The following is a 115,343-nucleotide window of genomic DNA, read 5'->3' as shown; positions in this document are numbered from 1 at the left end:
TGATCTTGTCGGCCAGTACCGGGCGCTTCTTGAACCACTCGCCGTCAGCCCAGGATTGCAGCACGGCTTTGGCGTGAACGTTGCCGTTCTTGGCTTTTTCAGCCACGTCGTGGAAGGCATCGAACATCAGCAGGGTGTGCTTGAGTTCTTCGGCAGCCACTGGCGCCAGTTCGGCGTTGTCCAGCAGTTCAACCAGGGTCACGATGTTGTAGCCACCCTGCATGGTGCCGAGCAGTTCTACAGCGCGCTTCTTGTCCAGCAGAGGGGAGGTGACTTCGCCTTTGGCCAGGGCCGACAGGAAACCGGCTTTGACGTAAGCGGCTTCGTCCACGCCTGGTGGTACGCGATTGGTGATCAGGTCAACGAGGAAAGCTTCTTCGCCAGCCGGAGGATTCTTCAGCAGCTCGACCAGGCCTGCAGTTTGTTCGGCGTTAAGCGGCTGGGGAACGATACCCAGGGCTGCACGCTCTTCGATATGTTTGCGGTAGGCTTCAAGCACAGTTATTACCCTCATCAGTGGTCCCAAATGGGTGTCCGGGACGCTCGTCGCGAAATGCTCGTACTCATGCGCTGCGCGGCGTTGTGGGCCGCTTAGCCAGAATTACCGACCATTCCTTACAGAAGCTGCTTTCAAAGTTTTACGCCTGCAGAACGGGGAGCTGATGAGGGTTGGCGTTGGGCTTTTCCCCGCTGGAAAAACCCTTCGCCAACACCGCTCTGAAGGAACGACTGTGCTCGTGACGCTTTGAAAACAGCTTCTAACGGACATTGGCGCCTTAAAAGGCTGGCTGATTCTACGGCAAAAAAAATTTAAAGGTAAGTCGCGCTCTATTGGACTTTGGTGGCGTTGTGCGCGGGCGAGGCAAACCGCGAGCCAGCGCTTGCCCCTGACGTTTGAGGGGTGATCAATGCCCGACAAAGGGCTAACATGCCGGCCTGTTCCGCGTTTCAGTGTTTTGCCAATTTATGCCCAATCAGACCATCAAGACCCCCTGCGTCGGCCTCTGCTCCACTGTTTACGGAGATCTGGTGTGCCGTGGCTGCAAGCGTTTCCACCACGAAGTGATCCACTGGAATGGTTACGGCGAGGAGGAAAAGCGTGCGGTGTGGTTGCGGCTGGAGCAATTGCTGTCACAAGTGATGGCCAGCAAGGTCGAGATCTTCGATCCGGCGCGCCTGCGCCTGCAACTGGAACAGCGCAAGATCCGCTTCGTGCCGCATCAGTCGGAGTATTGCTGGGCCTATCAGCTGATTGCTCGCGGGGCGCGGGTGATCATTAATCTGGAAGCCTACGGGATGGTGTTGCTGCCGGAGTTCCGCGACTGGAACCTGCCGGAATTGCGTGACGCCATTGATCGGGAATTCTTCCTGCTGTCGGAAGCGCATTATCAGCGCTACATCGCTCCCGGTTTCCTCAAGGACGCCTTCGGCGCCTGAAGATCAAAGCTTCGCGAGCAAGCCCGCTCCCACAGGGATTTTGTGTTCGACATCAATCCACTGTGGGAGCGGGCTTGCTCGCGAAGAGGCCGTTTCAGGCACCGCAACGCTTAATGCTTCACCGCCAACTCCACCAGATGATCCTCAACCTCCAGCGGCTTGAGTACCAGCACATCGCTTTCCAGCGCATCCAGCACCACTTCGGCGGTATTGCCGATCAATGCGCCCGACAACCCGGTTCGCGCCACGGTGCCGATCACCGTCACCGCCGCCTGCAGCTTGTGCGCCATGAACGGAATCAGCACGTCCGCCGGGCCTTCCTCGATGTGCAGATGCTCGTCATCCACATCGAATTCAGCCTGAAACGCCTTGCATTGCTCGCGGTACTTCGCCTCGATCGTCGACTTGAGCTGGAACACCGGATCCGCCGAGGACAGCATCGGCGACGGATGGGCCGTGATGACATGCAGATGCCCCTTGGCGAGGCTCGCGATGTCGTAGCCGTGATCGATGATCGTGGTGTGCAAATGCCGGTGTTCGCCATCGGCATTGCCGACATCGACGGCCGCCAGAATCACCCGGTCTTTCCACGGTGTGCTGGTTTTCACCAGCAGTACCGGGGTCGGGCAGTGCCGCAGCAGTTTCCAGTCGGCCGGGGTCAGCAGGGCTTTTTTCAGGGCGCTGTCGGGGAAGTGCTGTTTGACCACCAGCCCGCAGCCTTCGGCCTGCTGCACATCGATGATGGTTTCGTGCAGGCTCTCGTTCCACGCCTGTTCGGTGGTCACGCTGTAGCCATCGGCGATCAGCGCGGCTTTGAGTACACCGAGCATGGCAGCGTGGTCGTGCTTGCGGTCGCACACCAGCAGGTGCAGATGGGCCTGCGTCACACCGGCGATCAACTTGGCGCGCTTGAGCGCCAGGCTTTCCGAATGTTCGGGGTCGATGACCACCAGAATGCTGCGAATGGCTTGCATGAGCGGAGTCTCCAGCAAAGAAAAGGCACGGCGTAGCACAACTATAGTTGCTGCTCATGTGCCTGCGACTTGATGCATATCAACGCCTGCGACTGGTGGTCTGCGGGCAGGCCGGTATAATCGGCGGCCTTTGCTCGTACACCTTTTACCGTGAGCCCCATGATCCTTCCCGAAATCCACGAATTCCTTGGCTGCCGCACGCCCGACGCCTGGGTCCAGGCGGCACTGGCCGATCAGGAAACCCTGCTGATCGACCACAAGAACTGCGAGTTCAAGGCCGCCAGTACCGCGTTGAGCCTGATTGCCAAGTACCATTCCCACGTCGACCTGATCAACATGATGTCGCGTCTGGCCCGGGAAGAACTGGTGCACCACGAACAAGTCATGCGCATCATGAAGCGCCGCAAGATCGAGCTGCGCCAGCTGCACGCCGGACGGTACGCGTCGAGTCTGCGCAAAGTGGTGCGCAGCCACGAACCGGTGAAACTGGTGGATACGCTGGTGGTCGGCGCATTTATCGAAGCGCGCAGTTGCGAGCGTTTCGAAGCGCTGGTGCCGCATCTGGACGAAGAACTCGGCAAGTTCTATTTCGGCCTGTTGAAAAGCGAGGCGCGGCATTTTCAGGGTTATCTGAAACTGGCTTACCAGTACGGCGACGCGAAGGACATCGCTCAGGTGATCGACAAGGTCCGTGCTGCCGAGCAGGAGCTGATCGAGTCGCCTGATGAAGAGTTCCGCTTTCACAGTGGTGTGCCGGCTGCGGCCTGAGACACAAACTGTAAAAAACTCTTAAGAGTATGAAATATCACCGAAAACCGGCCCCTGCGGCCGGTTTTTGCTGCCCGAAACAACGCCTCGGCGGCGATTGCCGCCATACTGTCGCCCACTTCACACATGGGTTGGCAGACGGTCGTTATGGATAACCTGGGTTTTGGCAAAGTCCTGCTGGTCGAAGACGACGAGCGTCTGGCCACGCTGATTGCGCACTTTCTCGAACAGCATGGCTACGAAGTGCGCGCGGTGCACCGCGGCGATCTGGCGGTGGCCGCGTTTCTCGAGTTCCAGCCCAAGGTGGTGGTGCTCGACCTGATGCTGCCGGGGCAGAGCGGCTTGCACGTGTGCCGGGAAATTCGCAGTGTGGCGGACACGCCGATTGTCATCCTCACCGCCAAGGAAGACGATCTCGACCACATTCTCGGTCTGGAATCCGGCGCCGATGACTACGTGATCAAACCGATCAAACCGCCGGTATTGCTTGCTCGGCTGCGCGCCTTGCAGCGGCGCCAGGTGCCGGACAGCGGCGTGGTCAGCTCGCTGGAATTCGGACGGTTGAGCATCGATCGCAGCTGCCGCGAAGTGCGTCTGGCCGGCGAGATCATCGAAATGACCACCATGGAATTCGAGCTGCTGTGGCTGCTGGCCAGCGCCGCCGGCAAGACCCTGTCCCGCGATGACATCCTCAATCGCATGCGCGGTATCGCTTTTGACGGGCTCAACCGCAGCGTCGACGTGTACATCAGCAAATTGCGCAACAAACTCAAAGACAATCCCCGCGAACCGGTGTGCATCAAGACCGTGTGGGGCAAGGGTTACCTGTTCAATCCGTTCGCGTGGGAGCTGTAAATGCTGCGGTTATTCCTCGGGCTGTTTCTGGTGATGACAGTAGGGCTGGTTCTGGCCCTGCAAACCGTCGAGCACACCTTTAACGCGTTGCTCGACAATCAGATGCAGGCCTACAACCGTGAGGCGGTGCGCGGTCAGGCGTGGTCACTGGTCGAACACATGCGCGATCAGCAGGGTGCGGCGCGTGAGCAACAACTGGAAGCATTGCGGCCGCACTACGGTCTGTCGCTGAAACTGGTCGAGGCCGATCAACTGGATCTCAGCCCCGAGGAAAAGGAAGAACTGGCGCAGAACCTGTTGGTGATTCGCGACAACTACACCCAGTTCATCAGCAACATCGACGGTGGCTCGCAACTGCTTAGCATCAAGCTGCCGCCCGAGCCGAGCCTGATGCCGTTCTACATCGCGGTGGCTTACGCGATGCTCGCAGTGCTGATCGGCATCGTCCTGTTCTTCTGGGTGCGCCCGCACTGGCGTGATCTGGAAAAACTGCGTCTGGCCGCCGAACGCTTTGGCGACAACGACCTGTCGGTGCGCATTCAACTGTCGAAACGCTCGAACATTCGCGATCTGGCCGAGCACTTCAACCTGATGGCGGCACGGATCGAGAGCCTGATCGCCAATCAGCGCGAGCTGACCAACGCGGTGTCCCACGAACTGCGTACGCCGATTGCGCGATTGTCGTTCGAACTCGACCAACTCAAGCAACAGCCGGACGCCAGTCAGAACCGCGAACTGATCGCCGACATGTACGCCGACCTTGGCGAGCTGGAAGAAATGGTCTCCGAGCTGCTGACCTACGCCAGCCTCGAACGTGGCGCGACGGTGATCAAGCGTGAAAACATCCAGGCCGCCAACTGGCTCGACAGCGTGGTCGGCAGCGTCGCGCTGGAGGCGGAAGCGGCGGGGGTGCAGTTGCTGATCGGTGACTGCCGACTCGACACCGTGCGCATCGAGCCGCGGTTCATGGCGCGGGCGGTGATCAATCTGCTGCGCAACGCCATTCGTTATGCCGAGCAGCGAGTCGAAGTGACGCTGGTGCGCAGCGGCGATTACTACGAAGTGCGGGTCAACGACGACGGTCCGGGGGTGCCGGTGGAAGGTCGGGAGAAAATCTTCGAACCGTTCTCGCGGCTGGATGCCAGTCGCGATCGGCGAACCGGTGGTTTTGGCCTGGGGCTGGCGCTGGTGCGGCGGGTGTCGCAGTCCCATGGCGGGCAGATCGAGGTCGGGGAATCGGCTTGGGGTGGGGCGTCGTTCCGGATGACCTGGGCGCATCTGGACTGATTTGGGTTGGCAGGTTGGGCCCCATCGCGAGCAGGCTCACTCCTACATTTGGAATCCATTCCTTTGTAGGAGTGAGCCTGCTCGCGATAGGGCCATCAATCACAGCGCGAAACTATGCTCATTTGACCAACCCCAACCGCTCATGCCACTGCGCAATCGACTCCTCGGGATACACCGCAAACTGCTTGTCCTTGGGTTTCGCATCCACCTCGACCCAGGACGCCTTCGACCCGAGCATCAAATGCGTGTGCTCCGGCGGCACCGGCAGCGGCGTATCGATGGCCGAAGCGAATGGGTGAATCAGTTCCGGCCATTCCAGGCTGAACAGCCACAAGCCACTGCCGCACTGCGAACAGAAATGCCGCTCGGCTGTGCTGCGATGGGCACGTTTTTCACCTTCTTCCTTCATCTTCGCGTGGTAGATCGAGATGTGCTTGCGACCCTGGACTTTCAGACTGGCCGCATCGCCGCCGAGGTTGATCGCGTAACCGCCTCCGCCCTGGGTCTTGCGGCAGATCGAGCAGTAGCAGCGTTGATAGGGGTAGGGATGGGCGCTGGTCAGGCTGAAAGTGACGGCGCCGCAATGGCAGGAGCCTTCGAGGTGCATGTTGGGCCTCCGGTTGGCTGAAGTGGGTGCGGTTGAGCCTAGAAGATTTGTGGTGATCATGTTGACGCCTTCGCGAGCAAGCCCGCTCCCACAGGGGAACGCATTTCAATGTGGGAGCGGGCTTGCTCGCGAAGAACGATAACGCGGTGCTACTGGACGCCTGCTCAAGGCCCGGTCAGCATGTCCCCAAAAAAGGCACCACAATCCATGCGAAGACTCCCCTCACTGGCGGCCCTGCGAACCTTCGAATGCGCCGCCCGCCACGCGCATTTCGGCCGGGCTGCCGCCGAGTTGTGCGTCACCGACAGCGCGGTCAGTCACCAGATCCGGCAACTCGAAGAACAACTCGGCGTCTCGCTGTTCATCCGCGAAGGCCGGCAGATCCGCCCGACCATCGCCGCCGGGCGCTTGATGCAGAGCCTGCAGCAGGCCTTCGAACTGATCGGCGAGGCTTGCGATGAACTACGCGATCCGTCCTCGTTGGCGGTGTTGCGCCTGGCGGTCACCGCCGAACTGGCGCAGAAGTGGCTGATGAACCGCCTCACCGATTTTTACGCACGCTATCCGCACATCACCCTGCATCTCTACGAGCAGCCGATTGACGCCAGTGCCCCCGGCGAAGACATCGATCTGGCAATCACCTACGGCACCGGCCCGGTGGACAGCAGCGCCTATTTCGTGCGGCCGTTGCCGGCGCTGCAATTCTTCCCGGTGTGCAGCCCCGGACTGTTCAACCAGGGCTCTCTGAAAGCCCCGAAGGACCTGGCCCGTCATTGCTTGCTGCACGACGATCAGGACGGCAAGACCTGGACCGCCTGGCTCACCAGTCATGCCGGAGATCTGCGCCCGCAGCGCCAGTTGTATTTCGCCCACGCCGGTCTGGCGCTGGAAGCGGCGGCGCAGGGGCAGGGCGTGGCGATGGGCGACAACCTCACCGCGCAGGAGGATTTGCTGAGCGGGCGCCTGGTGCGGCCGTTCGCGTCAAGCATGACCGCGCTGGGCCAATACGCGCTGGTCTGCGAGCGGCTGCGCCTGGAACGTCCGGCGGTGGCGCAGATGCTCGAATGGTTCAACGATCAACTGGCCGATTGATGAGTTGAATTCAACTGTTCCGCAATAATCATCGTTGGCGGGCCAGCCGTCCGCGACCGTAGCCTGTGGTCATTCCCAACCCCAAGACGAGGTTTGACCATGGCACGTTTGCTCGACTCCACCCCCAAACACGACGGCTTTCGTCTGCCCGGCGAATTCGAAGCCAAATCCGGTTGCTGGCTCGGCTGGCCGGAGCGCACCGACGTGTGGCGCAACGGTGCGAAACCGGCGCAGAAAGTCTGGGTACAGATTGTCAGCGCCATCGCGCAGAGCGAACCGGTCACCGTGTGCGCCTCCGCTGCGCAATTCGCCACTGCGCGCCGCCAGTTGCCACCGCAGGTGCGCGTGGTCGAGATGACCTGCAACGACACCTGGTTCCGCGACAGCGGTCCGTGTTTTGTGGTCAACGACCAGAGCGGCGAAGTGCGTGGCGTCGACTTCGAATTCAACGCTTACGGCGGCCTCGACGGCGGGCTGTACTACCCGTGGGACAAGGACGACCAGATCGCCAGCAAGATCCTCGAAATCGAACGTTTCGACCGTTACCGCGCACCGCTGATTGCCGAACTCGGCGGCATCCAGAGTGACGGCCAGGGCAGCATTCTCACCACCGAACAGTGCCTGCTCAACCGCAATCGCAACCAGCATCTGGGCAAAGACGAGGTCACTCGACGCCTGACCGATTACCTCGGCGCCGAGCAGGTGATCTGGCTGCCACGGGGCTGCAAGTTCGACGAGACCGATGGCCATGTCGATGATCTGGCGTGCTTCGTACGCCCGGGCGAAGTGGTGCTGCAATGGACCGACAACCGCGATGATCCGCAGTGGGAAATCTATCAGGAGGCCTACGACATCCTGCGCAGCACCCGCGACAGCCGGGGTCGCGAGTTGATCGTGCATAAACTGCCGCAACCGGACGTGCTGGAGTGGACTGCCGAAGAAGCCGAAGGCCTCGATCAGCAGGACAGCACGCACACCCGTCAGGCCGGCACCCAAATCTGCGCATCGTACATCAATTACTACGCCGGCAACAGCTCGATCGTGGTGCCGCTGTTCGGTGATCGCAACGACCAAGTGGCCCTGGCGACCCTCGCCGAACTGTTCCCGCAGCACAAGATCGTCGGCATCGAAAACTCCCGGGAAATCCTCCTCGGTGGCGGTAACGTTGCGTGCATCACCATGCCGCAATACGCCGGCGCGCCTCACAAGAAGGGGGTGTGATGATGGGCCTGCACAAACTGACTCAAGCGTTACTGCTGGTGCTTGCACCCCTGTGTGTGCAGGCCGCCGACACCGCCAGACCGGTGGTCAACCTGTACATCTGGGGCGAGTATCTGGCCCCGGATACGCTGAAGAATTTCGAGGCGCAGACCGGCATTCATGTGGTCGCCGATCACTTTGATTCGCTGGAAACCGTGGAGACCAAACTGCTCACCGGGCGCAGCGGTTATGACCTGGTGCTGACCGCCGGCCAGCACCTGTCGCGGGCCATCGAGAGCGGTGCGATCCAGCCGCTGGACAAGGCGCGGGTGCCGCATTTTTCCGGCGTCGGTGAAGAGTTCCGTCAGCACATGGCGGTGTTCGATCCGGGCAACCGCTTTGCTGGAATCTACGCTTGGGGCACGACCGGCGTCGGTTATCAGGAGCAGGCGATCAAGCAGCGTCTGCCGGAGGCGCCGACGGACAGTTGGGCGATGCTGTTCGATCCGGCAGTGGTCTCTAAATTTGCCGATTGCGGGGTGAGTCTGCTCAACGATCCAAACGAAGTGTTCGCCGCGGTCATGAAGTACCTGGGCCTGGACATCAACCGGCAGAACCTTGATGACCTGAAGCTCGCCGAGCAGCAACTGGCGAAGATCCGTCCGTACATTCGCTACTTCGACAACGACCTGAACATCAGCGACCTGGCCAACGGCAACACCTGCGTGGCGATGTCGTGGAACGGCAACGTGGCGATTGCAGCAGGGCAGGCGCAAGCGGCGAGCAAGCCGTTCCAGCTCAGTTACCGCATCCCGAAGGAGGGCACGCTGATCTGGTTCGACGCCATGGTCCTTCCCAAGGACGCGCCGCATCCGCAGGCCGGGCTGGCGTTGATGGATTACCTGATGACTCCCGAAGTGATCGCGCCGATCACGGACACCATCCATTACGCCAATGCGATCACGGCGGCGGATGCTTTGGTCGATGCCTCGATCCGAAATGATCCGGGGACGTATCCGTCGGAGTCGGTGCGGGCTTCGCTATACAGCAAGAATGACAATGGCAAGGCGTTCAACCGGGCTTTGATTCGGGCGTTCAGCCGGTTGAAGTCTGGTCTCTGATTTGAGGTTGAATCGACTGGCGCCTTCGCGAGCAAGCCCGCTCCCACAGGGGGAACGCATTTCAAAATGTGGGAGCGGGCTTGCTCGCGAAGAACGATAACGCGGTCTATCCCTTGGCCACACGCCACAAATACCACGCCGCCACCGTCCGATACGGACTCCACGCCAAGCCGATCTCGATCATCTGCTTGCGCGTCGGCTGCACCTCCAGCCCCTTCAAGCGCCGATAGCCCTCGCGCACGCCAAAGTCATCCGCCGGCAAAATATCCATGCGTTCGAGGCTGTAGATCAACAACATCTCCACCGTCCAGCGGCCAACCCCGCGCAGGCTGACCAAGCGTTCGATCAGCGCCTCGTCGTCCATCGCCAGCGCGGTGGGATAATCCGGCACCACGCCGTCCAGCGTCGCCTGGGCGATGCCCTGAATAGTCGCAATCTTGCCCGCCGAAAAGCCGCAGCCGCGCAACTGATCGAAGTCGGTCGCGAGAATCTGCTCAGGCCGGGGAAACGTCTGCCCAGGAAACAACGCCACCAGGCGCCCGACAATCGCATCCCCAGCCTTGGCGTGCAGCTGCTGATAGGCAATCGCCCGCACCAGCGATTCGTAAGGATCACGCGTCGGGTGCGGTTGATGCAGGCAAGGGCCGATGGCTGCAATGTGTCGCTGCCAGTCCTCGTCGAGCGCGGCCAGAAACTCGCTGGCCACCTGATAACGATCCAACATGCTATTTCAGCAGGCCGTTGACTTCGCCGTAGGTCAGCGCCTTGAGGTCGTGGGTGTCGAGCTTGCCACTGGCGAGGAAGCTCTTCACCAGCGAACCCATCGCGCCATAAAGGAATTCGGCGATACCGGAACCGGCACTCAAGCGGCGCACGCCCAGGGCTTGCAGCTCAGTCGGCGAGGGCAGGCAGGCGAAGCCGAGCACGTTCACCGGCAGTGACGTGCCCTTGCAGATTGCTTCGATTTCATACGCGGCAGTCACGCCGGCAGCAAACAAGCCATCGGCCCCGGCCGCCTGGTACAACGCCGAACGGCGCAGGGTTTCGGCGACGCGATCCTCGGCCGGTACCAGACTCTTGAGGTAGACGTCGGTGCGCGCGTTGATGAACAGCTTCACCTCGCGCTTGCGGGCGACTTCGCGTGCCACTTCGATCTTGCGCACCAACAGTTCCGGGGCGCCGCTGCCGTCCTCGATATTGATCCCGACCGCACCGGCAGCGAGCACCGCGTCGATGACTTCGGCCACGCGCCCGAGGTCATCGGAATAACCGGCCTCGATGTCCACGCTCAACGGCACCTTGATCACACGGGCGATGGATTCCACGGTTGAAATCAGCCGTTCGAGGGGCAGGGTGTTGCCATCCGCATAGCCGTGCGCCCACGCGACCGCCGCGCTACTGGTAGCGACAGCCTTGCCGCCCGCTTGCTCGACCAGCCGCGCACCGGTGGCGTCGGCGACGTTGGTCAGGATCAGCAGGCCATCCTGGTGTAACTGGTGAAACCGAGTGTCGAGCGCGTTCATCGAAATCCCTTCTAGTGAGTGGTGCAAATCTTCAGAAAGCCAGTGGTTGCGTGAGCTGCACCGCAGCGTTTTCCAGCCGCAGCAGAAACGCCTTGCGCGGCTGCCCACCACCATAGCCGGTCAGCGAACCGTCCGCACCGATCACCCGATGGCACGGCACCACGATCGCCAACCGATTGTGCCCGTTGGCCAGCCCCACCGCACGACTGGCGCCGGGTTTGCCCAGGCGTGCGGCGAGGTTGCCGTAGGTGCTGGTGTGTCCATAAGGAATGTGCAGCAGTTGCTCCCAGACTTGCCGGTCGAACGCGCTGCCGGGCAGGTGCAGCGGCACGCTGAACAGAGTGCGCGTCCCGGCAAAATATTCGTTGAGCTGCTCTTCGATCTGCTGCAAATGCGCGTTGTGCCCAGGCGCGACCACGTAGCCATGGCGGGTCTGTAACGCTTCGACTTCGCGGGTCAGCGCCGGGCGATCGAGAAACTCCAGCAACACCAGTCCGCGCCGTTCGGCCATGGCGATCATCGGCCCCAGCGGCGTGGTCAGGCGGGTGAACAGTAGCGGCTCACTGTTGGCCGCGCGCCCCGGGGTGATGTGGAACGACTTTTGGAACGCATCGCGAAAACCACTGAGCGATTCGTAGCCTGAGTCGAACGCCGCATGGTCAATCGAGGTGCCTTGGCGAATCCCGCCCAGCGCCATGCCGAGCCGGCGGGTACGCAGCCACGCATGAAAAGTCATGCCGAAATGCTGCTTGAACCAGCGCCGCAGTTTCAGCGGTTCAATACCTTCGGCCAGCAACTGTGCATCACTCCAGCGCACCTCCGGGTCGGCATCGACGGCTTTCAGCAGGCGCTGCACCCAGTCGGGGGCGATGGCAGCAGCGTCCAGCGGTTTGCAGCGCAGGCAGGCGCGATAACCGGCCGACAGGCACTCATCGGCATGGGCGAAGAACTCGACGTTCTCCGGTTTCGGCTTGCGCGCCGTGCAACTGGGGCGGCAGAAGATCCCGGTGGTTTTCACGGCCGTGAAGAACACTCCTTCGTAGGCAGTGTCACGTTCGAGCATGGCGCGAACCATCTCGGCGAGGGGCGGCAGCAGTGCGGTTTGTATGTTCATGGCCTGAGAGTAAAACCAGATTCTCGATGGCTCCACCGAAAAATCGACAGTGAATTTTTTCGATTCTGCACCACAATCAGCGGATCGCCGATTCGATGGAGCCAACCCATGCAGCCGTTCATCATTCAACACCTCGATCACATCGTCCTGCGGGTCGCCGATCTGCGACGCAGTATCGATTTCTACGGTCAGGTATTCGGTGCCGAGGTGGTCAAGCACAACGAGCCATTGGGGCTGGTGCATCTGCGCGCCGGGACTTCGATGATCGACCTTGTCGACTTGCAGGGCGAGCTGGGCAAGAAGGGCGGCGGGGCGGCCGGCACTGAGCGACGCAACGTCGATCACTTCTGCCTGCGTATCGAACCCTTCGACGAACCGGCGCTGACCCAACACTTGCAGGCACACGGCCTGAGCGTGGAAAAAGCCGCCAGACGCTTCGGCGCCGAGGGCTACGGTCTGTCGCTGTATTGTTTCGACCCGGACGGCAATCAGGTCGAACTCAAAGGGCCGTCAGAGGCCTAGGCCTCACGCCCGTTTGGCCATCAACAGCACCGAAGCCGCCGCCGACAACAGCCCCGCGCAGCAACGGTTGAAGATCCGCTTGCCGCGCGGCTCGGCGAACCAGCGGCGCATGTGCAGGCCCATCCAGGCGTAGGCGCCGATGGCGATCCATTCCAGCAGCAGGAACAGCGCGCCGAGCACGGCGAATTGCGCTGGCACTGGGCGGTTCGGGTCAACGAATTGCGGCAGGAATGCCGTGAACAGCAGGATTGCTTTCGGATTGCCCGCCGCCACCAGGAACTCCTGACGCGCCAACCGCCAGAACCCCACCGACGCTCCCGCCACCTGCTGCTCAGCCTCGGGGTTGGCGCGCCACAGTTGCCAGGCGAGGTACAGCAGGTACGCCGCGCCAATGATCTTGATCGCATGGAACAGCCATTCCGAGGTCTGCAGCACCACCGACAACCCGGCGCCGGCGAGGGCGATCATCCCGGCGAACGCGATAATCCGCCCGACGCCGGCCGCGCAGGCCCGGCGATAGCCATAGCGGGTGGCATTGCTGACCGACAGCAGGTTGTTCGGGCCGGGGGCCATGTTCAGGGCGAAACAGGCCGGGAGAAACAGCGACAGCGTGGCGAGGTCCATGGGCTTGGGCTCCAGAAGCGATGACGCTTTTTTATCACAGGCTGCGGGCGCGCTGACCCGTACAGTCACGCGGTGCTGTCGCGGTACAGCTTCGATAACCTCTTTAATCGAGTCGAACTTTTCCGATTTTGCGGAACTCTGAAAGGTCAGAAGGCGATGGTTTCGTCCGAAAAAAAACTGTGCGCCAGGTCAGAAAAGGCATTTGCCGTGTAGTATCCGTCCAACGTTGCAAGCACCCCGCATGGCCCCGAAGCGGCCCCACCAAGAGCGATTTACATGCAAGCAAAGGCCCGTGAAGTTTATGTGCCACTGGTGCTGCAAGATCTGCGAGCCGGTACTGCCGAGTTGCATATCGCACTGGAAAAACGTCTTCCTTTTTTCTCCGATACCCTCGATTCCAACGCTTTTTTGCGGCTGATGCAGGCCTACTACGGCTTTTATCGACCGCTGGAAAGCGCATTGCTCGACAGCGGCTCGATCCCTGCCGATTTCGATCTCACGCCACGTCTCAAGTCGCAGACCCTGTTAAATGATCTGCAGGCTCTGGGCCTGACGGCCGAGACCATCGCCCGTCTGCCGCTGTGTCAGTCGTTGCCCGTGATCGACTCCAGCGCGACCTGCCTGGGGGTGTTGTATGTGCTGGAAGGGGCAACCCTTGGCGGGCAGATTCTGCGCCGCGAAATCGCCTCGAGGTTGCGCCTGAACGCCGACAATGGCGCGGCATTCCTCGACATTTATGGCGCCGCCACCGGTCGCCGCTGGCGCGATTTCATTGAATACCTGGGCAGTCGGTCGCTGGATGCGGGCGAACGTGAGGCCGTGGTTGCGGCGGCCCAAACCACATTCAGCTGTTTCGAGCGTTGGCTCGAAAGCCGGGAGGTACTGGCATGACTCCGCAAGACAAAGAAGCCTTTGAAGAACTGCTGGCCAACTGTGCCGACGAACCGATCCGCTTTCCCGGGGCGATCCAGCCCCACGGTTTGCTGCTGACTCTGAGCGAGCCGGCGCTGGAGATCATTCAGATCAGCGCCAACGTCGAGACCCTGCTGGCACGTCCGGCGCAGGAACTGATCGGCCAGCCGCTGCACAAGTTGCTGGGTGAGGCACATGCGGCGGCCGTTAGCGACGCGTTGCTGCATCCGGTGTTTGCCGATGCCGGACCGCTGCATTTTCGGCTCAACGGCACTGCGTTCGAAGGGCTGCTGCACCGTCATCAGGGCGTATTGATTCTGGAACTGGAAATCCACGTCGAGAATTTCCAGCCGCGTAACGTCGCCAGCAATCCAACCAATCTGGGACGTATGCTCCAGCGTCTGCAAGCGGCCACCACGTTGCAGGCGCTGTATGAAATCAGCGTCAAGGAAATCCAGGCGATGACCGGGTACGACCGGGTGCTGATCTATCGCTTCGAGGAGGAGGGTCACGGTCAGGTCATCGCCGAGGCGTCCGATCCGTCGATGGAAGTGTTCAATGGCCTGTTCTTCCCGGCCTCGGACATCCCCGAGCAGGCGCGCGAGCTGTACCGCACCAACTGGCTGCGGATCATCCCGAATGCCGATTACCAGCCAGTGCCGCTGGTGCCCAAGCTGCGTCCGGACACCCAGACCCCGCTGGACCTGAGTTTCGCCACCCTGCGCAGCGTGTCGCCGATTCACTGCCAGTACATGAAGAACATGGGCGTGCTGTCGTCGATGAGTATTTCCCTGCTCAAGGGCGACAAGCTCTGGGGCCTGATCAGTTGCGGCAACCGTCAGCCGCTGCATGTGCCGCACGAACTGCGCAGCGCGTGTCAGACCATCGGCCAGGTGCTGTCGCTGCAGATCAGTGCGATGGAGTCGCTGGAAATCAGCCGCCAGCGCGAAGAAAAAGTCGAGGCGCTGGCGCTGCTCAATCAAGCAATGATCGACTCGCCGGAAAATGTCTTCGATGGTCTGGCGCAGCAGCCGCAAGTGCTGATGGCGCTGGCCGGGGCCGGGGGCATTGCGATTATCGAAGACAAACAGCTGCACCGTTACGGCAACTGCCCGGAGCCGGAAGAGATTCGCGCGCTGCACAAATGGTTGCAGGAAACCGGCGAGCCGGTGTTCGCCAGCCATCACTTGGCGAGCGTCTATCCGCCGGCCACGCAGTTTCAGCCAGTGGCCAGCGGCGTGCTCGCCATGAGCCTGCCCAAACCGGTGGACAACGGCGTGTTGTGGTTCCGCCCCGAGGTCAAGGAGAACATCAACTGGAGCGGTGACCCGCGCAAACCGCTGGACCTGGAAAACTCCGACGCCGGCCTGCGTCTGCGTCCGCGCACCTCGTTCGAAATCTGGAAAGTCGAGATGGCCGGGATCTCCACCAAATGGAGCCATGGCGATCTGTTTGCCGCCAATGATCTGCGTCGTTCGGCACTGGAAAATGACCTCGCCCGCCAAGTGTGCCGCGAGCAGGAAGCGGTACGCGCCCGTGATGAACTGGTGGCGGTGGTCTCGCATGATCTGCGCAATCCGATGACGGTGATTTCGATGCTCTGCGGCATGTTGCACAAGGCCTTCAGCTCCGATGGGCCGCACACTTCGCGGCGCATCTCCACGGCCATCGACACCATGCAGCAGGCAGCCGGGCGGATGAACACGCTGCTGGAAGACTTGCTCGATACCTCGAAAATCGATGCCGGGCGCTACACCATTGCGCCGCAGACCCTGGATGTCGGGCAGATGTTCGAAGAAACCCAGTCACTGCTCGGACCACTGGCGCTGGACAAGGACATCAGCATCTCGTTCGAAGCCGATCCCGACCTGAAAATCCATGCCGACCCGGAACGCCTGTTTCAGGTGTTGTCGAACCTGATCGGCAACGCGATCAAGTTCACCCCGCGCAAAGGCTCGGTGGGCGTGCTGGCCAAATCTGACGGTAAAGAGATCGTGTTTACTGTGCGTGACACTGGCGAAGGCATTCCCAAGGAAAACCTGGCGCGGGTGTTTGATCGTTACTGGACGGTGAAGGAGGGGAATCCGACCGGAACCGGACTGGGTTTGTACATCACCCAAGGCATCGTCGAGGCCCACGGCGGGCGGATCGAGGCCAGCAGTGAGCCGGGGCAGGGCACGGAGTTTCGGTTTACGGTGCCGGTGATGCTTGCGGGCGAATGATGAAATAGCCCGGTCGGTTGATACCGGCCGGGCCATAGGTCTAGTCGGGATTACAAATCGCCGTCGAGGCCATGGAGCGCGCTGATCGATTCTTTTGACAGCGGACTGAAACGGTTGTGTCGCAGCTCGTGGATCGCATACAGGGCGCGACCCGTGCGGCCGTTGCCGTCACCGAACACATGAAAGCCCGCGACCGTAGCGAACATTTGCTTGCCGAAGTGTTCATGGGCGGGGTCGAGAAGCTTCAGATGACCCTTCATCAAAGAAAAGCCACTGATGTTGCTGCCATATTTTGTAGGGTGCGTGCCTACACGAATGATGTCAGCGGTCGCCGGCGCGATACTGACGTGTAACTGGCGGATCAGATCCGGGTCAGTGAGGGGCTTGTTGCTGTTGGCGTACTCTCGCAGTATGGCTACGATACTGTCGAGGTCGTTGCCCGGTGAGTTCGAAGCATGAACGATCCACGCTCCGGCTCGCTGGGCGTTATCGGTAAAGCCTTTAGGGTTGTAACGTGACTCGGGCACCACGCCGTTGTAAGGCGCTGCGCCCAGATCCTGTTTCAGCACATTCTGCTGATGGTTTTTCATGTAGATAACCTTACGCGCCTCCAACTCGCTGAACGACTCCAGCAAATCAGAATATTCGCTGCCGGCTGAGCGCGCGGCGCTGTATTCGTGGCGGTTCTTTGTCATGAACGTTGTCAACAGATCATCGAGTGCCGTCTGGCCGATCAGGGCCTCCAGCTCCTGAGTCTTTTGCAGTTTGCGTGTGGTACTCACCAGTGCATTTTTGTACAGCTGGTCCAGCTCCGCGTAGCTGGCACCTTTGGGTAGCGTAGTGTTCTGGTCCAGCAGGCGCTTGAGGATCTGGCTGGCGGTTTCAATGCTGTCATCCTGAAACAGTGCTCGCCCGTGCGCCACCGTCGGTAATGTCATGCGAATCTCCGCCGCCGCCCCGGACTTGCCCAGCGCTTTGACCAGGTCATAAGAGCCGCTGCTGGTGCTGGTCAGCCGCCGGAGTTGACGAGCACTGATACGGCTGACGGTGTTGCCGTAATGAGTGAGCTTCAGCGCACTTTTACCCAGCAGTTTGCCGGTGCCGACCAGCAGTTGTGGAACGCCGTCCAGCGGGTTGAACAGCGATACCAGAACATTGCCGGCCACGCGGCTGAGGCTTAACAGCCGCGTGCTGCTGGCCGCGGCTTTGGCCAGGGCCCCGGCCGCCCCGATAAAGACAAAGGCCACGGCGAGGGCGTCGATGACACAGCTGAAGGCCGCCCCGCTGCGTTGATCCGGATCATCCGACGTCAGTTGCTGAATACAGCCCCGGAACGGAATGAAGATATTCAGAATGATGTTGGCAACGCGTTCGTACTCCTCCTGCTGCTCTTCGTATTCAGTCTGGTCATAGCCCATCCGGTAATACTCGTCATAGGTGATGGCCGGGTTCTTTTGTGCAATGAAGTCGGCCATGTCCTTGAGCCTGGCGGAGCGAAAACTGTCCATCGGCGAGACATGCCAGGCGGAAGGTTCGTTGTGCTCGGCAAATTCCCCCAGCCGATCAAGCAGCATGCCGAACTCGCGAATCTGCGCATACTCTTCAAGTTGCCAATGGTGGCGCGGCAGTAACCGGTTGATGTCCGCCTGTTCGGTTGGCCGAGGCGTTGCGCCTTCGAAGTAAGCCTTGTGCTCGCTCACGATGTTTTCGAGGTAGGTGAGGCGCGGGAAAACTCCTGTTTCCTCATTGGTCGCTTCGTCGAAGCTGCCGGTGTCTTCGTTGAACGCTGACGCCTTGAAGTAAGCCTCGGCCAGACGTTCGCTGGTACGGCACAGCCCCTGTAGCGGGAACAACTCGAAGCAATGGTGCTTCGATTTGTGACGACACAGGATGACCACGCCGTGCGGGGAGAAGTGGTCGGCGCTGTGACCGGGAATGTTGCGGTTGCCGCGCACCAGGTACACGGTTGACGCGCCCTGGGTCAGCGCTTGCCGTTCACTCAGGCTCAGGTTGGAAAACGCCAGCCGGATCATCGTGCTGATACCCGCCTTGAAGCGTTCGTGCTGCGGTTTGAGCTGCTCAGCGTACAACCCGTTGACGGGCGCAAGATCCGCCAGGCCGGGATGCACATCGTGCAGATTGCGCTTGCTCGATTTGCTGGTGAGGTTTTTCCGATGCAGCTGGTTGGCGAGGTAAAGATTGATCACCGTGTCGCGGATCAAACCACCCTTGTTGTGCGGTGAAGCGAACATTTCTCCCTGATTAGCAATGCCGGCGTCCAGCAGCGTTTGTCTTGCCAGTTTGCGGCGGCTGACCGGGGCCGCCGTAATGGCGTGCAGTGCGTCTTCCAATTCCTTGGCATAAGCGCTGTAGTGATTCATCGCTGCTGTTGCAACGCCTTCTGGCGTCAGTGCCGCGTTTTCATCGGGGAGCATTTCGTTGATGGCTGCCCAGTCCATCACGCATTGCAGATTGAGGACTTGATGCACGGTCCTTTGAGCGTCGCTGAGCGGTGCAAGCGCGGCGAATTTGATCAGTTGGGCGTAGGACAGTGTCAGGGACAGCCCGGGCGCGATGCGTTCCGTCAGCAGCACCGCTTTGCGCAACAATACCCAACCGGGCGAACCGATCAACAGCGTCTGCGGGGTCAGCACCAGGAACTCCGGGGACTGGCCCGCCAGCACCAGCTCCACCGCCAGGTGCGCGGCGAACGGATCGGCACGGTTGATCTGCTCGAACTGCTGTTTCAGGCGAGCACGGGCCTGGGCCGAGGTTTCGTGCACGTGCAACGGCGCGTAACGCAAGCCACGATGCGTCGCGACCCGTTCTTCCGAACCCATGTCCAGATCCAGCACGACAGCGGCGAGCAGCAACCGACTGCGCGTGATTTCGGTCATTGCCGGTGCCGGGTCCGGGCCATGCAGGGCTTCGAGACAGGTTTGCGCAAACTCCCGGGCTTCACGCGTTTCCAGCAGGTGTTCCCACGCCAGGCGCGGATCCTCCATCACCAGCGCGCCACTTTTCTTCACCAGCAGCGCATCTGTCAGATAGTTGATCAACGGTTCGGCATGCCGGCCAGCATCGGCCATGCGCTTGCGCACCTGCTGCAGGATCAGCGGGTATTGCTCGGGTTCGACAATCAGCGCAGCGTCGGCGGCTTCTTCGCTGATGCCCCAGTAGTTGCCGAACTTCGGCGCGGGCGGCAGGGTGAATTTCAGGCAGTCGATCAGGTTGGCGATGGCGGCTTCGTCTTCAGGTCGGTCGATATCCTGAAAGATCAACCAGTTGCGCAAGGGGACTTTGTTGCCGGAAGAAATGATGCCGCCAGTACGCCGGGCGCCATTGGCCAGAAGTTCAACATCGGCGCGCAGCGCTTCGACTTCATAAAGTTGATCGGTAATGATGCTGTAATGAATGTAAGTGCCGGTAGAACCTGTTTCTTCATGGGCGGCATAAACTTCGCCATTGCTCAACACCATGAACCAATGGTTCTTGTCGATGCTCAGTTTTTCAGTGAGGCTGGCGAATTCCGGATGGTGGATTACCGTGCGTAGCAATAGTTTGCCGGCGTGATGTGCATGGTCGAAATCGCTACCTGCAATCACCTCGGTGACGAGTTGCAGGGCATCATCGCTGGTGCTGGAGTTTTGCAGAAGGAAGTGTCTGTTTTCCAGGGCTTTGGCAATGTTCAGGCGCTCTTGCTCATCGGCGGAAGCGGGGGCGGCGCTGAACAGGTTGCGGGTAATATCCATATCGAACTCTTCTGTTTCCAGGTTGATGTAATACAGCGATCAGTCACCGGTGGGGTGGCTGTTTGTGAAGTTACCGGGGAATATAAAACATTGCCCGTCGTGATTTATCTGTTTTGAGTTTCAGACTGTTTTCAAAAGTATCTGGATATTTGTTAGTTGGATTAACGTTAAAAGTTAATTCGTGATGGGCAGGTGATATGCCCTTCAAGGATGCTGTAGATTAATCGGGGTAATTTTGTTCAATACACCCAAGGGTGGCGCTGGTTAGTGTTGCGATCTTGTTCCTTGAATTGAAACAGGTGTGCGATGAGTCTGATTGTGTCGATGGCGGCGTTTGCATTGGTGGCGTCCATTACCCCGGGACCGGTGAATATCGTGGCGTTGAGTTCCGGCGCGCAATTCGGCTTCCGGGCCAGTCAGCGGCATGTGGCGGGGGCGACGTTGGGGTTTGTGTTGCTGCTGGTGCTGATGGGCTTGGGGCTGCATGAAGTGCTGACGTTGTGGCCGTCCCTGACCCGGGTGGTGCAACTGGCCGGGGTGGCGTTTCTGTTGTTCATGGCCTGGAAACTGGCGGCTGATGACGGCCAGTTGAATGCCGGCGAGGCGGCGCGTGCGCCGTCGATGTTGTACGGCGCGGTGATGCAATGGCTCAACCCGAAAGCCTGGCTGGCTTGCGTGGCGGGGATGGGCGCGTTTGTCGCCGATGGCGAGGCGCGGCTGGTCTGGCAGTTTGCGGCGGTGTATCTGGTGATCTGTTATTTGTCAGTGGGTTGCTGGGTATATGCCGGGACGTTTTTACGTGGGTATCTGGGCAATCCGGCGGGGATGCGCCTGTTCAATCGGTTCATGGCTTTGTTGCTGGCGGCGAGTGCGATTTATCTGTTGTTGCCATAAGTCTCGTGTCATTCACCCAGCCGATCGTGCTTGCAGCATGGCGACCCATTCTTTGGCGAAGCGATGGCAATCACCGGGCCAGCGCGCCGTCAGCAGATTGCCGTCGCGCACCACAAACCCTTTTTGCGGCGCTTTTGCGCTATCACGCCTGGCGATGAGGGGACCGCGTACAAAGTCGGATTGGCGCGACAGTGCGGCAGTCACCTCTGCCTCGACGGTCTGCGGGTAAGTGCGGAAGTAACGCCCCAGCCAGGCGCAGGTCATCAGCCAGGCCGGTAACTCCATGGTGGCCGCCAGCAACGCTGTGACCTTGCGCCCGAACAACACCGAACGTCCGGTGTCAGGGTCAAGGGTGCGGGCCAGTAACAGCACGCCATGACACACCGCCGCCACGGGTTTTTGTGCCTTGAAAAACTGCAGGGCGATTTGCCGTGCCTGTCCGGACTCCAGCAGGCTGCGCATGCCTTTGGCATGACCGCCGGGAATCAGCAGACCGTCGAACTGAGACGGGTCGACATCGGCATACGCCAGCGGTTGAAGAAATGCCGCGCTGTCGATCATCCGGGCGTAACTGTCCAGGTCGGCCTTGCGCGTCATCAGCATCGGGTTCAGCGGCCCGAACCCAACGCTCACCAACCGTGAATCGGCGTAGGCAGGCAGGCCTTGCGGCGTGGCAAAACGGGCTTCGATGCCCGCGTTGTGCAGCGCTTGCCACGGCACGCTGCTTTCAGTCGGGTCGTAATCGGCGGACGGCAACAGAATCAGAATCATCCAGAGCAAACTCCCGGGCCGGGATTGGCCGCTGATCTGGAGCGTAGTCGATTTTAACTGTCAGCCGCGATATTGGCCGGGTGTCGCGGCCAGATGCTGTTTGAACGCGCGCTGGAAGTGCGCTTGATCGGCAAACCCTGCTTCAAGGGCGACATCGGCAATCAACTGGCCGCTGCGCAGGCGTTCGCGGGCGAACTGGATGCGCTGGTTGACCACGAACGCGTGCGGGGTCATGCCGTAATGCTGCTTGAAGGCGCGGATCAGGTACGAGGGCGACAGCTGCGCCGCCGTGCAGATGTCCTCCAGGCTGAGCAGATCGGTACAGCGTTCACGAATGAAATCGGCGGCGCGTTCGAGCTTGAAATTCGGCTCGCGCAACGGTTGTTCCGCCGGGTTCAGGCGCAGCTGCAGGTCGCTGAAAAACTCCACCGCTGCGCTCTGTTTACGCAGTACATCCTGCTGCTCATCGACCAGTGTGGCGTACAACCCTTGCAGCGCCCGGAACAGCCGAGCGTCATTCAAATGCGTGGTGGAAAATCGGCGGAACTCAAGCTCGGTACTGAACCCCAACTGATGCTGCAAGTCCGTCAGCCACGGCGTTTCCACATACAACATCAGATACGACCACGGCTGATCATCGATCGGATTGCAGGCGTGCACATCGCCCGGGTTCATCAGTACCACGGTGCCGGCGGCGACGTCGAACGTCGATTGCTCATGCACATAAATGCTGCGCCCGGCGGTGATCGCACCGATGGAAAAATGCGCATGGGAATGGCGCGAGTAGCAGACCTCACGGCCATCGGCGATAGCCCGCGCTTCGATGAAGGGCAGGGCGTCGTCACGCCAGAAGTGTGGCGCTTTTTCAGGGCTTTTGGCGGCGGCGTGTTTCATCGTTATTGTTCCCGGCAGGCCAGAACCGGAGTGTATTAGCTCTGGCCGGCAAAGGCCCGCTCAAGTTCGGCGATGTCGAGTTTTTTCATCTTGAACATGGCCTGCATCGCCCTTTGCGACTTAGTGGTGTCGGGGTCTTGCATCATGTGCATGAAGGCCACCGGTACAATTTGCCACGACACCCCGAACTTGTCCTTGAGCCAACCGCATTGCTGGGCCTCAACCGGGCCGCCGGCCGACAGGTTGCCCCAGAAGTGGTCGACTTCTTCCTGATTCTGGCAATTGACCTGAAACGATATGGCTTCACTGAACTTGAACATCGGCCCGCCGTTGAGCCCGGTGAAGGTCTGGCCGTCGAGTTCGAAACTGACGGTCATCACCGCACCTTCCGGCTTGCCGTGAAATTCCTGGCCGACCTTGCTGTAGTGGGTCAGGCCGGTGATTTTCGAATGATCGAAGACCGAGCAGTAGAACTTCGCAGCGGCTTCGGCCTGATCATCGAACCACAGGCACGGTGTGAGTTTTTGAAAGCGTTGCATGGCAGTCATCCTCGGCAGGTTAGACACGCAGGATAATCAGCGTAGTCAGTCCTTGGTCGAGTGGCGGTGCCGTAGATCGACAAGTGCTTCGCGGTCGAACACAAACCCCTGTAGGAGTGAGCCTGCTCGCGATGGCGTCGGTACAGGCGTTGGGGTTGCCTGAGCCTACGCCATCGCGAGCAGGCTCACTCCTACAAGGGGCGCTGCTCGGCAATCATCAACAGGGACTGCGGCACCGCACTTTGCGGATGCTGCGGTTCGTGCAGGCCGACCAGTCTGAACCCCGCCATGTCCAAGGCATTCAGCCAACTCGACAGCGTGCGGAAATACCACGGCATCGGCTGCCACTGGCCCTTGAACCCGGCGAAGGATTCTTCACGCCAGCCATCCTGATAATCGCCGGCCGCCACGGCCCAAGGATGCAGGGTCTGGATGATCAAGGAGCCGCCGGGAACCAGCAACGCATTCATCGCGGCGAGCAGCGCAATGATGTCCTGATGCAGCAGCGAGAAATTAGCGCAGACCAAATCGTAATCACTGCCGACATCGACCCGGGCGTCGACCAGCGCCTCGTAACTGGCAACATGCAGCTTGCCCGAACCGGCCTCACGTGCTGCCTCGATCAGCTTCGCATCGCCATCGACACCCGCCGCATCGATGCCCCGGTCTGCCAGCGCCCGCAACAACCAGCCTTCACCGCATCCCAGATCCAGCACTCGCTCGGGTTGACGGCTCATGATCGCCAGCAGGATCGCCTGATCGGTGACCTGCTGACGGCTTTCGATGGAACCGCTGCGGATCACTTCGATCCAGGCATCGGCGTTGTCGTGCCAACTCTGCAGAAGGGTGGATTCGGGTGAAGGCATGGCGCTGTCTCCGGTAAAAGGCAGATTGTGAGCGTTCGCTGGTGCGCCTGCTATGTTCAAAGGCTGAACAGAGTCTGGCAGAGGATAGACACCATGAGCCCATTAACTGGCGGTTGCCTGTGCGGCGATGTGCGTTTCGAAGCATCGGGCCAGCCTTACCGCGTCGGCATCTGCCACTGCCTCGATTGCCGCAAACATCACGGTGCGTTGTTCCATGCCTCGGCGATATTCCCCGAAAATGCGGTGACCATCAGCGGCAAGACTGGCACGTATCAAGGGCGAGTGTTCTGTCCGCGCTGTGGTTCACCGGTACTTGCGCATTCGGGGGATGAAATTGAAGTGAATGTCGGCTCGCTAGACGAGCCTGACCAGTTCAAGCCGACTTATGAGTTGTGGACTATCCGTCGTGAGGCCTGGTTGCCGGCGCTGCCATTGGCTCACCACTACGAACGTGATCGAGAGCGTACGAGTCGTTCCGAGGAGTAGTGCACTTCAGGCCAATCAAGTCCCCTTGTAGGAGTGAGCCTGCTCGCGATAGCGTCAGCAAAGCTTGAACATTTGTTGCCTGATACATCGCCATCGCGAGCAGGCTCGCTCCTACAGGAGATAGGCGGCACTCTCCTCAGCCGCGAATAAACGCCAGCAGATCGGCATTGATCGTCGCTGCCTCTGTCGTCGGCATCCCGTGCGGAAACCCCGGGTACGACTTCAACGTGCCATTTGGAAGCAATTTCGCCGACAAAGGCCCCGAGTTCGCATACGGCACAATCTGATCATCCTCTCCATGCATCACCAGCACCGGCACGGTGACCTTCTTCAGGTCTTCGGTGAAATCGGTCTGCGAGAACGCGACGATCCCGTCGTAATGCGCCTTGGCGCCGCCGATCATGCCCTGACGCCACCAGTTGCCGATGATCCCCTCGGAGGGCTTGGCCCCCGGGCGGTTGTAGCCGTAGAACGGCCCGCTGGGAACATCGCGATAGAACTGCGCGCGATTGGCCGCCAGCTGCGCTTGCAAGTCATCGAACACCGATTTCGGCAAGCCACCGGGATTGCTTTCGGTCTTGACCATCAGCGGCGGTACCGCGCTGATCAGCACGCCTTTGGCGACGTTGTCCTGACCATGCCGGGCAATGTAGTGGATGACCTCGCCGCCGCCGGTGGAGTGGCCGACATGCACCACGTTCTTCACCCCCAGATGCTGAACCACCGCCAGCGCATCGTCGGCGTAATGGTCCATGTCGTGGCCGTCCCAGACCTGGCTCGAGCGTCCGTGCCCGCGACGGTCATGGGCAATCACCCGAAAGCCCTGGGCCAGAAAGAACAGCATCTGCGCGTCCCAGTCATCCGAACTGAGCGGCCAGCCGTGGTGGAAGTGGATCACCGGGGCGCCTTTCGGCCCCCAGTCCTTGTAGAAAATATCGACGCCGTCTTGGGTGGTGACAAATCCCATGTTCGCGACTCCTGACCATTGTGATGGGTTACCGCGCTCGTCGCAGACCGGTCGTGAGGGTTCGGATGAGCGCCGTTATCAGCCGTAGGATTAAAGTCGACATTTTCGGGGGCAGGCATGACCGGTGGTCGCAACGTCTGGCTTCACGCGCAAATTAGGCTTTGCTGAAAGGGATAAGCCGAGGCGCGCACAGGCTTCGATGGCCGTAGCGACGCCCCTTCAGAACACCGTGAGTCTGAGGAAAATCCCCGATGCTGACCTTGAATATCAATGGCAAGGATCAGGAACTCGATGTGCCGGCCGACATGCCGTTGCTCTGGGTCCTGCGTGACGTTGCGCACCTGACCGGTACCAAATTCGGCTGTGGCATGGCCCAGTGCGGCGCCTGCACCGTACACGTCGATGGCGCTCCGTTGCGTGCCTGTATCACGCCCGCCACCGCCGTGGCCCACGGCCAGAAAATTCTCACCATCGAAGGCCTTTCGACCGATGGCTCGCACCCGGTGCAGCAGGCCTGGGCCGAACTCGATGTGGTGCAGTGCGGTTACTGCCAGTCGGGGCAGATCATGTCTGCCGCCGCGCTGCTGGCGAAAATCCCCAAACCCACCGACAGCGATATCGATCAGGCGCTCTCCGGCAACATTTGCCGCTGCGGCACCTATCCACGGATCCGCGCGGCAGTTAAGCGCGCGTCCGAAATCGGCTGATGCATGTTGGGAGAAGGGTAATGAACAGTCCTGTATCGCGTCGCGGATTTCTCAAGGGCAGTGCCGTGCTGGGTGGCGGTCTGGTGGTGGCGTTCGTGGTCCCCGGTGCCCATCGGTTTGCCATGGCGGCGGAGAATGAAGGCAAGGTCTTCGCGCCGAATGCGTTTTTGCGCATCGCCGCCGACAACAGCGTGACGGTGTTGCTCGGGCATTCGGAAATGGGCCAGGGCATCTGGACCGGCCTGACCATGCTGATCGCCGAAGAGCTGGACGCCGACTGGTCGACGATCCGCGTCGAACACTCGCCGGCCTCGGCGGCCAATTACGGCATGCCGGCGTTTGGCGGGATGCAGATTACCGGCGGCTCGACCTCGACCTGGATGGAGTTCGACCGTTACCGACTCGCCGGGGCCACGGCGCGACAGATGCTGGTGGAGGCGGCGGCCAAGCGTTTCGACGTGGCGCCTTCAGCCATTCGTACTGAATCGGGCGTGGTGATCGCCGGCGATAAACGCGCGACGTATGGCGAACTGGCGGACGCCGCCGGGCAACTGCCGGTGCCGGATCCCAAGTCGATCACCTTCAAGGAGGCCAAAGACTGGAAGGTCATCGGCAAGCCGACCAAACGCCTCGATACCCCGGAGAAAATCACCGGCCGCGCCAAATTCGGCATGGACGTGCAGTTCGACGGTTTGATGACCGCGATGGTCGCCCGTGCGCCGGTGTTCGGTGCCACGGTCAAATCCTTCGAAGGCGCCGAGGCGCTGGCGGTGCCGGGTGTGCACAAAGTGGTGCAAGTACCGACGGGCGTGGCGGTGATTGCCGATCATTACTGGGCGGCGAAACTCGGTCGTGATGCATTGAAAGTCGATTGGGATCTGGGGCCGCATACGGATCTGAGCAGCCAGGGCTTGCTCGACAGCTTCCGCAAACTGGCGGCGACACCGGGCACTTCCGCCAGCCAGGCTGGGGATCCGAAAGGCAACTTCGACAAGGCGGCGAAGAAAATCGACGTCGAGTACAGCGTGCCGTATCTGGCGCATGCACCGATGGAACCTCTGAACTGCACAGTGAAAATCAGCGCCGAAAAGTGCGAGATCTGGACCGGCACGCAATTCCAGACCCTCGACCAGATGGTCGCCGGCAAGATCACCGGACTCAAATCCGAGCAGGTGGAGATTCACACCGAGTTTCTTGGCGGCGGTTTCGGGCGCCGGGCCAATCCGACCTCGGACTTCATCGCCGAAGCGGTGCAAGTGGCGAAGGCTGCCGGGATGCCGGTGAAAACCGTGTGGTCCCGCGAAGATGACATTCGTGGCGGGTATTACCGCTCGATGTTCCTGCATCAGGCGCGCATCGGCCTCGATGGGCAGGGCCTGCCGCTGAGCTGGCAGCATGTGCTGGTCGGCCAGTCGATCATGACCGGCACTCTGCTGGAAGCGACCATGGTCAAGAACGGCATCGACCCGACGTCGGTCGAAGGCGTGGCCGACAGCCCGTATATCAAAGGCCTGGCCCATCAACAGGTCGAGCTGCATTCGCCGCAGACCGGGATCAATGTGCTGTGGCTGCGTTCGGTGGGGCACAGCCACACCGCGTTCGTCATGGAGTCGCTGATCGATGAAATGGCCGCCGCGGCGAACAAGGATCCGGTGGAATACCGACGCACCTTGCTCAAGGATCATGCGCGGCATCTCGGGGTGCTGAATCTGGCGGTGGAGAAGGCCAACTGGCAAGCGCCATTGCCGGACGGGCATGCGTTGGGCGTGGCGGTGCATGAGTCGTTCGGCAGTTATGTGGCGCAGGTGGCCGAGGTCTCGCAGGACAATCTGGCGATTCGCGTGCACCGCGTGGTCTGTGCGGTGGACTGCGGGATCGCGGTCAACCCGCAGAGCATCGCCGCGCAGATGGAATCGTGCATCACCTTTGGCCTGGGCATGGCGCTGCACAGCAAACTGACGGTCAAGGATGGCGCGGTGGTGCAATCCAATTATCACGACTATCAGGTGCTGCGGCTCAACGAGATGCCGCTGGTCGAGGTGCATATCGTGCCCAGCAGCGACAAACCCGGCGGCATCGGCGAGGCCGGTGTCCCGCCCACCGCACCGGCGGTGGCCAACGCGGTGTATGCGCTGACCGGGCAACGGTTGCGTGAACTGCCGCTGCAACTGGCGGGGGTGTGAGATGAAACGACATCTGCTGTTGGGCACCATGATCTTGCTGGGGCTGGGCGGCTACGCCTCGGACCTGTTTGCCGATGATCAGGAGGCGCTCAAGGCGTTCGGTACGGTGCAGAAGGTGTTCCAGAGCCCGCGCTGCCAGAACTGTCACATCCCCGGCGACTCGCCGCTGCAGTTCGATGCGGGCAAACCGCACGCGATGAACGTGGTGCGCGGCATGGACGGCAAGGGCGCCGCCGGTTTGCCCTGCGCCACCTGCCACGCCGAGAGCAACCCGCCCGACAGTTATGGCCCGCATGCGCCACCGGGTGCGCCGCACTGGAGCCTGCCACCGGCGACGCACAAAATGGCGTGGATCGGCCTGCCACCGGACAAGTTGTGCGCAATGATCAAGGATCGTTCGAGCAACGGCGACCGGGATTTCGCCGCGCTGATAAAACATGTCAGCGATGACAAGTTGGTGCTGTGGGGCTGGAACCCCGGAGCAGGGCGCGCGCCGGTGCCGGTGCCGCATGACATTTTTGTGGCTCAGTTCAAGCTTTGGGCCGACGCGGGCGGCCCGTGTCCGGTGGCGGGCGGTTGATGTGTGTGAGTCGCTGGCGAATCAGGCTACTCTAACGGTCATTGACCCTGATGGAGTGCGTGATGCTGGCCCCGATCAAACCCGCCAATGAAGCAACCCGAATTCAAGCGCTGCACGGCTTGAATGTCCTCGACTCCGCGCCGGAGGAGCGTTTCGACCGGCTTACGCGGCTGGCCAAGCGCCTGTTCAACGTGCCGATTGCCTTGGTGACGTTGGTGGATAGCGATCGTCAGTGGTTCAAGTCTTGCGTGGGGCTGGGCGTCAGTGAAACGCCGAGGGATGTGTCATTCTGCGGTCATGCGATCCTTCAGAACGAACTGCTGTTGGTGGCTGATGCCAAGGAGGACGCGCGCTTTCACGACAATCCGCTGGTCACCGGCGAGCCGAAGATTCGTTTCTATGCCGGCTACCCGCTGACGGTGCCCAATGGCAACAAAATGGGCACGCTGTGCCTGATCGACACCAGACCGCGGGAACTCGACGACGAGGAGCGCGCCCTGTTGCGCGACCTCGCCGGCATGGCCGAGCAGGAATTGATGGCGGTGCAGATGGCGAGCATGGATGAGCTGACGCTGCTGTCCAACCGCCGTGGCTTCAAGACCCTGGCCCAGCATGCGCTGGACGCCTGCAAACACCGGGACAAACCGGCGACGCTACTGTTTTTCGATCTCAATGATTTCAAGCAGATCAACGATCGCTACGGCCATGCCGAGGGCGACAGTGCGCTGAAGACCTTCGCCGACGTGCTGCGCATCGCTTTTCGCGAAAGCGATGTGATCGGGCGATTGGGCGGCGATGAGTTCGTGGCGCTGCTGACCGGTTCCAGTCACGTCGAAACCACGGCAATCATGGCGCGGCTCAAGGAAATCCTCGACGAGCGCAATGCAATGTTGCAGCGCGGCTACGACATTCGCTTCAGCGTCGGCCAGATCGAATACGATTCCCGACGGCATGACACGGTGGATCGGCTGCTGGCCGATGCCGACGAGGCCATGTATGCGCACAAGCAGGCGTTGAAGCGGCGCTGATTCGGCCTCATCGCTGGCTTGCCAGCTCCCACAAGTTTCTCGGGTGTTCACGAAATCCCGGTGCTGCGTAGGCCCCCTGTGGGAGCGGGCTTGCTCGCGAAAGCGTCCGATCAGGTGGTATCCATGTTGAATGTACCGGCCTCTTCGTGAGCAAGCCCACTCCCACAAGTTTCTCGGGTGTTCACGAAATCCCGGTACTGCGCAGGACCCTGTGGGAGCGGGCTTGCTCGCGAAAGCGTCTGGTCAGGCGATATCGATGTTGAATGTGCTGGCCTCTTCGTGAGCAAGCCCACTCCCACAAGTTTCTCGGGTGTTCACGAAATCCCGGTGCTGCGCAGGACCCTGTGGGAGCGGGCTTGCTCGCGAAAGCGTCCGGTCAGGTGGGATCCATGTTGAATGTGCCGGCCTCTTCGTGAGCAAGCCCACTCCCACAAGTTTCTCGGGTGTTCACGAAATCCCGGTGCTGCGCGCAACCCTGTGGGAGCGGGCTTGCTCGCGAAGGCGTCCGGTCAGGTGGTATCCATGTTGAATGTACCGGCCTCTTCGTGAGCAAGCCCACTCCTACAAGTTTCTCGGGTGTTCACGAAATCCCGGTGCTGCGCGCAACCCTGTGGGAGCGGGCTTGCTCGCGAAGGCGTCCGGTCAGGTGGTATCCATGTTGAATGTACCGGCCTCTTAGTGAGCAAGCCCACTCCCACAAGTGTCTCGGGTGTTCACGAAATCCCGGTGCTGCGCAGGCCCCCTGTGGGAGCGGGCTTGCTCGCGAAAGCGCCTGGTCAGGCGATATCGATGTTGAATGTGCCGGCCTCTTCGTGAGCAAGCCCACTCCTACAAGTTTCTCGGGTGTTCACGAAATCCCGGTGCTGCGCGCAACCCTGTGGGAGTGAGCTTGCTCGCGAAAGCGGTGTGTCAGGCCATGAGTAATTGCCTGAAGGAATGCCTTCGCGAGCAAGCCCGCTCCCACAGGGAGGGCAGTGTTACCGGCACAAAAAACCCGCCTTACGAGGCGGGTTTTTTATTGGCAGACCGAAGATTACTCTTCGATATTGCCCATCGCGGTGGTGTTGAAGCCGCCGTCGACGTACATGATTTCACCGCTGATGCCCGACGCCAGGTCGGAGCACAGGAAGGCGCCGGCGTTGCCGACTTCTTCGATGGTGACGTTGCGGCGCAGTGGGGTTTGCGCTTCGTTGGCGGCCAGCATCTTGCGGAAGTTCTTGATGCCCGAGGCTGCCAGGGTACGGATCGGGCCGGCCGATACGCAGTTGACGCGGGTGCCGTCCGGGCCCAGGGAGCCGGCCAGGTAACGCACGCCAGCTTCCAGCGAAGCCTTGGCCATGCCCATCACGTTGTAGTTCGGCATGGTGCGCTCGGCGCCCAGGTACGACAGGGTCAGCAGGCTGCCGTTGCGGCCTTTCATCATTTCGCGGCCAGCCTTGGCCAGGGCCACGAAGCTGTAGGCGCTGATGTCGTGAGCGATGCGGAAACCTTCACGGGTGGTGGCTTCGGTGAAGTCGCCGTCCAGTTGGTCGCCCGGGGCGAAGCCGACGGAGTGCACGATGCAGTCCAGGCCGTCCCACTTCTTGCTCAACTCTTCGAAGACCTTGGCGATTTCTTCATCGCTGGCCACGTCGCACGGGAAGCACAGCTCAGGGCTCGAACCCCAGCCTTGAGCGAATTCCTCAACACGACCTTTCAGTTTGTCGTTCTGATAAGTGAAGGCAAGCTCAGCGCCCTCGCGATGCATGGCGGCAGCGATGCCGGATGCGATGGACAGCTTGCTGGCGACACCGACGATCAGTACGCGCTTACCGGCGAGAAAACCCATGTGTTGCTCCTCTTTCAGGTTATTGCGCAGTGGCTGGTGCCAAAAAAGCGGCTTCCAGCAACTGCTGTGTATACGGATGTTTGGGGGCGGCAAAAATATCTTGCGCAGCTCCCTGTTCGACCACTTGGCCATGCTTGACCACCATCAACTGGTGGCTCAGCGCTTTGACGACAGCCAGGTCATGGCTGATGAACAAATACGTCAGGTTGTACTTGGCTTGCAGTGAACGCAACAGCTCCACCACTTGCCGCTGCACCGTGCGGTCGAGCGCGGAAGTCGGCTCGTCCAGCAGGATCAGCGCCGGTTTCAGCACCAAAGCCCGGGCAATGGCGATACGTTGCCGTTGCCCACCGGAAAATTCGTGAGGGTAGCGGTGCCGGGTTTCCGGATCCAGACCTACCTCCTTCAATGCCGCAATAATCGCCGCTTCCTGCTCGGCGGCGGTGCCCATCTTGTGAATCCGCAGGCCTTCGCCAACGATGTCGCTGACGCACATCCGCGGGCTCAGGCTGCCGAACGGATCCTGAAACACCACCTGCATCTCCCGACGCAACGGACGAACCTCGTTCTGCGTCAGGCAGTCTAGCTGTTTGCCCTCAAAGCGAATGGCGCCTTTGCTGCCGATCAGCCGCAAAATCGCCAGACCCAGCGTGGATTTGCCGGAACCGCTTTCCCCCACGATCCCCAGAGTCTGTCCCTGAGGCAGGCTGAAATTGATGCCGTCCACTGCCTTGACGTAATCCACCGTGCGCTTGAGCAGGCCTTTCTTGATCGGGAACCAGACTTTCAGGTTCTCGACTTCGAGCAGCGGCGCCCCGATTTTATTGGTCGCCGGGCCTCCGCTGGGCTCCGCGCCGAGCAATTCCCGAGTGTACGGATGCTGCGGCGAACGGAACAGCTCTGCGCACGATGCCTGTTCGACGATGCAACCGCGCTGCATGACACATACGCGATGCGCAATTCTTCGCACCAGGTTCAAATCGTGACTGATCAGTAGCAGCGACATGCCCAATCGAGCCTGAAGTTCCTTGAGCAAATCGAGGATTTTCAGCTGAACGGTCACGTCCAGTGCGGTGGTCGGTTCGTCGGCGATCAGCAACTCCGGCTCGTTGGCCAGGGCCATGGCGATCATCACTCGCTGGCGCTGACCGCCGGACAATTCGTGGGGCAGGGCCTTGAGGCGCTTGTGCGGCTCGGGGATGCCGACCATCTCCAAAAGCTCCAGCGTGCGCTTGGTTGCGACTTTACCGGTCAGGCCCTTGTGGATGCCCAGCACCTCGTTGATCTGCTTCTCGATCGAATGCAGCGGGTTGAGAGAGGTCATCGGCTCCTGAAAGATCATCGCGATCCGGTTACCGCGGATGTGGCGGATGGTTTTTTCGCTCAGGCCGAGCAGATTCTGCCCCGCATAGTTGATGCTGCCGGCCGGATGTCGGGCCAGCGGGTAGGGCAGCAGGCGCAGGATCGAGTGCGCCGTCACCGATTTGCCCGAGCCGGACTCGCCGACCAGCGCCAGGGTTTCACCGCGCTTGATGTCGAAACTCACGCCCTCGACTACTCGGTGCCGCCGCTCGTTCAAGCCGAACTCGACGGCGAGGTCGCGCACTTCGATCAGATTATCCTGATTCATTTCACTTCCTCGGGTCGAAGGCATCGCGAGCGGACTCGCCGATAAACACCAGCAGACTCAACATCAGCGCCAGCACGGCGAACGCGCTAATGCCCAGCCACGGTGCCTGGAGGTTGGATTTGCCCTGGGCCACCAGTTCACCCAGCGACGGGCTGCCGGCCGGCAAGCCGAAGCCGAGGAAATCCAGCGCAGTCAGGGTGCCGATGGCGCCGGTGAGGATGAACGGCATGAAGGTCATGGTAGAAACCATGGCGTTGGGCAGAATATGGCGGAACATGATCGCACCGTTCTGCATGCCCAGCGCCCGCGCGGCGCGCACGTATTCTAGGTTGCGCCCGCGCAGGAACTCGGCGCGCACCACGTCGACCAGACTCATCCACGAGAACAACAGCATGATCCCCAGCAGCCACCAGAAATTCGGCTGGACGAAACTGGCGAGGATGATCAGCAGGTACAGCACTGGCAATCCCGACCAGATCTCCAGAAAGCGTTGCCCGGCCAGATCGACCCAGCCGCCATAGAAACCCTGCAGCGCGCCGGCAATCACGCCGATGATCGAGCTGAGCACGGTCAGCGTCAGGGCAAACAGTACGGAAATGCGGAAGCCGTAGATCACCCGTGCCAGCACATCGCGGCCCTGATCGTCAGTGCCCAGCAGGTTGTCCGCCGACGGCGGGGCCGGGGCCGGGACTTTCAGGTCGTAGTTGATGCTTTGGTAGCTGTAGGGGATCGGCGCCCACAACACCCACGCATCCTTGGCCTTGAGCAGTTCGCGGATGTACGGGCTCTTGTAGTTGGCTTCCAGCGGGAATTCTCCGCCGAAGGTGGTTTCCGGGTAGCGCTTGATCGCCGGGAAGTACCAGTGGTTGTCGTAATGCACCACCAGCGGCTTGTCGTTGGCGATCAGCTCGGCACCGAGGCTCAGGCCGAACAGGATCAGGAACAGCCACAGCGACCACCAGCCACGCTTGTTGGCCTTGAACAGTTCGAACCGGCGGCGATTGAGAGGGGACAGGTTCATCTCAATGCTCCCGGCTGGCGAAGTCGATGCGCGGATCGACCAGGGTGTAGGTGAGGTCGCCGATCAGTTTCACCACCAGGCCGAGCAGGGTGAAGATGAACAGGGTGCCGAACACCACCGGGTAATCGCGGTTGATCGCCGCTTCGAAGCTCATCAGGCCGAGGCCGTCGAGGGAGAAGATCACCTCCACCAGCAACGAGCCGGTGAAGAAGATGCCGATGAACGCTGACGGGAACCCGGCAATCACCAGCAGCATCGCGTTGCGGAACACGTGGCCGTAGAGCACGCGATTACGCGTCAGGCCCTTGGCCTTGGCGGTGACCACGTACTGCTTGTTGATCTCGTCGAGGAAGCTGTTTTTGGTCAGCAGGGTCATGGTCGCGAAGTTGCCGATCACCAGTGCCGTCACCGGCAGCGCGAGGTGCCAGAAGTAGTCGAGGATCTTGCCGCCCAGGCTCAGTTCATCGAAGTTGTTCGAGGTCAGCCCGCGTAGCGGGAACCAGTCCAGATAACTGCCGCCGGCAAACACCACGATCAGCAGAATCGCAAACAGGAACGCCGGAATCGCATAGCCGATGATGATCGCCGAACTGGTCCACACGTCGAAGTGGCTGCCGTGCCGCGTGGCCTTGGCGATCCCCAGCGGGATCGACACCAGGTACATGATCAGCGTGCTCCACAGCCCGAGCGAGATCGATACCGGCATCTTTTCCTTGATCAGGTCGATAACCTTGGCGTCGCGGAAAAAACTGTCGCCGAAGTCCAGCTTCGCGTAGTTCTTGACCATGATCCACAGGCGTTCCGGGGCCGACTTGTCGAACCCGTACATGTGCTCGATTTCCTTGATCAGTGCCGGGTCCAGACCTTGCGCGCCGCGATAGGCGGAGCCGGCCACCGACACTTCGGCACCGCCACCGGCGATGCGGCTGGTGGCGCCTTCGAAGCCTTCGAGCTTGGCGATCATCTGCTCCACCGGGCCGCCGGGCGCGGCCTGGATGATCACGAAGTTGATCAGCAGAATCCCGAACAGGGTAGGGATGATCAGCAGCAGTCGCCGAAAAATATACGCCAGCATCTGATTACTCCGTGCCCACAGGGTCGGCTTGCAGTTTGGTTTCGACTTCTATGGCGGGTTTCGCGTCAGGCTTGACCCACCAGGTGTTAATCCCGATGTCGTATTTGGGCGAGACTTTCGGGTGGCCGATGTGATTCCAGTAGGCCACGCGCCAGGTCTTGATGTGCCAGTTGGGGATCACGTAATAGCCCCATTGCAGCACCCGATCCAGCGCCCGGGCGTGAGCCACGAGGCTGCTGCGCGAGTCGGCGTTGATCAGATTTTCCACCAGGTGATCGACGATCGGGTCCTTGAGGCCCATGGTATTGCGGCTGCTCGGTTTGTCGGCGGCGGCGCTCATCCAGAATTCGCGTTGCTCGTTACCCGGCGAGTTGGACTGCGGGAAGCTGCCGACGATCATGTCGAAGTCCCGCGAGCGCACACGGTTGATGTACTGCGAAACATCGACACGGCGGATCACCAGATCGATGCCGAGGTCGGCCAGGTTGCGCTTGAACGGCAGCAGCACGCGTTCGAATTCGGTCTGCGCGAGGAGGAATTCGATGACCACCGGTTTGCCGCTGGCGTCGACCATTTTGTCGTCGACGATCTTCCAGCCAGCCTCTTGCAACAGCTGATAGGCCTCGCGCTGCTGGGCGCGGATCATGCCGCTGGCGTCGGTCTTGGGGTTTTCGAAGGCTTCGCTGAACACCTGGGCCGGGAGCTTGCTGCGAAACGGTTCGAGGATCGCCCGTTGCTCGGCGTCGGGCAGGCCGGTGGCGGCCATTTCCGAGTTCTCGAAATAACTGCGGGTGCGGAAGTAGGCACCGTTGAACAGCTGTTTATTGGTCCATTCGAAATCAAACAGCAAGCCGAGCGCCTGACGCACCCGCACATCCTGAAACACCGGACGGCGCAGGTTGTAAACGAAGCCCTGCATGCCGGTCGGGTTGCTGTTGGCGATCTGTTCCTTGATCAAGCGACCTTCGGTGACCGCCGGGATGTTGTAAGCGTTGGCCCAGTTCTTCGCGGTCATTTCCAGCCAGTAATCGAACTGGCCGGCCTTCAGCGCTTCGACGGCGACGGTGTTGTCGCGGTAGTAATCGGTGGTCATCACGTCGAAGTTGTAGAACCCGCGATTGACCGGCAGGTCCTTGCCCCAGTAGTCCTTGACCCGTTCATAGCGCACCGAGCGCCCGGCCTTCACTTCGGCGACCTTGTACGGGCCGCTGCCCAGCGGAATCTCCAGATTGCCTTTGGTGAAATCGCGATTGGCCCACCAGTGTTTCGGCAGCACCGGGAGCTGGCCGAGGATCAGCGGTAACTCACGGTTATTGTTGTGCTTGAACTTGAACAACACTTTGAGCGGGTCTTCGGCGATGGCTTCGTCGACATCGCTGTAGTAGCCACGAAACAGCGGCGAGCCGTCCTTGGTCAGGGTCTGGAAGCTGAACACCACGTCTTCGGCGCGCACCGGGTGGCCGTCGTTGAAGCGGGCTTCCGGGCGCAGGTAGAAACGCACCCAACTGTTGTCCGGGGCTTTTTCGATTTTGGCGGCAATCAGGCCGTATTCGGTGAACGGTTCGTCGAGGCTGTGCTTGGTCAGGGTGTCGTAGATCTGCCCGACGTCATCGGCCGGCACGCCTTTGCTGATGAACGGGTTGAGGCTGTCGAAGCCGCCAAACCCGGCCTGGCGGAAGATCCCGCCCTTGGGCGCGTCGGGGTTCACGTAGTCGAAGTTCTTGAAGTCGGCCGGGTACTTCGGCGGCTCGTTGTACAGGGTCACGGCGTGTTGCGGGGCGGCGCAGGCCAACCCGGCGAACAGCAGACCGCTGGCCTGCACAAGCAGGGCGCGGATGGCGTTCATTGAGCTTTCTCCGAAGATTTCAGCCACCACGTGTTCAGACCCAGGGTGTAGGGCGGCGTGGTGACGAAGGCCAACCGGTTGCGGTAGGCCAGTCGGTGATAATTGAGGTACCAGTTGGGAATGCTGTAGTGCTGCCAGAGCAGCACGCGGTCCAGCGCCTTGCCGGCGGCAACTTGTTCGTCGCGGGTTTGCGCGGCGAGCAACTGTTCGAGCAGGTGATCGACCACCGGGTTGGCGATGCCCGCGTAATTCTTGCTGCCCTTGACCCCGACCTGACTGGAATGGAAGTACTGCCATTGCTCCAGGCCCGGGCTGAGGGTCTGGTTGAGCGTCATCAGGATCATGTCGAAATCGAACTGGTCCAGACGCTGTTTGTACTGCGCGCGATCCACTGTGCGCAGGCGCGCGTCGATACCGATGCTGTTGAGGTTCTCGATGTACGGCTGGAGTATCCGCTCAAGGTTCGGGTTGACCAGCAGCAGTTCGAAGCTCAGCGGCTGGCCCTTCGCGTTTTGCAGGCGCTGGCCATTGAGTTTCCAGCCGGCCTCGGCGAGCAGCGCCAGGGCCTTGCGCATGGTTTCCCGGGGGATGCCGCGGCCATCGGTCTGCGGCAGGCTGAACGGTTCAGTGAGCAGCTTCGCCGGCAATTGATCCTTGTACGGCTTGAGCATCAGCCATTCATGGCCGATCGGCAGGCCGCTGGCGCTGAACTCGCTGTTGGGATAGTAGCTGGTGGAGCGTTGGTAGGCGTCGCTGAAAAGTGCCCGGTTGGTCCACTCGAAGTCGAACATCAGGCCCATGGCTTCGCGGACTTTGACGTCGGCAAAGGTCGGACGCCGGGTGTTCATGAACAGCCCCTGGCTCTGCGTCGGGATCTGGTGCGGGATCTGCGCCTTGATCACCTCGCCACGGCGCACCGCCGGGAAGTTGTAGCCGTTGGCCCAGTTCTTCGCCTGATGCTCGATGTAGATGTCGAATTCGCCGGCCTTGAACGCTTCGAACGCCACGTCGCTGTCGCGGTAGAACTCGACTTCCATGCGATCGAAGTTGTACTTGCCGCGATTGACCGGCAGATCCTTGCCCCAGTAATCCTTGACCCGCTCGAAAATCAGCTGCCGCCCCGGCGTCACCGAGGTGATGCGGTACGGGCCGCTGCCCAGCGGTGGCTCGAAGGTAGTGGCCTTGAAGTCGCGATCCTTCCAGTAATGCTGCGGCAGCACTGGCAACTCACCCAGTCGCAGGATCAGCAGCGGATTGCCGGCGCGCTTCATCACGAAGCGGATGCGCTGCGGGTTGAGGATGTCCACGCGTGCGACTTCCTGCAAAGCGGTGCGGTACAGCGGATGACCTTCCTTGAGCAGCAAGCGATAGGAGAACGCCACGTCGTACGCGGTGATCGGCGTGCCATCGTGAAAGCGTGCTTCCGGGCGCAGATTGAACACCACCCAGCTGCGATCTTCGCTGTACTCCACCGATTGCGCGATCAAGCCATAGCTCGACGCCGGTTCGTCACCGGAGGGCGAATACTGGCCGGTGCCGATCATCAGCGGTTCGTTCAGCTCGTTGATGCCGTACTGCAGGAAATTCGGGGTGGTCACCGGGCTGGTGCCCTTGAAGGTGTACGGATTGACCGTATCGAAGGTGCCGAACGCCATCACCCGCAACGTACCGCCCTTGGGCGCTTGCGGGTTGACCCAGTCGAAGTGGGTAAATCTGGCCGGGTACTTGAGCGTGCCGAACTGCGCATAACCGTGACTCTCGGTAATCGTCGCGCTTGCGGGTGAGCTCAAGGCCAGGCTGATCAGGAGCAGGAGGAGGGGACGCTTCAAGTCAGATCCGATCCAGGCGGCTTGGGCTTTGTGGGCCGTACAGTAACAGCTTGTCTGGACAGGAAAAAGATGCGGGTTAATGCGGGCTTAATCGCCTTCGATTGCGTTTGCTTTTGGTGGGAGCGGGCTTGCTCGCGAATGCGGCCTGTCAGCCGCATATGAAGGTCACTGATACGCCGCATTCGCGAGCAAGCTCGCTCCCACAAAAGCAAAAAAGCCCCTGAATTCAGGGGCTTTGCTGTCAGTGCGGCTGGTAAACCGTGAGCATCTGCCCAGGCTTGAGGGCCTTGCCGGCACCCGGGTTCCAGCGCTTGAGATGCTGCATCTCGACGTTGAAACGCTTGGCCACCACATACAAGGTGTCGCCACGCTTGACCTTGTACTGGGTCTGCTGCTGGCTGTCAGCCTTGCCTTTGGTCTTGCTGTTGGCCGCGATGACGGTATTGACCCGGCCACTGTTGCGAGCCGGGGCGCGCTGGGTGGTGTCTTGCATCACCAGGGTCTGGCCGACCTTGAGGTTTTTGCCGGACAACTTGTTCCAGCGTTGCAGATCCTTGACTTCGACCTTGTTGGCCTTGGCAATGGAACCGAGGTTGTCACCGCGCTTGACCCGATAGGCGCGCTTGAGCTTCGCCACTTCACTTGGGTCGGCCCCGTCGAACACCGGCTTCAGCGAGCGCGGGCTGATCAGTTCTTCAGGTCGCATGGTCTGCAGGCTGGCGGTCAGCAGTTGCGCCTTGGAGGTCGGCACCAGCAGGTGCTGGGGGCCGTCGATGGTGGTGCGCTGCTTGAATGCCGGATTGAGCTGGAACAGTTCGTCTTCGTCGATGTTGGCCACCGCCGCGACCTTGGAAAGGTCCATGCGCTGGTTGATTTCGACGACCTGGAAATACGGTTCGTTGGCGATCGGGTTGAGATTCACCCCGTATGCTTCCGGGGCCAGTACCACTTGCGACAAGGCCAGCAGTTTGGGCACGTAGGCCTGGGTTTCTGCCGGCAGCGACGACAGGTTCCAGTAGTCGGTTGGCAGACCGAGCTTTTCGTTACGCTCGATGGCACGGCTGACGGTGCCTTCACCCGCGTTATAGGCAGCCAGGGCCAGCAGCCAGTCACCGTTGAACATGTCATGCAGGCGGGTCAGGTAGTCCATCGCGGCGGTGGTCGAGGCGGTAATATCGCGACGGCCATCATAGAAGCGGGTCTGGCGCAGGTTGTAGTAGCGGCCGGTGGACGGAATGAATTGCCACAGGCCCGAAGCATCGGCCCGGGAGTAGGCCATCGGGTTGTAGGCGCTCTCGATCACTGGCAGCAGGGCCAGTTCCAGCGGCATGTTGCGCTCTTCGAGACGCTCGACGATGTAATGAATGTAGAGACTGCCGCGTTCGCCGGCGTTTTCGAGAAAGGACGGGTTACTGGCAAACCACAGGCGCTGCTGCTCGATGCGCGGGTTGACGCCCAGGCCGTCCTGCAGCTGGAAACCACCGCGCATGCGCTCCCAGATGTCCTGAGGCACCTGCGGACTTGGCTTTTCGCTCAGCCAGATCGGCTTCTGCTTGGCTCGCGCAGCAATGTTCGGCGTATGGCTCGCCTCGGACTGCGGAGCATGGCTGGAGCAGCCCGCCAACGTGGCGGACACAGCGACCGCGATGGCTTGAGCCAGGCGGGTCAACGTGTCTGAATTGACGGACTTACGTATGGATGACGACATTGGCTGGAAGTAAGTTCCGGGCAAAAATGTCGGGCGATTCTAGAAAGCGCACCCCCTGCGGTCAACCATTCAGAATTTTTGTACCAAGTGGTGAGTCACTTAGAACGTATCTTTCCACGCCCGCAGAGCCGCAAAAACCTCACTCGGCGCCCGGTTTTGAGCGCCTGCCCGTTCGTCCACTTTTTGTGTAACTAATGTTTCAGTGGTACGCAAAAACGGATTGGTGAGCTTTTCCAGGGCCAGGGTCGAGGGCAGGGTCATCACGCCTTTTTCCCGTTGTTGGGTGACTTTTTCCAGACGGGCGGCAATGTCCGGGTTACTCGGTTCGACGGCCGCGGCAAATTTCAGATTGCTCAGGGTGTATTCATGGGTGCAATACACCAGCGTATCCTCGGGCAAGCTGGCGAGGCGGCTGAGCGAGTGGTGCATCTGTTCTGGCGTACCTTCGAACAGGCGTCCGCAACCGGCGGCGAACAGGGTGTCGCCGCAAAACAGCAGGCCGTGGTGGTAATAGGCGATGTGGCCGAGGGTGTGACCGGGCACCGCATAGACATCGAAGTCCCAGCCGAGGACGCTGACCTTGTCGTTGTCCTTGAGCGCCACGTCGCGCCCCGGGATGTTTTCGCTGGCCGGGCCGTAGACTTTGGCGCCGCTCGCCGCTTTCAGGCGTTCGACGCCGCCGACGTGATCGTGATGGTGATGGGTGATCAGAATGTCGCTCAACACCCAGCCCGGGTGCGCGGCCAGCCAGGCCTGCACCGGCGCGGCATCGCCCGGGTCGACCACGGCGCAGCGCTGGGTGCGGTGATCCTGTAACAACCAGATGTAGTTGTCGGTGAACGCGGGCAGGGCACTGATCTGTATCATCGTCGGAATTCGCCAAGCGGAAAACATTGGCGCATCTTAGAGCTTCTAGCGGCGTTGGAGAATGACATGACCGATAAAGCGTTCGCTCAGGCCGATCCCGACTGGCTGGCGTTGATCGGCGCGGCCCGAGAATGGCTGGCCGGCCCGCTCGGGCAATTTTTGCTGGATGAAGAACGGCGCATGCTCGAGGACGAGTTGGGGCGGTTCTTCGGCGGCTACCTGGTGCATTACGGGCCGTCGGCCCAGACTCCGCCGTCGGCGCCGCAGGTGCAGCGCAACGTGCGGCTCGGCGCGCCATTGCCGGGGGTCGAGATCGTCTGCGAGGAACAGGCCTGGCCATTGAGTGAGCACGCTGCCGACGTGGTGGTGTTGCAGCACGGTCTGGATTTCTGTCTGTCGCCCCACGGTTTGCTGCGCGAAGCGGCAAGCAGCGTGCGCCCCGGCGGGCATCTGCTGATCATCGGCATCAACCCCTGGAGCACCTGGGGCTTGCGCCATGTATTCGCCCACGACGCGTTGCGTCAGGCACGCTGCATCTCGCCGTCGCGGGTGGCCGACTGGCTCAATCTGCTGGGCTTTGCGCTGGAGAAACGCCGCTTCGGGTGCTATCGTCCGCCGCTCGCGTCGCCCAAGTGGCAGGCCCGACTGGCCGGCTGGGAACGCAAGGCCGGCGACTGGCAACTGTCGGGCGGTGGCTTCTATTTATTGGTCGCGCGCAAGATCGTGGTGGGCCTGCGTCCGGTGCGTCAGGAGCGCCGCGAGCCAATGGGCAAGCTGATTCCGCTGCCGATGGCCAAGGTCAACCGCCGTCGTATCGAACCGTAAACCTTCTTTTTATAGTGGCCGGACTTGTTCCGGCCGCGGCCATCGTCGATCCGCGATTGACGGGGCCAGGCATTTTTCTGGATAGAGTGGCATGAGCGAAAGCGTCGATAGCGTAGAACTGTTCACCGACGGTGCCTGCAAGGGCAATCCCGGCCCGGGCGGCTGGGGCGCCTTGCTGGTGTGCAAGGGCGTCGAAAAGGAACTGTGGGGCGGCGAAGCCAACACCACCAACAATCGCATGGAACTGCTCGGCGCCATCCGTGGCCTCGAAGCCTTGAAGCGGCCGTGCGAAGTGCTGCTGGTGACCGACTCGCAATACGTGATGAAGGGCATCAACGAGTGGATGGCCAACTGGAAAAAACGCGGCTGGAAGACAGCGGCGAAAGAGCCGGTGAAAAACGCTGACCTGTGGAAAGAGCTGGATGAGCAGGTCAACCGGCACAAGGTCACCTGGAAGTGGGTGCGTGGGCACATTGGTCACCACGGTAACGAACGGGCTGACCAGTTGGCCAACCGTGGGGTGGATGAGGTTCGCGGGTACAAGCAGAGCTGATTCCCTCCGTTGCACCGAGTCGTGGCCTTCGCGAGCAAGCCCGCTCCCACACTGGGTCTCCTGCTTACATCAACATTGTGACCACCGCAGATCCTGTGTGGGAGCGGGCTTGCTCGCGAATGGGCGCGACACGGTCTGACTGAAACACCCCCACCGAGCGTGTTAACATCGCCGCTTTTGCACGATTGACCCCGTTGAGAATTGAACACTGATGGCCACCAGATCCGTTGTACTCGATACCGAAACCACCGGCATGCCGGTGACCGATGGTCACCGGATCATTGAAATCGGCTGTGTTGAACTGATCGGTCGGCGCCTGACGGGCCGGCACTTTCACGTCTATCTGCAACCGGATCGCGAGAGTGACGAGGGCGCGATCGGCGTCCACGGCATCACCAACGAATTCCTCGTCGGCAAGCCCCGTTTCGCCGAAGTCGCCGACGAGTTCTTCGAGTTCATCAACGGCGCGCAGCTGATCATCCATAACGCGGCGTTCGACGTTGGCTTCATCAACAACGAATTCGCCTTGATGGGGCAGCACGATCGCGCTGACATCACCCGGCATTGCACCATCCTCGACACCCTGATGATGGCCCGGGAACGTCACCCGGGGCAGCGCAACAGCCTTGACGCGTTGTGCAAACGTTATGGCGTCGACAACTCCGGCCGTGAATTGCACGGCGCCTTGCTCGACTCGGAGATTCTCGCCGACGTCTACCTGACCATGACCGGTGGCCAGACCAGCCTGTCGCTGGCCGGCAACGCTTCCGACGGCAATGGTACGGGTGAGGGCGCGGACAACTCCGCTACGGAAATCCGCCGTCTGCCGGCGGATCGTCAGCCTGCGCGGATCATTCGGGCGACGGAAGAGGAACTGGCGGCGCATATGGCGCGACTCGAAATCATCGCCAAATCTGCGGGTGGCCCGGCGTTGTGGACGCAGATCGCCGAGGCTGACGCTCAGGCCTGAACACATTTTGTGGCGAGGGAGCTTGCTCCCGCTTGGCTGCGAAGCAGTCATAAAACCTGAATGCACATTGCTGCTGAACGAATACCAGGGGCCGCTTCGCGCCCCAGCGGGAGCAAGCTCCCTCGCCACAAAAGCCGAGTCAGGCTGAGTGAAGCCAACTGGCCACCCTCGCCACTTTCGCTGCAACCCTCTACCCTGAGTGCATTGGCAGACTTTGATCTGCCGCCTCGGGACACTGAGCCTCATGTACAAAGATTTGAAGTTTCCGGTGTTGATCGTCCACCGCGACATCAAGGCCGACACGGTCGCCGGTGACCGTATCCGTGGCATCGCCCGGGAGTTGGAGCAGGAAGGTTTCAATATCGTTTCGGCCATCGACTATACCGAAGGTCGGTTGGTGGCCTCGACCCATCACGGCCTGGCGTGCATGCTGATCGCTGCCGAAGACGCCAGCACCCATTCCCATCTCTTACAAAACATGGCCGAACTGATCGGTCTGGCCCGGGTGCGCGCGCCGGATCTGCCGATCTTCGCCCTGGGCGAACAGGTGACCCTGGAAAACGCCCCGGCCGATGCCATGGCCGAGCTCAATCAGCTGCGCGGCATTCTTTATCTGTTCGAAGACACCGTGCCGTTTCTCGCCCGGCAAGTGGCGCGGGCGGCGCGCAAATATCTGGATGGTCTGCTGCCGCCGTTCTTCAAGGCACTGGTGCAGCACACCGCCGATTCCAACTATTCCTGGCACACCCCCGGGCATGGCGGCGGCGTGGCCTATCACAAGAGCCCGGTGGGGCAGGCGTTTCATCAGTTCTTTGGTGAAAACACTCTGCGTTCGGACTTGTCGGTATCGGTGCCGGAGCTGGGTTCGCTGCTCGATCACACTGGCCCGCTCGCTGAAGCGGAAGAGCGTGCGGCGCGCAACTTCGGCGCCGATCACACGTTTTTCGTGATCAATGGCACCTCGACTGCCAACAAGATCGTCTGGCATTCGATGGTCGGTCGCGATGATCTGGTGCTGGTGGATCGCAACTGCCACAAGTCAGTGCTGCACGCGATCATCATGACCGGCGCGATCCCGCTGTACCTGTGCCCGGAGCGCAATGAGCTGGGGATCATCGGCCCGATTCCGCTGAGCGAATTCAGCCGCGAATCGATCCAGGCCAAAATCGACGCCAGCCCGTTGACCAAGGGCCGTGCGCCGAAAGTCAAACTGGCGGTGGTGACCAACTCGACCTACGACGGCTTGTGCTACAACGCCGAGCTGATCAAACAGAGCCTGGGCAACAGCGTGGAAGTCCTGCATTTCGACGAGGCGTGGTACGCCTACGCAGCGTTTCACGAGTTCTTCGCCGGGCGTTATGGCATGGCCACCTCGCGCACAGAAGACAGCCCGCTGGTGTTCACCACCCACTCCACGCACAAACTGCTCGCCGCGTTCAGCCAGGCCTCGATGATTCATGTGCAGGACGGCGGTGCGCGGCAACTGGACCGTGACCGTTTCAACGAAGCGTTCATGATGCACATCTCGACCTCGCCGCAGTACAGCATCATCGCTTCGCTGGATGTCGCTTCGGCGATGATGGAAGGCCCGGCCGGACGTTCGCTGTTGCAGGAAACCTTCGATGAAGCCCTGAGTTTTCGCCGGGCACTGGCCAATCTGCGCCAGCACATTGCGGCGGATGACTGGTGGTTCTCGATCTGGCAGCCGCCGGGTGTCGAAGGTATCGACCGGGTGCTAACCGAGGACTGGCTATTGCAACCGGACGCCGACTGGCATGGCTTTGGTGAAGTCAGCGACGACTATGTGCTGCTCGACCCGATCAAAGTGACCCTGGTGATGCCCGGTTTGAATGCCGGCGGCGCGCTGAGCGAGAAGGGTATTCCGGCGGCGGTGGTCAGCAAGTTCCTATGGGAGCGCGGGTTGGTGGTGGAGAAGACCGGGCTGTATTCGTTCCTGGTGCTGTTCTCCATGGGCATCACCAAGGGCAAATGGAGCACGCTGCTCACCGAGTTGCTGGAGTTCAAGCGCAGTTACGACGCCAACGTCAGTCTGGCCAATTGCCTGCCTTGCGTGGCCCAGCAAGACACCGCGCGCTATCGCGGCATGGGTTTGCGTGACCTGTGCGATCAACTGCACGCCTGTTACCGCAGCAATGCCACCGCCAAGCATCTGAAACGCATGTACACGGTACTGCCGGAAATCGCCATGAAACCGGCCCACGCCTACGATCATCTGGTGCGCGGCGAAGTCGAGGCGGTGCCGATCGATGAGCTGGAAGGGCGGATTGCCGCGGTGATGCTGGTGCCGTATCCACCGGGGATTCCGTTGATCATGCCGGGCGAACGCTTTACCGAGGCGACCCGCTCGATCATCGACTACCTGAAGTTTGCCCGCACGTTCGATAGCAGCTTCCCCGGTTTTGTCGCTGATGTGCATGGACTGCAACATGAAGACGAGGGCAATGGGCGGCAGTACACCGTCGATTGCGTCAAGGAATGAGGACTTTTCCGAGTATGCAGCCGGTCATGAATCCGAAATACCCAGGGCTGTCGGTGCGCGTCGCCGACGATGGTTTCGCGGCGTACATCTGGGGCAGCGACTTCAGTTTCGAAGTGGCCGCGTACGGCGCGGCAGTCATTGGCCAACCGGTCGAGCGCTGGGCGGTGACGCCGATCGTGCCATATCGCAAGTGCTACGGCATCGATCCTGAAGAGTTCAGCAGCTATCGCGATGGCGCCGACAGCGCGATATTCATGGCGTACTTGGATGACGAGCCGGTCGGCCATCTGGTGATCAGCACCAACTGGAACGGCTTTGCTCACATCGATGAGCTGGCGGTGCACGCCCCGGCGCGCCGGCATGGTGTGGCCAAGGCGTTGCTGGATGTCGCGCAGTTCTGGAGTCGCAAGAAGAAACTGCCGGGGATCATGCTCGAGACGCAGAACAACAACCTCGGTGCCTGTCGTTTGTATGAGCGTTGTGGCTACGAAATTGGCGGTATCGACCATTTGCGTTATCGCGGGATAGACCCGAACACTGCGGAAATCGCGCTGTTCTGGTATCGACTGTTCGATAACCCGCTGGAAAACCCGCTCAGCTCGCCAGCATCGCCTCGGCTTGTTCCGTGATGATCGCCAGCAGCGTCTGAATGGCTGCCGGCGTGGCGCTGTGTCGGTAGGTCAGGGCATACAGGCTGATCGGCACCGCCGGTGACAACGGGCAGACATCCAGTCCGCCGGCCCGTGCGCCGAGGGCGGTGAACGGGTCGACGATGGCCAGGCCTTCGCCGGCCTCGACCATGCTGCGCATCATCTGATGGGTTTGCACCCGGGTCTGAATGCTCAGCGCCGGGCGCAGGGCCTGGAGTTTGTTCTCCAGCGCCGGGCTCAACGGGTCGTGGCCTTCGAGGCCGACCATCGCCTGGCCGGCGAGATCCTGCAGGGAAATGTATTTCTGCTTCGGTTGCAGCCAGCCGTGGGGCGCGAGCAGTTGCAGCTTGCCGTGGGCCAGCGGCTGCGCATGGATGTCGGGATGTTCCGGATCGTGCAGGCTCAGGCCCAGATCGCTTTCGCGCAGCAGCAGACTGCGGACGATGTCGCACGTGGGCGAACTGAGCAAGCGGCAGGGGGCATCGGGCAAGCGCCGGCGCAGCAGCGCGATGCTTTGCGGCAACAGGTGGTGCGCCAGCGGCGGGGTGCCGATGATGCGCAGGGGTGGGGCGAGGTATTGCCTGAGGCTGCTGGCCAGCCGTTGCACCGGCTCCAGCGCTTGATAGACGCGGGCGATTTCCACCTGCAACGCCCGCGCTTCAGGCGTCGACTGCAGGCGGCCACGGACGCTGGCGAACAGCATGAACCCCAACTGACTCTCGGCTTCGCGCAATCGCTCTTCGACGTCGGCCACCGGCAGTTGCAGCCATTCGGCGGCGGTGCCCAGGTGACCGGTCTGCAAGAGCGCCTGAATCACTTCGATATGACGTAAACGCATGCGTGAAGTCCATGTTCAGCAGGTGGGGTCAGTGGCTGAATCCTACCCCAAGTCTGCGCATATGACTTCTGCTCATAACGCGCGGTTATTGAGCGGCGGTTGTCTCAGGTTCGCGGATCAGCGTGATGTCCGACTGAACCAGCAAAAACTCGCTGTCACTGAGCTTTTTGACGCGATCGCCAATGGCCAGCTTGTAGGTGGTGACAGGCTCCATGCCGGTGAGACCGTCTGCCGACGGGGTGGATTCCTGGAACTCATGCACGGAATAAACGCGGCCTTCCGCATCTCTTGCATGGAACTGACCGACGAGTACTGCTGCCATCTGCTTAGAACCTCTGGAGATAAAACACTTGATTTGCGGCTTGGTAGACCGTCATCAAGCCCTGTAAGTTTTCCTACAGGAAAAAAATAATCAGCGCGGAGGAATTTCCTTCGCTCACTGGTGGAATCGGCTTCGGATCATCTATAACTACTGGCTCTTCCCTCCGACAGTCGAGAGTCTTCCATGAGCAATGTCTACAACGTCGCTGTAGTCGTCGGCAGCCTGCGCAAAGCATCGATCAACCGCAAAGTCGCACTGGCGCTGGCCGAGCTGGCACCGGCGAGCCTCAAACTGAAGATTGTCGAAATAGGCGATCTGCCACTTTATAACGAAGACATCGACGGCGATTCACCGCCCGCAGCCTACAGCACTTTTCGCCAGGAAGTCGGCTCTTCCGACGCGGTGCTGTTTGTCACCCCGGAATATAACCGCTCGGTGCCGGCACCTTTGAAGAATGCGATTGACGTGGGCTCACGGCCTTATGGCAAAAGTGTCTGGGGCGGCAAGCCGGGGGGCGGTGATCAGCGTGTCGCCGGGGGCGATTGGCGGTTTTGGCGCCAACCAGCATTTGCGCCAGTCTTTCGTGTTTCTCGATGTACCGTGCATGCAGCAGCCAGAGGCGTATCTGGGCGGGGCGGGTTCGGCGTTCGATGAGGCCGGCAAGTTGAGCGAGTCGGTCAAGCCGTTCTTGCAGAATTTCATCAATGCATACGGGAAATTTGTGGAACAACACAAAAAATAATCTGGTCAAAGCTGCGGCAACCCAGAGATCCTGTGGGAGCGGGCTTGCTCGCGAAGGCGGTGTGTCAGACACAAAGTTGTCATCTGACACACCGCCTTCGCGAGCAAGCCCGCTCCCACATTTGTATCTCCAATCATTGAATAATTGAAGGCTGTCGCGAATGCTCGCTGCGTCACTGATCTTCCTGCTGACCATCACCCTTGTCATCTGGCAACCCAAAGGCCTCGGGGTCGGCTGGAGCGCGACGCTCGGCGCGGTGCTGGCCCTGATCTTCGGCGTCGTGCACCTGAGCGACATTCCGCTGGTGTGGCAGATCATCTGGAACGCCACCGGCACCTTCGTCGCGCTGATCATCATCAGCCTGCTGCTCGACGAAGCCGGGTTCTTCGCCTGGGCCGCGCTGCACGTGGCGCGCTGGGGGCGGGGCAGTGGGCGCAAGCTGTTTGCCTACATGGTGCTGCTCGGCGCGCTGGTATCGGCGCTGTTTGCCAATGACGGCGCGGCGCTGATCCTCACGCCTATCGTGATTTCGATGCTGCTGGCGCTGCGCTTTTCCCCGGCGGCGACCCTCGCGTTCGTCATGGGCGCTGGTTTTATCGCCGACACCGCGAGCCTGCCGCTGGTGGTGTCGAACCTGGTCAACATCGTTTCGGCGGACTTCTTTCACATTGGCTTCAACCGTTATGCGGCAGTGATGGTGCCGGTCAACTTCGTCAGCGTGGCCGCAACGCTGGGCGTGCTGATGTGGTTTTTCCGCCGCGACATTCCCAAGACTTACGACCCCGAACAGCTCGAACAGCCACACACGGCGATCCACGACAAAGCCACGTTCTATGCCGGCTGGATAGTGTTGGTGATCCTGCTGATCGGCTGCTTTTTCCTCGAACAACTGGGCATCCCGATCAGCGCGATCTCGGCGGTCTGCGCGGCACTGCTGCTGGGGATCGCCGCGCGAGGCCACAAGATTTCCACGCGCAAGGTACTGAAAGAAGCACCGTGGCAGATCGTGATTTTCTCCCTCGGCATGTATCTGGTGGTGTATGGCCTGCGCAATGCCGGACTCACCGGGTATCTGGCTGGCTGGCTGGATGTGTTCGCCGGGTACGGCGTGTGGGGCGCGGCGCTGGGCACCGGGGTGCTGACGGCGTTGCTGTCGTCGATCATGAACAACTTGCCGACGGTGCTGATCGGCTTGTTGTCGATCGATGCGAGTCAGGCCAGCGGTGTGGTCAAGGAAGCGATGATCTATGCCAACGTGATCGGCAGCGACCTGGGGCCGAAAATCACCCCGATCGGCAGTCTGGCGACCTTGTTGTGGCTGCATGTGCTGGCGCGCAAGGATATCCGGATTGGTTGGGGCTATTACTTCAAGGTCGGGATTGTGCTGACGGTGCCGGTGTTGTTGGTCACCTTGGCGGCTTTGGCGCTGCGGCTTTCGCTTTAAACCGAGTTGCCCCTATCGCGAGCAGGCTCACTCCTACCTTGGAATGCGTTCCCCTGTAGGAGTGAGCCTGCTCGCGATAGGGGCGGTTAAGGCACTACAACTCTCACACCTGCCCCGGCACATTCGGCCAAAGATCCGCCACCAGAAACAACCGCTCCGCCTCTTCCCATTCGCCCTGCGCATTCTCGGTCAGGCGCACCAGCAGTTGCGCCGGGGCCATCGGTTCCAGGTCATCCAGCCACATCTGCAGGTGTTCAGCGCTCCAGGTCTGATCCGCCAGATAGTGCGCCGGTGCCAGCCAGGCATGGCGGGGCAGGGGTTGCCAGCGGCCGGCCGGGCGTTGAGCGACGAACGCCGGCCAGTCCTTCTGATGCAACCAACTGCCACGCAGGTGCTGCGGATGCGCGCCTCTGGGCGGTTCGGCCTGGCCGGGCCACGGGTACAGCAGGTATCCGCCCAGCCACAGCTGCGCACTGAACACTTCGATGTCCAGCTTGGCCAGCGCCTCGCGGCTTTCCGGGCGCGCCGAGATCGGCAGTTGATGCTCGGCCAGATGCGCCAGTTTGCGGTCGAGCCGATCGTGACAGCCCGGCCCCAGCCACTGCGCCGGATCGTGGCCGTTGCCCTCCTGCGGGCCGAGGTAGAGCTTGATCGCCAGTTCCAGGTGATGCACGCCGTCGCGGTCGCGCAGCAGCATATCGAGTTCGCCGAGGGTGTGGCCTTCGCGGCGGATTGGCAGGTTGGCGGCAATCAGCTCGATGCCCGGCGCATGCTCCACGGCAAACTGCCACAACCGCTCGTAATACAGGCCCAGCCGCCGGGTTCGCGCCTGCGCCAGCCAGTGCAGCAAGCCATAACTGTCGCGATCCAGTTGCCGCAGCCAGTGCTCCAGACGCGCGGGATCGCTCACCCAATTGCTGCCGGCCAGCGGATGGCGCTGCGGCCACGGCGTCGCGGCCAACATTGGCGGGGCGAGAATCACCCACGCCAGGTCACGCACTTCCGGATGGCGTAATTGGTGTGGCAACTGGAGCAAGTCGGGAAACAGGATCATCTTGCGAGCATAGCCTTAAACACGAGCGCACCCTTGTGGCTGAAAGGATTTTGTCTATGGCGGGCTTTCGCCCATAATCGTGCTTTTCGCGTTTTCGATTGTCCGCAGAGGTCCCATGGAGCAATTTCGTAATATCGGCATCATCGGTCGCCTGGGCAGTTCCCAGGTGCTGGATACCGTCCGCCGACTGAAACGCTTTCTGCTCGATCGTCACCTGCACGTGATTCTCGAAGACACCATCGCCGAAGTTCTGCCGGGCCACGGCCTGCAGACCTCGTCACGCAAGATGCTCGGCGAAGTCTGCGACATGGTCATCGTCGTCGGCGGTGACGGCAGCCTGCTCGGCGCCGCTCGCGCATTGGCCAAGCACAATATTCCGGTGCTGGGGATCAACCGTGGCAGCCTCGGTTTTCTCACCGACATTCGCCCCGATGAACTGGAAGTCGAAGTGGCCAAGGTGCTCGACGGCCATTATCTGGTGGAAAACCGCTTCCTGCTGCAAGCCGAAGTTCGCCGGCATGCCGAGGCCATTGGCCAGGGCGATGCGCTGAACGACGTGGTACTGCACCCGGGCAAATCGACGCGGATGATCGAGTTCGAGCTGTACATCGACGGCCAGTTCGTCTGCAGCCAGAAGGCCGACGGCCTGATCGTCGCCACGCCGACCGGTTCCACCGCGTATGCGCTGTCCGCCGGTGGCCCGATCATGCATCCCAAGCTCGATGCCATTGTGATCGTGCCGATGTACCCCCATATGTTGTCGAGCCGGCCAATTGTGGTCGATGGCAACAGTGAGCTGAAAATCGTCGTGTCGAAAAACATGCAGATTTACCCGCAAGTCTCCTGCGACGGGCAGAACCACTTCACCTGCGCGCCGGGCGACACCATCACCGTGAGCAAGAAAGCGCAGAAGCTGCGACTGATTCACCCGCTCGACCACAACTACTACGAAGTCTGCCGGACCAAGCTCGGCTGGGGCAGCAAGTTGGGTGGTGGAGGCGACTGATGCTCGATCCCGCGCGCAGTTATGACTTGATTGGTGACGTGCACGGATGCGCCCTGACCCTCGAACACTTGCTTGACCGTCTCGGTTACCACAAGCAGGGCGGGGTCTGGCGGCATCCATCGCGCATGGCCGTGTTCGTCGGCGACATCATCGACCGTGGCCCGCGGATTCGCGAGGCGCTGCACATTGTCCACGACATGGTCGTGGCCGGGCAGGCGCTGTGCATCATGGGCAACCACGAATTCAACGCCCTGGGCTGGAGCACGCCGGCGCCTCCGGGCAGCGGCAAGCAGTTCGTCCGTGAGCACACGCCGCGCCATGCGCGCCTGCTGCAGGAAACCCTGACTCAGTTCGAAGGCCACCCCGGTGACTGGCACGATTTCCAGCGCTGGTTCTACCAACTGCCGCTGTTTGTCGACGCCGGACGTTTCCGCGTGGTGCACGCTTGCTGGGATGCCGGACTGATCGAACCGTTGCGCGCGCTGTTTCCCGATGGCTGCATCGATGAGCATTTTCTGCAGGCCTCGGCGGTTCCGGACAGCTTCGCCTGCACGGTGTTTGATCGACTGCTGCGCGGCACCGACATGCGCCTGCCGGATGGCTTGACCATGACCAGCGGCGACGGTCTGGTGCGTTCGTTCTTCCGTACCAAGTTCTGGGAAGACGACCCGAAAACCTACGGTGACATCGTCTTCCAGCCGGATGCACTGCCGGAGCCGGTGGCGCAGAAGCCGCTGACTTCGAGTGAAAAAAACAACCTGCTGCGCTACGGCATCGATGAGCCATTGCTGTTCGTCGGCCACTACTGGCGCAGCGGCAAACCGGCGCCGATCCGCCCGAACCTCGCGTGTCTCGACTACAGCGCGGTGCTCTACGGCAAACTGGTGGCCTATCGTCTGGATCAGGAAACACGCCTGGATCCGCATAAATTTGTCTGGGTCGATGTCGAGCGGCCGGAGGTGCTGCAATGAGTGCGGTAGCGGTATTGCGTCTGCCGTTGGCGGTGGATCTGAGCGGTTTCGTCAAACTGCTGCAACGGATGCAGGTGCCGCATCGGGTCAGCGAAGAGGCGGGCGAGCAGGTGCTGTGGGCGCCGTCGGAAATCAGTGAGGACGTGCGCTCGCTGTACGAGCGCTTCCCGGCCGGTGACCCCGATCAACAGCTGGACATCCCGGTGGCCCCGACCTTCAAGCGTCCGGGTTTCGCCGAACAACTCAAACACGCCAAGGCCACCGGTTTCATCCTGCTGCTGAGCCTGCTGGTCGGCGGCCTGACCTATCTGGGCGACAACCTGGAAACCCTGCGTTGGCTGACCTTCCTCGATTTCCGCGTGGTCGGCGAGTACATCCACTTCACGCCGCTGGCCGACAGTCTGGCGGCGGGGCAGTGGTGGCGCCTGTTCACCCCGATGCTGCTGCACTTCGGCATTCTGCACCTGGCCATGAACGGCATGTGGTACTGGGAGCTGGGGCGGCGCATCGAGTCGCGTCAGGGCAGCATCAATCTGCTCGGTCTGACGTTGTTGTTCAGCCTGGTGTCGAACTACGCGCAGTTTGCCTGGAGTGGCCCGAGCCTGTTCGGCGGCCTGTCCGGCGTGCTTTACGGATTGCTCGGCCACTGCTGGATTTTCCAGTTGCTGGCGCCGAACCCGGCGTATCGCCTGCCGCGTGGCGTGCTGGTGATGATGCTGGTGTGGCTGGTGATTTGCATGTCCGGGCTGGTCTCGATGATTGGTTTCGGCCAGATCGCCAACGCCGCGCACGTCAGCGGGTTACTCATCGGATGCCTCACCGGTTTGTTGGGCGGTTTGTATAACCGCCGTAAACTGGCCGCCTAAAATTTTCAGTGAATAAAGAGCACGGAGACCCAGATGTCCTCTTTTAACGACATGATCAAGAACATCACCCTGGACATCTACGAGAGCCTGAAACTGGCCGTGGAAATCGGCAAGTGGTCCGACGGTGGCAAACTCACCGCCGAACAACGCGAGCTGTCGTTGCAGGCGATGATCGCCTGGGAAATCCAGAACCTGCCTGAAGACCAGCGCACCGGTTACATGGGCCCGCAAGAATGTGCGTCGAAGTCGATCGAAGTGCCGAACATCCTGTTCAAGTCGGATGCCATCCATTGATCGAGATTGGCCGCGGTGCAATCAGCAAAATGTCGGCGCGCCTGGACGGGCCGAATGTGCAATACGCGTTTCGTCTGGATGACGTCGAGGTGCCGGTCAATCCCATGATCGGCACCACGGTGCGTCTGGAGTACCTGGGGGCGATCCACTGCACCCATTGCGGGCGCAAGACCAAAACCAGTTTCAGCCAGGGTTACTGCTACCCGTGCATGACCAAACTGGCGCAGTGCGACATCTGCATCATGAGCCCGGAGCGCTGCCACTTCGAGGCCGGCACCTGCCGCGACCCGGTGTGGGGCCAGCAGTTCTGCATGACCGATCACGTGGTGTATCTGGCCAACTCGTCGGGGATCAAGGTCGGCATCACTCGCGCCACGCAACTGCCGACCCGCTGGCTCGATCAGGGCGCGAGTCAGGCGCTGCCGATCATGCGTGTGTCGACGCGGCAACAGTCGGGCTTCGTCGAAGACCTGTTCCGCAGTCAGGTGGCAGACAAGACCAACTGGCGCGCCTTGCTCAAGGGCGATGCGGCGGCGGTGGACCTGGCCCAGGTGCGCGACCAGCTGTTCGACAGCTGTGCCGAAGGCCTGGACGGCTTGCAGCAGCGATTCGGCCTACAAGCTATTCAGAAGATTACCGATGTAGAACCTCTCGAAATCCGCTATCCGGTCGAGCAATACCCGGCCAAAATCGTCAGCTTCAACCTGGACAAGAACCCGATTGCCGAAGGCACGCTGCTGGGGATCAAGGGTCAGTACCTGATTTTTGACACCGGCGTGATCAACATTCGCAAATACACGGCCTATCAGCTCGCCGTGCATCAATAAGGATTCCAGCATGCGCACCGAACAACCGAAGATGATTTACCTGAAGGACTATCAGGCACCCGAGTACCTGATAGACGAGACGCACCTGACCTTCGAGCTGTTCGAGGACCACATCCTGGTCCACGCGCAACTGGTGATGCGCCGCAACCCGGAGCGTGGCCCGGGCCTGCCGCCGCTGGTGCTCGACGGCCAGCAACTGGAGCTGCTGTCGGTGACCCTGGCCGACCAGGAACTGAGCGCCGGCGATTATCAGCTGACCGAAAACACCCTGACCCTGCAACCGGCCAGCGCCAGCTTCACGGTCGATACCAGCGTCAGGATCCACCCGGAAACCAACACCGCGCTGGAAGGCCTGTACAAGTCCGGCACGATGTTCTGCACCCAGTGCGAGGCCGAAGGCTTCCGCAAGATCACCTATTACCTCGACCGCCCGGACGTGATGAGCAAGTTCACCACCACGGTGGTCGCCGAACAGCACAGCTATCCGGTGCTGCTGTCCAACGGCAACCCGATTGCCTCGGGCCCTGGCGAAGATGGCCGGCACTGGGCGACCTGGGAAGACCCGTTCATGAAACCGGCGTACCTGTTCGCGCTGGTGGCTGGTGATTTGTGGTGCGTCGAAGACACCTTCACCACCATGACCCAGCGCAATGTCGCGCTGCGCATCTACGTCGAGCCGGAAAACATCGACAAGTGCCAGCACGCGATGAACAGCCTGAAGAAGTCGATGCGCTGGGACGAAGAGGTCTACGGTCGCGAGTACGATCTGGACATCTTCATGATCGTCGCCGTCAACGACTTCAACATGGGCGCGATGGAGAACAAGGGTCTCAACATCTTCAACTCCAGCGCCGTGCTGGCTCGCGCCGAAACCGCCACCGACGCCGCGCACCAGCGGGTCGAGGCGATCGTCGCCCACGAATACTTCCACAACTGGTCGGGCAACCGCGTGACCTGCCGCGACTGGTTCCAGCTGTCGCTCAAGGAAGGCTTTACCGTATTCCGCGACGCCGGTTTCTCCTCGGACATGAACTCGGCCACGGTCAAACGCATTCAGGACGTGGCGTACCTGCGTACCCACCAGTTCGCCGAAGATGCAGGTCCCATGGCTCATGCGGTGCGTCCGGACAGCTTCATCGAGATTTCCAACTTCTACACCCTGACCGTGTACGAAAAAGGCTCGGAAGTGGTCGGCATGATCCACACCCTGCTGGGCGCCGAAGGTTTCCGCAAGGGCAGTGACCTGTACTTCGAACGCCATGACGGCCAGGCCGTGACCTGCGACGATTTCGTCAAGGCCATGGAAGACGCCAACGGTGTCGACCTGACCCAGTTCAAGCGCTGGTACAGCCAGGCTGGTACACCGCGTCTGGCGGTCAGCGAGTCGTATGACGCCGCGGCGAAAACCTACAGCCTGACCTTCCGCCAGAGCTGCCCGGAAACCCCGGACAAGGTGGAAAAACTGCCGTTCGTGATCCCGGTCGAACTCGGTCTGCTCGACAGCAAAGGCAACGAGATTGCCCTGCGTCTGGCCGATGAAGCATCGGCCCAGGGCACCAGCCGCGTGATCTCGGTGACCGAGGCTGAGCAGACCTTCACCTTCGTCGACATCGCTGAACACCCGCTGCCATCGTTGCTGCGTGGTTTCTCGGCACCGGTGAAACTGAGCTTCCCGTACAACCGCGATCAGTTGATGTTCCTGATGCAGCACGACAGTGACGGCTTCAATCGCTGGGATGCCGGTCAGCAGCTGTCGGTGCAGGTGCTGCAGGAGCTGATCGCCCAGCAGCAGAAGGGCGAGAGCCTGGTGCTCGATCCGCGTCTGATCTCGGCGCTGAAAACCGTGCTGTCCGACGAGTCGCTGGATCAGGCCATGGTCGCCGAAATGCTCTCGCTGCCTAGCGAAGCCTATCTGACCGAAATCAGCGAAGTGGCGGATGTCGAGGCGATCCACACCGCCCGCGAGTTTGCCCGCAAGCAACTGGCGGACAACCTGTTCGAAGCGCTGTGGCTGCGTTACCAGGCCAACCGTGATCTGTCGAAGCAAACACCGTATGTGGCCGAGGCCGAGCACTTTGCCCGTCGCGCGCTGCAGAACATTGCGCTGTCGTACCTGATGCTCAGCGGCAAGCCGGAAGTGCTGGCCGCTACGCAAGAACAGTTCGAAAACAGCGACAACATGACCGAGCGCCTGACCGCGCTGGCGGTGCTGGTCAACTCGCCGTTCGAAGAACAAAAGGCCAAAGCACTGGCGACTTTCGCCGAGCACTTCAAGGACAATCCGCTGGTCATGGATCAGTGGTTCAGCGTGCAGGCCGGCAGCACGCTGCCGGGCGGTCTGGAACGCGTGAAAGCCTTGATGCAGCACCCGGCGTTCAACATCAAGAACCCGAACAAGGTGCGTGCGCTGGTCGGTGCGTTTGCCGGGCAGAACCTGATCAACTTCCACGCCGCCGACGGTTCGGGCTACCGCTTCCTCGCGGATCTGGTGATCGAACTGAACGGCTTCAACCCGCAGATCGCCTCGCGCCAACTGGCGCCACTGACCCGCTGGCGTAAATACGACAGCGCCCGTCAGGCGTTGATGAAGGCTGAGCTGGAGCGGATTCTGGCTTCGGGGCAGTTGTCGAGCGATGTGTACGAAGTGGTGAGCAAAAGCCTGGCGTAACACGTAACGACATGTGGGAGCGGGCTTGCTCGCGAAAGCGGTGTGTCAGACACGGAGATGTCGACTGGTACACCGCATTCGCGAGCAAGCCCGCTCCCACAGTTATTTGCGTCGTGCACAAACCCCTGTAGGAGCTGTCGAGTGCAACGAGGCTGCGATCTTTTGATTCTGGTTGTTTGAATCAGGATCAAAAGATCGCAGCGTGCCGCAGCTCCTACAGGGTTATTGCGTTATTTCAGATCAAACCGATCCAGATCCATCACCTTGGCCCACGCCGCCACGAAGTCTTTGACGAACTGTTCCTTCGCATCAGAACTCGCATACACCTCGGCCAGCGCACGCAGGATCGCGTTGGAACCAAACACCAGATCAACCCGCGTCGCCGTCCACTTCACGCTGCCGGTTTTACGGTCGCGCCCTTCGAACTCGTCCGCTGCCGGAGAGGTCGGCTTCCACTCCACGCCCATTTCCAGCAGGTTGGTGAAGAAGTCGTTGCTCAGCGTTTCAGTGCGCGAGGTGAACACACCATGCCGGCTCTGCCCGACGTTGGCCCCGAGTACGCGCAGACCACCGACCAGAACGGTCATTTCCGGCGCGGAGAGAGTGAGCAGTTGCGCCTTGTCGATCAGCAGCGCTTCGGCGGAAACGGTGTATTTACCCTTGCTGTAGTTACGGAAACCATCGGCAATCGGTTCGAGGAAACCAAACGACTCGACGTCGGTTTGCTCCTGAGTCGCATCGGTGCGGCCTGGATTGAACGGCACAGAAACCGAGTGTCCGGCGTTTTTCGCCGCTTGTTCGACCCCGGCGTTACCCGCCAGCACGATCAGGTCTGCCAGTGAAACTTTCTTGCCGGATGAGCCGGCGTTGAACTCGTTCTGAATGCCCTCAAGGGTCTTCAGCACCTTGTCCAGTTGCTCCGGCTGGTTGGCCTGCCAGAATTTCTGCGGGGCCAGACGCAGACGGCCACCGTTGGCGCCGCCACGTTTATCGGAACCACGGAAGGTCGATGCGGCGGCCCACGCCGTCGAAACCAGCTCCGAGACGGAAAGCCCCGACGCTAGCACCTTGCTTTTCAGCGCCGCCGCATCGTTGCTGTCGATCAGCGGGTGAGTGGCTTCAGGAATCGGGTCTTGCCACAGCAGTTCTTCGTTGGGCAGTTCCGGGCCGAGGTAGCGCGACAGCGGACCCATGTCACGGTGGATCAGCTTGTACCAGGCGCGGGCGAAAGCGTCCGCCAGTTGATCCGGGTTGGCCAGGAAACGTCGGGCGATCGGCTCGTAGATCGGGTCGAAGCGCAGCGCCAGATCGGAGGTGAGCATGGTCGGCGAGAGCTTTTTGCTCGGATCGTGCGCATGGGGAACGGTGCCGGCCCCCGCGCCGTTTTTCGGTTTCCATTGGTGCGCACCGGCTGGGCTTTTGAACAGTTCCCACTCGAAACCGAACAGGTTTTCCAGGTAGTTGTTGCTCCACTGGGTCGGGGTGGTGGTCCAGGTCACTTCCAGGCCGCTGGTGATGGTGTCGGCGCCTTTGCCGGTACCGAATGCGTTGCGCCAGCCAAGGCCTTGTTCTTCCAGGCCGGCCGCTTCCGGCTCAGGCCCGACATTGTCGGCAGGGCCGGCACCGTGGGTCTTGCCGAAAGCGTGACCGCCAGCGATCAACGCCACGGTTTCTTCGTCATTCATCGCCATGCGGCCAAAGGTTTCGCGGATATCGCGACCCGAAGCCACCGGATCCGGGTTGCCCTCGGGGCCTTCCGGGTTCACATAAATCAGGCCCATCTGCACCGCGGCGAGCGGGTTCTCCAGATTGCGTTCGCCCTGATCGGTGCGGCTTTGCTCTTTGCCGTGCAGGTCCGGTTCGGCCACCAGCGTGCCGTCACCGGGTTCCTGCATGGCGGATTTGTCCTTGCCGTAGCGGCTGTCGCCACCAAGCCATTCGTGTTCCGAACCCCAATAAACGTCTTCGTCCGGTTCCCAGACATCGGGACGTCCGCCGGAGAAGCCGAAAGTCTTGAAGCCCATGGATTCCAGCGCGACGTTGCCGGTGAGTACGATCAGGTCAGCCCAGGAAATATTGCGACCGTATTTCTGTTTGATCGGCCATAGCAGTCGGCGGGCTTTGTCGAGGCTGACGTTGTCCGGCCAGCTGTTAAGCGGGGCGAAACGCTGTTGACCGGAGCCGGCGCCACCACGGCCATCGGCGGTGCGATAGGTGCCGGCGCTGTGCCAGGCCATGCGGATGAACAGCGGGCCGTAGTGACCGAAGTCGGCGGGCCACCAGTCCTGGGAGTCGGTCATCAGCGCGCGCAGGTCTTGTTTCAGGGCCTGGAAGTCCAGGCTCTGGAAGGCTTTGGCGTAGTCGAAGTCCTTGCCCAGCGGATCGGACTTGGGCGAGTGCTGGCTGAGGATCTTCAGGTTCAGTTGATTCGGCCACCAGTCACGGTTCGTCGTACCACCACCGGCGGCGTGGTTGAACGGGCATTTCGATTCGTTTGCCATGTTCGAGTCCTTATCAGGTCTTGTACGGCCGGCTCGTGCCGACTTCGGAGTAGTAAGGCTAGACCCGACTCGGGCAACCAGCTAATAGGCCGACTATTGGAGGCTGATAGGCACAGTCTTTCAGCGTCTTTGAGCTATTGCACAGGCGGCCTGATTGCCTGAATCAGGCCTGAAATCCGCGTGCTTGAGCGCTTGCTGCAAAACGAATTGGAAGAATCGTGATGACAGAAAGAAATGTTATTGTATAACATAAAAAAGATTTCATTCTGTTTCTGCCGGTAATGTTTGCAACACGCCGGCAGCGATTCTCACTTTTCTGCTCACGGAAGTTTTGAAATGCCTGCCCGTTCCCAACTCCTTCAACGACGCCTGACTCCGCTGGCCGCCGCGCTGCTGATCGCCTCACCGGTGTTTGCCGCCGAGCCGCTCGAGTTGCAACCGCAAGTCATCACCGGCAACCCTTTGGGCAGCCAGACTCTGGCATCGCCCTCGACCGTCCTCAGCGGCGACGACCTTACGTTTCAACAGAAGGGCAGCCTCGGCGAGACCCTGAACAAGCAGCCCGGCGTGTCCTCGTCGTACTTCGGCCCCGGCGCGAGTCGGCCGATCATTCGCGGTCAGGACGGTGATCGCATTCGCATCTTGCGTAACGGTGTCGGCGCGCTGGACGCCTCGTCGTTGTCGTACGACCACGCGGTGCCATTGGACCCGGTCAACGTCGAGCGCATTGAAATCGTCCGTGGCCCGGCAGCGTTGCTGTATGGCGGCAGCGCGATCGGCGGGGTGGTCAACACCTTCGATAACCGCATCCCCACCGAAGCCATCGACGGCATTCACGGTGCCGGCGAGTTGCGCTACGGCGGCGCCGACACCACCCGCAGCAGCGCCGGAAAACTGGAGGCCGGTAATGGTCAGTTCGCCTTGCATCTGGACACCAGCGCCCGTGAGTTCAACGACCTGAAGATTCCCGGCTACGCCAAGACCGGCGCGGCACGCGCCAACGACGACGGCGATTCGCGCAAACATCGGCTGGCCAACAGCGACGGTCGTCAGGACGGCGGCGCCGTCGGCGGTTCCTACACTTGGGATGACGGCTACGCCGGTCTGTCCTACAGCAATTACGATTCGAACTACGGCTCGCCCGCCGAAGACGACGTGCGCATCCGCATGCAGCAGGAGCATTACGCATTCGCCTCGGAAATGCGCAATCTCGACGGGCCGTTCAGCTCGATCAAGCTCGACGCCGGCTACACCGATTACCAGCACCGGGAAATCGAGGGCGGCGAGGTTGGTACCACGTTCAAGAACAAGGGTTACGAAGCACGGGTCGAGGCCCGGCATCAGCCGTTGGGCCCGTTCAACGGGGTGGTCGGCGCCCAGGTCAGCCGCAACGAATTCTCGGCGCTGGGCGAAGAAGCCTTTGTGCCGCACACCGATACCGACGCCGGCGCACTGTTCATTCTGGAAGAGTTGCAAGCCACCGAGCGCCTGCTGTTCACCCTCGGCGGGCGACTGGAACACACCACGGTCGACCCGGACGCCAAAGGCAACGAGCGCTTCGCCAATGCCGACCGCTCCAGCCGTTTCACCGCCGGCAGCCTGTCGTCCGGCGCGGTCTACACGCTGACGCCGATCTGGTCGGTCGCCGCGACACTCGGCTACACCGAGCGTGCACCGACCTTCTATGAGTTGTACGCCAACGGCGCCCACGTCGCGACCGGCACCTATGAAGTCGGCGATGCCGGGCTGTCGAAAGAAAAAGCCGTGTCCAGCGACCTCGCATTACGCTTTGACAACGGTACGCACAAGGGCAGTGTCGGCGTGTTCTACAGCCACTTTTCCAACTACATCGGCTTGCTCGGCACCGGCCGCACGCTGAATGACGAAGGCGAAGAGGATGCCGGCGGGATTCCCGAATACACCTACTCGGGCGTGCGTGCACGTTTCAGCGGCATCGAGGCGCAGGATCGCTGGACGCTTGGCGAAAATGCCTACGGCAAGTTCGCGCTGGAGCTGTCGGGCGATTACACCCGCGCCAAGAATCTCGACAACGGTCAGGATCTGCCGCGCATTGCGCCGTTGCGCTTGAACAGCGGTTTGCTGTGGGAACTGGATCGCTGGCAGGCGCGGATCGATATCGAACATGCCAGCTCGCAACATCGTGTGCCGACCAACGAAAGCAGCACCGATGGCTACACCACGCTGGGGGCGAATGTGGGGTATCACTTCGATGTCGGCCAGAGCAAATGGCTGGCCTTCGTCAACGCCGAGAACCTGACCAACCAGACCGTGCGTTACGCCAGTTCGATTCTGCGCGATATTGCACCGGCAGAAGGGCGCAGCATTCAGGTGGGGTTGCGTGCGACGTTCTGATTAGTTGACCTGTTAACACTTCCCCCTGCAGGAGCTGCCGCAGGCTGCGATCTATTGATTTTGTTTTTTCAAGATCAAGATCAAAAGATCGCAGCCTGCGGCAGCTCTTACACGGGGGGCATCAACTCGATTGCGCAGTGTCATCATCCGGCAGCGCATCCAGCGGATCTTCCTGCCCCGGCAACTCGGTAATCACGCTGAAATCCGTGACCTCGACCGCACCCAGTCCATAGCCCAGCAAGTGGAACGAAAAGGCCTTGCGCGGTTGCGGGTTGTCGAAGCTGAAATCCATCTCCAGCGGCTGATCGGCCGTGGCAACCATCTCGGTCGGCAGGCCCAGTTGCACGTCCTGTTCGAACTCCTTGGCCTTGAGCTGAATGTACGCCGCCTGCTGCGGATCCACCGAGCGCACGGTCAGGCGCACGCGGGTGTGCGAGCCCTTGGGCATTTCCAGGTATTGCGCACCGATCAGGTTGTCGGCCCAGTCATCGTTGATCTGCGCCTGCAGCGGGATCACGTTGTTGCTGCCGAACTGGTAACGCTGATTGAGCGGGGTGCGCAGCAGCGACAGGTCCAGCGCCATGGCCCGCGCGGCTATTTGTCGGGCCTGCTGGCTGCTTTCGGTGCCCTTGAAGGTGGCGCGCTCGGCAATGAAACCGGCGCTTTCGTAGTACCGACAACGGCGCGGCATGTCGCACTCGGAAAAGATTCCCTGGCCGTTGTGGTAGCGCAGTTTACCGTTGGTGTAGGACATGATTTCGCGTCCGCTGTCGTAGTCGCGGAACAGCGAACGGCCGCTCAGCGCCGACGGCACCGGCAGATCGAAATAGTCGAGGATCGACGCGCTCAGATCGACATGACCGTACACCCCGGCATTCAGTCGCGGCAGTTGCTCATGCTCCGGCGCCAGGGTCAGGTTGAAGCCCCACGACGACGCCAGACGCACGCCGTCAATGCCGTGGGATTCGTCCGAAGTGATCACCACCAGCGTGTCCTTGAGCACGCCCTGACGTTCAAGGCCACTGAGGAACTGCTCCAGTGCATCGTCGAGGTAACCGACAGCGGCCTGCTTCGGCGTCTCGTAGCGCGCCAGATACTCTTCAGGTGCGGAGTAGGGCTGGTGGGTGCCGACGGTCAACAGGGTGAGCATCCAAGGTTTTTTCTGCTTCTTCAGTTGGCCAACGTAGTCCAGCGCGCCTTCGAAGAACGCCTTGTCATCCTTGCCCCACGGGAATTCCAGATAGTTGGCGTTGGTGAACCATTCCAGACCATGGGTCGCATCGAAACCGATGTGCGGCATGATCTTGTCTTTAGCCATGAAACGCAGACCGGCGCCTTGCAGATAGTGAGTGCTGAAGCCGTTCTGCCGCAGTTGCGCCGGCAGGCAGGCCTGATTGCGCTCCTGCTGGGTGAGCATTTCAACGCCTTTGGGCGTGCCGTTGTTGAGCTTGTCGTAATCGCCACAAAGCATGGCGTACAGGCCGCGAATGGTCTGGTGTGTGTGCAGCACGTAATCCGGGGTGTTCATGCCACGCTCGGCCCAGCGGCTGAGGTTGGGCATCAGGTCTTCCTGATAGTGACTGCCGATGGCCTCGCGATTGGCGCGGATGTAAGCGCCGGGAATGCCTTCCAGAGCGATGATCAGCACGTTGCGCGCCTGCCCCGGCGCGGCCAGCAGCTTGTGGCCGTTGAGATCCAGATCCGTCAGCCCGGCCATCTGTGGCGCGGCGGGTTCGACGTCACCGTCCAGCCATTCCTCGGCCTGCAACTGCAGATCGGCCACTTGCGCGGCGAGCAATTGATGCGGCAGGTTGTACATGCGCCATGGATCTTCTTCGCTCGGCCACTGGTTTTGCACGGCCCAATGCGCGGCGAACAGCAGCGCCGGTGCGGCCCACACGGCGCGGGGCAGGGCAGCAGCGGGTTGCGCGCGATTGACGAAACGCGTCAGCAACCAGAGCAGCAGCGCCAGCAGCAGGGCAACGCCCAGCGCCGGATGGGCGAAACCGCCACCGGTGGAGTTTTCCACGAACTGCGGGTCAATCAGGTAATGCAGGTCGGTAGGATTCGGCAGCCGGCCGACAGCGCTGACCAACTCGGCCGTCGCCACCGCCAGCAACCCCCAGAACAGCAGCAACGGCAACGCCAGCCACCACGCGCGACGATGCAGCAACACCACCAACAAACTGCCAATGGCCAGGTCGGACAAATAGCCCAGGGGCGACGACCAGCCCAGCGCCGCGCGCAGGCACACCGGCACGATCAGCACCAGCAGAATCAAGGAAAACAGGCGGGCATGCGGCTGCCGCAACCAACGCAAAAGAACGCTCACAAAAAAGACCTTCCAGCCATCAAACCGTCATAAAAGTGTGCGCGATGATACCAAGGGTGGGCTGTCTGATCGCCCTTTTAAACACACGGCTGATCTGCTCTCGCAAGCGCGGTAAAGGGCCTGAAGCCATGACCGGCGTTCGTGTCAGCCCGATAGCGGCGAAAGGGCGCGCTTCTGTCGACGGCAGATTTATTGTTTCAGGCTGTTTAAGGTCCGCAGTCGCAGGACCCGCTGGCCGCGTTTCTAGACAGCCTAATGGCCACTCAGTAGCATTCGAGCCCAACGGACTTTCCCTCTGCACGTCGTCCGACGTGGAATGCTCAAGGAATCGACATGCGCGACACCCCTAAAGGCGAACAACGAACGGTCGTGACCTTGGTCAACGGCGAGGTTCACCACGAAACCCAGATCAGTTTCAGTTCGGTATAGCCATGCAAGCGTTCACAAGTGGAAAGGTCGTCATCGAGTTCGGTGATTTCAGAGGAACGATGGTTCGCCATGAACGGTTTTTGATGCCTGCCGGCGAGTATCAGGATCGGTATTGGGTCAGGACTGCACAGGGTGATCTGCCGCTGGATCTGTTCAACAAGCATCTGCCGGTCAAGCGGGGCGAAGAGATCTCGGTACTCTACGGCTGCCTGCCGGGTGGCGAACGCAAGAGCGCGGTCTGTGTGTTCAACCACTGCGAGGGTCGGCTCACGCCGCTGTCGGAGGGGAAAATGCTTCACGAGGAATTCATTCATCGCATCCCGGTCAGCCTCCCGTATGTCGCCTGCCTGGCGACCTCGGCAGTGGCGGGGGCGTTCTTCAACTGGTGGGGCGCGCCGGCGGGATTGGTCGTCTACTACCTGCTGAAGGCCGAGAGCGCCAAACGCAAAATGCTTCTGGTCAGTGGTCTGGACCTGCACCTGGAGAAGTTGAGCAAGCGCTATCTGCGTCAAGCAGCGCGGGGCAGGATCAAGCGGTTGCTGGCGCGAAATCCTCGAATGACTGCACCGTTGGATTTGAACAAGCAGGACAGTGATTCGCTGGCGATTGCGCGAGACGCGTAACACGCAAAAAAAGGGGCGACCTGATCATCGATCAGGCCGCCCCTTTTTATTCCGCCAAGTCAGATCAATGCATCTTGCTGTGATCGTGACCTTCCATGTGCGTCAGCGCACGGACTTCAGCTTTGACTTCGACGGTTTCTTTCTCGCCCTTGGCGTTTTCCACAGTCAGGGTCAGCGGCACGCTTTCGCCTTCCTTGAGCTGGCCGGTCAGGCCCATCAGCATTACGTGGTAGCCGTTCGGGTCGAAGGTGACCGCTTTGCCGGCCGGCAGGTCGACCGATTTGACCGGGCCCATGCTCATCACGTCGTTCTTCATCGACATTTCGTGGATCTGCACATCTTTGGCCACCGGCGAGGCAACGCTCAGCAGTTTGCTGTCGCTGTCAGCAGTGACGGTCATGAACGCGCCGCTGGCCGATTGGGTCGGCACGGTCGCACGCACCCAGGCGTCGTCGACCCTGGTCTGAGCGCTAGCCTGAAAAGCCAGGCCCAGCAGGGACACAGCGAAAACGGCGCGTTTGATGTTGTTCAAAACGGGGTGCATCAGCAGACCTCCATAACGGTGAGCAAATCTTCCGTGCACTCTTGTGCCGAAAGCGATACAGACAGACCCATGCGCAACTGGCCGCGCGAGTCATAGACGTAACTGGTGGACGTGTGGGAGATGGTGTAGGTGTCGCCCGCCGGCACTTTCTCGAAGAACACGTCGAATTCCTTGGCGGTGGCCTGGGTTTCTTCCAGCGTGCCGTACAGTGCGACGAAGCTCGGGTCGAAGGCTTTGACGTAGGCGTCGAGGATCTGCGGCGTGTCGCGTTCCGGGTCAAGGGTGATGAAGATCACTTGCAGACGGTCGCCGTCCTTGCCCATCAGTTTCTTGATTTGCGCGGCGCGGGCGAGGGTGGTCGGGCACACCGCCGGGCATTGGGTGAAGCCGAAGAAGATCATCGGCATCATCCCGCGAAAGCTCGACAGCGTCATGGTTTCGCCGTCGGTGTTCTTCAGCTTGAAGGTGCGTCCGAGGATCTTGTCACTCAGGTCCTTGCCGTACTTGTACGACAGTTGGCCACGGGTGTCGCAGCCGGCGAGCAGGCCCAGGCCCAGCACGCCCATTCCCGCAAGCACCTTGCGGCGAGTCAACAAAGCCGTCATCTAATACCGCCTTTTGCAGCCCGTCAGTCGGCAGGACTGGCGGGGGGTTAACCGTAAAAGCGGCGCATGATACCAAACTGAAGGCAGACCCCGGCCACGGATCGCCGCGCGGCGCAGGATCGGGCGACAAAAGGTGTAAGAAAAAGTGACGAGTGACTACTGAACACTCGCCTCATCGGCCCGCCAGCCGCCGCCCAGCGCGGTGTACAGATTGACCTCGGCCACCAGTTGCGCCAGCCGGTCAGTGATCAGCCCCTGTTGCGAACTGAACAGTGAACGTTGCGCATCGAGAAACACCAGACTGCTGTCGACGCCATTCTGATAACGGTGCTGTGCCAGGTTGTAGTAGTCCTGAGTGGCCTGCACCAGGTCGCGCTGCGCCTGCAATTGCTGCTGATAAGTGCTGCGCGCCGCCAGGCCATCGGCGACTTCCTGAAACGCGGTTTGAATCGATTTCTCGTATTCGGCAACCGCCACGTCTTTCTGCAACTTCGAGTAATCCAGACTCGCGCGCAGGCTGCCAGCATTGAAAATCGGCAGGTTGATTTGTGGCTGGAAAGTCCAGCCTCCCGATCCGCCGCTGAACAGTCCGGAAAGGTCGCGGCTGGAAGTGCCGGCGCTGGCGGTCAGGCTGACGCTGGGAAAAAACGCCGCCCGCGCCGCACCGATATTGGCGTTGGCGGCCTTCAGTTTGTACTCGGCCTGAAGAATGTCCGGGCGTCGTTGCAGCAGATCTGACGGCAACCCGGCCGGCAGTTGTTGCACCAGATCGCTGGACAGTGGCCGCGCCGGCAGTTTCTCGGGGACCTGAGCGCCGACCAGCAGCGTCAGGCTGTTCAGATCCTGCGCCACCTGGCGTTTATAACGCGCCAGATTGGCCCGCGAACTGTCGACGCTGGTTTGCGCCTGCGCCTGTTCCAGCGCCGAGGACTTGCCAGCGTCACGGTTGCGCGTGGTCAGGCGCAGGCTTTGCTCATCGGCGGCCAGGGTCTGGCGGCTCAGCTCGAGCAACTCCTGATCGGCGCGCCAGGTCAGGTAGGCATTGGCAACGTTGGCCACCAGACTCAGCTCGGCACTGCGTCGCGCCTGCTCGGTCGCCAGCCAGGTTTGCAACGCCTGCTCACTGAGGCTGCGCACCCGGCCGAAAAAATCCAGTTCATAGGCACTGACGCCCAGATTCACCGCGTAAGTGGAATTGATCAGCGCTTTGCCGCGGGTCACGCTGGGCGGCATGCGCTGGCGCGATTCGCTGGCAGTGGCCGACACCGCCGGCAGCAAATCGGCACGCTGAATCCGGTACTGCGCCTGGAACGCTTCGACGTTCAGCGCCGCCACCCGCAGATCGCGATTGTTGACCAGCGCGCTTTCAATCAACTGTTGCAGCGCCGGGTCGTTGAACAAGGTGCGCCAGTCTTCAGTACGCGGTGCAGCCTGTGTCGGTGCCGGGTAAACGGTGCCTTGCGGATACTGCGCAGCGCTCGGTGAGGCAGGGCGCTGGTACTCGGGAATCAACGAACAACCGGCCAGCAGGGCGGCGAGGGACAGCAGGGAAATGCGCAACATCGGACGCTCTCATGCAGAAAAAACACGTGCCGGGGACTGAGTCCCCACACCACTATCGACACCGTTGAACCATGACCCTGCGGTTACGCGCCGGCCATCCAGCGCGCCAGTCCGTGCCGTCCGCTGACCCCGAGTTTGGCGGTCGCCCGTTTGAGATAGGTCTCGATCGAACTGCTCTTGACCCGCAGCTTCTCGGCCAGTTGCGGCACGGTGCCGCCGGTCAGCAGGCCCAGGCAGACTTCCTTTTCCCGCGCCGACAGCACGATGCCGCCCAGCGCCAGGCGCTCATCCAGCATTTGTTGTAACGGTGCCTGCTCCATATCGGCCAACGGTGGGCGCGGCTGTTTGGCGATGATTTGCCGACTGAGGTGCGCGTGCCGTTCAATCAGCGGCAGCAGGGTGTCGGACAGACTTTTGAGAAACGACAGCTCCGGCAGGGAAAACACCCGTTGCGTATGCGGTCGGTAGAACGAGATGACACAGCGGCGGTTGGAGGTGCGGGACACCAGATTGCACTGGTGGACGCTGTGCTGCGGATGTCGTGGCTGAAGTGATGCTTTGAGTTGAATCAGCAGGGAATCATTCATCTCGATCATCTTCTGCAACAACGGATGATCGTCCGGACTCTTCAACGGGTCCGGTGGCGGGAAGGTCTGGGGCAGGCCGGCGCTGCCCAGTGCCTTGATCTCGACCACGCTGGCCTGGCGCTCGTCGAGGATCCACTCGCTGAGGTCGACGCGATTGACCGGCACCAGGGTGTCGACCAACTGGAACATATTGCTGGCGAAATGATCGTCGCCCGTGCTGGCAATCAGTTCCCCCAGTTGCCAGTAGAAGTGCGGGTTTTCCATGTTGCGAATGCTGCCGGTCAGATTCATATCCTTGTCATCCCTGGTTCCGAGTCATCACCGAGTCGTCCGCTGTTTATGCAAAAGCCGCCCACGCAATCGTCCCTCCTTGAAACTGATCTGGGGCGGGATTTAAGCCTATGGATTTGTCCTACGTCTGTAGGGGAAAACAGGGACACAAAGTGCCATCATTTCTGAAACTTGGCGCCGGGCTTCTGACGCCATCTGGTACAGATGTCGTGCGCTGCCTGACTGTTTGGTCACGGAAAAGCCTTGAAAACCGGGACATTTACGTTGCTGTGAGGTAACCGAGAGGGCCGATGGCAGCGCTGATGTGTGGCATTTTTCCTACAAGTTTTTCAGTGTTTCCTGTCCGAACTTTTAGATAGTTCCCGCCCAGTCAGGGTCAACAAGCACTGACAGGCCCGCGCACGGGGTGGGGTTGTCCGGGTTTCACGTGTCATGTCGGCATCGGGGCCGATGCTTGAATAGGCGCAAAATCACATGAGAAGGATCTTATGCCGCCTATTTCTGCTCCTGCGGTGGCCACGCCGTCCGCATCGCTCCAGACGTATCCGCTGACCGCTGCGCAGCTGGATATCTGGCTGGATCAGCTGAGTCGCGGTGATTCGCCGCTGTACAACATTGGCGGGTACATGGACCTCAGCGGCCCGCTGGATCCGGCACTCATGCACGCCGCCCTTGAAGCGCTGGTGGCCCGGCATGACGCGATGCGCACGATCCTGCTGCCGGGCGCCGGAGTCGATGGCTTGCCTCTGCAGCAGTTTGCCCGCTCATTACCGGTGCCGATGCCGATCGACGATGTGTCGACGCACACTGACCCGGAGGCGGCAGCGCGGGCCCTGGTGCAGGCGCGCATCAATCAGCCCTTCGTGCTCGACGGCGGCTGCCTGTTCCGTTTTCTGTTGATCCGCCTTGATGGCGAGCGCCATTGGTTGTCCGCTCAGGCTCATCACTTGATCGTCGATGGCTGGAGCTTCGGCGAAATGTTCAAGTCGCTGGACGAAATCTATAACGCGCTGGCGCAGGGCCGGCCTGTGCCGGCTTCGGCGCCGTCGTACATCGACTTCATCGAAGACAATGCGCGCTATCACGCGTCGCCGCGTTATGCGCAGGACCGCACCTACTGGCTGGACAAGTACCGACAATTGCCCGAGCCGCTGTTGCTGCCGCGATATCAGCAGAGCCTGGCCGGCAATGCCGCGCAGACGCAGGTCCATGCGCAGCCCTTGCCGGCGCTGCTGCACCAGCGCATGAAGCAGGTGGCCCGGGAATTTGGCGCTTCGGCATTCCATGTGTTGCTGGCGGCGCTGCACGTGTATTTCAGCCGTACCGCCGAGCGTGACGAATGGGTTGTCGGGCTGCCGATCCTCAATCGCTCCGGCGCGCGCTTCAAGTCCACGCTTGGGCTGTTCGCCCAGGTCAGTGCGGTGCGCATGGGCTTCGGCCGCGAACGCACCTTCGCTGAACTGATCAGTACGATCCGTGAGGAACTGCGCAAGGATTTTCGCCATCAGCGTTTTTCCGTGAGTGAGATGAACCGCGCCCTGGGCCTGCTGCGTGAGGAGCGCTCGCAGTTGTTCGAGGTCACGGTGTCCTACGAGCAGGGCACTCACGATTATCGCTATGGCGAGGCGTCGGGGCGGATGATCAAGGCCTCGAACCAGGAAGAGGCCACGCCGCTTGCGGTGCACCTGCTGAGTAATCTGACCAATGACGACGCGCGCCTCTACCTGATCTACAGCGAGGCGTTTTTTGCCGCCGATGAGGTCAAGGCGCTGGCCGACCGCTGGTTGCTGATTCTGGAGCAAGGGCTGGAGGCGGTGAACCTGCCTGTCGCGGATTTCGCGCTCAGCACGCCCGAAGAAAGCGCGCTGCTGCAACAGTGGAATGCGACACGAGTGGAATACCCGAGCGCGACGACCATCCATCAGCGTATCGAGGCCCAGGCCGCGCAACGACCACAGGCGCTGGCGGCGGTTCATCAAGGGCATTGCCTGACCTATGCCGAGCTCAATCAGCGCGCCAACGCACTCGCCCATCATCTGCTCGATCTCGGTGTACGGCCGGATGATCGGGTGGCCATCGTTGCCCGGCGCGGGCTCGACACACTGGTCGGGCTGTTGGCCATTCTCAAGGCGGGTGCCGCTTATGTGCCGCTCGACCCGGCGCATCCTGCCGAGCGCCTGAGCTATCTGCTGGAGGACAGCTCGCCAATCGCGGTGCTGACCCAGAGTGCGTTGCGCGGGCACCTGCCGGCGTTGCCGGTGCCGGTGATCGAGTTGGATCACCCGACCTGGTCCAGCGCGGATGTCGGCGCATCGAAGGTGCCGGGGCTGACCCCGGAAAACCTCGCGTATGTGATTTACACCTCCGGCTCTACCGGCCTGCCCAAAGGGGTGATGGTCGAGCATCGCACGCTGTGCAATCTGGTCGATTGGCACGCTGACGTTTTCGACCTGCGTGCCGGAAGCCATACGTCGAGCCTGGCCGGCTTCGGTTTCGACGCGATGGCCTGGGAAGTCTGGCCGGCGCTGTGCGTGGGCGCGATCCTGCACCTGGCGCCGGTCAGCGATGGCAACGAAGACATTGATGCGCTGCTCGACTGGTGGCGTGCGCAGCCGCTGGACGTGAGTTTTTTGCCGACCCCGATCGCCGAATACGCGTTCAGCCGCCAACTCGATCACCCGACGTTGCGCACGCTGCTGATCGGTGGCGATCGCTTGCGTCAGTTCCCGCGTCAGCAATCGTTCGAAGTGATCAACAACTACGGGCCGACCGAAGCCACCGTGGTGGCGACTTCAGGGCGCATCGACGCCGGGCAGGCGCTGCACATCGGCAAACCGGTGAGCAACGCCACGGTGTATCTGCTCGACGAGCAGCAGCAACCGGTGCCGATTGGCGTGAGCGGCGAGTTGTACGTCGGCGGGGCCGGGGTGGCTCGCGGTTACCTGAACCGCGCGGACTTGAGCGCCGAGCGCTTCCTGCGTGATCCGTTCAGCGCTGAACCGGGCGCGCGCCTGTACCGCACCGGCGACCTTGCACGCTGGCGCGCCGACGGCAATCTGGAGTATCTGGGGCGCAACGACGATCAGGTGAAAATCCGTGGCGTACGGATCGAGCCGGGCGAGATCGAGAGCGCACTCGCCAGCCATACGGCGGTGCGCGAAGCGGTGGTACTGGTGCGCGACGGGCAACTGCTGGCGTGGTTCACTGAGCAGGCGCCGCTGGACATCAACGCGCTGCACGCGCACCTGAAAACGCGCCTGACCAGCGCCATGTTGCCCAGTGCTTATGTGCGTCTGGCGGCGTTGCCGCTGACCGCCAACGGCAAGGTCGATCGCAAGGCGCTGCCGGCCCCCGGGGCGGAAGATTTGATCCGCCGCGAATATGAGGCGCCACAAGGCGAGGTCGAAATCGCTTTGGCGCAGATCTGGGCCGAAGTCCTGCAAGTCGAGCGGGTCGGGCGTCACGACCATTTCTTCGAACTCGGCGGACACTCGTTGCTGGCGGTGATCATGATCGAACGCATGCGTCAGCTCGATTTGAGCAGCGACGTGCGTGTGCTGTTCAGTCAGCCGACCCTCGCGGCGCTGGCGGCTTCAGTCGGCAGCGGTCGCGAGATCGAAGTGCCGGCCAACCGCATCACCGCCGATTGCACCCACATCACCGCGGATATGCTGCCCCTGCTGCAACTGGATCAGCCGACGCTCGACCGGATCGTGGCCACTGTGCCGGGCGGCGCCGCCAACGTGCAGGACATCTACCCGCTGGCACCGCTGCAGGAAGGCATTCTCTATCACCACATCACCGCCGCTCAGGGCGATCCGTACCTGCTGCAATCGCAACTGGCGTTCGACAGTCTTGAACGCGTCGAAGCCTTCGCCGCTGCGCTGCGCCAGGTCATGGCGCGCCACGACATTCTGCGCACCGCGGTGCTCTGGGAAGGCCTGACCACCCCGGTGCAGGTGGTATGGCGCGAGGCGATTCTGCCGTTGCAGGAGGTCGAGCTGGACCCGGCCAACGGCCCGATCATCGACCAGTTGCACGCGCGCTTCAACGCCCGGCGTTATCGCCTCGACGTCAGTCAGGCGCCACTGATGCGTCTGGTGTATGCCCGCGATCCGGCGCTGGATCGGGTGGTGGGCATTCTGCTGTTCCATCACCTGGCCATGGACCACATCGCTCTTGAAGTAATGCGCGGCGAGATGCAGGCCAGCCTGTCGGGGCAGGTCGTGGCGCTGGCGCCGCCGGTGCCGTATCGCAATTACGTGGCGCAGACGCGGCTGGGTGTCACGGAGCAGGAACACGAGGTGTTTTTCCGCGCGCAACTGGCGGACATCGACGAGCCGACCCTGCCGTTCGGGCTGCAGGAAGTGCAGGGTGATGGTAACGGTATCGAGGAAGCGCAGCAGGTGCTGCCGGCGGACGTGTATCAGCGATTGCGCACCCAGGCGCGACAGGCCGGTGTCAGCGTCGCCAGTCTGATTCATCTGGCGTGGGCACGGGTACTGGCGGCGACTTCGGGCCAGCAGCGCGTGGTGTTCGGCACCGTGCTGATGGGGCGCATGCAGGGGGGCGAGGGTGCCGACCGCGCCTTGGGTGTGTTTATCAATAGCTTGCCGCTGCGCATCGATGTCGATGCAGGCGTGCTGGACGCGGTGCGCGCCACCCATGCGCGGCTGACCGCGCTGCTCGGGCATGAACACGCTTCGCTGGCACTGGCCCAACGCTGTAGCGGCGTCGCCTCGCCGTCGCCGCTGTTCAGCGCGCTGCTCAATTATCGCCACAGTGACGAATCCGAACTGCTGGAGCCGTCCAGCCAGGCCTGGCAAGGCATCGAAACCCTGGCCAACGAGGAGCGCACCAATTACCCGCTGACCATGAGCGTGGACGATTTTGGCAACGGCTTGCGCCTCACCGGCAGGGCCGTCGTCCAGATCGGCGCGCAACGGATTTGCGGCTACATGCAAACCGCGTTGCACGGTTTGCTGCAGGCTCTGGAGCAAACGCCGCAACAGCCGTTGAATCAGTTGCCGATCCTGCAGCCGGGGGAGTTGCAACGCTTGCTGATCACGTTCAACGCCACCGAGGTCGATTGTGCGCTGGACCAGCCGTTGCACACGCTGTTCGAAGCACAGGTGCGGCGCAAACCGCACGCCGTTGCCGCACAGGCCGGCGAGCAAAGCCTGACCTATGCGCAACTCAACGAGCGCGCCAATCGCCTGGCCCATCACCTGCGTGAACTCGGCGTGCAACCGGACTCGCGGGTGGCGATCTGCGTCGAGCGCGGGCTGGATCTGCTGGTCGGCCTGCTCGGCATTCTCAAGGCGGGCGGCGCCTATGTGCCGCTGGACCCGGACTATCCGCTGGAGCGCCTGAACTACATGTTGCAGGACAGCGCGCCTGTCGCACTGCTGGTGCATGGCGCCACGCGACAATTGCTGGGCGAACCGGGTGTGACGCTGATCAATCTGGAGCACGGCAGTTGGGAGCAGCAGCCGACAGGCAACTTGCAGGTGCCGGGCCTGAGTGCTTCTAACCTCGCTTACATGATCTACACCTCGGGTTCCACCGGGTTGCCGAAAGGCGTGATGATCGAGCATCGCAGCGCCTGCAACATGGTGCATTGGGGCTCGCAGCTCAGTCCGCCGACCGAACACGGCGCGCTGCTGCAAAAAGCGCCGTTCAGCTTCGACAGTTCGGTGTGGGAGATCTTCTGGCCGCTGTGTTCCGGGATGCGATTGGTATTGGCGCGGCCGGACGGCAACCGCGATTCGGCCTATGTGGTGCAGACCATTCGCGAGCAGCAGGTGACGGTGGTCAAGTTCGTTCCTGCGCTGCTGCAGCAGTTCATCGAGCAGGACGGTGTCGAGCAGTGCACCAGCCTGACCGATGTGCTTAACGGTGGCGGCGAACTCAGTGCAGCGCTGGCCCGCCAGGTGCGCGATCGCCTGCCGTGGGTGCGGTTGCATAACGTTTACGGCCCGACTGAAACCACGGTGGACAGTACGGGCTGGACGCTGGAACCGGACATGCCGGTGCCGGACAACGTGGTGCCGATCGGCACAGCCTTGAGCAACACGCGGCTGTACGTGCTTGATGCGTACGGTCAACCAGTGCCACAAGGCGTCAGCGGAGAGTTGCACATCGGCGGCGTCGGCGTGGCGCGTGGTTATCACGGTTTGCCGGAAATGCAGGCCGAGCGCTTCATCGACAGCCCGTTTGTGGCGGGTGATCGCCTGTACCGCACGGGAGATCTGGCGCGCTACAACAATCACGGCGAGCTGGAATTCCTTGGTCGCAACGACTTCCAGATCAAGCTGCGGGGCTTGCGCCTGGAGCCGGGGGAAATCGAGGCAAGGTTGATCGAACATCCGGCGATTCGCGAGGCGGTGGTGATGGTCCGTGATGAACGTCTGGTGGCCTGGTACACCGTGCGTTCCGGCGTAGAAGCCCCCAGTCTGGAGGCCTTGCGCGCGCATGTGCTGGAGCGTCTGCCGGAGTACATGGTGCCGGGCGCGTTTGTGCGGCTCGACGCCTTGCCGCTGACACCAAACGACAAGATCGACCGCAAGGCCTTGCCGGAGCCGGGGGCCGATGCGGTGATCAACCGTCCATACGTGGCGCCACAGGGTGAAGTCGAAACCACGCTGGCGCAGATCTGGGCTGAAGTCCTCGGCGTCGAACAGGTCGGTCGCCATGACAACTTCTTTGAACTCGGTGGGCACTCGCTGCTGGCAGTGAGTCTGGTGGCGCGCATACGTCAGAGCGGTTTGCACACCGACGCCCGGGCGCTGTTCAGCCAGCCGACCCTGGCGGCGCTGGCGCTCAGCACCACACCCGAGGCGCAGCAAGTGGTCATCCCGCAAACCACCATCCCGAGCCTCAATCGCAAACGCCGGCTCTGAACTCTGCGTCTGACACCGAACCTGTGGCGAGGGAGCTTGCTCCCGCTGGGGCGCAAAGCGTCCCCCGGTTCCTGATGCACAACATCGGGGCCTGCTACGCAGTCCAGCGGGAGCAAGCTCCCTCGCCACAGGTATTCGGTTGCTCACCCGCAGGGAGGCTGGCTTGTCCCCGCTTCCCATGTCAGCCCCGCAAGCCCTGATGTTTTAGCTTTTCCAGGCTGCGCGCAGCAGGCACGGACTCGCGGCTGCGCGCTCCTTTTTCTCGTATTTACAGCAGGTTATCCCATGCATTTCAGCGAACTGATGGCTGTTCTTTCCACCCATGCGATCCGCCTTCAACAGGAAGATGAAGACCTGGTCATTCTGGGCAGTGACGACGCGCTGGACGATGCGTTGTGGGACAGCCTCGGCGAACACAAGGCGCAATTGCTGGAACTGGTTGCCCGCCACGGTGGCGACTGGCTGAGCCCGGCGTTCCGCATCACCCCGGACATGCTGCCGCTGGTGAAGCTGGATCAGCCGACCATTGACCGGCTGGTCGCCAAGGTGCCCGGCTGCGCCGCCAACCTGCAGGACATCTACCCGCTGGCACCGCTGCAGGAAGGCATGCTCTATCTGCACCTGTCGGCGCCCGCCGGCGACCCCTACGTGTCGCAGGCGCGGTTCGCCTTCGACAGCCGCGAACGTCTGAACGCCTTCGCCGAAGCGTTGCAGTGGATGATCGAACGCCACGACATCCTGCGCACCTCATTCGTCTGGGAACGCCTGGATGAACCGCTGCAAGTGGTGCAGCGGCAGGCTCGTCTGTATTGCGAAGAAATCGCCCTCGACGCGGGTGCGGATGCACTGACGCAATTGCTGGAACGCCACGACCCACGGTTCTTCCGCCTCGACATCCAGCAGGCGCCGCTGCTGCGTCTGGTCTACGCCATGGACCCGGACAACGGTCGTGTGGTCGCGCTGTTGCTGTTTCATCACCTGATCATGGACCACGTCGCCCTCGACGTGGTGCGCCGCGAAACCCGCGCGCACCTGCTCGGCCAGACCGCGCAGGTCGGGCCGGCGGTGCCGTACCGCGATCACCTGGCCAAGGCCCGCCTGCGTCTGGACGAGCAGGTGCATGAAGCGTTTTTCCGCGAGATGCTTGCCGACATCGACGAGCCGACCTTGCCCTGTGGTTTGCAGGATGTGCAGGGCGACGGCCAAGCCATCGAAGAAGCCTTGCTGATGCTCGACACTGACTTCAGCCGGCAACTGCGCGGGCAGGCGCGCCAGCTCGGCGTCAGCGTCGCCAGTCTGATGCACTTGGCACTGGCGCGGGTGCTCGGTCAGTTGTCCGGGCGTACGGCGGTGGTGTTCGGCACCGTGCTGCTGGGACGGATGGCGGCGGGTGAGGGCGGCGAACAGGCGCTGGGGATGTTCATCAACACCTTGCCGCTGCGTGTGGATGTCGGGCAGGACGGCGTGCGTGCCGGGGTGCTGGCGACCCATCGACGCCTGACCGCGTTGCTCGGCCATGAGCAGACCTCGCTGGCACTGGCCCAGCGTTGCAGCGCGGTGGCGGTGCCGACGCCGTTGTTCAGCGCGATTCTCAACTACCGCCACAGCAGCAGCGAAGAAATCGCCGAAGTCAGCGAACTGGCCCCCGGCGTGCAAGTGCTGGGCGCCCGCGAGCGCACCAACTACCCGCTGACGATCAACATCGACGACCTCGGCGAAGACTTGCGCATCACCGCGCTGGCCGATGCGGCGCTGGGCGCCGAACGCATCGCCGCTTATCTGCACACCGCGTTGCACAGCCTGCTGCAGGCCTTGCAATCGACCCCGGATGCGCCGCTGCAACGCCTGAATATTCTGCCGGCCGCCGAGCGCGAATACCTGCTGCACGGGGTCAACTCGCCGTTGCCGCAGTTCCCGGAAACGCCGCTGATTCATCAGCAATTCGAAGCCCATGCGGCGGCGCGCCCGGAGGCCACAGCGCTGCTGTTCGAGGCGCAGACGCTGAGCTACGGCGAGCTTAACCGCCGCGCCAATCAGCTTGCCCATCACCTGCTGGCACAGGGGATTCGCCCGGATCAGCGCGTGGCGATCTGCGTCGAGCGTGGCCCGCACATGATCATCGGCCTGCTCGGTATCCTCAAGGCAGGCGCCGGTTACGTGCCGATCGACCCGGCGTATCCACTGGAGCGCATCGCCTACACCCTGCAGGACAGCGCCCCGGTGGCGGTGCTGACTCAGGCCGATACGCTGGACCGGGTTGGCGCGCTCAACGTGCCGATCATCGATCTGGACAGCCTGCAGTTGCAGGCTGAACTCAGCAGCAATCCGCAGATTCCCGAGCTGACTCCAAGTCATCTCGCCTACGTGATCTACACCTCGGGCTCCACCGGATTGCCCAAAGGCGTGATGGTCGAACACCGCAACGTAGTGCGGCTGTTTTCGGCGACCCACGACTGGTTCAACTTCAACCCGCAAGATGTGTGGGCGCTGTTCCATTCCTTCGCTTTCGATTTCTCGGTCTGGGAAATCTGGGGCGCGCTGGCGTTTGGCGGGCAATTGTTGCTGGTGCCGCAGGCCGTCAGCCGTTCGCCGGACGACTGCTACGCGCTGCTGTGCCGCAGCGGCGTCACCGTGCTCAATCAGACCCCGAGCGCCTTCCGCCAGTTGATCGCCGCGCAGGGACGCAGCCCGTTGCAGCACTCGTTGCGCGAAGTGATTTTCGGCGGCGAGGCCCTGGAACCGGGCCTGCTCAAACCGTGGTACGCGCGGGTCGGCAATGCCGGTACGCGGCTGGTGAACATGTACGGCATCACCGAAACCACGGTGCACGTGACCTATCGGCCACTGGAGGCAGCGGACGCGCTGCTGGTCGGACGCAGCCCGATCGGCGTCGGCATCCCCGATCTGCAGCTGTACGTGCTCGACGCGCAGCGCGAACCGGTGCCGGTCGGCGTGATCGGCGAGTTGTACGTCGGCGGCGCCGGGGTTGCCCGCGGCTACCTCAACCGCGAGACGCTGACAGCCGAGCGCTTTATTGCCGACCCGTTCAGCGGCCGTGCCGAGGCGCGTCTGTACAAGACCGGTGACCTCGCACGCCGGACGGTGGATGGCAGCCTTGAGTACCTGGGGCGCAACGACGATCAAGTGAAGATCCGTGGTTTCCGCATCGAACTCGGTGAAATCGAAGCTCGCCTCGCAGCCTGCGCCGGTGTGCGCGAAGCGGTGGTGATCGCCCGCGAGGACAGCCCCGGCGATCAGCGTCTGGTCGCCTACTGGCTGGCCGCCGAAGGCGCTGAGCCAAGCGCTGCGCAATTGCGCGACGAGTTGCTGCTGTCGCTGGCCGACTACATGGTGCCGAGCGCGTTTGTGCGCCTCGATGCGTTGCCGCTGACCAGCAACGGCAAGCTCGATCGCAAAGCCTTGCCACAACCGGACAGCGAGGCATTCGCCCGTCGCGGTTTCGAAGCCCCGCTGGGACCGGTGGAAACGCTGATCGCCGGGATCTGGCAGACCCTGCTCGGTGTCGAGCAGGTCGGGCGGCATGACAATTTCTTCGAACTTGGCGGCCATTCGCTGTTGGCAGTCAAACTGATCGAACGCATGCGTCAGCACGACTTGCAGTGCGACGTGCGCGTGCTGTTCGGCCAGCCGAGCGTGGCGGCACTGGCGGCGACCTTGAGCCACAGTCATGCCCTGCGAGTGCCGGACAATCTGATTCCTGCCGATTGCCCGCGGATCATCCCGGACATGCTGCCCCTGGCGACGCTGGATCAGGCCGCCATCGACCGCGTGGTCGCCACTGTGCCCGGCGGCGTTGCCAATGTGCAGGACATCTATGGCCTGGCACCGTTGCAGGCAGGGATCCTCTATCACCATCTGGCGACCAGCGCCGGTGACCCGTACGTGTTGCAGGCGCAATTTGCCTTCGCCGGACTGGCGCAGATCAAGGCCTTCGTCCGTGCGTTGAACGCGGTGATCGAGCGCCACGACATTCTGCGCACCAGCGTGGTCTGGGAAGGGCTTGAAGAACCGGTGCAAGTGGTCTGGCGCGAGGCGCCGCTGGCGCTGGAACGGGTCGATGCCGACCTGCTGGTCGGCGATGTGCTGGAGCAGATGCAGGCACGTTTCGATCCGCGGCACTATCGCCTCGACCTGCGCCGCGCACCGCTGATGCGTCTGGCCTACACCGAAGACCGTGAACAGCAGCGCTGGGTCGGCATCCTGTTGCTGCACCACATCGTGCTCGACCACACCGCACTGGAGGTGTTGCTCGCGGAAATGAACGACAGCCTGTACCCGAGCGGCGTCGATCTGCCGCCGCCGGTGCAGTACCGCAACTACGTGGCACAGGCGCAACAACAGGCCAATGCGCAGGCGCATGAAGCGTTCTTCCGCGACATGCTCGGCGACATCGACGAGCCGACCGTGGCCTTCGGTGTGCAGGATGTGCATGGCGATGGCAGCACGATCATTGACAGTGAGCAGGCGCTGGACGCCGGCGTGGCCGAGCGCTTGCGCGAGCAGGCGCGCAGGCTCGGCATCAGCGCGGCCAGTCTGGTGCATCAGGCCTGGGGTCAGGTGCTGGCGCAGGTTTCGGGGCGCGAAGAGGTGGTGTTCGGCACCGTGCTGCTCGGGCGCATGCAGGGCGGGGAGGGCGCCGATCGCGCACTCGGCATGTTCATCAATACCTTGCCGCTGCGGGTCAGTGTCGGCGCGACCGCGGTGCAGCAAGGCGTGCGCGCTACTCACGAACGTCTGGCGCAATTGCTGGCGCATGAGCAGGCCTCCCTGTCGCTGGCCCAGCGTTGCAGCGGTGTTGCCGCGTCGCTGCCGCTGTTTAGCAGCTTGCTCAACTATCGCCACAGTGCGGCGGAACCGGCAGGCGTGACCTGGGACGGGATCGAGATTCTCAGCTCGCGCGAGCGCAGCAACTATCCGCTGGTGGTCAGCGTCGATGACCTCGGCGCAGGTTTCCGCCTGAGCGTGCAGGCGGTGCCGCAAGTGGATGGCGCGCGGGTCTGCGATTACCTGCAGACCGCGCTGCACAACCTGCTGACCGCCCTCGAGCACAATCCGGCCACGCCGCTGCGGCAGATTTCGGTGATGTCGCCGAGCGAGCGGCAGCGGGTCCTGATCGGGTTCAACATCACCGGTCGCGACTACCCGCAGGCGCGGACCGTGCAGCGTTTGTTCGAGGCCCAGGCGGCCGCGCACCCCGAGGCATTGGCGGCGGTGCAAGGCACCCAGCAGTTGAGCTATGGCGAACTCAATCAGCGGGCCAATCGCCTGGCGCATCACCTGATCGGCCTTGGCGTGCAGCCCGATGATCGGGTCGCCCTGTGTGCCCGGCGCAGCCCGGACATGCTGGTCGCGTTGCTGGCGATCCTCAAGGCCGGCGCCGGTTATGTGCCGGTCGATCCGGCGTATCCGCCGGAACGCATCGCCTATCTGTTGCAGGACTGCGCCCCGGTGGCCGTCGTGGCGCAGGCATCGACCCGCGATCTGCTCGGTGGCGTGCCGGTCATTGATCTGGACAACGACCTCTGGCAGCACCTGTCGGATGCCAATCCGCAGGTGCTGGCATTGACGCCGAAGCATCTGGCTTACGTGATCTACACCTCCGGTTCCACCGGCCAACCGAAAGGGGTGATGGTCGAGCATGCGACCCTGGAAAACCTCGTGCACTGGCACGCTGAAGCCTTCGACTTGCAGGCCGGCAGCCAGACTGCGAGTGTCGCCGGCTTCGGGTTCGATGCGATGGCCTGGGAAGTCTGGCCAGCGCTGTGTGTCGGCGCCACTTTGCACCTGCCGCCGGCGTCGATCCGCAACGAGCACCTCGACGAGCTGCTCGACTGGTGGTGCGCGCAGCCGTTGCAGGTCAGCTTCTTGCCGACGCCGGTGGCCGAATACGCGTTCAGCCGGCAATTGCAGCACCCGACCTTGCGCACGTTGCTGATCGGTGGCGACCGACTGCGTCAGTTCAGTCGTCAGCAAACCTTCGCCGTGATCAACAACTATGGCCCGACCGAAGCGACGGTGGTCGCCACCTCGGGGCGGGTAGAGCTTGACCAGCCGTTGCATATCGGCCGTCCGATCGCCAATGCCAAAGTCTACGTGCTGGACGCTGAACAGCGCCCGGTGCCGGTGGGTGTGGCCGGCGAGTTGTATGTTGGCGGGGCGGGTGTGGCGCGCGGTTATCTGAATCGCCCGGAGCTGAGCGCTACGCAGTTTCTCTTCGATCCGTTCAGCGACGAGCCGCAGGCACGCATGTACCGCACCGGCGATCAGGCGCGTTGGCTGGCCGACGGCAACATCGAGTACCTGGGGCGCAACGACGATCAGGTCAAATTGCGTGGCGTGCGTATCGAACTCGGTGAAATCGAAGCCGCGCTCGGCAGCCACGCTGCGTTGCAGGAAGCGGTGGTGCTGGTCCGCGACGGGCGGCTGATTGCGTGGTTTACCGAGCGCACAGCGGTCGATATTCAACAGTTGCATACGCATTTACAGGCACGCTTGCCGGATGCGCTGCTGCCGGCGGCTTACGTGCGGCTGGACGCATTGCCGTTGACCGCCAACGGCAAGATCGACCGCAAGGCCTTGCCGGAACCGGAGCATGGCGCGTGGCTCAGTCGCGAGTATCAGGCCCCACAAGGGCCGGTCGAGATGGCGCTGGCGCAGATCTGGATCGACGTGCTGAAAGTCGAGCGGGTCGGGCGTCACGACAACTTCTTCGAACTGGGCGGGCATTCGCTGCTGGCGGTGAGCCTGATCGAACGCATGCGCCAGATCGACCTCGCGGCCGACGTTCGCGTGCTGTTCAATCAGCCGACCCTGGCCGCACTCGCCGCCGCCGTAGGCAGCGGTCGCGAAATCGAGGTGCCGGCCAACCGCATTCCGCCGGGCTGCACGCACATCACCCCGGACATGCTCAGCCTGACCGAACTCGATCAGGCCAGCATCGAGCGCATCGTCGCCACCGTGCCGGGCGGGGCCGCCAACGTGCAGGACATTTATCCGCTGGCACCGTTGCAGGAAGGCATTCTTTACCACCACCTGAGCGCCGAACAGGGCGATCCGTACTTGCTGCAATCGCGGCTGATCTTCGACAGCGTCGAGCGCCTGCGCACCTTCAGCCATGCCTTGCAGCAGGTCATCGAGCGCCACGACATTCTGCGCACCAGTGTGGTCTGGGAAGGGCTGGCGAGTCCGCAGCAAGTGGTCTGGCGTCAGGCGCCGCTGGTGGTGCAAGCGGTGCCTCTGGATCCGGCGCAGGGCGACGTCCTCGAGCAGTTGCACGCGCGGTTCGATGCCCGGCACAACCGCCTCGACCTGAGCCAGGCGCCGCTGATGCGCATCGTCTACGCCGAGGACCCGGCGCAGCAACGTGTGGTAGCGATCATCCTGTTCCAGCACTTGATTCTCGACCACACCGCCATGGAGGTGGTGGGCCAGGAAATGCGCGCGTTCATGTTCAATCAGGCCGACAGCCTCGGCACGCCGATGCCGTATCGCAACTACGTGGCGCAGGCGCGTATGGGTGCCAGCGAGCAGGAGCACGAAACGTTCTTCCGCGACATGCTCGGCGATATCGATGAACCGACCCTGCCGTTCGGTCTGCACGACGTGCAAGGCGATGGCGGCGACATCGAGGAGGCGCAGCAAGCCGTGGATGCCGGGTTGACCCTGCGCCTGCGTGAACAGGCGCGGCAGCTGGGTGTCAGTCCGGCGAGCCTGATGCACCTGGCCTGGGCGCAGGTGTTGGGCGTGCTTGCCAACCGCCGCGACGTGGTGTTCGGCACGGTGCTGTTGGGTCGCTTGCAGGGCGGCGAGGGCGCGGATCGCACCCTTGGTGTGTTCATCAATACCTTGCCGTTGCGGGTGGATGTCAGCGAAGGCGTGCGCGCTGCGGTCAAGACCACGCACGCACGACTGACGGCATTGCTCGCCCATGAACACGCGCCATTGGCGCTGGCCCAGCGCTGCAGCGCAGTATCCGGCGCGCCGCTGTTCAGCGCCTTGCTCAACTACCGGCATAGCGCCGCCGAGGCACAGCCGCGTGACGGTCAGGGCATCTGGGAAGGCGTGCAATTGCTCGGTGGCGAAGAGCGTAGCAACTATCCGCTGACCCTCAGCGTCGACGATCTCGGCGAAGACTTTTCCCTGTCGGTGCTGGCGTTGGCGCAGATCGGCGCGCAACGGATCTGCGGCTACATGCATACCGCGCTGGAACATCTGGTGCACGCACTGGAGCAGACGCCACAGCGTGCGCTCAACCGTTTGCCGATTCTTTCGGTGGAGGAATACGAGCGCTTGCTGGTCGGATTCAACCCGACCGCGGCGGCGTATCCGCGCGGTGCAACGATTCAGGCGCTGGTGCAAGCGCAGGCCGAGCAGCAGCCGCAGGCATTGGCGGTGGTGCAAGGCTCGCAGCAACTGACCTATGCGCAACTCAATCAGCAGGCCAATCGCCTGGCCCATCACTTGCTCGGCCTCGGCGTGCAGCCGGACGACCGGATTGCCGTGTGCCTGCAACGCGGCCCGCAGATGCTGGTGGCGCTGCTGGCGATTCTCAAGGCCGGCGCCGGTTATGTGCCGGTCGATCCGGCGTACCCGGCCGAACGCATCGCCTACCTGTTGCAGGACAGCGATCCGGTGGCGGTGCTGGCGCAGGGCTCGACCCGCGAGCTGCTGGGCCGGGTGCCGGTGATCGATCTGGACAACGCCCTCTGGCAACACCTGCCGGCTACCAATCCGCAACTGCCGACCCTGACCCCGGCGCATCTGGCCTACGTGATCTACACCTCGGGTTCGACCGGTCAGCCGAAAGGCGTGATGGTCGAACACGCAACCCTGGAAAACCTTGTGCACTGGCACTGCGAGGCGTTCGATCTGCGTGCCGGCAGCCACACCGCGAGCGTCGCCGGTTGCGGTTTCGACGCGATGGCCTGGGAAGTCTGGCCGGCGCTGTGTGTTGGCGCGACCCTGCATCTGCCGCCGCCGTCGATCAGCAACGAACACCTGGATGAACTGCTCGACTGGTGGCGCGCGCAACCGTTGCAGGTGAGCTTCCTGCCGACGCCGATTGCCGAATACGCCTTCAGTCGTGAGTTGGGTCATCCGACTTTGCGCACGCTGCTGATCGGCGGCGACAAGTTGCGGCAGTTCTCGCGTGAGCAGACATTCGACGTCATCAACAACTACGGCCCGACCGAGGCCACGGTGGTCGCCACCTCCGGACAGGTCAATGTCGGGCAGTTGCTGCACATCGGCCGGCCCATCAGCAACGCCCGGATCTACCTGCTCGATGAACAGCAGCGTCCGGTGCCGGTTGGCGTGGCGGGTGAGTTGTACGTCGGTGGCGCGGGTGTCGCCCGTGGTTATCTGAACCGTCCCGAGCTGACCGCCGAACGCTTCCTCGAAGACCCGTTCAGTGACGAGCCACAGGCGCGCATGTACCGCACCGGCGACCTCGCGCGCTGGTTGGCCGACGGCAATATCGAGTACCTGGGGCGTAACGACGATCAGGTCAAACTGCGCGGCGTGCGGGTGGAACTGGGTGAAATCGAAGCCGCGCTGTCCAGCCATCCGGCAGTGCAGGACGCGGTGGTGCTGGTGCGTGAGGCGCGGTTGATCGCCTGGTTTACTGCTCGCACAACAGTCGATATCGAGGCTCTGCGCGCGCATCTGCAAGCGCGCCTGCCGCAGGCGCTGGTGCCGGCAGCTTACGTGCGGCTTGAGGCGCTGCCGCTGACCGCCAACGGCAAACTCGACCGCAAGGCCTTGCCCGAACCGGATCAGGACGCCTGGCTCAGCCGCGAATACGCCGCGCCGCAAGGGCCGGTGGAAAACGCGCTGGCGCAGGTATGGGCCGAGGTGCTGCAAGTCGAACAGGTCGGGCGTCACGACAACTTCTTCGAACTGGGCGGGCATTCGCTGCTGGCGGTGACCCTGATCGAGCGCATGCGTCAGCTCGGCCTGAGCACCGACGTGCGCGTGCTGTTCAGCCAGCCAACCCTCGCCGCACTGGCCGCCGCCGTCGGCAGTGGTCGCGAAGTTGCGGTGCCGGCCAACCTGATTGCGCCCGGTTGCACGCGCATTACCCCGGATCTGCTACCGCTTGTACAACTGGATCAGGCCAGCATCGAGCGCATCGTCGCCACGGTGCCAGGCGGGGCCGCCAATGTGCAGGACATCTATCCGCTGGCGCCGTTGCAGGAAGGCATTCTTTACCACCACCTGAGCGCCGGGCAGGGCGATCCATACCTGCTGCAATCGCGGCTGGCATTCGACAGCCTTGAACGCTTGCACGCCTTTGCCGCCGCGCTGCGCCAGGTCATGACACGTCACGATATTCTGCGCACCGGAGTGGTCTGGGAAGGGTTGGCGACGCCGGTGCAAGTGGTCTGGCGCGAAGCTGAGTTGCCGCTGCAGGAAGTCGCACTCGACCCGGCCGCCGGTGACGTACTCGCGCAATTGTTTGAGCGTTTCGACGCCCGGCATTTCCGCATCGACCTCAGTCAGGCGCCGCTGATTCGCCTGGTGTATGCGCAAGATCCGGCCAACGACCGGGTGGTCGCCATGCTGCTGTTCCATCACATCGCCATGGATCACACGGCGCTGGAAGTGGTGCAGCAGGAACTGCAGGCGCTGCTCTTCGGTCACGGCGAAGCCCTGATCCCCGCCGTGCCGTATCGCAATTACGTGGCGCAGACCCGGCTGGGTGTCAGCGAGCAGGAGCACGAAGCATTCTTCCGCGCGATGCTCGGCGAGATCGACGAACCGACGCTGCCGTTCGGTCTGCTCGATGTGCACGGTGACGGCCATGACATCGAAGAAGTCCGGCAGCGCGTGCCCGACGACTTGGCGCGGCGCTTGCGCAGCCAGGCGCGGCAGATGGGCGTGAGTGTCGCGAGCCTGTTTCATCTGGCGTTTGCCCAAGTATTGGCGGCGACCTCCGGGCATGACCGCGTGGTATTCGGCACCGTGCTGCTGGGGCGGATGCAGGGCGGTACCGGCGCCGATCGCGGCCTCGGGATGTTCATCAACACGCTGCCGCTGCGGGTGGATCTGGGCGATGTTTCGGTGCGTGCCGGGGTGCGCGCCACCCATGCGCAACTGACCGCATTGCTCGGCCATGAACATGCGTCACTGGCATTGGCCCAGCGTTGCAGCGGGGTGGCGGCGCCGTCGCCGCTGTTCAGCGCCATGCTCAACTACCGGCACAGCGTCAGCGAGGAACAGTTGCAGGCCAATCGCCTGGCCTGGCAAGGCATCGAAAACCTCTCCAGCGAAGAGCGCACCAACTATCCGCTGAGCTTCAACGTCGATGACCTGGGTCAGGGCTTTGACCTCACGGCCATGACCCCTGCGCAGATTGGCGCGGCGCGGGTGTGTGGCTACATGCAGCAGGCGTTGGCGGGGCTAGTCGAGGCGCTGGAGCAGACACCGCAGCAGGCCTTGAACCGCCTGCCGGTGCTGGCGGATGCCGAGCGCCAGCAGTTGCTGTTCGGCCTCAATGCCACGCAGGTCGATTACAACCTCGATCAGACCATTCATGGTTTGTTCGAGGCGCAAGTGGCGCGCACGCCGCAGGCGCCAGCGGTGGTCGCGAGCGAGCAGCAACTGAGCTACGCCGAACTCAATGCCCGGGCCAATCAACTGGCGCGGAACCTGCGTGAATTGGGTGTAGGGCCGGATTCGCGGGTGGCGATCTGCGTCGAGCGTGGTCTGGACATGGTGGTCGGGCTGCTGGCGATCCTCAAGGCTGGCGGCGGTTACGTGCCGCTGGATCCGGCGTATCCGCTGGAGCGTCTGGCCTACATGCTCGAGGACAGCGCGCCGCTGGCGGTGCTGGTGCAGGGTTCGACGCGTTCGTTGCTCGGCGAAGTCTCAGTGCCGGTGATCGATCTGGATCAGCCGCACTGGCAGTCGCTGCCAGCGGAAAACCTGCAGGCCACTGAGCTGACCCCGAATCACACCGCCTACGTGATCTACACCTCCGGTTCCACTGGCCAACCGAAAGGCGTGATCAACGAACACGCCGGGGTGGTCAACCGTTTGCTGTGGATGCAGGACGCCTATCAACTCACCGCCAGCGACACGGTGTTGCAGAAGACCCCGTTCAGCTTCGACGTCTCGGTCTGGGAGTTCTTCTGGCCGCTGATGACCGGCGCACGTCTGGTCATGGCCCGGCCCGAGGGGCACAAGGATCCGCAGTACCTCAGCGAAATCATCGAACGCGAACAGATCACCACGCTGCACTTTGTTCCGTCGATGCTCGATGTGTTCCTCGCTCATGCTGACACCGCACGCTGCAGCAGCCTGCGGCAAGTCATGTGCAGCGGCGAAGCGTTGCCGGGCAGCGTGGTACGGCGCTTCAAGCAGCAACTGCCGGCCAGCCAATTGCACAACCTCTACGGCCCGACCGAGGCTGCGGTGGACGTGACCGCGTGGAACTGCGCCGGGCCGCTGGAACAAACGCCAGACAACACGCCGATCGGCAAACCGATCGCCAACACCCGGATGTACATCCTCGATGCCCAGCAGCAACCGGTGCCGCACGGCGTGGTCGGCGAGTTGTACATCGGTGGTGTGCAGGTGGCGCGTGGTTATCTGAATCGCCCGGAACTGAATGCCGAGCGCTTCCTCAACGATCCGTTCTACAGCAATGGACGGATGTACCGCACCGGCGACGTCGCCCGCTATCTGCCGGACGGCAATATCGAATACCTGGGCCGCAACGACGATCAGGTGAAGATCCGTGGCCTGCGCATCGAACTCGGCGAGATTCAGGCACGCCTGACCCAGATCGACGGCATTCAGGAAGCCGCCGTACTGGCCCGTGAAGATGCATCCGGCGACAAGCGTCTGGTGGCGTACTACACCGGGGCACGCCTGGAAATCGACGTGCTGCGCAGCCATTTGCTGGAGCACCTGCCGGACTACATGGTGCCCGCGCTGTTCGTGCATCTCGATGCATTGCCGCTGAGCCCCAACGGCAAACTCGACCGCAAGGCGCTGCCGGCCCCGGATCAGGCCGCATTGCCAGTGCGCGAATACGAAGCCCCGGTGGGCGAGGTGGAAATCACCCTCGCACGGCTCTGGGCCGAGTTGCTCAACGTCGAGCGGGTAGGGCGCCACGATCATTTCTTTGAACTGGGTGGTCACTCGCTGCTGGCGGTCAGTCTGATCGGCCGGCTGCGTCAGGAAGGCATGGAAGCCGATGTCAGGTCGCTGTTCGAACATCCGACCCTGGCCGGCTACGCCGCAATTACCGAACGAATGGAGATCGTCCTGTGAACGTGATCGAACTGTTGGCCACATTGAAGGCTAAAGATATCCAGCTGGCGGTCGCGGACGACCAATTGCGGGTCAATGGCAACAAACAGGCGTTGAATGACCCGGCGTTGCTGGCGCTGTTGCGCGAGCACAAACCGGCGCTGATCGAACTGATCAAGGCCGGGCAGTACTCGGCCAGCAAGCACGGTCAGGTCGAAGTGCCGGCCAACGGCATCGTCCCGGGCAGCACGCACATCACCCCGGCGATGCTGACGCTGGTCGAGCTCGACCAAGCGACCATTGACCACCTCGTCGCACAAGTCCCCGGCGGCGCCGCCAACGTGCAGGACATCTACCCGCTGGCGCCGTTGCAGGAAGGCATCCTGTATCACCACGTCAGTGGCGGTGACGGCGATCCGTATGTCATGCAATCGCATTTCGCCTTTGCCAGCCGTGAGCGTTTTCAGGCGTTCGCCCAGGCCCTGCAAAGCGTGATCGATCGCCATGACATTCTGCGCACCGCTGTTCATTGGGCGGGGCTGGACGCGCCGGTGCAGGTGGTCTGGCGTCGGGCCGAACTGCCGGTGGAAGAAGTGACGCTGCCAGATGCCGCCAGCGACGTTTTGGCGTATCTGCACGAGCGCTTCGACGCCCGGCACTTCCGCCTCGACGTCACCCAGGCGCCGCTGATGCGTCTGGCCCACGCCTGGGATGAAGCCGGGCAACGGGTGATCGCCACGCTGTTGTTTCATCACATGGCGCTCGACCACTCGGCGCTCGACGTGGTGCGCCACGAAATGCGCGCGTGCCTCACCGGGCAAAGTGAACTGCTCGGGCGCCCGGTGCCGTTTCGCAACTACGTGGCGCAGGCGCGTCTGGGCGTCAGCGAAGCCGAGCACGAGGCGTTTTTCCGCGAGATGCTCAGCGATATCGACGAGCCGACGCTGCCTTATGGTCTGCAGGATGTGCAGGGTGACGGCAGTGAAATCGTCGAACTCAGCGTGCCGGTGCCAACGTTATTGGGCCAGCGTCTGCGGGCGCAGGCGCGAACCCTTGGCGTGAGTGTTGCGAGCCTGTTCCACCTCGGCTGGGCGCAGGTACTGGCCGCGCTGACCGGCAAGCAGCAAGTGGTGTTTGGCACCGTGCTGATGGGCCGCATGCAGGGCGCCGAAGCGATTGACCGGGCGCTGGGAATTTTCATCAACACCTTGCCGTTGCGGGTGAATATCGACGGGCAGGATGTGCGCGCGGCGGTCAACGCCACCCACGCACGGTTGACCACGCTGATGCGTCACGAACACGCACCGCTGGCCCTGGCTCAGCGCTGCAGCCACGTGGTGGCGCCGACCCCGCTGTTCAGCACACTGCTCAATTATCGTCACAGCCACAACGTGGCCACTGCCAGCGCCGAAACCCTCGTGGCGTGGCAGGGCATCACCACCCTGCACTCAGAAGAGCGCACCAACTATCCGCTGACGATGAGTGTCGATGACCTCGGTGACGGTTTCAGCCTGACCCTGCTGGCCAGCACCCAGACCGATCCACAGCGCATCTGCGATTACCTGCACTGCGCGCTGGAAAACCTGCTGCTCGCTTTGGAGCAGGCGCCGCAGACACCGGTCAACCAACTGCCGATCCTGCCGGCGGCGGAGCTTGCGCAGGTACTGCTCGACTTCAATGCCACCCAGGTGGATTTCCCGACTGCACAGACCATCCAGCAACGTTTCGAGGCGCAGGTGGCCGAACGGCCGGACGCGCTGGCGGCAGTGTTTGCCGATGCGCAATTGACTTACGCCGAACTCAATCAGCAGGCCAACGCCTTGGCGCAGCACCTGATCGGCTTGGGCGTGAAACCGGATGATCGCGTGGCGATCGTCGCCCGCCGCGGGCTGGACACCCTGGTCGGGCTGGTGGCGATCCTCAAGGCCGGCGCCGGTTACGTGCCGATTGATCCGGCGCATCCGGCCGAGCGTTTGAACTACCTGCTCGACGACAGCGCGCCAGTCGCCGTACTGACCCAAAGTCATCTGCGCGAGCGACTGCCGGCGCTAAGCGTGCCGGTGCTTGACCTCGACCGCCGCACTTGGCCGCTGACTGCCACACAAAACCCGCAGGTAGCGGGCCTGAGCACCGCAAATCTGGCCTACGTGATCTACACCTCCGGCTCCACCGGCCTGCCCAAAGGGGTGATGGTCGAGCATCACACCTTGAGCAATCTGGTCGACTGGCACTGCACCGCGTTCGACCTGTGCGCCGGACGTCACACCTCAAGCCTCGCCGGTTTCGGCTTCGATGCGATGGCTTGGGAGGTCTGGCCGGCGTTGTGTGCGGGCGCGACCCTGCATCTGGCGCCGACCCACGAGGGCGGCGAGGACATCGATGCCTTGCTCGCGTGGTGGTGCGCGCAGCCGCTGGACGTGAGCTTCCTGCCGACGCCGGTGGCCGAATACGCCTTCAGCCAGAACCTCGAACACCCGACCCTGCGCACGTTGCTGATCGGCGGCGACCGCTTGCGTCAGTTCAATCGCAACCAGCATTTCGACGTGATCAACAACTACGGGCCGACCGAGGCCACGGTGGTCGCGACTTCAGGTCTGGTGCAAAGCGGCGATGCGCTGCACATCGGTAAACCGGTAAGCAATGCCACGGTGTACCTGCTCGACGAACAGCAGCGCCCGGTGCCGCTTGGCGTGGCGGGCGAGTTGTACGTTGGCGGTGCCGGGGTCGCCCGTGGCTACCTGAATCGCCCGGACATGACCGCCGAGCGCTTTCTGCGTGACCCGTTCAGCAACGTGCCGAACGCACGGATGTACCGCACCGGCGACCTTGCACGCTGGCGCGAGGACGGCAACATCGAGTACCTGGGGCGCAACGACGATCAGGTGAAAATCCGTGGCGTGCGCATCGAGCTGGGCGAGATCGAAACCTGCCTCAACCAGTTGCCGGGGATTCAGGAAGCGGTGCTGCTGGCCCGCGAAGATCAACCCGGTCAGCCGCGACTGGTGGCCTACTTCACCGAGCAGGCGCAGGTCGAAGCACTGCCGGTGGGCGAGTTGCGCGCGCAACTGCTCAGCCGTTTGCCGGAATACATGGTGCCGACGGCGTTCGTCAAACTTGCCGCGCTGCCGCTGACCGCCAATGGCAAGGTCGACCGCAAGGCCTTGCCGGCGCCGGATCTGGCGGCGCTGTTCACTCGCGAGTACGCGGCGCCCGAAGGCGAGGTGGAAACCGCGCTGGCGCAGATCTGGGCCGACGTGCTGCAGGTCGAGCGGGTCGGGCGGCAGGATCACTTTTTTGAACTCGGCGGGCATTCGTTGCTGGCGATGCGCATGGTCTCGCAAGTGCGCCAGCGCCTGGGTGTCGAGCTGGCGCTGAGCGATCTGTTCGCCAATGCCGAACTGGCGGCGGTCGCGTCAGTGCTCAGCGAGGCCGGGCGCTGTGCGCAACCGCAGATCGTGCCGGTCCCGCGTGACGGCGCGTTGCCGCTGTCGTTCGCCCAGCAACGCCTGTGGTTCCTCGCGCAAATGGAAGGCGCCAATACCGCCTACAACATTCCCGTGGCCCTGCGGCTGCGTGGCCGTCTCGACGATGCGGCGCTGCAACGCGCGCTGGCACGGATCGTCGCCCGCCACGAAACCCTGCGCAGCCGCTTCGCCCAATTCAACGATGAAGCGCAGGTGCTGATTGCCCCGGTGGACACCGGTCTGCTGCTGCGGGTCGAAGACCTGCGCCAGCACCCGCAACCTGAGGAAACCCTACAGGCGCTGATTCAGGGCGAAGCTTCGGGGCCGTTCGACTTGCAGGACGATCCGTTGATTCGTGGGCGACTGGTACGCCTGGCGGACGATCACCATGTGCTGTTGCTGACCCTGCACCACATCATCTCCGACGGCTGGTCGATGGGTGTTTTGACCCGCGAACTGATGGCGCTGTATCAGGCGTTCAGTCATGGCCAGCCGGATCCGCTGCCGCCCCTGGCGCTGCAATACACCGACTACGCGGTATGGCAACGGCGCTGGCTCAGCGGCGAAGTGCTGCAACGTCAGAGCGAATACTGGCAACAGACCCTCGCTGGCGCCCCGGCACTGCTGATGCTGCCGACCGATCGCCCGCGCCCGGCGCAGCAGGACTATGCCGGCAGCAGCGTTGCCGTCGTGCTCGACGAACGCTTGAGCGCCGGGCTCAAAGCCTTGGGTCAGCGTCACGGCGTGACCCTGTACATGACGCTGATGAGTGCCTGGGCGATGCTGCTCAGCCGCTTGTCCGGGCAGGCTGAAGTGGTGATCGGTTCGCCAGTGGCCAACCGCACCCGCGCCGAAATCGAAGGCCTGATCGGCATGTTCGTCAACACCCTGGCGCTGCGCATCGACACCTCGGGCGAGCTGAGCGTCGAAGCACTGCTGGCGCGGGTCAAGGCGCAAACCCTGCAAGCGCAGGCGCATCAGGATCTACCGTTCGAGCAAGTGGTGGAAATCACCCGGCCGGTGCGCAGCCTGGCGCACAGCCCGTTGTTCCAGACCTTGCTCAGTTGGGATGGCCTCGAAAGCCCGGCGCTGGCCCTCGGTGAACTGACGCTGGAAGGCGTGGCCGAGCCGAGCCACTTTGCCAAGTTCGACCTGTCGCTGAGCCTCAGTGAGTCCAACGGCAGCATTCGCGGTGCGCTGGAATACGCCACGGCGTTGTTCGACCAGAGCACGGTCGAGCGCTTCACCGGTTACTTCCTGCGCCTGTTGCAGGCGATGGTCACCAACGATCAGGCAGTGCTGGAACACGCGCCGCTGCTGGCGCAGGAAGAACAGCAGCGCTTGCTGGTCGAGTTCAATGCCACGCAGGTCGATTACAACCTCGATCAGACCATTCATGGCTTGTTTGAAGCGCAAGTGGCGCGTTCGCCGCAGGCCATCGCCCTGCAAAGTGAGGCGCAGCGCCTGAGCTTTGCCGAACTCAATGCCCGGGCCAATCAACTCGCGCGGCACCTGCGTGAATTGGGTGTAGGGCCGGATGCGCGGGTGGCGATCTGCGTCGAACGCGGTCTGGACATGGTGGTCGGGCTGCTGGCGATTCTCAAGGCCGGCGGCGGGTATGTGCCGCTGGACCCGGCGTATCCGCTGGAGCGTCTGGCTTACATGCTCGAGGACAGCGCGCCGCTGGCGGTGCTGGTGCAGGGTTCGACGCGTTCGTTGCTCGGCGAAGTCGCAGTGCCGCTGATCGACCTGGATCAGCCGCATTGGCAAGCGCTGCCGACAGACAATCTATCGCTCGCTGAGTTGACTCCGCAGCACACCGCCTACGTGATCTACACCTCCGGTTCCACCGGCCAGCCGAAAGGCGTGATCAACGAACACAGCGGGGTGGTCAACCGCTTGCTGTGGATGCAAGACGCCTATCAACTGACCTCCAGCGACACGGTGTTGCAGAAAACCCCGTTCAGTTTTGACGTCTCGGTATGGGAGTTCTTCTGGCCGTTGATGACCGGCGCCCGATTGGTCATGGCCCGACCTGAGGGGCACAAGGACCCGCAGTACCTCAGCGAAATCATCGAACGCGAGCACATCACCACGCTGCACTTCGTACCGTCGATGCTTGATGTGTTCCTCGCCCATGCTGACACCGCACGCTGCAGCAGCCTGCGGCAAGTCATGTGCAGCGGCGAAGCCCTGCCGGGCAGCGTGGTACGGCGCTTCAAGCAGCAAGTGCCGGGCAGTCAATTGCACAACCTCTACGGCCCGACCGAGGCCGCAGTGGACGTAACGGCGTGGAATTGCGCCGGGCCGCTGGAGCAAACGCCGGACAACACGCCGATCGGCAAACCGATCGCCAACACCCGGATGTACATCCTCGATGCTCAGCAGCAACCGGTGCCGCATGGCGTGGTTGGTGAGTTGTACATCGGTGGCGTGCAGGTGGCGCGCGGTTATTTGAACCGTCCGCAACTGAACGCCGAACGCTTCCTCAACGACCCGTTCCAGAGTAATGGGCGGATGTACCGCACCGGCGACGTCGCCCGCTATCTGCCGGACGGCAACATTGAATACCTCGGCCGTAACGATGATCAGGTGAAGATCCGTGGCCTGCGTATCGAACTCGGTGAAATCCAGGCACGCCTGACCCAGATCGATGGCGTGCAGGAAGCCGCTGTACTGGCCCGCGAGGACGTGCCGGGCGACAAGCGTCTGGTCGCTTACTACACCGGCGCACCGCTGGAAGTCGAAACGCTGCGCAGCCATCTGCTGGAAAACTTGCCGGACTACATGGTGCCCGCACTGTTCGTGCATCTCGATGCATTGCCGCTGAGCCCTAACGGCAAACTTGACCGCAAGGCGCTGCCGGCCCCCGATCTGGCGGCGCAGACCGCCCGTGAATACGAAGCACCGGTCGGCGAAGTGGAAATCGTCCTCGCGCAGCTCTGGGCGGAACTGCTCAAGGTTGAGCGGGTAGGGCGCCATGACCATTTCTTTGAACTCGGCGGCCACTCGCTGCTGGCAGTGAATCTGGTGGCACGGATGCGTCGTGCCGGTCTGACCGCCGACATCCGCGTGCTGTTCAACCAGCCGACCCTGGCTGCCCTGGCCGCTGCCGTGGGTGGCGAGCCCGAGGCCGAAGTCGCGGCCAACCTGATCACTGCGAACTGCACGCGCATCACTCCCGAGTTGCTGCCACTGGTGGCGCTCGATCAGTCGAGCATCGACCGCATCGTCGCCAGCATCCCCGGCGGCGTGGCCAACGTGCAGGACATTTACCCGCTGGCGCCGTTGCAGACGGGGATCCTGTTCCATCACCTGTCCGCCGCGCAGGGCGATCCGTATGTGTTGCAGGCGCAGTTTGCATTTGCCGATGAGCAACGCCTGAACAGCTTCACTCAGGCCTTGCAGAACGTAATCCAGCGCCACGACATTCTGCGCACTTCGCTGTTCTGGGACGGACTGCAAGACCCGGTGCAAGTGGTCTGGCGTGAGGCGCCGCTGGCGTGCGAAGGCCTGGAACTGCATGACGCGGACGGCGATGTACTGGAGCAGTTGCGCCAGCGCTTCGACGCTGCGCAATACCGCATGGCCGTCAATCAGGCGCCGCTGATGCGCGTGGTACACGCGCGGGATGCAGCCAATCAACGTGTGGTGGCGTTGTTGCTGTTCCATCACCTGGTGATGGACCATGTGGCACTGGAGGTGCTGCAACACGAAATGCAGGCGTTCCTCAGCGGCCAGCCGCGACGTCTGGCCGAGCCGGTGCCGTATCGCAATTACGTGGCGCACAGCCGTGGCGCAATCAGTGATCAGGCGCATGAAGCGTTCTTCCGCGAAATGCTCGGTGACATCAGCGAACCGAGCGCGCCGTACGGCCAGCAGAGCATTGCCGAGGGCCACGCCGCAGAAGCACGACGGGTACTCGACCTCGATCTGAGTCAGCGCGTCAGGGCCAAGGCCCGGCGTCTGGGGATCAGCGCCGCGAGCCTGATGCATCTGGCCTGGGCGCAGGTGCTGGGAAAACTCTCCGGGCGTGACGCGGTGGTGTTCGGCACCGTGTTGCTGGGGCGGTTGCAGGCGGGCGAGGGCGCCGAGCGCGCGCTGGGGGTGTTCATCAACACCTTGCCGCTGCGCGTCGATCTCGGGCAACGCTCGGCGCAGGAAGCCGCGCTCGCCACCCACCAACAGTTGAACGCGCTGCTGCAACATGAGCATGCGCAATTGGCACTGGCCCAGCGTTGCAGTGGTATGCCCGCCGGCACGCCGTTGTTCAGCACGCTGTTCAACTATCGCCACAGCGCCGCTGCCGGCACGCCTTCCCCGGAGGCGGCGAACGCGTGGCAAGGCATGCAGCTGCTCAATACCCAGGAGCACACCAATTACCAGTTGAGCGTGAGTGTCGATGACCTCGGCGAAGGTTTCGGCTTCACCGCACTGGCTGCCCCCGGCATTGATCCCGCACGCATCTGCGAGTACCTGCAGCGAGCGGTGAGCAACCTGCTGCAGGCACTGGAGCAGACACCGCAAGTGAGCGTTGACCAGGTGTCGATCCTGGCGCCGGACGAACGCCGGCAATTGCTGGTCGAGTTCAACACCACCGAGCGGGAATACCCGCGTGCGCTGACCGTGCACGCATTGTTCGAAAGGCAAGTGGCGGCAGATGCGCACGCCATCGCGGTTGTGCATGGCGGGCAAACCTCGAGTTATGGCGATTTGAATGATCGGGCCAACCGCTTGGCCCACTACCTGATCGCTCAAGGTGTACAGCCGGGCGCTCATGTGGCGATCCTGTTGCCGCGCTCGCTGGAGCTGCTGGTGGCGCAACTGGCGATTGCCAAGTGCGCGGCGGCCTATGTGCCGCTGGACATCAACGCGCCGAGTGAGCGTCAGGCGTTCATGCTCGAGGACAGCCGCGCCGTGGCGTTGCTGACACTCAGCAGTGAAGCCATCGACTACGCCGTGCCGCGCATCGACCTCGACCGGCTCAAGCTCAGCGATCAGCCGACGTACAATCCGAATCTGGCGCAAAGCTCGGACGCGCTGGCGTACATCATGTACACCTCCGGTTCCACCGGTACGCCGAAGGGTGTGATGGTGCCGCACCGTGGCATCGCTCGCCTGGTGCTGAACAACGGTTACGCCGATTTCAACCCGCAGGATCGCGTGGCGTTTGCCTCCAACCCGGCGTTCGACGCCAGCACCATGGACATCTGGGGGCCACTGCTCAACGGCGGGCGCGTGGTGGTAATCGATCACCAGACCCTGCTTGATCCGCACGCGCTCGCTCGTGAATTGAGCGCCAGCGGCGCGACAATCCTGTTTGTCACCACGGCGCTGTTCAACCAGTACGTGCAACTGATTCCGCAGGCCTTGAAAGGCTTGCGCATGGTTTTGTGCGGCGGTGAACGCGGCGATCCGGCAAGCTTCCGCCGCTTGCGGGCCGAGGCGCCACAGTTGCGCATCGTGCATTGCTACGGCCCGACCGAAACCACCACGTACGCCACCACGTTTGAAGTGCACGAAGTGGCGGAAAATGCCGAAAGCGTGCCGATTGGCGGGCCGATCTCCAACACCCAGGTGTATGTACTCGACGCGCACCAGCAGCCGGTGCCGATGGGCGTGACCGGCGAGTTGTACATCGGCGGGCAGGGCGTGGCCCTCGGTTACTTGAACCGTGCCGATCTGACGGCGGAAAAATTCCTGCCCGATCCGTTCAGCGACCGTCCTGGCGCGTTGCTCTACCGGACTGGCGACCTCGTGCGCTGGCTGGCGCCGGGGCAGCTCGATTGCATCGGGCGCAATGACGATCAGGTGAAAATCCGTGGTTTCCGCATCGAACTCGGTGAGATCGAAAATCGTCTGCTGGGCTATCCGGGGATCAACGAAGCGGTGGTGCTCGCCCGGCGCGATGGTCAGGAACCGCTGCGGCTGGTGGCCTACTACACCGCGCACGACGGCGCGCTGGAACTGGCCGACCTGCGTGAGCATTTGCAGGCGCAGTTGCCGGAATACATGGTGCCGAGTGCCTGGGTGCAGCTCGATGCCTTGCCGCTGAACAACAACGGCAAGGTCGATCGCAAAGCCTTGCCCGAACCAGATGCTGCGGCGTTGTTCACCCGTGAATACGTTGCGCCGCAAGGTGAACTGGAAACTGCGCTGGCGCAGATCTGGGCCGAGACCCTGCAAGTCGAACAGATCGGCCGCCATGACCACTTCTTCGAACTCGGCGGGCATTCGTTGCTGGCGATGCGCATGCTGTCGCAGGTGCGTCAGCGTCTGGGCGTCGAATTGCCCCTGAGCGAGTTGTTTGCTGATCCGCATCTCAGCGCGGTGGCCGAAGTGCTGAACCGCGCCGGGCGCAGCACGCTGCCGGAGATCGTCGCGGCGGCGCCTGATCAAGCGCTGCCACTGTCCTTCGCCCAGCAGCGCCTGTGGTTCCTCGCGCAAATGGACGGCGGCAACTCGGCGTACAACATTCCGCTTGGCCTGCGCCTGCGCGGGCAACTCGATGGCGAAGCGCTGCAACGCGCATTGGCGCAGATCGTAGCGCGGCACGCCACCCTGCGCAGCCGTTTCGTCAGCATCGACGATCAGGCGCAGGTGGTGATTGCGCCGGTCGATAGCGGTCTGCTGTTGCCGATTGAAGACCTGCGCCAAGACCCGCAGGCCGAAGCCAGCGTGCAGGCGCTGCTCGCGCAGGAAGCCGCGACAGCCTTCGATCTACAACGCGATCCACTGATTCGCGGACGCCTGATACGTCTGGCCGACGAGCACCATGTGCTGTTGCTGACCGTGCATCACATCGTCGCTGACGGTTGGTCGATGGGCGTGCTCACCCGTGAGCTGATGGCGCTGTATCAGGCCTTCAGTCACGGTCAGCCGGATCCATTGCCTCCGTTGACGCTGCAATACGGCGACTACGTCGTGTGGCAACGGCGCTGGCTCAGCGGCGAGGTGCTGCAGCGGCAAAGCGATTACTGGCAGCAGACCCTCGACGGCGCACCGGCCTTGCTGACCCTGCCCACCGACCGTCCGCGTCCGCCACAGCAGGACTTTGCCGGCAGCAGCGTCGAAGTACGGCTGGATGAGCGTCTGAGCGCCGGGCTCAAAGCCTTGAGTCAGCGTCACGGCGTGACCCTGTTCATGACCCTGATGAGTGCCTGGTCGCTACTGTTGAGTCGTCTGTCCGGGCAGTCCGACGTGGTGATCGGCTCGCCGGTGGCCAACCGCACTCGGGCCGAGATCGAAGGCCTGATCGGCATGTTCGTCAACACCCTGGCGCTGCGCATCGACACCTCGGGTGAACCGAGCGTGGCCACGCTGCTGGCGCGGGTCAAGGCGCGCACGCTGGAGGCGCAGGCGCATCAGGATCTGCCGTTCGAGCAAGTGGTGGAAATCGCCCGGCCGGCGCGCAGTCTGGCGCACAGCCCGTTGTTCCAGAGCACGCTGAGCTGGGACAGCAGCGTCGGGCCGAACCTGGCGCTGGGCGATCTGAATCTTGAAGGGGTGGCCGCGCCGGGCCGGGTGGCCAAGTTCGACCTGACTTTGACCCTGGGTGAGGTCAACGGGGTGATTCGCGGTTCGCTGGAATACGCTACGGCGTTGTTCGATCAAGCGACCGTCGAGCGTTACGTCGGCTACTTGCAGCGCCTGCTGGCGGCGATGGTCAACGATGAGCAGACAGTCCTGGAGCGGGTGCAATTGCTCGCCGAGTCTGAGCGTCAGCGCTTGCTCTACGACTTCAACGCCACGGCGCGCGAATACCCGCAAACGCTGACCGTGCACGGGATTTTCCAGCAGCAGGCAGCGGCGCATCCGAAGGCAGTGGCGGCGGTGCATGGCGAGCATTCGCTGAGCTACTTTGAGCTGAATGCCCAGGCCAACCGTCTGGCGCATCACTTGATCAGCCAAGGCGTGCAGCCGGGCGACCACGTGGCGATTCTGCTGCCGCGCTCGCTGGAGCTGCTGGTGGCGCAACTGGCGATTGCCAAGTGCGCGGCGGCCTATGTGCCGCTGGACATCAATGCCCCGAGCGAGCGTCAGGCCTTCATGGTCGAGGATTGTCAGACCGCGGCATTGCTGACCCTCAGCCGTGAAGACATCGACTACGCTGCGCCACGCATCGACCTTGACCGCTTGATCCTCAGCGGCCAACCGACGCACAACCCGAACCTGCTGCAATCCTCGGAGTCGCTGGCGTACATCATGTACACCTCCGGCTCCACGGGCACCCCGAAAGGCGTGATGGTCCCGCACCGCGCCATCGGCCGCCTGGTGCTGAACAACGGTTACGCCGATTTCAACCCGCAGGACCGCGTGGTGTTCGCCTCCAACCCGGCGTTCGACGCCAGCACCATGGACATCTGGGGGCCGCTGCTCAACGGCGGGCGGGTGCTGGTGATCGATCATCAGACCCTGCTTGATCCAAACGCATTCGGCCGTGAGTTGAGCGCCTCTGGGGCGACCGTGCTGTTCGTCACCACGGCGCTGTTCAACCAATACGTGCAACTGATTCCGCAGGCGCTCAAAGGCTTGCGCATTCTGCTGTGTGGCGGTGAGCGCGGCGACCCGGCAGCGTTCCGTCGACTGCTGGCCGAGGCGCCGGCGCTGCGCATCGTGCATTGCTACGGCCCGACCGAAACCACCACTTACGCCACCACCTTCGAAGTGCGTGAAGTGGCGGAAAACGCCGAGAGCGTGCCGATTGGCGGGCCGATCTCCAACACCCAGGTGTATGTGCTCGACGCGCATCAGCAACCGGTGCCGATGGGCGTGACCGGCGAGTTGTACATCGGCGGGCAGGGCGTGGCGCTGGGTTACCTGAACCGCGCCGATCTGACCGCCGAGAAGTTCCTGCGCGATCCGTTCAGCGAGCAGCCGGGCGCGCTGCTGTATCGCACCGGCGATCTCGCACGCTGGCTGGCGCCGGGGCAGCTCGATTGCATCGGGCGCAATGACGATCAGGTGAAGATTCGTGGTTTCCGTATCGAACTGGGCGAAATCGAAAACCGCCTGCTCAACTGCCAGGGGATCAAGGAAGCGGTGGTGCTGGCGCGCCGCGATGGTCAGGACATCACGCGTCTGGTGGCGTATTACACCGCGCACGCCGGCCGTCTGGACAGTGCCGATCTGCACGCGCAGTTGCTGGCGCGACTGCCGGAATACATGGTGCCGAGCGCGTGGGTGCAACTGGATGTGCTGCCGTTGAACAACAACGGCAAGGTCGACCGCAAGGCGCTGCCGGTGCCGACGCAGGCAGCGATGCTCAGTCGGGTGTATGTCGCGCCGATCTCGGCGCTGGAACAACATTTGGCGCGGATCTGGGCTGGCTTGTTGCAGCTCGAACAGGTCGGTCGTCACGACAACTTCTTCGAACTGGGCGGGCATTCGTTGCTGGCAATGCGCATGCTGTCGCAGGTGCGCCAGCAACTAGGCGTCGAGCTGACACTCGCCGAGCTGTTCGCCAACCCCGAGCTGGCCGCTGTCGCCGAGGTGCTGAGCCGGGCGGGGCGCAGCACCTTGCCGGAGATTTTGCCGGCGCCCCGCGATCAGCTATTGCCGCTGTCTTTCGCCCAGCAACGCCTGTGGTTCCTGGCGCAGATGGACAGCGGCAACAGCGCCTACAACATCCCGGTCGGTCTGCGCTTGCGCGGTCGGCTGGATGAAGATGCGCTGCAACGGGCACTGGCACGCATCGTCGCGCGTCACGAAACCCTGCGCAGCCGCTTCAGCCAGATCGACGATCAGCCGCAGGTGCGGATTCTGCCGGCGGACACCGGTCTGTTGCTGCCGGTAGAAGACCTACGCCGGCACCCGCAGACTGATAACGCCTTGCGCGGCCTGATCGAGGAGCAGGCCTGCGCATCCTTCAATCTGCAGCACGATGCGCTGCTGCGCGGACGTCTGGTGCGTCTGGCGGATGATCATCATGTGCTGTTGCTGACGCTGCACCACATCATCGCCGATGGTTGGTCGATGGGCGTGCTGACCCGCGAGCTGGCCGCGTTGTATCAAGCGTTCAGCCGTGGCGAAGACGATCCGCTGCCGCCGCTGGCGCTGCAATACACCGACTACGCGGTGTGGCAGCGGCGCTGGCTCAGTGGCGAGGTGCTGCAGCGCCAGAGCGATTACTGGCAGCAGACCCTGGCCGGCGCGCCAGCCCTGCTGACCCTGCCCACTGACCGTCCGCGTCCGCCACAGCAGGACTATTCCGGCAGCCGCGTCGACCTGCTGCTCGATGAACACTTGAGCGCCGGTTTGAAAGCCTTGTGTCAGCGTCGCGCGGTGACGCCGTACATGGTGATCATGAGCGCATGGGCGATGTTGCTCAGCCGCTTGTCCGGGCAGAGCGACGTAGTGATTGGTTCGCCAGTGGCCAACCGCACCCGCGCCGAGATCGAAGGCCTGATCGGCATGTTCGTCAACACCCTGGCGCTGCGCATCGATACCTCGGGCGAGCCGAGCGGTGAGACGCTGCTGGCGCGGGTCAAGGCGCAGACTCTGGACGCTCAGGCGCATCAGGATCTGCCGTTCGAACAAGTGGTGGACATCAGCAAACCAGTCCGCAGTCTGTCGCACAGCGCGTTGTTCCAGACCATGCTCAGTTGGGACAACAACGACGGTCCGAGCCTGACCCTCGGCGACCTGACCCTGGAAGGCGTGGCCGGCGAAAGTCACTTTGTGAAATTCGACCTGTCGCTGAGCCTCGGCGATTCGCCCGACGGGATTCGCGGTTCGCTACGCTACGCCACGGCCTTGTTCGATGAGTCGACGGTGCAGCGTTTTGTCGGCTACTTCCAGCGGCTGCTGGCGGCACTGGTCAACGACGATCAGGCCGTGCTTGCGCAAGTGCCGTTGCTGGACCGGCAGGAGCAGCAGCGCTTGCTCATCGACTTCAATGCCAGCGAGGTCGAGTGCCCACTGGAGCAACCACTGCATGGCTTGTTCGAAGCGCAAGTGCGGCGCAAACCGGACGCTGTCGCGCTGCAATCCGCGCAAGGAAACCTGACCTACCGCGAGCTCAATCAGCGTGCTAACCGTTTGGCCCAGCACCTGCGCGAACTCGGTGTGCAGCCGGATGCGCGGGTGGCGATCTGCGTCGAGCGTGGGCTGGATCTGGTGGTCGGTCTGCTCGGCATTCTCAAGGCCGGTGGTGCGTATGTGCCGCTGGATCCGGGGTATCCGGCAGAGCGTCTGGCTTACATGCTCAAGGACAGCGCGCCGACTGCGGTGCTGGTGCAGACCGCTACTCGCGGGTTGTTCGATGAAGCGGCCGCCACGGTGATCGACCTTGACCGCAGTACCTGGCAACACCTGCCGGATCACGATTCGCCAGTGCCGGGCCTCAGCGCCTCGAACCTCGCCTACATGATCTACACCTCCGGTTCTACCGGGCTGCCGAAGGGCGTGATGATCGAGCATCGCAGCGCCTGCAACATGGTGCATTGGGGTTCGCAGATTTCGCCGCCGACCGAACACGGCGCGCTGCTGCAAAAAGCGCCGTTCAGCTTCGACAGTTCGGTGTGGGAGATCTTCTGGCCGCTGTGTTCCGGGATGCGCCTGGTGCTGGCACGGCCGGACGGCAACCGCGATTCGGCCTATGTGGTGCAGACCATTCGCGAGCAGCAGGTGACGGTGGTCAAGTTCGTGCCGGCGCTATTGCAGCAGTTTATCGAGCAGGACGGTGTCGAGCAGTGCACCAGCCTGACCGATGTGCTTAACGGTGGCGGTGAACTCAGTGCAGCGCTGGCGCGCCAGGTGCGCGATCGCCTGCCGTGGGTGCGGTTGCACAACGTTTATGGACCGACTGAAACCACGGTGGACAGCACGGGCTGGACGCTGGAGCCAGACATGCCGGTGCCGGACAACGTGGTGCCAATCGGCACAGCACTGAGCAACACGCGGCTGTACGTGCTTGATGCATACGGTCAACCAGTGCCACAAGGCGTCAGCGGTGAGTTGCACATCGGCGGCGTCGGCGTGGCGCGCGGTTATCACGGTTTGCCGGAAATGCAGGCCGAGCGCTTCATCGACAGCCCGTTTGTGGCGGGTGATCGCCTGTACCGCACGGGAGATCTGGCGCGCTACAACAATCACGGCGAGCTGGAATTCCTCGGCCGCAACGACTTCCAGATCAAGCTGCGTGGCTTGCGCCTGGAGCCGGGGGAAATCGAGGCACGGCTGATCGAACATCCGGCGATTCGCCAAGCGGTGGTGATGGTGCGTGATGAGCGTCTGGTGGCCTGGTACACCGTGCGTTCCGGCGTAGAAGCACCGAGTCTGGAGGCCTTGCGCGCGCATGTGCTGGAGCGTCTGCCGGAGTACATGGTGCCGGGTGCGTTCGTGTTGCTCGACGCCTTGCCGCTGACGCCGAACGACAAGATCGACCGTAAAGCCCTGCCGGAACCGGGAGCGGACGCCGTGATCAACCGCCCATACGTGGCGCCACAGGGTGAAGTCGAAACCGCGCTGGCGCAGATCTGGGGTGAAGTCCTCGGCGTCGAACAGGTCGGTCGCCATGACAACTTCTTCGAACTGGGCGGGCATTCGTTGCTGGCGGTGAAGCTGGTCAATCTGATGCAACGGGCCGGACTGCAACTGTCGCTGGCCGAATTGTTCCAGCATCCGAGCGTCGAGTCTGCCGCTGCGCTGCTCAGTCAGGGCGAGGCGCTCAGTCAGCCTGAAGGGCTGATCGTGGTGCGTGCCGGGACACACGGTACGCCGCTGTTCCTGATGCACGAATTCAGCGGCAGGGACGTGTATTTCCCGACGCTGGCCCAGCACATCGGTGGCGAGTTCCCGATTTACGGCCTGCCCGGCGTGCCGTTGGGTCAAGCGCAATTGCGCACGCTGGAGTGCATGGCGCAGCGCATGGTCGGGATCATCCGCGCCGTGCAGGCACATGGGCCGTATCGATTGGCAGGCTGGTCGTTCGGCGGGGTGCTGGCGCATGAGGTCGCGCAGCAATTGCTCGGCCTCGATGAGCCGGTGGAATTCATCGGCATGCTCGACAGCTACGCGCCAAACCCGCTCGCCCAGGACAAGGCGCTGTGGAGCGGCGAGGGCCTCGACAAGCGCCAGTTGCTTGGCCATTGCCGTGGCCGTTCGCTGATGCTCGGTGCCGAAAGCGAGGCAGCACTGGCGGCGGTGCAAGCGCTGGAAGCGCAAGTCGAACAACTGGATTTCCCCGAGCTGTTCAAGCGCTGCCAGGCACAGCAACTGACCGATCCGGAACTGGCGGCGGTCAGCGCGACGGACGCCTGGCATTACTTTGATCGCGAAGCGGCGCATCGCCTGGCGCTGGCGCATTACCGGGTCAGCCCGGCGAGCCAGACGATCCATCTGTTCCGTGCACAGGAGTTGATGGACGGCCAGTCGCTGCCGAGCCCGACGCGCGGCTGGGAAGAGCGCTTCGATATTGGCTTGCTGCACTGCATCGACATCCCCGGCGATCACCGGACCATGATGAAGCACCCGCACATCCAGGCACTCGGCCAGGCCATTACCCAGGCGCTGGAAACCCTGGTGACGCCGGAGCCGACGCTGTATCAACCGCTGCTGACGATTCAGACCGGGCAGCCGGGGCATGCGCCGATTTTCTGTGTGCCGGGGGCGGGTGACAGTGTCACCGGGTTCATTCACCTGACCGAGGCGATCGGCCCGGAATGGCCGATCATCGGTCTGCAACCGCGTGGGCTGGACGGCGTCAGTGTGCCGCACAGCGCGGTCGAAGCCGCTGCCGCGTTCTACCTGCAGGCCATCGAGCAGATTCACCCGCAAGGGCCGCTGCACCTGATCGGCCATTCGTTCGGCGGCTGGGTCGCGCACGCCATGGCCGCGCAGTTGCAAGCGGTCGGGCGCGAGGTGGCATCGCTGACGTTGATCGACAGCGAGGCACCCGGTGGTGACGGCACGGCGGGCAAGCCGTACACGGCCACTGCCGCGCTGCAACGGTTGATCGACACCCTGCAACTGTCCTGTGGCAAATCGCTGGGCATCGATCCTGCGACCTTCGCCAACGCCGACGACACCACGCAACTGCGCCTGCTGCACGAAGGCATGGTGCGTGCCGGGGTGTTGTCGGAGCGGGCGGCGCCGAACGCGATGCACGGCCCGGTGCGGACCTTCGCCAGCGCCTTGCGCACGGTCTATCAACCGCGCCTGGCCTACACCGGGCCGGTGCGGCTGGTGCTGGTCGATGACCCGACGCTGGACGAGTGGGGCAATCAGCGCGAACAGGCGGCGGTGCTTGCAGGCTGGCAGCGGCAGGTCAGCGATCTGGCGGTGTGGTACGGGCCGGGCAACCACTTCACGATTCTCAAGGCGCCCAACGTCTTCAGTTTCGCCGCGTGGTGGCATGACGGTCTGTCGCTGGCGGTCGGCGAAGTGCTGTCCTGAGTGTTGTTTTTCTATCAAGACCCGGCCTCTGGCCGGGTTCATCCCTGAACGGACTTGTGGTTATTTATGGAAAAGTCGAAGTTGCGCAAAGTCGGTATGGGGTTGGCGTTGGCGGCGGTGGCCGGGTTGGTGCTGTACACGGTGCAGGCACCCGCCGAAGCGCCGAAATACCAGACGGCGCCGGTCGAACGCTCGGATATCGAAAACACCGTGCTCGCCACCGGTTTGCTCGAAGGCGTCAAGCAGGTGGACGTCGGCGCTCAGGTGTCGGGGCAGTTGAAGTCGCTCAAGGTCAAGGTCGGCGACAAGGTGAAGAAGGGCCAGTGGCTAGCCGAGATTGATCCGCTGGTGCTGCAGAACACCCTGCGTCAGGCGCAGGTCGATGAGGAAAACCTGCAGGCGCAAAAGCGTGCCACGCAAGCCCAGCTCAAGCAGACCAAAGCGATTTACGAGCGTTATCAGAACCTGCAGGAAGACGCCTCGATCTCGCGTCAGGATTTCGAGACCGCGCAATCGAACTACGAGGTGCAGCAGGCCAACCTGCTGTCGCTGGACGCACAGATCAAGAGCGCGCACATCCAGATCGACACCGCCAAGGTCAACCTCGCGTATACGCGGATCGTCGCGCCGATCGACGGCGATGTGGTCGGTATCGTCACCCAGGAAGGCCAGACCGTGATTGCCAATCAGTTGGCACCCGTGCTGCTGAAACTGGCAGATCTGGACACCATGACCATCAAGGCCCAAGTGTCGGAAGCCGACGTGATCCACATTGCGCCGGGGCAGGAGGTGTATTTCACCATTCTCGGTGAAGACAAACGCTATTACGGCAAGCTGCGCGGCACTGAGCCGGCACCGCAGAACTTCCTCGAAACGCCGCCGGCCGGTACGCCGAAACAAAACACCGCGGTGTTCTACAACGCGCTGTTCGAGGTGCCCAACCCCGACCATCGCTTGCGCATTTCGATGACCGCGCAAGTGCGCATCGTCCTCGATACCGCGCAATCGGTACTGACCGTGCCGGTGGCCGCGCTCGGGCCACGCAACGCCGATGGCAGTTTTCCGGTGCGGGTGCTGGACGCCAAGGGCCAGGCGCAGTCGCGCAACGTGCAGACCGGGATCAACAACAACGTCAAAGTGCAGATCAATCAGGGCCTCAGCGAAGGCGAGCGGGTGGTGATCGGTGATCCGTTGCCCGCCGTGGCGGGGGCTTGAGCATGACGCAGCCGTTACTGCAACTGACCGGCATCACCCGCAGTTTTACCGCCGGCGACCGTGAATTTCTCGCACTGAAGAACATCAACCTGACGATCAATGCCGGGGAAATGGTGGCGATCATCGGCGCCTCCGGCTCCGGCAAATCAACCCTGATGAACATCCTCGGTTGTCTCGATTACGCCACCGCCGGCAGTTACAAGATCAACGGCCAAGAGACCCGCGACCTTGACGATCAGGCGCTGGCTGAGCTGCGCCGCGATTACTTCGGCTTCATCTTCCAGCGCTATCACTTGCTGCCGCACCTGAGCGCGATGCACAACGTCGAGATGCCGGCAATCTACGCTGGCATTCCCGCGCCGCAACGCCACGCCCGCGCCCGCGAGCTGTTGGCGCGACTGGGTCTCGATGGGCACCTGACCCACCGGCCGAGCCAGCTCTCCGGTGGTCAGCAGCAACGGGTGAGTATCGCCCGGGCCTTGATGAATGGCGGGGAAGTGATCCTCGCCGACGAACCCACCGGCGCCCTCGACACCGCCAGCGGCAAGGAAGTGATGCGCATCCTGCTGGAACTGCACGCGGCCGGGCACACGGTGATTCTGGTGACCCACGACCCGAAAGTCGCGGCCAACGCCGAGCGCATCATCGAAGTCAGCGACGGTGAAATCCTCAGCGACCGCCGCAACCAGCGCGATACCGGGCAACTGCCGGGTGAAGACGTGCCGCCAAAACCCCCGGCGACCCGCCGCCTGGTGGCTAGCCTCGGGCTGTTCAAGGAAGCCTTCAACATGGCCTGGGTGGCGCTGATTTCGCACCGCATGCGCACTTTGCTGACCATGCTCGGGATCGTCATCGGCATCACTTCGGTGGTGTCGATTTCGGCGATCGGCGAGGGCGCGAAAAACTACGTGCTCAAGGACATTTCGGCGATCGGCAGCAACACCATCGACATCTATTCCGGCACCAGTTTCGGCGACAAGCGCGCCGCCTCGATCGAGACACTGGTGCCAGCGGATGTCACCGCGCTGAATCAACTGTATTACGTCGACAGCGCCACCCCGGTGGTCGGCCGCAGCATGCTCCTGCGCTATCGCAACATCGACCTCGACGCGCAGATCAACGGCGTCAGCGAGCAGTACTTTCAGGTGCGCGGGATCAAATTGGAGGCGGGCATCACCTTCAGCGAAAGCGATGCGCGGCGTCAGGCGCAGGTGGTGGTGATCGACTACAACACCCGGCATCGGCTGTTCGCCGAGGGCGTCGATCCGCTGGGCCAGGTGATCCTGATCGGCAACCTGCCGTGCACGGTGATCGGCGTGGCAGCCGAGAACAAAAACCTGTTTGCCTCGGGCAAGACCCTCAACGTCTGGGTGCCCTACGAGACTGCTGCCGGGCGCCTGCTCGGCCAGCGCTTTCTCGACAGCATCAGCGTGCGGATCAAGGACGGCCAGTCGAGCAAAGTCGTGGAAAATCACGTCACCCAATTGATGCTGCAACGCCACGGCATCAAGGATTTCTACACCAACAACCTCGACAGCGTGATGCAGACCGTGCAGAAAACCAGCCGCTCGCTGGCCTTGCTGCTGTCGCTGATCGCGGTGATTTCGCTGGTGGTCGGCGGCATCGGCGTGATGAACATCATGCTGGTGTCGGTCACCGAGCGCACCCGCGAGATCGGCATTCGCATGGCGGTCGGCGCCCGCCAGTCGGACATTCGTCAGCAGTTCCTGGTGGAGGCGGTGATGGTCTGCCTGCTCGGCGGGGCCATCGGCATTTCCCTGTCGTATGCCATCGGCCATCTGTTTTCGCTGTTCATCAAGGAGTGGGAGATGGTCTTCTCCATGGCCTCGGTGGTGACGGCGGTGATCTGCTCGACGCTGATTGGCATCGTTTTCGGCTTCGTCCCGGCGCGAAATGCTTCGCGCCTGGACCCGATCGAGGCGCTGGCGCGGGACTGATTGCCGGAGCTGATTGGCCGGGCTTGTGCCTGAAGTGCACAAATCGAAAGGGACGGGTCATGAACCCGTCCCTGTTTTTCGTCCAGGCCTGCTGGCGATGGCGGCCTGACAACCAACCGGTCCCCAACTGAATGCACTCAATCCAACTGTGGGAGCTGGCCTGCTGGCGATGACGGCCTACGAGCCGACCAATCCCTGACTGAATGCTCTCGGTCAAATTGTGGGAGCTGGCTCGCCAGCGATGACGGCCCACAAGCCGATCACCCTCCCAACTGAATGCGCTCATTCCAACTGTGGGAGCGAGCCTGCTCGCGAAAGCGGTCTACCAGACAGCATCAAAACTACAGGAGCAATCCCGGTTCACCACACACGCATAAACGCACCCACGCAACCACGTTTAAAGTACACGAACCGTTACGCCATAACGGCTACAACACCTTGCGCCGTTACCTACGCGTACGCCAGAATCCGCCGGCTTACACGACCATGGGCCGGGCTATATCGTTTCCCTGTCACTGAAAATCAGTGATCGGGTTTGGTAGCCCGTTTCATTACAGTCGTGCGCCACATTACAGGTCCGTTATTGGGGCTCTGCTTTTATGGTGGCCATGCGTGGGGCTCCTTCGGGAGCGCCGGGTTTACTGTTTTGACCGGTCTACCAACCCACAAATGGCCGCCACCCTTCGTTTGGTAGCGAGAGTGATGGCTCCTCATTTATTTAAAACAGTGAGTCACTTATGTTCAAAGCCACACCCAACCCCCCAGACGTCGACCCGATCCCATACGACCCAGCCCTCGACCCGCAGAAGATAAAAGCGGCAACCGACCGCGCCATCAACTTCTACCTCAACCCCGGCGCACTGAAGATCTCGATCCCTTCAGTACCGTCAGGCAAATCAAGCCGAATCTTCCTCATCGACCCCACCGTGGACGAAGAAACATTGCTGGTCGAAGCCTGCGAATCATTAGCCGCCGCCAGTGATATGGCGCGCGACATCGGCGACGTCGTCGACAACCCACAGCGCCGGGCGATGCTGATGCTGCATCAGGTGATCATGCTCAGTGAACTGATGGTCAACCGAGTGCTGGACGGCCGCCGCGTGCCGAACTAATCACGCGGCCCCCTGTAGGAGCTGCCGAAGGCTGCGATCTTTTGATCTTGCTTTTAAAACCAACATCAAAAGATCGCAGCCTTCGGCAGCTCCTGCAGTGAGTAATCCTTTCAAAGTACCTCGATCGGAGTTCCCGCTGATGCCCGAAACCCCACCCAATCCGCCGGCCACAGACCCGGTATCACCCTACGAATCACTCAACTCCAGAAAACTCCACGAAGCCGCTGAACGCGCCCTCGACCACTACCTCGCGCCCGCGCACATCATGGCGACGCCTTACACCCCCAGCAGCATGTTCCTGGTCAACCCGCAAACCGACACTGAATCCCTGCTGGCCAACGCCTGCGAATCCCTGGCCTCGGCCACGGTCCTGCTCGGTGACTTCGCCGGGACGCTGGAAGGGCCGAGCCGCAATACCGCGCTGGGCATTGCCCAAGTAGTGATGCTGGGGGAGTTGGCGGTGAATCAGGCGCTGGATAATGTTGGGTCGAAGGGATAATCGACATGGGATGTCCCAATGGGCAATGCCGTAGAACGACTTGAGTCGCGCCCGGAAGTCGTAAAGACACTGATGGCGATTGCGCGGGTGCAGGCAGGCCTTCTCGTGGGGTTCTACGGCTTCAGAATGCTTAAGTGCAGATATCGGCTAAATATTAACTGTCCTCGAATTTTCTGAAGTTGAAATAAAAGCGGACGGATCAATAAATCGATAGGGAGATAATCGATAAATCAATCTGTCCGCTCTTTTTGTTCGGATTCAGACCGTTCGCCGGATGAGCAAGTCCGTTATGGCTGCTTTACCGAATGTGAACACCCCAAGATGGACCCCATTCTCCGTGATACGCAGTTACCCACCAATATCCAGTACTCAGAGAAGAAAAAGTGGCTGTCCACTCACCTTTAGCATCCACCGGAGCGTTCGCCGTTTCAATAATGGCGCCGGAGGAATTATAGCCGTAGCCGACCGCGACCGTTAGGTTCGGTGTAGCAGTACCTTTCACGATCAATGTCCTCATGGTGGTAGTTGACTCTCTGGGGATGAAGTTGCCGTTCTGATCTTCTACACGGGTGATTACAGGAGCAACTCGAATTATGACTTTCAGTCGTCGCTCAGCCGATACCTGTCCACTGCCATACAGCGCGGTGGCGGTGAATCGGTGATCGCCCACGCTCAAGCCGGTCACGGTCCGTTCCCACAGGCCTGTCGTCGGATCGACGTCAGCGTCTCCCTTGACGGTTGTGCCATCTTTGATCTGAACTTTCTGGCCTTTGGTCGCGGACCCTAAAAGCTTGACCTTAGGATCGATGGTCGTACTGTCCTGAAGAATCTCCACCCCTTTGGAGTCTTCGGCCCGAGTAATTTCTGGTTGCACATCCTCCAACGCCCTGACCGTATAAGTGCGCACCGGAAACAGCACCGCCTCACTCTCCACCGTGCTCTGACCAAGCGCCGCTTTAAACTCCAGTGCCAGGCTGCTGCCATCCTGCAGGTTTTTGATTTCAGCGACTGCAATATCGGAAGTGAAGAACCCGTTGGTGATCCAGTCTGAATCGGTAACGTTGTTCGGCGCGCTCCAGATCTCGCGTGCGTAGGCGCTACCGTCGGCATTGGTCCCGCGCAGGCGCAACCAGACGTATTGGTCGGGGGCGATCAGCGGCCAGTCACCCATGCGTACGGAAGCTTGGGTCAGGTCGCCGGTATACAGTTCCGGGCCATTGCCGTTGCTGTCAGCCTGCACGATGGTGGGGCTGGCCAGTGCGCTCTGCGGCATTGCTTGCACCGTCAGCTCAAATACCCGGGACGGTGTTGGATGACCATCAATGATGACGACGTAGGAGACATTTACCCGCTTGCCCAGGTTGAACGCCACCACGCTGTTCGGGATCGCAAACTCAAGCCCTTCGCTTACCGCGCGCGGCACTGAGGTGTGCGACCCGCCGGCCGGCGTGCCAACAGCGCCATCCCACCTGACGCTTATTTCATAGGTTGGCAGAAACTCTGCGTTGTCCGGCACCACGACGGTCAAGGTGTCCTTGACCAATACCGGGTTGAGCGTACTGTCGCCGTTGTTCTCCTTGATCGTGGGTGGTTCAAGATCCAGATCTCCCCGGGTCACAACCGTGTAGGTACGCACGGGGAAGGGCACGGCCAGACTCTCATTCGGGTCTTTGCCGAACGCGGCTTTGAATGCCATGGTCAGCGTGCTGCCATCTTTCAGGTTTCTCAAGCCTGCAAGGGCAATGTTGCGCTCTAAATAACCTTGCGTGATCCACCCGTCGGTGACATATGAGCCGGGTGCTGTATGGATCTGAAGGTTGTAGTCGCTGCCATCAGCGTTTGTACCTGTCAGGCGCAGCCAGACATATTGGAGTGGGGCAATCAACGGCCAGATGCCCATGCGGTAGATCGCATTGGCGGTCAGTTTGCCCACATTGAACTCCGGGCCTTCGCCGTTGTTGTCCGCGTCCTTGATGATCGGTTTGAGCAGTTCATTCTGCGGCATGCTCAACACAGTCAAATCAAAGACGAGGGACGGCAGCGGCTTGCCGTCGCGGATGACGACGTAGGACACCTTCACATCTTTGTTCAGGTTGAACGCGACCACACTATTCGGAATCGCAAACTCCCGGTTGCTGCCCAGCGGCCGAGGAACAGAGGTGTGCGAACCGCCTGCGGGCGTACCCTGTGCGCCAGTCCAAGTGACGATGATTTCATCAGTTGGCCGCAACTCGGGGTTGTCCGGCACCACGGCGGTCAAGGTGTCCTTGACCAGCAGCGGGTTGAGTGCGCTGTCGCCGTTGTTCTCCTTGATCCAAGGGGCGAGCAGTTCCAGCGCGACTCCCACGGTGAACACCAACGGATTCGAAAGGCTGGTCTCTTCTGTGGCATGGCGCCAGAGTTGGTAGCGA

At 62.1% G+C, this 115,343-nt stretch carries 67 protein-coding genes and 2 pseudogenes (1 of these 69 running past the window's edge); 38 read left to right on the top strand and 31 right to left on the bottom strand.

Features of this window, described 5'->3' with window-relative positions; genetic code table 11:
* A protein-coding gene (gene acnB, locus AC27VU_RS13250; RefSeq protein ID WP_225138908.1) for a bifunctional aconitate hydratase 2/2-methylisocitrate dehydratase crosses the window boundary here: on the bottom strand, positions 1–499 show its start. The gene continues 2,111 nt to the left of window position 1, outside the view; only the first 499 of its 2,610 coding nucleotides appear in the window; it begins with the start codon at positions 497–499; its stop codon lies beyond the left edge, outside the window.
* Positions 500–966: 467 nt separating this feature from the next.
* Here acnB and AC27VU_RS13245 point away from each other — a divergent pair, with 467 nt between their 5' ends.
* A complete protein-coding gene (locus AC27VU_RS13245; RefSeq protein ID WP_003224096.1) occupies positions 967–1,437 on the top strand; it encodes a DUF1289 domain-containing protein in 471 nt (156 codons plus the stop codon).
* 110 nt (positions 1,438–1,547) lie between these two features.
* Here the strand turns inward: AC27VU_RS13245 and AC27VU_RS13240 are convergent, their stop codons facing one another.
* Positions 1,548–2,411, bottom strand: coding sequence for a universal stress protein (locus AC27VU_RS13240; RefSeq protein ID WP_338801550.1), 864 nt, complete (start codon positions 2,409–2,411; stop codon positions 1,548–1,550).
* A 159-nt stretch (positions 2,412–2,570) separates the two neighbouring features.
* Here AC27VU_RS13240 and AC27VU_RS13235 point away from each other — a divergent pair, with 159 nt between their 5' ends.
* The 3 genes from AC27VU_RS13235 (at position 2,571) to AC27VU_RS13225 (ending at position 5,321) form a co-directional block, all read left to right on the top strand.
* Complete coding sequence (locus tag AC27VU_RS13235; RefSeq protein ID WP_003224098.1) at positions 2,571–3,179, top strand: MiaE family protein; 609 nt, start codon at positions 2,571–2,573, stop codon at positions 3,177–3,179.
* 147 nt (positions 3,180–3,326) lie between these two features.
* Positions 3,327–4,034 carry a response regulator gene (locus AC27VU_RS13230; protein WP_045122404.1) on the top strand — a complete coding sequence of 236 codons (708 nt, stop codon included), beginning with the start codon at positions 3,327–3,329 and terminating at the stop codon, positions 4,032–4,034.
* Positions 4,035–5,321, top strand: coding sequence for an ATP-binding protein (locus AC27VU_RS13225; protein WP_488724237.1), 1,287 nt, complete (start codon positions 4,035–4,037; stop codon positions 5,319–5,321). It abuts the gene before it with no gap.
* 118 nt (positions 5,322–5,439) lie between these two features.
* Here AC27VU_RS13225 and AC27VU_RS13220 read toward each other — a convergent pair whose 3' ends face one another.
* Positions 5,440–5,928: a GFA family protein gene (locus AC27VU_RS13220; protein ID WP_488724236.1), complete on the bottom strand. Its 489-nt coding sequence runs from the start codon at positions 5,926–5,928 to the stop codon at positions 5,440–5,442.
* Between the two features lie 207 nt (positions 5,929–6,135).
* Between AC27VU_RS13220 and AC27VU_RS13215 the strand changes: the two genes are divergently transcribed.
* The 3 genes from AC27VU_RS13215 (at position 6,136) to AC27VU_RS13205 (ending at position 9,341) form a co-directional block, all read left to right on the top strand.
* The gene (locus AC27VU_RS13215; protein WP_103486527.1) at positions 6,136–7,020 is read left to right on the top strand and encodes a LysR substrate-binding domain-containing protein; all 885 of its coding nucleotides are present in this window, start codon (positions 6,136–6,138) and stop codon (positions 7,018–7,020) included.
* A 99-nt stretch (positions 7,021–7,119) separates the two neighbouring features.
* Entirely contained in the window at positions 7,120–8,241 is a 1,122-nt protein-coding gene (aguA, locus tag AC27VU_RS13210; protein WP_003224105.1) for an agmatine deiminase, read from the top strand.
* Positions 8,242–8,243: 2 nt separating this feature from the next.
* On the top strand, positions 8,244–9,341 hold the full coding sequence (locus AC27VU_RS13205; protein WP_488724235.1) for an extracellular solute-binding protein: 1,098 nt from the start codon (positions 8,244–8,246) through the stop codon (positions 9,339–9,341).
* 106 nt (positions 9,342–9,447) lie between these two features.
* On the opposite strand, the gene AC27VU_RS13200 is transcribed toward AC27VU_RS13205, so the two are convergent.
* Genes AC27VU_RS13200 through AC27VU_RS13190 form a run of 3 tightly spaced genes read right to left on the bottom strand, consistent with a single transcriptional unit; the run spans position 9,448 to position 11,978 of the window.
* The gene (locus tag AC27VU_RS13200; protein ID WP_488724234.1) at positions 9,448–10,065 is read right to left on the bottom strand and encodes a DNA-3-methyladenine glycosylase family protein; all 618 of its coding nucleotides are present in this window, start codon (positions 10,063–10,065) and stop codon (positions 9,448–9,450) included.
* A gap of 1 nt (position 10,066) precedes the next feature.
* Positions 10,067–10,864, bottom strand: coding sequence for an isocitrate lyase/PEP mutase family protein (locus tag AC27VU_RS13195; RefSeq protein ID WP_103485704.1), 798 nt, complete (start codon positions 10,862–10,864; stop codon positions 10,067–10,069).
* Between the two features lie 31 nt (positions 10,865–10,895).
* Positions 10,896–11,978 carry a bifunctional transcriptional activator/DNA repair enzyme AdaA gene (locus tag AC27VU_RS13190; RefSeq protein WP_488724233.1) on the bottom strand — a complete coding sequence of 361 codons (1,083 nt, stop codon included), beginning with the start codon at positions 11,976–11,978 and terminating at the stop codon, positions 10,896–10,898.
* A gap of 108 nt (positions 11,979–12,086) precedes the next feature.
* Between AC27VU_RS13190 and AC27VU_RS13185 the strand changes: the two genes are divergently transcribed.
* Positions 12,087–12,500, top strand: coding sequence for a VOC family protein (locus AC27VU_RS13185; protein WP_488724232.1), 414 nt, complete (start codon positions 12,087–12,089; stop codon positions 12,498–12,500).
* 3 nt (positions 12,501–12,503) lie between these two features.
* On the opposite strand, the gene AC27VU_RS13180 is transcribed toward AC27VU_RS13185, so the two are convergent.
* A complete protein-coding gene (locus AC27VU_RS13180; protein ID WP_488724231.1) occupies positions 12,504–13,124 on the bottom strand; it encodes a LysE family translocator in 621 nt (206 codons plus the stop codon).
* 276 nt (positions 13,125–13,400) lie between these two features.
* Here AC27VU_RS13180 and AC27VU_RS13175 point away from each other — a divergent pair, with 276 nt between their 5' ends.
* Positions 13,401–14,015 (top strand): biliverdin-producing heme oxygenase, encoded by a 615-nt coding sequence (locus AC27VU_RS13175; protein ID WP_488724230.1) that lies wholly within the window; start codon positions 13,401–13,403, stop codon positions 14,013–14,015.
* Positions 14,012–16,258 carry an ATP-binding protein gene (locus AC27VU_RS13170; protein WP_488724229.1) on the top strand — a complete coding sequence of 749 codons (2,247 nt, stop codon included), beginning with the start codon at positions 14,012–14,014 and terminating at the stop codon, positions 16,256–16,258. The genes AC27VU_RS13175 and AC27VU_RS13170 overlap by 4 nt, the downstream gene beginning before the upstream one ends.
* Before the next feature lie 50 nt (positions 16,259–16,308).
* On the opposite strand, the gene AC27VU_RS13165 is transcribed toward AC27VU_RS13170, so the two are convergent.
* On the bottom strand, positions 16,309–20,010 hold the full coding sequence (locus AC27VU_RS13165) for a hypothetical protein (RefSeq protein ID WP_488724228.1): 3,702 nt from the start codon (positions 20,008–20,010) through the stop codon (positions 16,309–16,311).
* A 306-nt stretch (positions 20,011–20,316) separates the two neighbouring features.
* Between AC27VU_RS13165 and AC27VU_RS13160 the strand changes: the two genes are divergently transcribed.
* Positions 20,317–20,904, top strand: coding sequence for a LysE family translocator (locus AC27VU_RS13160; protein WP_226501712.1), 588 nt, complete (start codon positions 20,317–20,319; stop codon positions 20,902–20,904).
* Between the two features lie 12 nt (positions 20,905–20,916).
* Here the strand turns inward: AC27VU_RS13160 and AC27VU_RS13155 are convergent, their stop codons facing one another.
* The 4 genes from AC27VU_RS13155 to AC27VU_RS13140 all read right to left on the bottom strand — a co-directional run bounded on the left by AC27VU_RS13155 (position 20,917) and on the right by AC27VU_RS13140 (position 23,974).
* Positions 20,917–21,675 (bottom strand): DJ-1/PfpI family protein, encoded by a 759-nt coding sequence (locus AC27VU_RS13155; RefSeq protein ID WP_488724227.1) that lies wholly within the window; start codon positions 21,673–21,675, stop codon positions 20,917–20,919.
* Between the two features lie 60 nt (positions 21,676–21,735).
* Positions 21,736–22,569 carry an AraC family ligand binding domain-containing protein gene (locus AC27VU_RS13150; protein WP_488724226.1) on the bottom strand — a complete coding sequence of 278 codons (834 nt, stop codon included), beginning with the start codon at positions 22,567–22,569 and terminating at the stop codon, positions 21,736–21,738.
* A gap of 35 nt (positions 22,570–22,604) precedes the next feature.
* A complete protein-coding gene (locus AC27VU_RS13145; RefSeq protein WP_003224132.1) occupies positions 22,605–23,108 on the bottom strand; it encodes a VOC family protein in 504 nt (167 codons plus the stop codon).
* Positions 23,109–23,299: 191 nt separating this feature from the next.
* The gene (locus AC27VU_RS13140) at positions 23,300–23,974 is read right to left on the bottom strand and encodes a class I SAM-dependent methyltransferase (RefSeq protein WP_488724225.1); all 675 of its coding nucleotides are present in this window, start codon (positions 23,972–23,974) and stop codon (positions 23,300–23,302) included.
* 93 nt (positions 23,975–24,067) lie between these two features.
* Here AC27VU_RS13140 and AC27VU_RS13135 point away from each other — a divergent pair, with 93 nt between their 5' ends.
* A complete protein-coding gene (locus AC27VU_RS13135; RefSeq protein ID WP_488724224.1) occupies positions 24,068–24,460 on the top strand; it encodes a GFA family protein in 393 nt (130 codons plus the stop codon).
* Positions 24,461–24,596: 136 nt separating this feature from the next.
* Here AC27VU_RS13135 and AC27VU_RS13130 read toward each other — a convergent pair whose 3' ends face one another.
* Positions 24,597–25,427 carry an alpha/beta fold hydrolase gene (locus AC27VU_RS13130; protein ID WP_488724223.1) on the bottom strand — a complete coding sequence of 277 codons (831 nt, stop codon included), beginning with the start codon at positions 25,425–25,427 and terminating at the stop codon, positions 24,597–24,599.
* Between the two features lie 251 nt (positions 25,428–25,678).
* On the opposite strand from AC27VU_RS13130, the gene AC27VU_RS13125 reads away from it, so the two are divergent.
* The 4 genes from AC27VU_RS13125 to AC27VU_RS13110 all read left to right on the top strand — a co-directional run bounded on the left by AC27VU_RS13125 (position 25,679) and on the right by AC27VU_RS13110 (position 29,925).
* Positions 25,679–26,134: a (2Fe-2S)-binding protein gene (locus AC27VU_RS13125; RefSeq protein WP_003224136.1), complete on the top strand. Its 456-nt coding sequence runs from the start codon at positions 25,679–25,681 to the stop codon at positions 26,132–26,134.
* Between the two features lie 20 nt (positions 26,135–26,154).
* On the top strand, positions 26,155–28,317 hold the full coding sequence (locus AC27VU_RS13120) for a xanthine dehydrogenase family protein molybdopterin-binding subunit (protein WP_488724222.1): 2,163 nt from the start codon (positions 26,155–26,157) through the stop codon (positions 28,315–28,317).
* 1 nt (position 28,318) lies between these two features.
* The gene (locus tag AC27VU_RS13115) at positions 28,319–28,897 is read left to right on the top strand and encodes a hypothetical protein (protein WP_488724221.1); all 579 of its coding nucleotides are present in this window, start codon (positions 28,319–28,321) and stop codon (positions 28,895–28,897) included.
* A 62-nt stretch (positions 28,898–28,959) separates the two neighbouring features.
* A complete protein-coding gene (locus tag AC27VU_RS13110) occupies positions 28,960–29,925 on the top strand; it encodes a sensor domain-containing diguanylate cyclase (RefSeq protein ID WP_103522342.1) in 966 nt (321 codons plus the stop codon).
* A 1,033-nt stretch (positions 29,926–30,958) separates the two neighbouring features.
* Here AC27VU_RS13110 and fabI read toward each other — a convergent pair.
* The 8 genes from fabI to gloB all read right to left on the bottom strand — a co-directional run bounded on the left by fabI (position 30,959) and on the right by gloB (position 41,729).
* Complete coding sequence (fabI, locus tag AC27VU_RS13105) at positions 30,959–31,753, bottom strand: enoyl-ACP reductase FabI (protein WP_003202751.1); 795 nt, start codon at positions 31,751–31,753, stop codon at positions 30,959–30,961.
* A 19-nt stretch (positions 31,754–31,772) separates the two neighbouring features.
* A complete protein-coding gene (locus AC27VU_RS13100) occupies positions 31,773–33,383 on the bottom strand; it encodes an ABC transporter ATP-binding protein (RefSeq protein WP_103485053.1) in 1,611 nt (536 codons plus the stop codon).
* Position 33,384: 1 nt separating this feature from the next.
* Positions 33,385–34,404 (bottom strand): ABC transporter permease, encoded by a 1,020-nt coding sequence (locus AC27VU_RS13095; RefSeq protein ID WP_003224146.1) that lies wholly within the window; start codon positions 34,402–34,404, stop codon positions 33,385–33,387.
* A gap of 1 nt (position 34,405) precedes the next feature.
* A complete protein-coding gene (locus AC27VU_RS13090) occupies positions 34,406–35,479 on the bottom strand; it encodes a microcin C ABC transporter permease YejB (protein ID WP_003224148.1) in 1,074 nt (357 codons plus the stop codon).
* A gap of 4 nt (positions 35,480–35,483) precedes the next feature.
* Complete coding sequence (locus AC27VU_RS13085) at positions 35,484–37,325, bottom strand: extracellular solute-binding protein (RefSeq protein WP_103522344.1); 1,842 nt, start codon at positions 37,323–37,325, stop codon at positions 35,484–35,486.
* A complete protein-coding gene (locus tag AC27VU_RS13080; RefSeq protein WP_488724220.1) occupies positions 37,322–39,154 on the bottom strand; it encodes an extracellular solute-binding protein in 1,833 nt (610 codons plus the stop codon). Before AC27VU_RS13080 ends, AC27VU_RS13085 begins: the two co-directional genes overlap by 4 nt.
* Positions 39,155–39,395: 241 nt before the next feature.
* The gene (locus AC27VU_RS13075; RefSeq protein ID WP_488724219.1) at positions 39,396–40,862 is read right to left on the bottom strand and encodes a LysM peptidoglycan-binding domain-containing protein; all 1,467 of its coding nucleotides are present in this window, start codon (positions 40,860–40,862) and stop codon (positions 39,396–39,398) included.
* A 99-nt stretch (positions 40,863–40,961) separates the two neighbouring features.
* Positions 40,962–41,729, bottom strand: coding sequence for a hydroxyacylglutathione hydrolase (gene gloB, locus AC27VU_RS13070; RefSeq protein WP_103485056.1), 768 nt, complete (start codon positions 41,727–41,729; stop codon positions 40,962–40,964).
* 66 nt (positions 41,730–41,795) lie between these two features.
* Here gloB and AC27VU_RS13065 point away from each other — a divergent pair, with 66 nt between their 5' ends.
* The 5 genes from AC27VU_RS13065 to AC27VU_RS13045 all read left to right on the top strand — a co-directional run bounded on the left by AC27VU_RS13065 (position 41,796) and on the right by AC27VU_RS13045 (position 47,206).
* Entirely contained in the window at positions 41,796–42,554 is a 759-nt protein-coding gene (locus AC27VU_RS13065; protein ID WP_003224159.1) for a methyltransferase domain-containing protein, read from the top strand.
* A gap of 91 nt (positions 42,555–42,645) precedes the next feature.
* Positions 42,646–43,107 carry a ribonuclease HI gene (gene rnhA / locus AC27VU_RS13060; RefSeq protein ID WP_003224162.1) on the top strand — a complete coding sequence of 154 codons (462 nt, stop codon included), beginning with the start codon at positions 42,646–42,648 and terminating at the stop codon, positions 43,105–43,107.
* A 211-nt stretch (positions 43,108–43,318) separates the two neighbouring features.
* The gene (dnaQ, locus tag AC27VU_RS13055; protein ID WP_003224164.1) at positions 43,319–44,077 is read left to right on the top strand and encodes a DNA polymerase III subunit epsilon; all 759 of its coding nucleotides are present in this window, start codon (positions 43,319–43,321) and stop codon (positions 44,075–44,077) included.
* Positions 44,078–44,321: 244 nt separating this feature from the next.
* Entirely contained in the window at positions 44,322–46,577 is a 2,256-nt protein-coding gene (locus AC27VU_RS13050; protein ID WP_488724218.1) for an Orn/Lys/Arg family decarboxylase, read from the top strand.
* A 14-nt stretch (positions 46,578–46,591) separates the two neighbouring features.
* Positions 46,592–47,206 (top strand): GNAT family N-acetyltransferase, encoded by a 615-nt coding sequence (locus AC27VU_RS13045; RefSeq protein ID WP_003224167.1) that lies wholly within the window; start codon positions 46,592–46,594, stop codon positions 47,204–47,206.
* On the opposite strand, the gene AC27VU_RS13040 is transcribed toward AC27VU_RS13045, so the two are convergent.
* Positions 47,172–48,065 carry a LysR substrate-binding domain-containing protein gene (locus AC27VU_RS13040; protein ID WP_488724217.1) on the bottom strand — a complete coding sequence of 298 codons (894 nt, stop codon included), beginning with the start codon at positions 48,063–48,065 and terminating at the stop codon, positions 47,172–47,174. The genes AC27VU_RS13045 and AC27VU_RS13040 overlap by 35 nt on opposite strands.
* 85 nt (positions 48,066–48,150) lie before the next feature.
* The gene (locus AC27VU_RS13035) at positions 48,151–48,387 is read right to left on the bottom strand and encodes a hypothetical protein (protein ID WP_003224168.1); all 237 of its coding nucleotides are present in this window, start codon (positions 48,385–48,387) and stop codon (positions 48,151–48,153) included.
* 183 nt (positions 48,388–48,570) lie between these two features.
* Between AC27VU_RS13035 and AC27VU_RS13030 the strand changes: the two are divergent.
* Positions 48,571–49,129, top strand: a pseudogene (locus AC27VU_RS13030) (NADPH-dependent FMN reductase).
* 160 nt (positions 49,130–49,289) lie between these two features.
* Entirely contained in the window at positions 49,290–50,573 is a 1,284-nt protein-coding gene (locus AC27VU_RS13025) for an arsenic transporter (protein WP_488724216.1), read from the top strand.
* Positions 50,574–50,676: 103 nt separating this feature from the next.
* Here AC27VU_RS13025 and AC27VU_RS13020 read toward each other — a convergent pair whose 3' ends face one another.
* A complete protein-coding gene (locus tag AC27VU_RS13020) occupies positions 50,677–51,627 on the bottom strand; it encodes a DUF1853 family protein (protein ID WP_488724215.1) in 951 nt (316 codons plus the stop codon).
* Between the two features lie 115 nt (positions 51,628–51,742).
* Between AC27VU_RS13020 and AC27VU_RS13015 the strand changes: the two genes are divergently transcribed.
* The 6 genes from AC27VU_RS13015 to pepN are packed head-to-tail and all read left to right on the top strand — an operon-like array spanning position 51,743 to position 58,259.
* Positions 51,743–52,633: an NAD(+) kinase gene (locus tag AC27VU_RS13015; RefSeq protein WP_003224174.1), complete on the top strand. Its 891-nt coding sequence runs from the start codon at positions 51,743–51,745 to the stop codon at positions 52,631–52,633.
* Positions 52,630–53,604 carry a metallophosphoesterase gene (locus AC27VU_RS13010; protein WP_400496502.1) on the top strand — a complete coding sequence of 325 codons (975 nt, stop codon included), beginning with the start codon at positions 52,630–52,632 and terminating at the stop codon, positions 53,602–53,604. Before AC27VU_RS13015 ends, AC27VU_RS13010 begins: the two co-directional genes overlap by 4 nt.
* A complete protein-coding gene (locus tag AC27VU_RS13005) occupies positions 53,601–54,470 on the top strand; it encodes a rhomboid family intramembrane serine protease (RefSeq protein WP_488724214.1) in 870 nt (289 codons plus the stop codon). The genes AC27VU_RS13010 and AC27VU_RS13005 overlap by 4 nt, the downstream gene beginning before the upstream one ends.
* Positions 54,471–54,503: 33 nt before the next feature.
* Positions 54,504–54,764, top strand: coding sequence for a YeaC family protein (locus AC27VU_RS13000; RefSeq protein ID WP_103485043.1), 261 nt, complete (start codon positions 54,504–54,506; stop codon positions 54,762–54,764).
* Entirely contained in the window at positions 54,761–55,591 is an 831-nt protein-coding gene (locus AC27VU_RS12995; RefSeq protein WP_003224179.1) for a DUF2797 domain-containing protein, read from the top strand. Before AC27VU_RS13000 ends, AC27VU_RS12995 begins: the two co-directional genes overlap by 4 nt.
* A 10-nt stretch (positions 55,592–55,601) precedes the next feature.
* Positions 55,602–58,259 carry an aminopeptidase N gene (gene pepN / locus AC27VU_RS12990; protein WP_488724213.1) on the top strand — a complete coding sequence of 886 codons (2,658 nt, stop codon included), beginning with the start codon at positions 55,602–55,604 and terminating at the stop codon, positions 58,257–58,259.
* 230 nt (positions 58,260–58,489) lie between these two features.
* Here pepN and katG read toward each other — a convergent pair whose 3' ends face one another.
* Entirely contained in the window at positions 58,490–60,760 is a 2,271-nt protein-coding gene (katG, locus tag AC27VU_RS12985) for a catalase/peroxidase HPI (protein ID WP_488724212.1), read from the bottom strand.
* 336 nt (positions 60,761–61,096) lie between these two features.
* On the opposite strand from katG, the gene AC27VU_RS12980 reads away from it, so the two are divergent.
* Positions 61,097–63,133: a TonB-dependent receptor gene (locus tag AC27VU_RS12980; protein ID WP_488724211.1), complete on the top strand. Its 2,037-nt coding sequence runs from the start codon at positions 61,097–61,099 to the stop codon at positions 63,131–63,133.
* A gap of 121 nt (positions 63,134–63,254) precedes the next feature.
* Here AC27VU_RS12980 and AC27VU_RS12975 read toward each other — a convergent pair whose 3' ends face one another.
* On the bottom strand, positions 63,255–65,465 hold the full coding sequence (locus AC27VU_RS12975) for an LTA synthase family protein (RefSeq protein WP_103521076.1): 2,211 nt from the start codon (positions 65,463–65,465) through the stop codon (positions 63,255–63,257).
* Between the two features lie 512 nt (positions 65,466–65,977).
* Here AC27VU_RS12975 and AC27VU_RS12970 point away from each other — a divergent pair.
* Positions 65,978–66,517, top strand: a complete 540-nt coding sequence (locus AC27VU_RS12970; protein WP_488724210.1) for a hypothetical protein — start codon at positions 65,978–65,980, stop codon at positions 66,515–66,517.
* Between the two features lie 64 nt (positions 66,518–66,581).
* Here the strand turns inward: AC27VU_RS12970 and AC27VU_RS12965 are convergent, their stop codons facing one another.
* From AC27VU_RS12965 to AC27VU_RS12950, 4 genes are all read right to left on the bottom strand, one after another.
* Positions 66,582–67,061, bottom strand: a complete 480-nt coding sequence (locus tag AC27VU_RS12965; protein WP_003224198.1) for a copper chaperone PCu(A)C — start codon at positions 67,059–67,061, stop codon at positions 66,582–66,584.
* The gene (locus AC27VU_RS12960) at positions 67,061–67,666 is read right to left on the bottom strand and encodes an SCO family protein (protein WP_047599796.1); all 606 of its coding nucleotides are present in this window, start codon (positions 67,664–67,666) and stop codon (positions 67,061–67,063) included. Before AC27VU_RS12960 ends, AC27VU_RS12965 begins: the two co-directional genes overlap by 1 nt.
* Positions 67,667–67,822: 156 nt before the next feature.
* Positions 67,823–69,229 (bottom strand): efflux transporter outer membrane subunit, encoded by a 1,407-nt coding sequence (locus AC27VU_RS12955; RefSeq protein ID WP_488724209.1) that lies wholly within the window; start codon positions 69,227–69,229, stop codon positions 67,823–67,825.
* A gap of 83 nt (positions 69,230–69,312) precedes the next feature.
* A complete protein-coding gene (locus AC27VU_RS12950; RefSeq protein ID WP_488724208.1) occupies positions 69,313–70,107 on the bottom strand; it encodes a helix-turn-helix transcriptional regulator in 795 nt (264 codons plus the stop codon).
* A 488-nt stretch (positions 70,108–70,595) separates the two neighbouring features.
* Here AC27VU_RS12950 and AC27VU_RS12945 point away from each other — a divergent pair, with 488 nt between their 5' ends.
* The 7 genes from AC27VU_RS12945 to AC27VU_RS12915 all read left to right on the top strand — a co-directional run bounded on the left by AC27VU_RS12945 (position 70,596) and on the right by AC27VU_RS12915 (position 112,932).
* A complete protein-coding gene (locus AC27VU_RS12945; RefSeq protein ID WP_488724207.1) occupies positions 70,596–77,009 on the top strand; it encodes an amino acid adenylation domain-containing protein in 6,414 nt (2,137 codons plus the stop codon).
* A 285-nt stretch (positions 77,010–77,294) separates the two neighbouring features.
* Positions 77,295–90,308, top strand: coding sequence for an amino acid adenylation domain-containing protein (locus AC27VU_RS12940; RefSeq protein WP_488724206.1), 13,014 nt, complete (start codon positions 77,295–77,297; stop codon positions 90,306–90,308).
* Positions 90,305–108,148 carry a non-ribosomal peptide synthase/polyketide synthase gene (locus AC27VU_RS12935; RefSeq protein ID WP_488724205.1) on the top strand — a complete coding sequence of 5,948 codons (17,844 nt, stop codon included), beginning with the start codon at positions 90,305–90,307 and terminating at the stop codon, positions 108,146–108,148. The genes AC27VU_RS12940 and AC27VU_RS12935 overlap by 4 nt, the downstream gene beginning before the upstream one ends.
* Before the next feature lie 66 nt (positions 108,149–108,214).
* Positions 108,215–109,363, top strand: a complete 1,149-nt coding sequence (gene macA, locus AC27VU_RS12930) for a macrolide transporter subunit MacA (protein WP_003224213.1) — start codon at positions 108,215–108,217, stop codon at positions 109,361–109,363.
* 2 nt (positions 109,364–109,365) lie between these two features.
* Positions 109,366–111,321 (top strand): MacB family efflux pump subunit, encoded by a 1,956-nt coding sequence (locus AC27VU_RS12925; RefSeq protein ID WP_003224216.1) that lies wholly within the window; start codon positions 109,366–109,368, stop codon positions 111,319–111,321.
* Between the two features lie 737 nt (positions 111,322–112,058).
* Complete coding sequence (locus AC27VU_RS12920; RefSeq protein WP_003224224.1) at positions 112,059–112,433, top strand: DUF6124 family protein; 375 nt, start codon at positions 112,059–112,061, stop codon at positions 112,431–112,433.
* A 139-nt stretch (positions 112,434–112,572) separates the two neighbouring features.
* A complete protein-coding gene (locus tag AC27VU_RS12915) occupies positions 112,573–112,932 on the top strand; it encodes a DUF6124 family protein (protein WP_488724204.1) in 360 nt (119 codons plus the stop codon).
* A gap of 298 nt (positions 112,933–113,230) precedes the next feature.
* Here AC27VU_RS12915 and AC27VU_RS12910 read toward each other — a convergent pair.
* Positions 113,231–115,343: pseudogene (locus AC27VU_RS12910) on the bottom strand (hypothetical protein); the annotation flags it as partial.

The organism is Pseudomonas sp. 14P5.3.2 (genome assembly GCF_057799175.1).
This window is presented reverse-complemented; position numbering and strand designations above follow the sequence as displayed.

Excerpts from the sequence above, each read along its gene's own strand:
- AC27VU_RS13245 (WP_003224096.1), top strand. The coding sequence starts at position 967 with ATGCCCAATCAGACCATCAAGACCCCCTGCGTCGGCCTCTGCTCCACT.
- AC27VU_RS13240 (WP_338801550.1), bottom strand. The coding sequence starts at position 2,411 with ATGCAAGCCATTCGCAGCATTCTGGTGGTCATCGACCCCGAACATTCG.
- AC27VU_RS13235 (WP_003224098.1), top strand. The coding sequence starts at position 2,571 with ATGATCCTTCCCGAAATCCACGAATTCCTTGGCTGCCGCACGCCCGAC.
- AC27VU_RS13230 (WP_045122404.1), top strand. The coding sequence starts at position 3,327 with ATGGATAACCTGGGTTTTGGCAAAGTCCTGCTGGTCGAAGACGACGAG.
- AC27VU_RS13225 (WP_488724237.1), top strand. The coding sequence starts at position 4,035 with ATGCTGCGGTTATTCCTCGGGCTGTTTCTGGTGATGACAGTAGGGCTG.
- AC27VU_RS13220 (WP_488724236.1), bottom strand. The coding sequence starts at position 5,928 with ATGCACCTCGAAGGCTCCTGCCATTGCGGCGCCGTCACTTTCAGCCTG.
- AC27VU_RS13215 (WP_103486527.1), top strand. The coding sequence starts at position 6,136 with ATGCGAAGACTCCCCTCACTGGCGGCCCTGCGAACCTTCGAATGCGCC.
- aguA (WP_003224105.1), top strand. The coding sequence starts at position 7,120 with ATGGCACGTTTGCTCGACTCCACCCCCAAACACGACGGCTTTCGTCTG.
- AC27VU_RS13205 (WP_488724235.1), top strand. The coding sequence starts at position 8,244 with ATGGGCCTGCACAAACTGACTCAAGCGTTACTGCTGGTGCTTGCACCC.
- AC27VU_RS13200 (WP_488724234.1), bottom strand. The coding sequence starts at position 10,065 with ATGTTGGATCGTTATCAGGTGGCCAGCGAGTTTCTGGCCGCGCTCGAC.
- AC27VU_RS13195 (WP_103485704.1), bottom strand. The coding sequence starts at position 10,864 with ATGAACGCGCTCGACACTCGGTTTCACCAGTTACACCAGGATGGCCTG.
- AC27VU_RS13190 (WP_488724233.1), bottom strand. The coding sequence starts at position 11,978 with ATGAACATACAAACCGCACTGCTGCCGCCCCTCGCCGAGATGGTTCGC.
- AC27VU_RS13185 (WP_488724232.1), top strand. The coding sequence starts at position 12,087 with ATGCAGCCGTTCATCATTCAACACCTCGATCACATCGTCCTGCGGGTC.
- AC27VU_RS13180 (WP_488724231.1), bottom strand. The coding sequence starts at position 13,124 with ATGGACCTCGCCACGCTGTCGCTGTTTCTCCCGGCCTGTTTCGCCCTG.
- AC27VU_RS13175 (WP_488724230.1), top strand. The coding sequence starts at position 13,401 with ATGCAAGCAAAGGCCCGTGAAGTTTATGTGCCACTGGTGCTGCAAGAT.
- AC27VU_RS13170 (WP_488724229.1), top strand. The coding sequence starts at position 14,012 with ATGACTCCGCAAGACAAAGAAGCCTTTGAAGAACTGCTGGCCAACTGT.
- AC27VU_RS13165 (WP_488724228.1), bottom strand. The coding sequence starts at position 20,010 with ATGGATATTACCCGCAACCTGTTCAGCGCCGCCCCCGCTTCCGCCGAT.
- AC27VU_RS13160 (WP_226501712.1), top strand. The coding sequence starts at position 20,317 with ATGAGTCTGATTGTGTCGATGGCGGCGTTTGCATTGGTGGCGTCCATT.
- AC27VU_RS13155 (WP_488724227.1), bottom strand. The coding sequence starts at position 21,675 with ATGATTCTGATTCTGTTGCCGTCCGCCGATTACGACCCGACTGAAAGC.
- AC27VU_RS13150 (WP_488724226.1), bottom strand. The coding sequence starts at position 22,569 with ATGAAACACGCCGCCGCCAAAAGCCCTGAAAAAGCGCCACACTTCTGG.
- AC27VU_RS13145 (WP_003224132.1), bottom strand. The coding sequence starts at position 23,108 with ATGCAACGCTTTCAAAAACTCACACCGTGCCTGTGGTTCGATGATCAG.
- AC27VU_RS13140 (WP_488724225.1), bottom strand. The coding sequence starts at position 23,974 with ATGCCTTCACCCGAATCCACCCTTCTGCAGAGTTGGCACGACAACGCC.
- AC27VU_RS13135 (WP_488724224.1), top strand. The coding sequence starts at position 24,068 with ATGAGCCCATTAACTGGCGGTTGCCTGTGCGGCGATGTGCGTTTCGAA.
- AC27VU_RS13130 (WP_488724223.1), bottom strand. The coding sequence starts at position 25,427 with ATGGGATTTGTCACCACCCAAGACGGCGTCGATATTTTCTACAAGGAC.
- AC27VU_RS13125 (WP_003224136.1), top strand. The coding sequence starts at position 25,679 with ATGCTGACCTTGAATATCAATGGCAAGGATCAGGAACTCGATGTGCCG.
- AC27VU_RS13120 (WP_488724222.1), top strand. The coding sequence starts at position 26,155 with ATGAACAGTCCTGTATCGCGTCGCGGATTTCTCAAGGGCAGTGCCGTG.
- AC27VU_RS13115 (WP_488724221.1), top strand. The coding sequence starts at position 28,319 with ATGAAACGACATCTGCTGTTGGGCACCATGATCTTGCTGGGGCTGGGC.
- AC27VU_RS13110 (WP_103522342.1), top strand. The coding sequence starts at position 28,960 with ATGCTGGCCCCGATCAAACCCGCCAATGAAGCAACCCGAATTCAAGCG.
- fabI (WP_003202751.1), bottom strand. The coding sequence starts at position 31,753 with ATGGGTTTTCTCGCCGGTAAGCGCGTACTGATCGTCGGTGTCGCCAGC.
- AC27VU_RS13100 (WP_103485053.1), bottom strand. The coding sequence starts at position 33,383 with ATGAATCAGGATAATCTGATCGAAGTGCGCGACCTCGCCGTCGAGTTC.
- AC27VU_RS13095 (WP_003224146.1), bottom strand. The coding sequence starts at position 34,404 with ATGAACCTGTCCCCTCTCAATCGCCGCCGGTTCGAACTGTTCAAGGCC.
- AC27VU_RS13090 (WP_003224148.1), bottom strand. The coding sequence starts at position 35,479 with ATGCTGGCGTATATTTTTCGGCGACTGCTGCTGATCATCCCTACCCTG.
- AC27VU_RS13085 (WP_103522344.1), bottom strand. The coding sequence starts at position 37,325 with ATGAACGCCATCCGCGCCCTGCTTGTGCAGGCCAGCGGTCTGCTGTTC.
- AC27VU_RS13075 (WP_488724219.1), bottom strand. The coding sequence starts at position 40,862 with ATGTCGTCATCCATACGTAAGTCCGTCAATTCAGACACGTTGACCCGC.
- gloB (WP_103485056.1), bottom strand. The coding sequence starts at position 41,729 with ATGATACAGATCAGTGCCCTGCCCGCGTTCACCGACAACTACATCTGG.
- AC27VU_RS13065 (WP_003224159.1), top strand. The coding sequence starts at position 41,796 with ATGACCGATAAAGCGTTCGCTCAGGCCGATCCCGACTGGCTGGCGTTG.
- rnhA (WP_003224162.1), top strand. The coding sequence starts at position 42,646 with ATGAGCGAAAGCGTCGATAGCGTAGAACTGTTCACCGACGGTGCCTGC.
- dnaQ (WP_003224164.1), top strand. The coding sequence starts at position 43,319 with ATGGCCACCAGATCCGTTGTACTCGATACCGAAACCACCGGCATGCCG.
- AC27VU_RS13050 (WP_488724218.1), top strand. The coding sequence starts at position 44,322 with ATGTACAAAGATTTGAAGTTTCCGGTGTTGATCGTCCACCGCGACATC.
- AC27VU_RS13045 (WP_003224167.1), top strand. The coding sequence starts at position 46,592 with ATGCAGCCGGTCATGAATCCGAAATACCCAGGGCTGTCGGTGCGCGTC.
- AC27VU_RS13040 (WP_488724217.1), bottom strand. The coding sequence starts at position 48,065 with ATGCGTTTACGTCATATCGAAGTGATTCAGGCGCTCTTGCAGACCGGT.
- AC27VU_RS13035 (WP_003224168.1), bottom strand. The coding sequence starts at position 48,387 with ATGGCAGCAGTACTCGTCGGTCAGTTCCATGCAAGAGATGCGGAAGGC.
- AC27VU_RS13025 (WP_488724216.1), top strand. The coding sequence starts at position 49,290 with ATGCTCGCTGCGTCACTGATCTTCCTGCTGACCATCACCCTTGTCATC.
- AC27VU_RS13020 (WP_488724215.1), bottom strand. The coding sequence starts at position 51,627 with ATGATCCTGTTTCCCGACTTGCTCCAGTTGCCACACCAATTACGCCAT.
- AC27VU_RS13015 (WP_003224174.1), top strand. The coding sequence starts at position 51,743 with ATGGAGCAATTTCGTAATATCGGCATCATCGGTCGCCTGGGCAGTTCC.
- AC27VU_RS13005 (WP_488724214.1), top strand. The coding sequence starts at position 53,601 with ATGAGTGCGGTAGCGGTATTGCGTCTGCCGTTGGCGGTGGATCTGAGC.
- AC27VU_RS13000 (WP_103485043.1), top strand. The coding sequence starts at position 54,504 with ATGTCCTCTTTTAACGACATGATCAAGAACATCACCCTGGACATCTAC.
- pepN (WP_488724213.1), top strand. The coding sequence starts at position 55,602 with ATGCGCACCGAACAACCGAAGATGATTTACCTGAAGGACTATCAGGCA.
- katG (WP_488724212.1), bottom strand. The coding sequence starts at position 60,760 with ATGGCAAACGAATCGAAATGCCCGTTCAACCACGCCGCCGGTGGTGGT.
- AC27VU_RS12980 (WP_488724211.1), top strand. The coding sequence starts at position 61,097 with ATGCCTGCCCGTTCCCAACTCCTTCAACGACGCCTGACTCCGCTGGCC.
- AC27VU_RS12970 (WP_488724210.1), top strand. The coding sequence starts at position 65,978 with ATGCCTGCCGGCGAGTATCAGGATCGGTATTGGGTCAGGACTGCACAG.
- AC27VU_RS12965 (WP_003224198.1), bottom strand. The coding sequence starts at position 67,061 with ATGCACCCCGTTTTGAACAACATCAAACGCGCCGTTTTCGCTGTGTCC.
- AC27VU_RS12960 (WP_047599796.1), bottom strand. The coding sequence starts at position 67,666 with ATGACGGCTTTGTTGACTCGCCGCAAGGTGCTTGCGGGAATGGGCGTG.
- AC27VU_RS12955 (WP_488724209.1), bottom strand. The coding sequence starts at position 69,229 with ATGTTGCGCATTTCCCTGCTGTCCCTCGCCGCCCTGCTGGCCGGTTGT.
- AC27VU_RS12950 (WP_488724208.1), bottom strand. The coding sequence starts at position 70,107 with ATGAATCTGACCGGCAGCATTCGCAACATGGAAAACCCGCACTTCTAC.
- AC27VU_RS12945 (WP_488724207.1), top strand. The coding sequence starts at position 70,596 with ATGCCGCCTATTTCTGCTCCTGCGGTGGCCACGCCGTCCGCATCGCTC.
- AC27VU_RS12940 (WP_488724206.1), top strand. The coding sequence starts at position 77,295 with ATGCATTTCAGCGAACTGATGGCTGTTCTTTCCACCCATGCGATCCGC.
- macA (WP_003224213.1), top strand. The coding sequence starts at position 108,215 with ATGGAAAAGTCGAAGTTGCGCAAAGTCGGTATGGGGTTGGCGTTGGCG.
- AC27VU_RS12925 (WP_003224216.1), top strand. The coding sequence starts at position 109,366 with ATGACGCAGCCGTTACTGCAACTGACCGGCATCACCCGCAGTTTTACC.
- AC27VU_RS12920 (WP_003224224.1), top strand. The coding sequence starts at position 112,059 with ATGTTCAAAGCCACACCCAACCCCCCAGACGTCGACCCGATCCCATAC.
- AC27VU_RS12915 (WP_488724204.1), top strand. The coding sequence starts at position 112,573 with ATGCCCGAAACCCCACCCAATCCGCCGGCCACAGACCCGGTATCACCC.